Origin of the sequence: Herbidospora solisilvae, from assembly GCF_009901565.1 — a bacterium.
GTDB lineage: Bacteria > Actinomycetota > Actinomycetes > Streptosporangiales > Streptosporangiaceae > Herbidospora > Herbidospora solisilvae.
The window spans coordinates 113101-228443 of record NZ_WXEW01000002.1 but is presented as its reverse complement, the minus strand read 5'-3'; the positions used below and the strand labels follow the sequence as shown (position 1 = coordinate 228443).

Below are 115343 nucleotides of genomic sequence, written 5' to 3'. Positions count from 1 at the left end.
CCAGCAGGGGCGGCGGGTGACCGGCCAGCGCGAGGGTGCCCTCGCCCGTGGTCGGCTCGACGACCATGTAGGCCAGCGTTGTGACCTGCTCTTCTTCCTCGGTCGCCTCGAAGACGCGGTCGAGGCCGGTGAGCACCGCCGCGGGCGGCGGGTTGGTCAGCGCGAGGGCGCGCATCGCGTTGCGGATGCGGCCCATTCCGGCGGCGGCCTTGACGCCCTTGCCCATGACGTCGCCGACCACGGCGGCCACCCGGCCGTCTTGGAGCACGAAGGCGTCGTACCAGTCGCCGCCGACCTGGACGTGGCGCGAGCCCGAGCGGAACCGCTGGGCCAGCACGAGGCCGCGCACGACCGGCAGCCGCTCGGGGAGCAGGCTGCGCTGGAGCGTCTCGGCGGTGCGGTGCTCACGCTCGAACAGGGTGGCCCGCTCGACGGCCAGCGCGCACTGACCGGCCAGGGCCTCCAGGAACACCCCGTCTTCCTGGGAGATCTTCTGGGGGCGGGTGAAGGAGAAACGGAGCGCTCCCAGCGCGCGTCCGGCGGCCAGCAGCGGGAGGCCCACCCAGGCCCGCTCCTGGGTGTGGGCGAGGAAGCCGTTGATCTGATCGGTCTCGCCGCCGGCGTCGGTGAGCTGGGCGCGCAGGCTCTCGGGCGACTCGGCGAAGACCGGCCGGCGGCTGTTCACGGCCATGGTCATCACGCTGGAGCGCGACAGCGAGATGTCCTCGCCGGGGGCGCCGCCCGCGTCGGGGATGGCGCCGGAGTTGATCACCTTGAGGGTGCCGCGGTCGGGGTCGAGCAGCGCGACGGCGGAGTGGTCGGCGGCCAGGGCGGTGCGGCCGACGTCGATGATGACCTGGACGACCTGCTCGACCGTGAGCGCCTCGGCCAGTATGGCCGTCGCGCCCTGGAGCCGGGCGGTGCGCAGGGCGGCGGCGCCGAGCTGGTCGGTCAGCCGGCCCCGCATCTCCTCGGCCTCACGCTGGGCGGTGACGTCGGAGTTGGCGCCGACCCACTCGACCACGCGGCCGTGGCGGATGATCGGCACGGCCCGGACCTCGAAGTCGCGGTAGCCGCTGGCGCGGGTGCGGACGCGGTAGCTCCACTCGAACATCGTCCGGCCGCGCAGGGCCTCGCGCCAGGCCTCCTCGGCGGCCGGGCGGTCGTCGGGGTGGACGGCGTCGAGCCAGCCGTGGGCGAGGTATTCCTCCAGCCCCTGGCCGGTGATGGCGCGCCACTGCGGGGCGTCTTCGACGACGGCGCCGCTGGGCGAGGTGATCCAGACGAGCTGCTGCTGCGACTCGACGAGCGAGCGGTAGCGCTCCTCGCTGCGGCGCAGGTCTTCTTCGGTGGTCTGGCGCTCGGTGAGGTCGACGCCGAACAGGGAGGTGCCGATGGCGGCGCCCTCGTCGTCGTGGAGCGGGAAGAACGAGATGGTCCAGTGGCGGGCGTCGCCGTTCTCGGCGCGGGTGCGCAGCCGCTGGTCGGTGACGGGGAGACGGTCGTCGTTGATCCTGCGCAGGGCGGAGTCGATCACGGTGGCCAGGTCGGCCGACAGGATGTCGGCGGGGAGGCGGTCGATATGCCGGTCGACAGCGAGCCCCGTCAGCTCGGTAAAGGTGGAGTTGACACGGACAAAACGGCCAGTGGTGTCGAAGAAGGCGAAGGCGTACGGCGCCTCTGCCATGAGGCCCTTGAACAGGGCAGAGTCTGAGATGTCCAAACCCGACTCCCGGGGACGGGGCACGGAGGTTTCGGCGCTCATGGTCGGCACCTCCGTCGCGTGCCAGGGTCTCCCACGAGGCACATCTCCATAACTGTATTGAGTAGCGCAGTTCTGCCCTACATCATCGGCGATGGGCACGCACGGACGGAAGCCCCGCCCGGCATGCGGTCAACGCATCCTGTCAAAAAAGCGCCACCTCGCGCAGCAAGATCTCACTTACTTTTTGGCGGCCTTCTTCGCTTCCTGCTTGGTCGCCCGCACTTTCGCGAGGCTGCCGGCGTCGACCACGTCGGCGACCGACCGGAACGCCCCCTCCTCGCCGTAAGCCCCCGCGGCCTCGCGCCAGCCCGGCGGCTGCACGCCGAGCTGTTTGCCCAGCAGCGCCAGGAAGATCTGCGCCTTCTGCTTGCCGAACCCGGGAAGGCCGGTCAGGCGGCGCAGCAATTCGGCTCCGCTGCCCGCGTCGGTCCAGACCCGCTCGGCGTCGCCATCGTAGTGGTCCACCAGATGGGCCGCCAGTTGCCTGATCCGCCCGGCCATCGAGCCGGGATAACGGTGCACGGCCGGTTTCGCCGAAAGTATCGCGGCGAAGGCCTCCGGGTCCATCGCGGCGATCTCGCGGGCGTCGAGGTCGTGGCCCAGCCGCTCGGAGATCGTGTAGGGACCCTGGAACGCCCATTCCATCGGGATCTGCTGGTCGAGCAGCATGCCGACGAGCAGGGCCAGGCCACTGCGCCCGAGGAGTTCGTCGGCCTCGGGACGCTGTGTTAGCCGGATGTACATGTTTCCAGCTTCGCACGCGTCACCCTGGTGTGTTTGGCTCATGTAACAAAACCACGCGGAGGGTTGACACCAGCGCGGAAAGTTATGGAATGAGAGACGGCACTTTCGCCCGACAACCGGTGCCCCACCGAGCACCGGAATTCCCACATTCAGCGAGGATGCCTGCCTCCATGCCTACACTCGCCACGAGCTCCACAGCCGCCGGAACACGCGCTGGAACACGTGAGGCCGTCACCGCACGGCTCGCCGAGGAATTCATCACCGTCCCCCTGGTCACCGTCGAACGGTGCGTCGACGACGTCTGCGCCTGCACCGAGCACCTCGGCGTCGACGTCACTCCCGTGAGCATCGAACGCATCGCCCGGGAGCACCTTCTCGCCCTGGTCAACTCCGCGCCTCCGAGCAGGAGATAAATAACGGGGTAGTCACCGGGCCGCGTTACGGTGCCTTTTGGCGTCGTAATGCGAGAAGGTAGAACAGTGAGTCGAAGACGGAGACGAGATCCCCGGGAAAATCCGCCGGACGACGTCTTCGCGGAGATGCTCCTCGCGGCCCGCGAGCTCCTCGCCGTCAGGAGTCCGCTGGACGCCGAGCTCATGGTGTCCGACATGCTGGGCGCCTGGTGGGGGAAGCGGCTTCGCGGCGGCGACGTGGAGCAGATCCTCGGAGAGGGCCTCGTCGACTACGCCGCCAAGGCGGGCACCCCCGCCGCGCTCACGCTGCTCATCTCGGTCGCCTACCTCGGCACCGCCCGGCAGGCCGCCAAGGCCGAGGGCGCCGCGCTGGCCCTCATGGAGTCCGACGTCGCCCGCCCCGGCTGGGCCGACCGCGTCGGCGCGGTGAAGCCGCAGGGCTGCTACGTCTCCCGCGACATCTACGGCGACCAGGACACGGTGGTCAGCACCTTCGCCTACAACGGCGACGACACCCACGCCCTGGTGCTGGTCGTCGACTACAACATGCGCGGCATGGCCCGCGACGCCTGGGTCTCCACGCAGGTCGACAAGCTGCTGGAGCAGGCCGGCCTGGAGGCCGCGGGCAACCCGATGCTCCGGTTCGAGGAGATCGAGCCGCAGCAGGCGCGGGCGCTGCTGGAGTTCGCCATGAAGGCGGCCAGGGAAGAGGCCTACGACCGCAAGGCGCCCAAGGTCGTCAGCGACAGCTATTCCGCCTACCACGCCTTCGCGCGCTCCCGGATCAAGGCGCTGCCTCCCGGCCGCAAGCGCCCGGCCCCGGCCCACAGCGAGGCGCCCTACACGAGGGAACGCCGGGCCATGCTCGCGGCCGAGTTCCTGGCCAGCGACGCCGCCGAGAACCTGAGCGACCCGTCGGCGGCCTCGCGCTGCGCCGACCACATCATCGACTACGGCTGCGACCAGGATTTCGGCCGTCCCCATCGGGTCAGCCCGGCCAAGTGCGAGACGTTCCTGCTCGACTGGCTGCCCCGCAAGATCATGCTGACCCCGGCGCAGCAGGACGCCATGCCCCACGTGCTGGCCGCCTGGGTGCGCTTCGCGGGCTCGCGCATCGGCCTGCCCGACCAGGCGATCCGGGCGACGCTCGACGCCGTCTGGGAGGCGACCGCCCGGTTCGGCGTGGCCTACCGCGACCCGACGTCGTTCGGGCTCGACCGCGAGCTGGTCGAACGGCTCCTCCCCGACGGCGACCTGTCCGCGCTGGCGCGGCGGGCGTTCGTGTTCCCGGTCCTCCAGGGCACGTACGGCGACGTCGAGCTCGACCGGCTCAACCCGGCCGACGAGGCCGACCGGCGGATCCTGCTGGAGATGGACCACACCGGGGAGTTGTCGCGCCCCGACTTCGCCGAACACCTGGCCTGGCACGAGGAGATCGCCAAGCGCCTCTGGGACGGCGACCCGCCCCAGATGTGGGAGGCGGCCCAGCGCCTGATCGACCTCGGCCACGACCGCCACGACGTCTTACACGTGCTGATCGAGATCGCCGAGCGCATCGGCGACCACCCCGACGAGCTCGCCGCCGCCCTCGACGACATCGCCGACATTCCCGACGAGCCGCCCCTCTAGGCTGGGGATCATGAGGATCGACCTGAACGCCGACCTCGGCGAGGGGTTCGGGGCCTGGAAGCTGGGCGACGACGACGCTCTCCTGGAGATCGTCACCAGCGCCAACGTGGCCTGCGGCTTCCACGCGGGGGATCCCCTGACGATCCGCCGGGTGTGCGAGGCGGCGGTCGCCCGCGGCGTGACGATCGGCGCGCAGGTCTCCTACCGCGACCTGGCGGGGTTCGGGCGGCGGGAGATGGACGTGCCGGCCGAGGAACTGCGGGCCGAGGTCCTCTACCAGCTGGCGGCGGTCGACGGGATCGCGCGGGCGGTCGGCGGCCGGGTCGCCTACGTGAAGCCCCATGGAGCGCTCTACAACCGGGTGGTCTGGGATCCCGTCCAGGCACGCGCCGTGGCCGACGCGGTCGCCGACTACGGCCCGCTGCCGGTGCTGACGGTGCCGGGGTCGGTGTTACAGGGGATGGGGATACCGACCGTGACCGAGTACTTCGCCGATCGTGCCTACACCCCTGAGGGCACCCTGGTGTCGCGGCGCGAACCCGGTTCGGTGCTGCACGACCCCGTCGAGGTGGCCGCGCGCGCGATCCAGATGGCCCGCGACGGCGTCGTGACCGCCGTCGACGGATCGCGGGTGGAGGTGCAGGCCCGGTCGATCTGTGTACACGGCGACACCCCGGGTGCGGTACGCCTCGCGCGCGCCGTCCACGACTCGCTCGTCGGCGTGGGTGTGACGGTGGAGGCGTTCGCGTGATCCGGCGTGTGGGCGAGCACGCCCTGCTCGTCGAGACCGGCTCGCTGGCCGCCTCCCACCGGCTCGACGCCCGCCTGCGGTTGCTCACCGACGTGGAGGAGATCGTGCCGGGGCCCGAGACGGTGCTGGTGGTCGGCGGCCGGGCCGACCAGCTCATCCCCCTGATCGAGCAGCTCGACCACGCCCCGATGCCCGACGTGGGCGGGGAGACGGTCGAGATCCCGGTCGTGTACGACGGCGCCGACCTCGCCGACGTCGCGGCCCTGGCCGGGATCTCCGCCGACGAGGTGATCGCCCGCCACACGGCCTCGGAGTTCGTGGCCGGATGGCTGGGCTTCGCCCCGGGGTTCGCCTACCTGGTGGGCCTCGATCCCACCCTCCACGTCTCCCGGCTCGACCGCCCCCGGACCGCCGTGCCGGCCGGGGCGGTGGCGATCGCCGGGGCCTACTCGGCGGTGTATCCCGCCGCCTCGCCGGGGGGCTGGCGTCTGCTGGGCCACACCACCCTCTCGGTGTGGGACGTGACGAGCGACTCCCCCGCCCTGCTCAAGCCGGGCACCCGGGTCAGGATGGTCGCCACGTGACCGAACGACCAGATCACGAGATCTCCGGCATGGCTCCGGCCGTTGAGATCATCGCTCCGGGGCCCTACGCCACCGTCCAGGACTTCGGACGGCGGGGTTACGCCCATCTCGGCGTCCCCCGTTCTGGGGCGGCCGACCTGCCGAGTCTGCGGCTGGCCAACCGCCTGGTGGGGAACGCGGAGGACGCCGCCGCGATCGAGCTGACGTTCGGCGGGGCGGTGCTCAGGTTCGGGCGCGGCGCGTGGGTGGCGCTGACCGGGGCGCCGGTCCAGGCGTCGCCGGGCGGGATGTGGGCGCCGTTCTGGGTGGCCGCCGGGCGGTCGCTGGAGATCGGCGTGCCCTACGAGGGGCTGCGGACCTATGTGGCGGTCCGGGGCGGGATCAAGGTGACGCCGGTGCTGGGCAGCATGTCGACCGACTCGTTGTCCGGGCTCGGGCCGCCGCCGCTGACGGCGGGAACGGTCCTGGAGCTGGGCGAGCCGATGTCCGGGCTGCACGCCGACGTCGCGCCGCAGCGCCCGATCTCGGCCGGCCCGGTCGTCGAGGTCGTGCGCGGGCCCCGGGACGACTGGTTCACCGGCGACGCCTTCGCGACGTTGTGCGCGGGGGCGTACAGGGTGAGCCAGGACAGCAACCGGGTCGGGGCGCGGCTGGCCGGGACGGCGCTCAGGCGGGCGCGGACCGGGGAACTGCCGAGTGAGGGCATGGTCGCGGGCGCGATCCAGGTGCCGCCGGACGGCCAGCCCATCGTCTTCCTCGCCGACCATCCGCCGACCGGGGGCTATCCGGTCATCGGGGTGGTCACCACGGCGGACCTGCCGAAGGTGGCCCAGCTCAGGCCGGGCGACCTGCTCCGTTTCCGGCCGCGCCGGGGCGGCTGACCACCACGTCGAAGGGTCGGCCCCAGACGGCGACGACCTTCTCGGCCGCCTTCTCCACGCCGGGCGCCTCCTCCAGCATGGTCGCGGTCAGCACGCCGTCGCGGGCGTCCCAGGTGCCGACCACGCGGCCCCCGTGGACGACGACCGGGGAGATCCAGCCGGCCGTTCTGCTGACCGCCGCCTTCGCCGCCGCCGGCAGGAGGGGCTCCAGATCGCGGGGCGCGCCCATCACGTATTGGTCGAAACCGGCCAGCAGGAAGGTCTCCTCGGACGGGCGGGCCGCTTTCAGGTCGTCGACGTGTTCGGGCAGGACGAACAGCTCCTCGCCCTCGACGGTGATCGTCGCGGGCGCGAGGTCGGCGAACCACTGGCGGAGGACCGCGCGCCGGGTCAGCCCTCGGAACAACCACCCGTCGAAGGCGGCCATGCTCGCCGGGCCGTGGGCGCCCAGGAAGGCCCGCAGCAGCTCGACGCCACCCTCCTCCGGGGACGTCTCCCCCACTCTCGGCGGCACGGTGAACGTCACCTTGCCGCCGCGTGGCACTCCGTGGCAGAGCTCGCCGAGGAAGCTCAGCGGTTTGAAGAGCTGGCCCCAGCCGGAGGCCAGCTTCTCGCGCAGGTGCTCGTCGCCGGTCACCATGATCACGGCGTCGACCAGCTCCTCCCTGGTCAGCGGCCCTCCGGCGAGCGCCTGGGGCACCGCGCCGATGATGGCGTCGAGCTCGCCCGCCGACACGCCGCTGCCGCGGTGCCAGGAGGGTTTGTCCCAGTAGCGGAGGGTGCCGAGCACCGCGCGGTAGACCGGCCACGAGGCGGTCGGCAGCAGGTGGAGGGTGCCCCGGATCGACCACGTCTTGATGAGGGTCTGGTCGGTCCAGAGGGCCTGCTCGATCTCCGGCCCGGCCGGGCGGCCGAGCCGGAGCGAGATCGCCAGCTCGGCCGAGGACGCGACCTGGGCCTGCACCCCGCAGAGCCGTTCGGCCACGGCCACCACGCCGGGGCCGGGGGAGGTCACGAACTGGCGGCCGAGCCGCCAGGCCAGCACTTGGGGCCAGGTCAGGTCCATGGCCCGCACGCTATCGGACGGCTACGACACGAATCCGATGTCGGCGTAGTCGAGGTCGCGGAACCCGCGGGCCCCGACGTTGGCCAGCTTGGCGTCGACGGCCACGGTCTGCGGCCGCTGGTAGAGCGGCAGGACGTTGACCTCGCGCCACACCAGCCGGTCGGCCTCGTTGATCAGCTTGAGCGCCTTGGCGGGGTCGAGCTCGGCCATGGCCGCCCGCAGCTTCGTGTCGATCTCGGCGTTGCCGCTGCGGCCGAGGTTGGCGTTCCACGAGATGTCGTCGCCCTGGGAGCGCACGCCGTCGGCGTAGGTGCCGTAGGAGGCCGAGACCGGGAACGGGGTGCCGACGTAGGAGAAGGGCGCGATGTCGTAGTTGCCGGGGATGACGTACTTGGTGAAGAAGTCGTTGCTCGGGACGGTCTCGATCGTCAGCTTGATGCCGAGCTTGGCCAGCATGGCCTGGGTGATCTCACCCTCCGAACGGGCGAGCTGCAGGCCCGAGGGGATGACGAAGCGCAGGTCGAGCTGCTTGCCGGCCTTCTGGCGGACCGCGCCGTTCATCCGCCAGCCGGCCGCGTCGAGCAGCGCCCCGGCGCGGGCGGCGTCGGGGCCGGCGAGCTCGCCCGCGTTGGGGCGGTAGCCCTGCTGGCTGTTCATCAGGAAGTGGTTGTCGAGCAGCGTGACCGGCCAGTTGAGGCCCTTCAGGTCGCTCTTGGCGATGACGGCCCGGTCGATGCCCAGGGCGACGGCCTGGCGGACCCGGATGTCGGAGAGGATCGGGCTCTCGCCGTTGAAGGTGAAGTGGCGGAAGTCGGGACCGGCCGCCTGGCGCACCACCGCGCCCTCGGCCGACTTGGCGCGCGAGAGGTCGGCCGCCGAGGGGCCGATGTCGAACACGTCGAGCTCGCCGTTGGCGAAGGCGGCGACGCGGGCGTCGGACTCCAGGCCGCGGAACACGATCGAGTCGAGCTTGGCGGGCTCGCCCCACCACTTCTCGTCGCGGTTGAGCGTGATCGTCTTGGCCCGGGTGTCGAAGGCGCCGAACCGGAACGGACCGGCCGTAACCGGGATCTTGCCGACCCAGCCCGCGTTGAAGGCCTGCGGAGAGGCGGTCGCGCTCTTCGGGTAGAGCGGCGCGAACAACGACCGCCAATCGCCGAACGGCCGCGCGAAGGTGACCACCACCTGGAAGTCGTCGCGGCCCCGGGCGACCGACGCGATGTCCTGGTAGCCGGTGACGTTGGCGACGTGGAAGGCCGGGTCCTTGCCGCGCAGCGCCCTCCACTGGGCGTCGTAGTCGGCCCACGTGATCGGCTGGCCGGTCGACCAGCGGGCCTTCGGGTTCAGCGTGTACGTCACCACCTGCTTCGGCGAGGTCGACGTCACGTCGGCCGCGGCGACGTAGTCGGGGTCGAGCGCGAGCACCCCGTGTTCGTCGGCGCGGAACGGGCGGGGCATCAGGGCGTCCATGACGGTCTTGACGTTGGTGTGGTTGCCGTCGATGTGGTTCTGGTTCCACTGGGCCGGATATTCGGTCAGGCCCCAGCGGAGGGTGCCGCCGGTCTTGACCTCGGCGCGCGGGGTCAGGTTGAGGTCGGCGGCGGTGACCGGGGCGGCCTGCTCGCCGGGCGTCCCCGGCTGGGCCGCGCAGGCGGCGGTGGTCAGGGCCAGTAGCAGGGCGCATGCGCGTTTCACGGTGCTTCTCCTGGATGGTGGTGGCAGGCGGCCCCCGATTCGCCGCTGATCTCGGGTTCCTCGGTGACGCAGCGGGATCTCGGGGCGGCGGGGAGCTCGGCGTACAGGGGACAGCGGGGGCGGAAACGGCAGCCCGTGGCGGGCGTGGGGTCGTCGTCGCGCAGGGCGGAGGCGCGCAGCAGCGCCCGCGTGTACGGATGGCCGGGGGCGGTGAAGACCTGGTGGGCCGGGCCGATCTCGGCGATCCGGCCCCGGTACATGACCGCCACGCGGTCGGCCACGCGCCGGATCAGCGGCAGGTCGTGGGCGACGAACAGGTAGGACAGGCCGCGTTCGGCGCGCAGGTCCTCCAGCAGCGCGACGATCTCGGCGCGGACGGTCGGGTCGAGGGACGAGACGGGTTCGTCGAGCACCAGAACCTCGGGGTCGAGCGCGATGGCCCTGGCGATGGCCACCCGCTGGCGCTGGCCGCCGGAGAGGTGGACGGGGTGGCGGGCGGCGTATGCCGCCGGCAGGCCCACCTGCTCCAGCAGCTCCGGGACCCGGTCGGGTGAGCGGCCGTGGGTGGTGAGCGGCTCGGCGACGATCGCGCCGACGGTCATGCGCGGGTCGAGCGAGGCCGACGGGTCCTGGAAGACGATCTGCAGGTCGCGCCGGACCCGCCGGCGGTCGCGCCGGGACAGGTGGGCGGTGTCGCGGCCGAGCACGGTGACGCGGCCCCGCTGCGGCCGGGCCAGCGCCATGATCTCCATGAGGAGGGTGGTCTTGCCCGACCCCGACTCGCCGACGAGCCCGAGGGTCTCGCCCGAGCGCAGGTCGAAGCTGACCCCGTCGACCGCCTTGACGCCGGGGTGGTGCCTGACCAGGTCGCGGACTTCCAGGACGGTCCGGACCGGCCGCGCGGCCGCGGGCCGGTCGCCGGCCTCCGCCGCCGCGATCAGGGTCTTCGTGTACGCCTCCCGCGGCGCGCGCAGCACCTCGTCGACCGTGCCGGTCTCGACGGTCTGGCCGTGCCGCAGGACGTGGACGCGGTCGGCCGCCCGGGCGACCACGGAGAGGTCGTGGGTGATGAGCAGCAGCGCCGCGCCGGTCTCCCGCCGCACGGTTTTCAGCACGTCGAGCACGTGGGCCCGGACGGTCACGTCGAGCGCGGTCGTCGGCTCGTCGGCGATGAGCAGGTCGGGGCCGTTGGCGATGGCCATCGCGATGAGCGCGCGCTGCCGCATGCCGCCGGAGAACTCGTGGGGGTAGGACCTGGCCCGCTGGTGGGGGTCGCGGATGCCGACCAGGTCGAGCAGCTCCACCGCCCGCCGCGCGGCGACCTTGCGGGGCACCCGCTGGTGGGCCCTGATCGCCTCGGCGATCTGCGCCCCGACGCGGTGGACGGGCGTGAACGCCTGCAGCGGATCCTGGAACACGATGGCCATCGCCCGCCCGCGCAGCGCGGTCAGCCGCTTCTCGGAGGCGGTGGTGAGCTCCTCGCCGTCCAGCCGGATCGACCCGGTCGTGGACGCGGTGCGCGGCAGCAGCCCCATGACGGCCAGCGCGGTCGCCGACTTCCCGGAGCCCGACTCCCCGATGAGCCCGAGGACCTCGCCCCGCGCGACGGAGAAGCTCAGGTTCCGCACGGCCGGCGTCGTGCCGAACGAGATGGACAGGTCGGTGACGTCGATCATGCGTACGCTCGCAGGGAGGGGTCGAACCGGTCGCGCAGGTCGTCGCCGACCAGGTTGACCGCGACGATCAGGGCGATGAGCAGCCCGGCCGCCCACCAGAAGGTCCAGGGCGCGTAGAGCGCGGTCGGCGCCCCGTCGGCGATCAGCGACCCGAGCGACACGTCGGGCGGCACCACGCCGAACCCGAAGTAGGCCAGCGACGTCTCGGCGAGGATCGCCGCGCTGACGTTCACGGTGGCGTCGGCGACCAGCAGCGAGGCGAGGTTGGGCACGACGTGGCGCAGCACGACGCGATGCGACGGCACGCCCATGAACCGGGCCGCCTTCACGTATTCGCGGTCGCGCGCCGCGATGGCGGCCCCGCGCACCGCCTTCGCCGTCACCATCCACATGAACGCCGCCAGCAGCACGACCAGGGCGATCCAGTCGTCCTGCCCCGACGAGACGACCGCGACGACGAGAAACGCCGGGATGACCAGCAGCAGGTCGGTGACCCACATCAGGGTGCGGTCGACCCAGCCGAGGAAGTAGCCCGCGAACGCCCCCACGAGCGCCGCCACGGTCGTCGCCGCGACGGCCACGACGAGCCCGATGAGCAGCGACCTGCGCAGGCCCAGCAGGGTGAGGACGAGGATGTCGCCGCCGGAGGGGGTCGTGCCGAAGGGGTGGTCGGCCGAAGGCGGCGACAGGAAGGCCTCGAAGTCGCGGTCGGCGGCCGTCCAGGGCACCAGGATCGGCCCGAGCACGGCGAGCGCGGCCAGGAAGCTGAGCAGGGCGAGCCCGGCGACGCCGGTGGCCGAGAACATCCTCGGCCGGGCCGGCGGGGGCGTCTCGACCGGTGTGGCGATGTCGGGGAGCGTCGCGCTCATCGGGCCCTCCCGGGGTTGAGCACCCGCTGGAGCACGTCGGCCGCGACGGCCGACAGCAGCAGCGCCACGGCGGCCACGGTGGTGATCGCGGCGACGGTGTTGACGTCGCCGGTCCGGATCGCGGCGATGAGGCGCTGCCCGAGGCCGTGGCGGCCGAAGACCGTCTCGGTGACGGTCGAGCCGACCAGCAGCGCGCCGAAGGTGAAGGTCAGGTAGGCCGACGTGGGGATCAGCGCGGTCCGCAGCGCGTGTTTGACGATGACCGTGCGCCGGGGCAGCCCCTTGGCGCGTGCGGTGCGGACGTGGTCGGCGTTCAGCACGTCGAGCATCGTGTTGCGCTGGTAGCGGCTGACGACCGCGGCCAGCGGCAGCGCGAGGGTGAGGGCGGGCAGCACCAGATGCCCGAGCCGGTCGAGCAGGCCGCCGGTGGTGGTCTCGCCGCTGACCATCAAAAAGCGGGTGCCGGTCGTGTCGTTGACCCAGATCGCGCCGAGGATCAGCACGTTGGCGAGCACGACCGCCGGCACCGCCAGCAGCAGGAACACCACCCCGCCCGACAACCGGTCGAACCAGCGGCGGTGGTGGACGGCCGCCAGCGTGCCCACGGTGAGCCCGATCAGCGCTCCGGCGACCAGCCCCGCCGTCACCAGCCGGAGCGTCACCCCGGCGCGCTCGGCCAGGTCGGCGCCGACGCTGAGGCCGTCCCAGGTGCGGCCGAAGTCGCCGCGCACGAGGCCGGAGGCCCAGGTGAGGTAGCGGTCGAGCAGCGGGTCGCGGTCGTTGAGGTTGACCTCGGACAGGGCGGCGTCGACCACGGCGGCCGGCGGCGCGGGGGTGCGGCCGGCGTAGTTGGCCCTGGGGTCGAGCGTCACCGCGGCCAGCAGCCACGCCAGGCTGGAGGCGACGACGATCAACGCTGTGTAGTTCACCAGTCGCACCATGATTCCCACCACCACCTCGCGTCACAGAGTAGTGGCAGAGCGTGATCAAATCAGGCGAGCCGAACGCGTGGATCGAGGAACGAGTACGCCACGTCCACGAGAATGTTGGCGAGCACGATGAACGCGGCGGCCAGGATGGCCGCGCCGATGATGACGGGCAGGTCGCCGTCGCGCACCGACCGGATCATGAGCTGCCCGATCCCCTGCAGACCGAAGACCGATTCGGTGACGACGACGCCGCCGAGGAGGGTCCCGACGTCCACGCCGAACTGGGTGATCACCGGCGTCAGCGCGGCCCGCAGGCCGTGCCGGTAGGTGACCGACCGTTCGGGCACCCCCTTGGCCCGCGCCGTACGGATGAAGTCCTCCCCCAGCGTGTCGAGCATCGACCCCCGGGTCAGCCGCACGTAGACCGCCGCCTGGACCACCGCCAGGCAGACCCACGGCATGACCATGGTCGACAGGAACGCCCCGACGTCGATGAACGGGGAGATGTAGGGGCCGGGTTGCAGCCCCGACCCCGGGAAGACCGACAGGGCGAGATAGATCATCAGGATGCCGAGCACGAAGGTCGGCAACGAGATCCCGGCCAGGACCAGCACGGTGAGCGTGCGGTCGCGCAGGCTGCGCGGCTTGGTCGCCGAGATCACCCCGCCGCCCACCCCCATGATCATCCACAGCACGGCCGCGCCGAAGACCAGCCACAACGTGCCGGGCAGGCTCTGGAGGATGAGCGTGGAGACGGGCGTCTGGCTGATGAACGAGGTCCCGAGGTCACCGCGCAGCAGGCCGCCGAGGAAGCCGGCGTACTGGGTGAACAGCGGCCGGTCGAGCCCGAGGGTGTCCTTGATCTGCTCGACGACCTCGATGGGCGCGCGGGGCCCGGCCAGCCGCCGCGCCACGCTGTCGGCCGGGCCGGCGAAGAACAGCAGGAACACCGTGGTGGCGACCAGCCACAACACGACGATCCCGAAGACGATCCGCCGGATGAGAAAGCGCCACACAGGTCACCTCCTGGGGTCGAGTGCGTCGCGGATGCCGTCCCCGAGGAGGTTGAACGCGAGCGTGGTGAGCAGCAGCAGCACGGCCGGGAAGACCAGCAGCCCGGGGGCCACCCGGTAGAAGTCGGTCGAGTCGGCCAGGATGGCGCCCCAGCTCGGGGTGCGCGGGTCGACCCCGAGCCCCAGGAAGCTGAGCGTGGCCTCGAAGACGATCGAGGTCGGGATGAGCAGCGAGGCGAGCACGGTGACCGGCGCGACCAGGTTCGGCAGCACGTCGATGACCATGATCCGCAGCGGCGAGGCGCCGAGCGACCGGACGGCCTCGGTGAACTCCCGCTCCCGGAACCCGATCGTCTGCCCCCGCACCACCCGCGCCATGGCCGCGAACGAGAAGAACGCGATGACGAAGATCGTCAGCGGCACCGACGCCCCCACGGCGGCGACCAGCACGATCGCGACCAGCAGGTAGGGGAAGCTCAGCACGACGTCGAGCACCCGCGCGAGCACCCCGTCGACCCACCCGCCGTAGAACCCGGCGAGCAGCCCGACGACCACCCCGAACACCGTGGCCAGCACGGTCGCGCTCAGGCCCACGAGCAACGAGATCCGCGCCCCGTAGGCGAGCCGGACGAACAGGTCCCGCCCGAGGCTGTCGGCCCCGAGCCAGAAGTCGGCACCCGGCCCGACGGGCAGCCCTTCGGGCGTCAGCGCGGTCGAGGGGTACTGCGTCAGCGGGTCGTGCCCGGTGATCAGCGCGAACAGCGGCGCGAGGATCGCCAGCAGGGCGACCAGCACGATCACGACCATCGACGCGACCGCCGCCTTGTCCCGGCGCAACCGCTCCCAGGCCAGCCGCCACGGCCCCTTGCCGTGCACGACCTCGACGTGGACGGGCTCCGCCTCGAAGGCGGCGTCGGTGAGACTCACCCGGCCCTCCCCTCAAGCCCCGGCTCCGCGCTCCGCAGGTGTTCGCCCGGTTCCACGGGGAAGTGGCAGGCCCACTGGTGGCCGTCTCCCAGCAGCAGCGGCTCCTCGACCGTGCACCTCTCCTGCGCCTTCGGGCAGCGGGGATGGAAACGGCAGGCCCGCGGCGGCGAGATCGGTGACGGCACGTCGCCGCGCAGGACCACCCGGTCCCTCGGCCGGTCGGGGTCGGCGACCGAGGCGGCCGACAGCAGGGCCGCCGTGTAGGGGTGCCGGGGGCGTTCGTACAGTTCCTCGCCCGGGGCGATCTCGACGATCTTGCCGAGGTACATGACGGCCACGCGGTCGCTGACGTACCGGACCACCGACAGGTCGTGGGCGATGAAGACGTAGGTCAGGCCGAGTTCGGTCTGCAGGTCCTTGAGCAGGTTCACGACCTGGGCCTGGATGGAGACGTCCAGGGCGGAGACGGGCTCGTCGCAGACGACCAGGCGCGGGTTCAGCGCCAGCGCCCGCGCGATGCCGACACGCTGGCGCTGGCCGCCGGAGAACTCGGCGGGGAAGCGGTTGTAGTGCTCGGGGTTGAGGCCCACGAGCGCCATCAGCTCCTTGACCCGCTCGCGCCGCGACGCGGCGGTGCCCTCGCGGTGGATGACCAGCGGGTCGGCGATGATCGAGCCGATCCGGCGGCGGGGGTTCAGCGAGCCGTAGGGGTCCTGGAAGACCATCTGCACGTCACGCCGCATGTCGCCGTCGAAGGTGATCTTCCCGGAGGTCACCTCGTACAGGCCGGTCATGCACCGGGCCAGCGTCGACTTGCCGCAGCCCGACTCCCCCACCACGCCGAGCGTCTCCCCGGCCTCGACCGACAGGCTGACACCGTCGACGGCGTGCACCCGGCCGACCTCACGCCGGAAGAAGACGCCCGACTTGATCGGGAAGTACTTCCGCACGTCGGAGACCTCGAGGAGGCTCATCGGCCCTCCTCCAGCCAGCAGGCGTCGGGGTGGTCTTCGGGGCCGATCATCGGCGGCTCCTCGATCGGGCAGCGCGGGATGCGGACCGGGCAGCGGGGGTGGAACGGACAACCGCCCGGCGGGCTGAGCAGGCTCGGAGGGCGGCCCTCGATGGGCGTGAGGCGCTCCTTGCCCTTGGGCAGGGAGTTGAGCAGGCCTCTGGTGTACGGATGCCGCGGGTCGCGGAACAGCGCCCGGCGGCCGGCCTTCTCGACGAGCTTGCCGGCGTACATGACCATGACGTCGTCGGCCATGTCGGCGATGACGCCCAGGTCGTGGGTGATGACGATCAGAGCGCAGCCCAGCCGCCCGAGGAGTTCGAGGATCTGGGCGCGGACCGTCGCGTCGAGCGCCGTGGTCGGCTCGTCGGCGATGATCAGCTCGGGATCGAGGGCCATCGCCATGGCGATCATCACCCGCTGGCGCATGCCGCCGGAGAACTGGTGGGGGTAGTCGCGGGCCCGCGCGCCGGGGATGCCGACCTGTTCGAGCCGCTCCCGGGCCACCGACCAGGCCTGCTCCTTGCCGACCCGGCGGTGCACCAGGACCGCCTCGGCGATCTGCCGGCCGACGGAGTACATCGGGTGCAGGCTGGAGAGCGGGTCCTGGAAGACCATGCCGATCCGGGCGCCGCGGATGCGCCGCAGCCGCTCGGCCGGCATGCCGATCAGCTGCTCGCCGTCGAACAGGGCCGATCCCTCGACCCGCGCCCCGGGCACCAGGCCCAGGAGCGCCTGGACGCTGACGCTCTTGCCCGAGCCCGACTCGCCGACGACGCCGAGCGTCTGCCCGGCCCGCACCTCGAACGACACGCCGCGCACCGCCCGCAGGTCGCCGTCGGGCGTCGGGAACGTCACGCGCAGGTCCGCGACCTCCAGGAGACTCATGACGCCAGCCAGAGCTGGGTGTAGTCGAACTGCTGGGTGAGCGGCGTGTAGAGGGCGTTGCGCACCCGCGCCGAGTGGAAGATCGGCACGTTCTGCGAGGTCAGCGGCACGATCGGAGCGTCGGCCATGATGCGGGCGTTGGTCTGCCGCCACAGGCCCTCGGCCTCGCCGACGCCGGGGGCGGTCAGTGCCCGGGTGATGAGGTCGTTGACGGCGGGGTCGTTGAAGGCGCCGTAGTTCGTCGAGCCCTCGGTGTAGTTCCGGCCGTCGAACAGCGGCACCACGATCGAGCGGGCGTTGTTGCCGTACCAGTCGGGGATCCAGCCGGGCGCGCCGATGTCCCACTTGCCCTCGCGGCTCTTCTGGACGCTCGACAGGTAGCGGCCGTAGAAGTCGTCGGGGGCGGTCGGGATGAGCTGGGTGCTGATGCCGCACTTGGTCAGGTCGCCGGCGATCGACTGGGCCACCTTCGGGTGGTTGCCGTTGGTGCGGTAGGGGAACTGCAGGTTCAGGTTGGCGACCCCGGCCTCGGCCAGCAGCGCCTTGCACTTGTTCACGTCGCCGCGGCCACCGGGGGTGGCGTAGGGGCGGACCGCGCTGTCGTACCCGATGGAACCCGGCGGGATCGCCCCGTCGAGCACGGTGTTGATCTTCGTACCGCCGTAGATCTGGGCGATGGCCGCCTTGTTGACGACGTAGTTGATCGCCTGCCGGACCTTCACGTTGGCCAGCGCGCGGTTGTTGTTGGGGCTCTGCATGTTGAACGCCAGGAACGGGTTCAGGGTCGAGCCCTCGTAGACCTTGTAGTCCGGGTTGCCGGTCAGGCGTGGGATGGCCGAGGTGGGCACCGGCTGGTCCCACGACAGGTCGGCCACGCCCGCCTCCAGCTGCTGCTGGACGACGTCGGGGCTGTCCTGGCCCAGGGTGACGAGGATGCGGTCGACCCAGCGGTGGCGTACCGGATCACTCGACTGCTTCCACACGGGGTTGTGCTCCAGCATGATCTGCCGGCCGGCGAAATAGGTGGTGATCTGGTAGGGCCCGGCGGAAATGGTGTTCTGCCGGAAGTCCGGCCCGTCGGGCACGTATTTCTCGTATTCGACCGGCGCGGCCGAGGCGAAACCGAGGGCCATGATGTTGAGGAAATCGCTGGCGGGCGCGGTGAGCTGGATCTTCAGCGTGGTCGGATTCACCGCCTGCACGCCCTTGATGCGGGTGGAGTTCATGAACTTCGCCATTCCGGCGGCCGTCTTCGGCTGCTTCTGGAACGCGGTGAAGAACTCCTGGAAACCCTCGATGGTCTGCGTGTAATAGGAGATTCCGCCCGACGGCTGCACCGGGTTGGCCAGCCGTTTCAGCCCCCGCTCGAAGTCGGCGGCAACGACCGGGCGCGGCGGGCTGGTGTTCCACATGACGTCGGGCCGGAGCGTGAAGGTGTACGTCCTCCCGTCGTCGCTCACCTTCGGCAGCGCGGCGGCGACGTCGGGGACCACCGTCCCGGCGACCGAGATGCCGCTCCCGGCCGGATAGGTGACCAGTTGCCGGGTCCAGGTGCGGCCGAGGTTGTAGGCGACGACCGTGTAGGACGACGACGGGTCGAGGTGGTCGACGTCGCCGGAGCCGACGACTCTGAGCATGCCGCCCTTCTGCGGCCCGCTCCCCGTCGCGGTGGTCTGACCGCCCCCGCAGGCTGCGACAACCATGGCGAGGGCCGCGACCAGCAGTCCGGCACGTTTCCTCATGGGACTCCATCATGTGAGCACGCCACCGATGGAGTCGCAAAACCCGTGCCAAGGGTCGGTCAGGACAGTTCGTCGACCGCCGACCGCACGTCGTCGCCGGTGATGGTGGTCAGCTCGGCCGAGGTCGCGCTGCCCTGCGCGGCCAGCCGGACGTCGCGCCGCATGGCCGCCCGCTCGTAGAGGGACCGGGCGAACCGCCCGTTGCCCAGGCCGTCGATGAGGCGCTCCTGGCAGACGTAGCCGAACACGTCGTTGAGGTCACGCGTGGCGGCGGCGTCGAACCGGTCGCCGGCGTCGGCGGCGGTCATCTCGGCGATCGCGGAGAGCTCCTGCGGCGAGTAGCTCGGGAACACGACCCGGCTGTTGAACCGGCTGCCCAGCCCGGGGTTGGTGGCCAGCAGGGCGTCCATCTCCCGTTCGTAGCCCGCCAGGATGATGACGAGCCGGTCGCGGTCGTCTTCGGCCCTCTTCAAGAGGGTCTGTACGGCTTCAGCCCCGAACGCGTCACCACCCGAGTATCCCGAGTTGACCAGCCCGTAGGCCTCGTCGATGAACAGCACCCCGCCGAGGGCCCGGTCGACCAGCTCGTTGGTCTTGATCGCGGTCGCGCCCAGATGTTGCCCCACGAGATCGGGCCGGGACGCCTCGACCACGTCGGGCCGGGCCAGCAGGCCGAGCGCCGAGAAGATGCGGCCGAGGATGCGCGCCACGCTCGTCTTGCCGGTCCCGGGAGGCCCGACGAACACGAAGTGGCGGGTCTGCGACTGCACCGGGAGCCCTTGCTCCTCGCGCATCCGGGCCACCCGCAGCTGCGCGGTGATGGCCCTGACCTGCCGCTTCACCGGTTCGAGCCCGGCCATGCGGTCGAGGTCGGCCAGGGCGTCCTCCAGCGTGGGGGTCGCCTGGTAGCCGCGGAACCGCGCGGTGATCTCGCCGAACGCCTTGGACACGTCGGAGGCCGTCGTCGTCACCAGGTCTTCGCCCCGGGGGGCTCCCCCGACGCTGATCACCCGCACGTCGCGGGCCTGCGCCGCCGCCTCCACGACGCTGCGCGCGAACCGCGCGTTGCCCAGTTCGTCGACCAGGCCGCGCCGGTGGACGTCGTCGAACAGCCCCAGCAGCACCGGCCGCGCGGCCGGGTCGAGCCGGTCGCCGCGTTTGGCCTGGAGCGCCTCGGTGATCTCCAGCAGCTCGGCCGGCTGGTAGCTGGGGAACCGGACGCGGGTGGAGAACCGGCTCGACAGGCCCGGGTTGGAGGCCAGGAACGCGTTCGTCTCCTTCTCGTATCCGGCCAGGATGATGATGAGCCGCTCGCGGTCGTCTTCGGCCCGCTTCAGCAGCGTCTGCACGGCCTCGTGGCCGAACCGGTCGGTCTGCCCGTCGCCGGAGTTGATGAGCGCGTAGGCCTCGTCGATGAACAGCACCCCGCCGAGGGCGCGGTCGATGAGCTCGTTGGTCTTGATGGCGGTCGCGCCCAGGAACTCGCCGACCAGGTCGGCCCGCTGGGCCTCGACGACGTAGGGCGTCTCCAGCAGGCCGAAGGCGTAGAAGATCGAGGCGAGGCTGCGGGCGACGCTGGTCTTGCCGGTGCCGGGCGGGCCGACGAAGACGAAGTGGCGCATCGGCGCGTCGGAGGTCAGCCCGGCCTCGCGGCGGAGCCGGGCCGCCTCGATGGAGGCCGCGATCGAGCGCACCTGCTCCTTGACGGGTTCGAGGCCGATCATGCCTTCGAGCTGGGCGAGGGCCTGCTCGACCGTTATCTGCGGCGGCCTGGTCTGGGTGTCGGCGTGGGCGTGGGGGTGGGGCGGCGGGCCGCCGGCGCGCACCCGCTGCTGGGCGGGCACCTCGGGCGGCGCCTGCCGGGCCTTGGCCTGGCGGGCCAGCACGAACCGCCACACGAGCACGACGGAGGCGGCGCCGTAGGCGCCGTAGAGCGCGGCCGGGTCGCTGACCAGGCGCAGCAGCATGCCGGCGACCGCCGCGGCGGTCAGCGCCAGCGCGGTGGTCAGCCACGGGGGCACCCAGCGGATGAGATGGGCGATGGCCGCCACGATGAAGCCCAGCAGCCACATCGGAATGAGCAGGAGGGTGCCCACGGCCTGGCTGTTGGCCATCTGAAGCGTGAACGTCGAGACCGGCGTCCACACCGCGACCACGATCATCGTCGCGGCGGCTCTGGGGAAATGCAGGGCCAGGACCGTGAACGCCAGGATCGTCAACGTGACGAAAAAGGTATAGAGCATATCCCAGCCGAGTCCGGCGGCCAGTGCCACCGAAGCGACCAGTAACCCGATGAAAACGACTCTTCGGGCGACCGGAGGAAGAGCGAAATAGCGCTGTCGCGCCTGCTCGAAAGCGTTTCTCGCAGCCACTCGCCCCGTGGGGCGGGCTCGGCCGTCCTCCCGCATCCTGCCTCCCCGGTCCGCCCCCGGTTATACCGCACGGGAAAGACGAATGGGTGGACCTAACGCGTGCGAGCCTGGTGGCGGCCGGGATATTCCCGGACCAGAACCTCACGCGGGGTGATCCGCAGAACGTCGTGGTCGGCGATCGCCACTCCGCGCACCTCGGCCCAGAACCGGGGGTCGCCGACGAACACGGCCACACGCGGGTCGCGCTCGACGGCCTCCCACGCCTCGTCCCCGGCGATGACGCGCATCTCACCCGACGGGCTGACCGACGTCACCGCGCTGACCGCGACGGAGCGGGGGCCGCCCGGCCCGGCGTAGGAGAGGACGACGCTGCGGGAGAAGGTGGCGGCGTGGCGCACCTCGTCGGTGAGGCCCGACGACGGGCCGAGGTCGGCGGGCGGGTGGTCGCGCGGCACGAGCGAGGATCGCGTCGGCCCCGGGGCCCCACGCCACCAGGCGGTCGCCGCCCTGACCGCGAACGCGACGGCGAACAGGCCGAGCGCGGCCCAGCCGGCCTGCCAGGCCCGCGTCCAGCCGGGCACGGCCCCGCCGGCGGCGACGCAGCCGGCCGCGACGACGAGCAGCACGAAGGCGGCGCCCAGCCAACGGTCGCGCCGCAACACCGGCCCCAGCACCGGTCCCGCACTGCGGTCCGGCCGGGACCATCGGCCGGCGAGGGCGAACCACAGCGGCACGGCGAGGGCGGCGAGCGCCACGCGGGGCCACGGCAGCGCGGCGAGGGCGAGGATGGTCCACCAGGCGCGTGCGGCGATCACCCACAGCGTGACGTCGGTGTCGCGGCAGGCGGTCGCGTCGCCGGGCACCCGGGCGAACTCGGCGAGGGCCCGCACCGGGCGGCCCCGCCACGCCTCCACCAGCAGCCGCAGCACGAGAATGGCCGGCGCGTTGAACAGCACGAAGCCGAGGGCCCCGGCCCACTCTCCGCCGGCCGCCGGGGCGAGGAACGAGCCGGTCAGGGTGATCTCCAGGGCGGGCATCCCGGCCACGCCGATCACATAGGCGGCCACCGTCATCACCGCGACGGTCACCGACACGCTCAGCCACAGGTCGCGCCCGAGCATGGCCGGGACCAGCGGCCACACCGTGATCCGGGCGGCCTGCCGCCAGGTGATCAGCGGAACCGCCGCGAGGACGGCGTAGCCGGCGATTCTGGCCTCCTGATAGAGGTCGAAGCCGAGCCCGGCGACCGAGACCGCCGTCAGAGCGACGGCCAGGAGCAGCCGGATCCGGCGCGACCACGTCTCCAGGGCGCGGCGGGCCCGGCCGGTGTCGCGCGGGTCGGCCTCCCAGGCGGGGTCGTGGTGGTCGCGGTGCCGGTCCCAGCGCAGGAAGGTGAGGCCCAGGTTGACGCGGGCCCCCGGCTGGGCGGGGTCGCGGCGCAGCGCCGCGCGGTAGCTCGCGGCGGCGGTGTCGTGGTCTCCCCTGATCAGGGCCAGATCGCCGGACAGGGCGTGGGGGCCGGGTTCGTCGGGGGCGTAGCGGACCGCGCGGCCGGCCTCCTCCCACGCTTCGCGCCAGCGGGCCGGGACCCGCCGGAGCGCGCCGGCCAGCCGGAGTCGCGCGGCCCAGGAGCCCGGCGCGAGCCGAACGGCCTCCTGGGCCGACGCGACCGCCTCGGAGTCGCGGCCGAGACGTTCCAGAGCGAGGCTCGCCAGGCGATGCCCCCACTCGCCGTGCGGATCACGATCCACCGCCTGACGAGCGGCCTCCAGCGCCTCTTCGGGCCGGTCACGGCGCAGTCGTGCCGCCGCGACCCCACACCAGGCCCGTGGATCGGCGCGGTCGCTCGGGGGCGGCACCTCGGACCCGGGTTCCCGCCGGGCACGGGAAGGGTGATCCTCGGCATCGCTCCCCACCCCCGAATGATCTGGTGCCGGACAGGGTGTGGCTAGGGCCCGGAATACACCTCTATCTCTCTAGAGAGGTCGCCCCTGAGTCAAGCGCGGCGCCAGCCACTTGACCGCCATGACGTAGCGGTGTTCAAGGTTGGCGTGGGTTCCGTCGAAGAGCTCGAAGAACACGTTCGCGGCGGGCACTCCGGCCTTCCGCACCTCCTCGTGGAAGGCGGTGGCGCCCATATCGAGGAAGTATTCGTCGTTTCGTCCGGCGTCGATCCAGACGCTGTGCAGGCCGCGGAGCGCCTCGGCGTGCTTGGGGGCCATGACGACGGGGTCATATTCCAGCCACCTCGACCACACCTCGGGAACCAATCTCCCGAGGTGGTCGAAGGGCATGTCAACCGAGCCGCCGGGGTTGGCGGAGTAGGAGGCGGCGTTGCCGTAGAGGATGACGATGTCGCTGCCGGGGCAGCGTCCGCCGGTGGCGTGGAAGCGGTCGAGGAACCTCTCCCAGGAGCCGTCGTACTCCTCGCGCAGGATCCGGGCGGCGGGCACGAACTCCCGGGGGTAGAGCACCTCGAACAGGGCGTCGCCCGCGTGGGTGGCCAGGGCGCCGAACAGGTCCGGGCGCAGCATCGGGGTGATCATGGCGCCGTAGCCGCCGCTCGACTTGCCGGTGACGGCGCGGTGCCCGGGCGCGGCGAGGGTGCGGTAGTGCCGGTCGACGTACGGCACGACCTCGTCGCAGAGGTAGGAGTGGTAGGCGCCGTGGCCGTGGGAGTCGACGAACTGGCCGCCGCCGAGGCGGGTCCAGGCGTCGACGTAGACGACGATCGCGGGCGGCGCCTCGCCGTCGGCGAAGACCCGGTCGAGCATCTCGGGTACGGTCCGCCGCCAGGGCTGGCGGTTGCCCCACATGACGACCTGGCCCGAGTAGCCCTGGATGACGTAGATCGTCGGGTAGGCGGCCGTGCCGTCGTCGTAGCCGGGCGGGAGGTAGACCCACAGGGGGCGTTCGTACGGGTCGCCGAGCGGGTTGTCCCGCAGGACCTCGCTGACCACGGTGACTCGATCGACACGTCCAGACATTTCTGCATTCCAGGGCGGCATGCCCATCACACTATGACGGGACTTATCGGGACACTTGGGCGGAGACCGAGTCTTGGCAACCGCCTGAGTGATCTTCGGTGGATCACCTAAGCTGCGCCTCATGTTCCCGAGGGCCGACCCGAGAGCGGACCGGTGGGCGATCCTCGCGCTGCTGTGCTTCAGCCTGCTCCTGATCGCCGTCGACGCGACCGTGCTGCACATCGCCGTGCCGGCGCTGACGTCCGCGCTCGAACCGACGGGTGTGCAGCTCCTGTGGATCATCGACGTCTACTCGCTCGTGGTCGCGCCGCTGCTGGTCACGTTCGGCACGCTCGGCGACCGGTTCGGGCGGCGGCGGCTGGTGCTGCTCGGTTACGTGGTCTTCGGGATCGCCTCCCTGGCGGCGGCGTTCGCGGCCACGCCCGAGGCCTTGATCGTGGCGCGGGCGTTCCTCGGCGTCGGCGGGGCCATGATCATGCCCGCGACGCTCTCGATCATCCGGCAGGTCTTCACCGACCGGCGCGAACGCGCCATCGCCCTGGGGGTCTGGAGCGCGGTGGCGGCCGGGGGCGCGGCCGTCGGGCCGGTGCTCGGCGGGGTGCTCGTCGAGCACTTCTGGTGGGGCGCGGTGTTCCTGATCAACGTGCCGCTGCTGGTGGTCGCGCTGCCGCTGGCCGCCCGGCTGATCCCCGAGGTCACCGGGCGCCACGGCCACTCGTGGGACTGGCCGAGCGCGCTGCTGTCGGTCGTCGGCGTGCTGGCCGTGGCCTTCGGGCTCAAGGAGGCCGGCTACGGGCACACCGTGGGCCGGGGCGCGGCCGTGCTGATCCTGCTGGCCGGGATCGCGGTGCTGGCGTGGTTCGTCGCCCGCCAGCGGGCGCTGGCCGCGCCGCTGCTCGACCTCGGGCTGTTCGCCAACCGGGGGTTCGCGACCGGGGTGGCGTGCGTGTTGTTCGCGGTGTTCGCGCTCGTGGGGCTGGAGCTGCTGCTCGCGCAGTACCTCCAGCTCGTGCTGGGGCTGCGGCCGCTCGACGCCGCGCTGCGGATGGTGCCGCTGATGGTCGCGGCGATCGGCGGCGGCCTGGCGGCGGCCCATGTGCTGCAGCGGATCGGGCTGCGGGCCACCATGAGCGGCGGGCTCGCGCTGACCGCGTTGTCGCTCACGCCCACGCTCGGCTGGGGCGTCGAAGACCACCCCGTCACGCTGACGCTCTGCTTCGTCGGCATCGGCTTCGGCATCGAGGTCGCCCTGCTGGCCGCCTCCGACGCCATCATGTCGGCCGCGCCCGAGTCGCGCGCCGGCGGCGCCGCCGCCATCGAGGAGACCGCCTACGAACTCGGCGCGGGCCTCGGCATCGCCGTCCTGGGCACGGTCACCACCGTCGTGTACGCGCCCCGGCTCACCGCCGTCGCCGGGGTGCCCGAAGGGCTGCTCGCGCAGGCCAGGGGGTCGCTCGCGGCGGCCGCCCACGTGGCCGGGGAGGCGGGCGGCGCGGCCGGAGCGGCCCTGCTCCAGGTGGCCCGGTCGGCGTTCGTGTCGGGGCTGCACGCCGCCGTCGGGGTGAGCGTCGTGTTGCTGCTGGCCAACGCGTTCGTGGTGGCGGTGCTGGTGCCCGGACGTGAACGCCGGCGGGAAAAGGAACGTCTCTCCGTCTGACATATGAGGGTTGGTTATGGGGCAATTGCCTCGTAAAGCCATCCCATAACCCCCCAGAATGAGTCCCGTGAAGAAAACCTTCATCGACCTCGCCACGCTCGCGGCCCGCATAGGCGTCGGCGGGATCTTCTTCGCCAACGGCTGGGCCAAGCTGCGGGCCGGCCTGGACGCCACCGAGACACAGTTCCTCCAGCTCGACGCGCCGATCCCGTCGTTCTGGGCGGCCGCCACCATGCTCATCGAGCTGCTGGGCGGCGCGCTTCTCATCGCCGGGCTGGCCGTGCCGGTCGTCGGCGTGCTGCTGTTCGCCGAGGCGCTCGCGGTGTTCATCCTGGCGGCCGGCGACACCGGCCTGCCCCTGACGGGCGGCAGCGTGCAGCTCGTCGTGGCGCTGGGCGCGGCCTCGGTGCTGCTGTCGGTGAACGGCGGCGGACGGCTCTCGGTCGACCACATGGTGATCATCAAGCGGCGCGACGCCGAGGCGGCCGACGAGATGGCGGCCGACATGGAGGCCGACACCGTCATCAACGCGCTGCGTGAACCCAAACGGAGCGAACCGACGCCCGGTGCACCGGCGCAGTCGAAGCCGTCGCCGGATTCGGAGCGCACCGACGCGCACAAGGGCCCGGTCACCTTCCCCAACCAGCCCGACGAGCCGACCGCGCCGCATCCCAAGCCGAAGCCCGCGCCGCGCAAGCCCCGCCGGGACACCACGACCGAGAACCGCAGCGAGCCGGCCGCCGGCGGCGAACCGGGCGACACGCTGGTCGCGGGCCGCCGGAGCGGCAAGCCCGAATAGGCTTCGGGTCACCCGGTCGTCGCGGCGCGAGGCGGGCGCGACCGGCCGGCGCCGGGTGCGGCCGGTTCGGGGGCGGCGGGCGGTGCCAGGGTGGGCGGAGCCGTAACGGAGAGAAAATGACGACGCTTCCGGTGATCGACGTGCGCCCGCTGCTCGACGGCGGGCCCGCTGAGCGCACCGCCGCCGAGATCGAGGCGGCCTGTGTCGACAGCGGCTTCTTCTACGTCTCCGGGCACGGCGTCCCCGCCGGGCTGATCGGCGAGCTCGACGACTGTGCGCGGCGGTTCTTCGCGCTGCCCGAGGAGGCCAAGCTCAAGATCGCCATGGCGCGCGGCGGCCGGGCCTGGCGGGGGTTCTTCCCGGTCGGCGGTGAGCTGACCTCGGGGAGGCCCGACCTCAAGGAGGGCCTCTACTTCGGCGCGGAGCGCGAGCCCGACGGGCGGCCGCTGCACGGGCGCAACCTGTTCCCCGAGGAGATCCCCGAGATGCGCGGCGTGGTGCTGCGTTATCTCGCCGAGCTCGAACGGGTGGCGCAGGCGGTGCTGGGCGGGGTGGCCCTGAGCCTCGGGCTGCCCCGCGACCACTTCTCGGCCGGGTCGACGGCCGATCCGACCGTCCTGTTCCGGATCTTCCACTATCCGCCCGGCGTCGACGACGCGTGGGGCGTCGGCGAGCACACCGACTACGGGCTGCTGACGCTGCTGCTGCAGGACGCCAACGCCGGGTTGCAGGTGCGCACGTCGACGGGGTGGGTGGACGCGCCGCCGATCCCCGGCACGTTCGTGTGCAACATCGGCGACATGCTCGACCGGCTCACCGGCGGCCACTACCGCTCGACGCCGCACCGGGTGTACAACGCGACCGGCCGCGACCGGTTGTCGTTCCCCTTCTTCTTCGACCCCGGCTGGGACAGCGAGCTGCCGCCGCTGCCGCCCACCGCCAAGGGCTTCCGGCGGTGGGACGGGCAGGACCTGCGGGCGTTCACCGGCACCTACGGCGACTACCTCCTGGGGAAGGTGTCCAAGGTGTTCCCGGAGCTGCGCGACGAGGTGATCTGAACCTTTCACCTGGCCCGGACGGGCCGCAACCTCGCCCGATGGCCCTGGACCAGGCCGGGATCTCCTTCGCCCCGGCGGATTACGGGCCCGCCGGAACCGCCCGGCTTTGACCTCGGCGCTCGGAGGATGCTGCATTCGCGGTGGCCCGATGTCCCAAGCTGAGGAGAAACGGTGATAGCTGCCGCGACACTGGCTCGCCGAGTGATGACACTCGGATCCGTACTGGTCACCACCGGCGCGCTGGCCCTCGTGGGCCTGGCGCAACCCGCCGCCGCGTCCACCGTCACCCTGCAGGGGACGGTGGACTGCACCAGTTCCAACAACTACGGGGACACCCGCGACTGGTATCCCTCGGCGGTGAACCTGTACACCTCACCGGCCACTCCGGCGCCCGGCCTGGTCGCCGTGCCCGCCACGAAGGCCTTCTCGTTCACCCAGACCCTCCCGGCCGGGGCCACCTCGGCCGGGGTCACCGCCCTGTGCAGCAGCGGCCACTACCCCTACGGCGACTTCTCGGGGTCGTCGAGCGGCTTCACCATCCCCGCCGGCACGACGAACGTCGTGGCGACCTGGGGCTGCTCGGCCCAGCCGGTCAACCCCGGCCCGTGGCTCACCACCTGCACCGTGACGTCGGTGTCGTTCAGCTAGAGGAGGCCGTTGCGGGCGATCACCTCGCGGTACCAGTGAGCGCTGGACCGCGGGGTGCGTTCCAGGGTGTCGTAGTCGACCCTGACCAGGCCGAAGCGCTTGTGGTAGCCGCGGGCCCACTCGAAGTTGTCGAGCAGCGACCAGACCAGGTAGCCGCGCAGGTCGGCGCCGCGCTCGATGGCGTTGGCGGCGGCGCGGAAGTGGCCGTCGAGGAAGGCGATCCGGTCCTGGTCGTCGACGGAGTCGGGGTAGGCGGCGCCGTTCTCGGTGATCATCAGCGGCACGCCCGGGTAGTCGGCCGACAGGCGGACCAGCAGGTCCTCCAGGCCCTGCGGGATGACCTCCCAGTTCATCTCGGTCGGTTCGCCGCGCGGCGGCAACCAGGCGATGCCCTCGCAGCCGGGGAACTCATCGTGGCCCTTCGACGCCGGGTCGGCGGCCAGGCGGTTGACGGTGTAGTAGTTCACGCCGAGCAGGTCGATCGGCTCGTAGGGCAGGTCGCCCAGGTCGGTGAACTTGGCGATGTGGGCGGCAACGTCGTCGGGGTAGCGGCCGTCCTTCAGCGTGGGGTCGAGGAACAGGCGGTTGGCCAGGCCGTCGGGCAGCGTCGTCACGTCGGGGTCGCCGACCATCGGGGTCAGGTTGAGCGTCAGGCTGACCTCTTCCGCGCCGCCCGCGCGCAGGGCGCGCACGCCGAGCATGTGGGCCGTGAGCAGGTGGTGGGCCACGGTGAAGGCGGCGGCCGGGTCGGCGACGCCGGGCGCGTGGCGGCCGGAGCCGTGGCCGACGAAGGCGGAGACCCACGGCTCGTTCAGGGTGGTCCAGGTCCGGACGCGGTCGCCGAGGCGGGCGTGCATGATCGCGGTGTACTCGGCGAAGCGCTCGGGCGTGGCCGGGTCGCGCCAGTCGAGGGCGGCCGGGAGGTCCCAGTGGTAGAGCGTCGCCACCGGTTCGATGTCGGCGGTGAGCAGGGCGTCGACGAGGCGGTCGTAGAAGTCGAGGCCCGCCGGGTTGGGGTCGCCGCTTCCGGAAGGCTGGATGCGCGGCCACGCGATCGAGAAGCGGTAGGCCTTCAGGCCGAGGTCGGCCATGATCGCGACGTCTTCCGGATAACGGTGGTAGTGGTCGCAGGCGACGTCGCCCGTGTGGCCGTCGGCGGTCTTCCCGGGGGTGTGCGAGAAGACGTCCCAGATGGAAGGTCCTCGGCCGCCCTCGTCCACCGCTCCTTCGATCTGGTACGACGCGGTGGCCGCACCCCAGCGGAAGCCCTCCGGAAACGTGATCAACGTGTGCTCTCCCTGATCGTGAGACGTGGTTCCAGCAGGATCGACCCCGCCGGCAACCCGTCGAGCTTGGCCATCAGCAGCCGGACCGCCTCCCTGCCGAGTTCCTCGGCCGGGATGAGGACCGAGGTGAGCCGGGCCCGCTCGGCGATGTCGTCGGGGCAGATCGCGACGACCGACACGTCCTCCGGCACGGCCCGGCCCAGAGCGCGCAGCGCCCCCAGCACGTGGCCGACGGCCGCCTCGTTGTGCACGACCACCCCGGTCAGCCCGGGGTGGGCGTCGAACAGCAGCTTCACCGCCGAGGCGACCTCGTCGTAGGTCTCCGCGCACGGCACCGCGACCGCGTGGAGGTCGCGTTCGGTCGCCTCCGCCAGGAACCCTGCCCTGGTTCGTTCGGCGAAACCCGTGCCGCGTTCGTAGACGACCCCGGGTGCGCCCAGCAGCGCGATCTCGCGGTGCCCGCGCTCGGCCAGGTGGGCGGCGCAGATGGCGCCCGCCCGGTGGAAGTCGAGGTCGACGCAGGTCAGGCCCTCGGCGTCGGCCGGGAAGCCGATGAGCACACTCGGTTCGGCCAGGTCGCGCAGCAGCGGGACCCGGGTGTCGCGGACCTCCACGTCCATCAGCAGCAGCCCGTCGACCATGGCGCTGGCGGCCACCCGGCGGATGCCGTCGGGGCCCTCGTCGGCGGTCATCAGCAGGACGTCGTGGTCGTACTGCCGCGCGGTGGCGACCACCGAGGTGGCGAACTGCATCAGCACCGGCAGGTTCATCCCGGCCCGCAGCGGCAGGACCAGGGCGATCACGTTGGCGCGTTTGCTGGCGAGGGCGCGGGCGCCCGCGTTCGGGTGGTAACCGAGCACCCGGACGCTGTCGAGCACCCGCTGCCGGGTGGTGGCCGAGATGGCGCGTTTGCCGCTCAGCACGTACGACACCGTGGAGACCGCCACCCCCGCGTGCCGGGCGACGTCGGCGATCGTCACCGTCCTCACGCGTGGAACCTCAGCGTGGTCACGGTCACTCCCTCGTTCTCGCACACCAGATAAACATCGCGTACTCCGGTCACCGGCGAAAGGTGCGCCCGGGTCTCGACTGGATCAAAACGGGAGGTCGTGCGGGGCACCGCGAGGGTGGCGGCGATCTCGCCGAGGGGGTCGCCGAGCCGGAGGGTGACCATGCCGCCCTCGTCGCCGGCGGCGGTGACGACGGCCGTCGTCTCCCCCGCGAGGGCCACGTCGCGGAACCGCACCCAGGCCCCCGGCTCCGCCGACCTGACCGCGTCGCCCCGGTCGCGGGCGGCCTCGCAGAGGGTCATGCCGTCGTACTCGTCGCACGCGGCGGCGTCGAGCAGGGAGGGGTCGCGCGGCGGGACGGTCTCCCCCGGCAGGTGGAAGCGCGCGCACACCCTGATCGCGCCGCTCGACGGGCCCGCCTGGGCCTTGCAGGGGGCGTCCTCGACGACGAAGCGGTCGCGGGTGACGTCCCAGAAGGCGAGGTCGCGCAGCGGCACGGTGACGCCGACCCGGCGCGACTCGCCGGGCGCGAGCCGGACCTTCACGAACCCGCGCAGCGACCGCACGGGCTGCTTGACCCGCGAGCGGCACTGGTGGGTGTAGAACTGCACGACCTCCACGCCCGGACGGGCGCCGGTGTTGGCGATTGTCACCTCCAGGCGCAGCGTCTCCTCCCCCGGCACGGCGGTCAGGTCGGAGTAGCCGAACGTGGTGTAGCTGAGGCCGTGGCCGAACGGGTAGAGGGGGCTGCCCCGGAAGTAGAGGTAGGTGGCGTCGGTCGTGATGATGTCGTAGTCGAGCAGGTCGGGGAGCTCGCACGCCGACCGGTACCACGTCTGGGTGAGCCGCCCGCCGGGGTCGGCGTCGCCGAAGACCACGTCGGCCAGGGCGTGGCCGTACTCCTGGCCGCCGTGCGACGACCACAGGATCGCCGGCACGTGCTCCTGCGCCCAGTTCAGCGCGAACGGGTAGCCGCTGGAGACGACGAGCACGGTTCGCGGGTTGGCGGCGTGCACGGCCCTGAGCAGGTCCTCCTGGAGCCGCGGGAGGGCGAGGTCGGCGCGGTCCTCGGTCTCGCGGCCGTTGACCAGCGGATGGTCGCCCAGCACCACGACCGCGACGTCGGCCTCGGCGGCGAGCCGGGCGACCCGCCCAGCGCCGCTCTCGACCGTCTCCACGACGAAGACGGCGGCGTTCTCGGGGTCGTCGGCGAGTCCGAGAACGCCGTCGCTGATCCCGACGTAGCGTCCGGTGAAGATGTGGCGGAGGACCACGCCCCTGAAGCGGTCCTCCATCCGGAACGTCTGCCGGACCTCCCAGCCGCTCGGCCCCGGCTGGTCGTTGACGAGCACGCCGTCGTCGCCGACGCCGACGTGCCGGCCGTTGGGCACGCTGCGCAGCGCGACCGCGCCGCCGCCCCAGTCGAACAGGTCGAACTCCGCCGACGGGCCGGTGGTCAGCGGCCCGCCGGTGGTCTCCGCGCTGGCCGAGACGTAGCCCTCCTCGGCGCGCAGCACGATCCGGTCGACGCCCTCGCACCACAGGACCTCGGTGCGCCCGGCCAGGCCCGCGCGGGCGGTGACCTGGTAGGGCAGCGTGCCGCTGTACCAGTCTTCGAGCAGCACGTCGGACAGCGGCCCGACCACGGCGACCTTCGTGGCCGCCGCCAGCGGCAGCAGGCCGTCGTTCTTCAGCAGCGTCATCGACTCGGTGGCGGCCTCGCGGGCCAGTCTCTGGTGCTCGGGCCGGTTGACCACCGCCTCGGTGATCTCGAGGAACGGCTCGTTCGGGTCGAACTCCCCCAGCCGGACCCGGATGGAGAGGGCGTGCCGGACGGCGGTGTCGACGTCGGACTCGTCGATCAGGCCGCGCCGCAGCGCCTCCCGTACGTGGCCCAGCGTCGCGGCGGGGTCGGCGTCGTCCTGGGTGAAGCTGTCGAGGCCGGCTTTCAGGGCGTGGGCGTAGGCCTCCGCCGGGTCGTCGTAGTAGGCCTGGACGCCGAAGAGGTTCGCGGGGGCGTAGGCGTCGCTGACCACCAGCAGGTCGTCGCGGGCCCAGGTGCGCAGCACGTCGTTGATCAGCGGCGACAGGTGGGCGGGGCGGCCGTTCACCAGGTTGTAGCTGGGCATCACCGCCACGGCCGCGCCCGCCTCGATGGGGGCGCGGAAGGCGCGGAGCTCGTATTCGTGCAGGACCCTCGGCGGGAGGTTGCTGCTGGTCGCGCAGCGGTCGGTCTCGTTGTTGTACGCGAGGAAGTGTTTCAGCGTGGGGGCGGTCTTCATCACCCGGCCGTCGCCCTTGAGGCCCGAGGCGTAGGCGGTGCCCATGACGCCGGTCAGCCAGGGGTCCTCGCTGTAGCCCTCCTCGTTGCGGCCCCAGCGCGGGTCGCGTAAGGGGTTCACGACCGGCGCCCACACGTTGCGGCCTGCGCCCGACCGGTCCTTGCGGTGGAAGGCGACGACCTCGTCGGCGGTGGCCGCGCCGACCCGGCGGACCAGCTCGGGGTTCCAGGTGCTGGCCAGGCCCACGGCCTGCGGGAACACCGTCGCCGGGCCGAGCCAGGCCAGGCCGTGCAGGGCCTCGGTGCCGGTGCGGAACGGCTCCAGGCCGAGGCGGTCGACGGGCGCCTGGTACTGGTGCAGCAGTGCGATCTTCTCGTCGACGGTGAGCCGGGCCACCAGGTCGGCGACGCGTTCGGCGACCGGGCGCGCGGGGTCGCGGAAGGGTTCGCTCATGGACACGTCCTCGGTCGAAGCGCTTCGAATTACGCGGGAAGAAGCGCTTGGAGGTCAGGTGTCGAAGCGCTTCGAAATCATTTCGTCGGTGTTAAGTCCGACATATCCGAAGGGTGCCGCTTAACCGGTTCGGGGTCAAGACCCAATACGTCACTCCGCCCGTAGCGTGCCCGCCACGTGGAGCCCCGCGGCCCGGCGTCCGGGCAGCGCGGCCAGCACGAGGGCGGCCACCAGAGCGGCGGGCACGGCCGGCACGAGCGCCTCCACCGGGGTCGGCGGCACGTACACGAGCGGGGTGCTCTCGGCCACCAGCCGCCAGAGCGCGCGACCGGCCGCCACGCCGAGCGGCACGCCGGCCAGCAGGCCCGCCCCCGCCAGCGCGAGGGCCTGGGTGCGGGGGATCCACCGCGCCTGCCCCGGCGTCATGCCCAGCGCGCGCAGCACCGCCACGTCGTGCCGCCGCCGCCGCGCGGTCGCGTTCACCGCGTGGGCCAGCGTCGCCACGGCGAGCAGCCCGAGGCAGCCCGCCAGCACGATCGGCAGCACCCGCACGTCCCGGACCTCGGCGAACTGCGGCGGCAGCACGGCCGGGATCACGCTGACCCGCGGGCCCGTCGCCTCCTGGAGGCGGCGCAGCACCACGCCCGGGTCGGCCCCCGGCCGGAGGGCGAGCAGCCCGAGGCCGAGGTCGAACGACCGGGAGAGCCGGTCGTAGCCGCCCGAGGTGAGGAGCGCGCCGTCGTCGTAGGTGTTGGACACCCCGACGGGCAGCAGGCCGACGGCCGAGACGCGGAACTCCCCTGCCCCGTCGGGGCCGGTGAGCCTGACCCGGTCGCCCACGTCCGCGCCCATCCGGTTCGCGGTGCCGACGGCCAGCAGCACCTCGCCGTCGGTCGTCGGCGGCCTGCCCCGCACCACCATCGGCGGCACCCGGCCGGACACCGGGGCGACGCCGTAGACGACGAAGACCACGTCGCCGGCCGAGACCATCGCGGCGCGGGCGTCCGCCACCCCGGTCACGTCGGGATCCCGGGCCGTCTTCCCGAGCACCCCCTCCACGTGCTCGCCGTTCTGGCCGTGGAACACCATGGCCTGGTGGGTCTGGCCGAAGCGCGCCGGGTCGCCCGCCGCGTCGGCCACCCCCGCCGCGAAGGTCAGCGCCGCGACCAGCCCGAAGATGCCGGTCACGGTGCCGGTGACCGTGCGGCTCAGGGCGTGCCGCAGGCCGGTGACCACCTGCACCGGGAGGTTCAGCCGGACGACGGCCGGCGCCACGACCGACCCGGCGGGCGGGCGCGGGGTGCGCCGGGCCCAGGTGAGCACCGCGACCTCCAGTGCGATCAGCACCGGGACCACGACGAGGGGTGGGGCCAGGACCAGCAGGTCGACGTCGAGGCCGGGCGCGGGCTCGAAGCCGGCGGCGGCCCCGATCGGCGTCCAGACGGAGGCCGCCGCCGCCGCGCCCACGCCGAGCACGCTCCCGGCCAGACCGGCGGCGACCGGGCCGAGCGCGGCGGCGGCCGTCTCCTGCCGGGGGGTCAGCCCGCCCGCCCGCAGCACCCTCAGGTCGGCCTGCGCCGACTCGACGACGCGGGCGACGTACAGGCCGGTCGACACCGCGGCCACGGCCAGCGCGGCCAGGCCGAAGGCGAGCACGGTGAGGGCCTGGTAGGAGGTGAGCCGGTCGTAGTGGCGGTCGGTCGCGCCCAGGTCGTCCACCTGCATGGGCTGCCCGGTCAGGGCGGCCATCTGGGCGCGCAGCCGGGGCACCCCGGCCGCGCCGTCGGTGAGCCGGGCCAGCGCGATCGAGAAGCCCCGGCCCGAGGTGCCCATGAGGTTGTCGCGGTACGTCCTGTAGAGCCCGGAGGAGGGCAGCACGACACCGGGGCCGTCGACGCCGTCGGCGAAGCGCGGCGACCGGATGACGCCCACGATGCGCGCGGTGATCCGGGGCCCGTGGCCGCCCGCGAGGCCGCCGCCGGCGTTCGCCAGGAGGTCGGCCTCCTCGGGGGTGTTGAGCTTGATGGTCACGGTGTCGCCGACGGTCTTCCCGTAGAGCACCGTGAAGCGGTGCTGGACGACCACCTCGTCGGCCCGCGCCGGGTCGGGCAGGCGGCCCGCCAGCAGCACCGGCCGTTCGAGGTGGCGCCACAGGGCGGCGTCGACGGGCGGAATGCAAAACCAGTTCAGCGGCATGTCGTCGACGTAGAACGGGGCGATGGCGTAGGGGGCGACCGCCTCGACGCCGGGCAGGGCGCGCACCCGCTCCCAGTCGAGGCCGGGATCCTGGTTGGAGATCAGCGCGTGGGCGGGCAGGGTCACCGCGCGCAGCCGGTCGAGGGCGCTCTCGCCGCGCCGTGCCCCCGCCAGCGCGGCCGACACCACGCTCACCCCCGCCGCGACCAGCAGCACCAGGACGCACAGGTCCCGCCGGCGACGGCGGGCCTCGACGCCGAACCAGGCGGTCAGAAATCCCACACCGCCGACTCTGCGCCTCCGGAGGGCCCCTGCGAAGGGTGCTGGCCCCCGGTTACAGGCCCAGGTCGCTCAGCCCGGGGTGGTCGTCGGGACGGCGGCCGATGGGCCAGTGGAACTTCCGCTCCGGCTCGGCGATCGGGAGGTCGTTGATGGAGGCGTGCCGGAACGCCATCAGGCCGTCGTCGGCGAACTCCCACTGCTCGTTGCCGTAGGAGCGGTACCACTGGCCGGAGTCGTCGTGGCACTCGTAGGCGAACCGCACCGCGATCCGATTGCCGGTGAACGCCCACAACTCCTTGATGAGGCGGTATTCGAGCTCCCGGCGCCACTTGCGGGTCAGGAACGCGACGATCGCCTCGCGGCCGGTGAGGAACTCGGCGCGGTTGCGCCAGTGGCTGTCGAGGGAGTAGCCGTGCGAGACCCGCTCGGGGTCGCGGGTGTTCCACGCGTCCTCCGCCAGGCGGACCCGTTCTAGCGCGCTTTCCCTGGTGAAGGGCGGGCCGGATGTCGTCATGGCGTCGGGCGTACCCGAGATCACCTTTCCTCCAACCCGAATCCCCGCCTCGGCGTCGTACAGCGAGAAGGACCAGCGGTTCGCGGTCCGCGACCTGGAGTCGGGGGTGATCCTGCTCGCGCCGCCCGTCGTCCCGGCCGCCGACGTGCGCAGGAACGCCGCGGAGATCACGCTGTCGGCCGACGGGCGATACCTGGCCGTCAGCGTGTCGGACGGGTTCAACACGCTGGCCGACCTCGAGACCGGCGGACTGACCGAGAACGGCGGCTCCGCCGACGCGAGCGTCGTCGACACCCAGATCGTCACCGTGGACGCCGTCACCGGCGAGCCCCGGACCGGAACCCCGGTCCGGGGCCTGTCCGAAGGACAGTTCCCCATGGGCATGGGGCCCTGGCTCAACACCACCGAGGTCACCGTGCTGGGCAGGCAGTGGGACGCCCGCCCGGCCCAGGGCGACGGCAAGGTCCTCGGCTGGGACACCTACGCGATCGACGTCACCACGGGAAGGACGCGCAAGCTGCACACCTACTCCTTCCCCGCGTGGGCCGGCGGTCTGGTCCTGCCCGGTTTCTAGTTGTACGGGTTGTCGTAGAAGGCGGAATTGGTGTGATAGGTGCTGTTCGGCGGGTTGAACTTCACCCCGTCGACCGTGATGGTCACGTTGGCGACGGTCCCGCCGGGCGTCACCTCTCCCGAGAGCAGGGAGGCCTGGCCGGTGCACTGCGGGATCGACACCGAGGTGCCGGGCGTGACGGGCAGCGGGCTGCGCCAGGCGCCGTTGACGGAGGCGTACAGGGTGGGGCGGCTGTAGCTGGACTGCCAGCAGACCGCGATCGTGTAGCGGTACTTGGCGTTCCCGTCGTCGAACGCGATCGACCCGTAGGCCCCGGACAGTTTGACGCCCTGCCCGTACACGTCGATGGAGACCGGGAGGTCCGACCCGTAGGCGGCCCGCGCGGGGGCGGCCGGCGTGGCGAGCACGGCCAGCAGCGCGATGACGATGATGCGCGATAAACGACCCATGGGCCGAATATCCGTACGGACGGGACCACCGTCAATGGGGAATCCACACCTTAAAACAAGGCGTGTCTATCTGCTGAGAGAGCAGCCCCTGCGCGTCAGGTCCAGCCGCGATCCCGAGGTCAGGCAGGCGGCGATCCCGTAGACCTGCTGACCGTAGGACCGGCCTTTCACCGAGGTCACCTTCCCGTGCGGGCCGACCTCGCAGGGGTTGTCGTCGGTGCACCGGCCGCCCGCCTCGTTGTGGGTGTTGTGGATGCCCACGACAGTGGTGCCGCCGGGGGCCAGCAGCGCCGACCCGGAGGTGCCGTGGAAGGGCGCGCAGTCCTCGGCGGTGGCGTAGCGGATCGCGTTTTCCTGCCGGTAGCCGCCCTCCCGCAGGTCGACCACCGCTTCGGCGGTGCACTTCATGCGCCGGGTGGTGTACGCGAGGGCCAGCCGGTCGCCCGCGCGCACGGGAGCCGAGGCGAGCCGGAAGACCTTCGCGCCCCTGGCCGCCAGCTGGGCGTAGGTCATGTTCAGGCGGTAGAGCGCGATGTCGGTGCCGGTCATGGTCGCGTACACCAGCCGGATCGCGCGGGCGGTCACCCGGGGATAGCCCTGGCGGTCGGCGACGGGCGCCTCGCGGTCGGCGGGCCGGTCCACCAGCGCGGTTCCGGGCGCGGGCCGCGTGCCCTGCACGCAGTGGCCGTTGGTGAGCAGCAGCGCCGGGTCGTCGGGGCGGGAGGCGGCGACGCGGACCACGGAGCCCACGCAGTCGCCCAGGTTCACGGCCCCTTCCACGTTGGGGATGCGGTCGTCGGGCGGCACGTCGGCGCCCGAGATGATGCCGTTGATCCAGGCGGCGTGCCTGGTGGCGTCGGTGTACAACGTCGGCGCCTTGTCACCGCCGGGGCCGCTGACCACCCCGGCCACCGCCCACCGACCGCCCTCGCGCACGAGCACGGGCCCGCCGGAGTCCATGTTGCTCGCGGCGACGCCGCCGTCACGGCTGCCGACGCACAACTCCCCGGCCTTGGCGGCCGACGGGCACGCCGAGAGCGGCTGCACCACGGTGTCGGCCTCCCGCAGCCGGGTCGGGAAGCATGCGAGGTCGGCGATGTCGTCGCAGGTCATGCCCCAGCCCATGATGCGGACGGGCGTGCCGGCCGGGGGCGTGGCCGAGGCGATGCGCACCGGCGTGGCCCGGACGGGGGTCCGCAGGTGCATCAGCGCGAGGTCCCGGCCCCAGATGCCGCCCTCTTCCTGGTAGTTCGACAACCGGTAGTAGTGGTCGACCTCGGCGACCTCGCCGCCGGAGGTGGTGTCGAGTGACCCGACCCGGACCTTCCAGCCGCGCGGCACGCCCACCTTCGCGATGGTCGGGTTCTTGCCGGCGCAGTGGCTCGCGGTCAGCACCCACTGCGGCGCCAGGACCTCCACTCCGCACCCGTGCCCGTCGGGGCGCGGCGGCGCGGGATAGGACGGCTGGAAGGAGCCCATGAACGAGTAGGCCCGGGTCGACTCGGCGCCGCCGACGACGGCCTGCGCCGGGGTGACGGTCATGAGGGACGCGGCCAGCGCGAGGACCACGCCGGCCAGGAGGGATCGTTTTCGCATGCGCCCCACCCTGGACACCGGAGACGTCCGGCCCGCCGCACGACCGCGTCGGCGACCGCTCGGCCGTGTATCGGTTCGGCCGCCGGGGCCCGGTCAGGCGGGTGCGGGCAGCCGGCCGGAGTCGACCGAGTCGAGGACGCGGGCCGCCGCGCCCAGCGCCGCCGCGCCGTAACCCAGGCCCGACACGACCAGCCGGCAGCCGCCTCCCGCGGGGGCGAGGGAACGGCCGAGCATCTCCTGTTCGGCCCGCGCCAGGATCCACGGGGCGAGCTTCACGTAGTAGCCGCCCAGCACGACGACCTCGGGGTTCAGCAGGTTCGCCACGATCCCGACGCCCCGGCCGAGGTTCCCGGCGAGGGTGTCGAGCAGGTCGAGCACGACGGGGTCGCCCGCCTCGGCCCGCTGCACCACCTCGTCGATCTCGGGCTCCAGCTCCGCCGGGGACACCCCGCCGGGGACCGTGCGGTCGAGCAGCGCGCCCAGCCCGGCCACCACCTCCAGGCAGCCCCGCCGCCCGCAGTGGCAGGGCGGGCCGCCGGGCACGATCTCGATGTGCCCGATCTCGCCGCTGAACCCGGCGCCTCCGCGCCGCAGCCGCCCGTCGAGCACGAGGCCGGCGCCGACGCCGATCTCGCCGGTCAGATAGACGAGATCGCGTACGCCCACATGAGGCCCGAACCGCAGTTCCGCCAGCGCGCCCAGGTTCGCGTCGTTGTCGGCCAGGACCGGGAAGCCCGGGTCGCGCAGCGCCTTGGCCAGGTCGCCCGCCAGGTCGACGTCGCGCCAGCCCATGTTCGGCGCGAGGCGCACCGAACCGTTGAGGTCGACGAGGCCGGGGACCGCGACGGTGAGGCCGAGCACCTGCCGGGCCTCCTTGGTCATCCGGGTCACCACACGGCGGGCGACGCCGGCGATCCCGGCGACCGCCTGCCCCGAGGAGGCCGAGCCGCCCGGGAAGGCGCGCCGCCACGACAGGAGCGCCTCGCCCTTGAGGTCGACCGCGACGGCCGTCAGGTAGTCGACGTTCACCTCGATGCCGACGGCGGCGTAGGGGGATCCGTCGAGCACGAGCATCGTGGCCGGGCGGCCCACCCGGTTCTCGGTCAGCCCCGTCTCACGCAGCAGCCGCCGGTCGATCAGGTCGGCCACCAGGCTGGACACCGTCGCCTTGTTGAGGCCGGTCGAGGCGGCGATGTCGGCGCGCGAGCAGGGAGCGTTCTCGCGGACGAACCGCAACACGACCGCCAGGTTGGTGGCCCGCACGTCGGTGAAGTCGGCCGGCTGGGGGCCGGTGCCCGGAGCGCTTCCCTGAGTATTGGTGATCAATTGAGCCCCGTTCCGTGTCGGCCTCATCATGCCGCATAGGCGGCGCCACTTGTGGTGCCCTGCCTTCTGGACTAGTTTGTTTGGTCGTTAGACGAACTAACTCTACCAGGAAGGGGGCGCTCTGTGAGAACCACCACGAGACGGGGATTCCTCGGTCTCGCCGGGCTGACCGTGCTCGCCGCCTGCTCCGCCCCGCCGGGTCCGAAACCCGGCGCCAAGGCCACCGCCGCCGCGATGGACAAACTCGCCGCACTGGTGCCCAAGTACGTGCCCCGCACGGTGCTGACCCCCGACATCCCGGGCACGATCCCCGGCTTCGGACGCGACGGATACCTGACCTATCCGCCGAGCGAGAAGCTGGTCGACCTGGTCACCGCCGTGCCCGGCAAGGGCGGCAGCTACAAGGCGATGGTGCCGACCTGGAGCCCGCTGCCGTCGCCGCTCGGCCAGAACTCCTACTACGACGCCGTCAACAAGGACCTCGGGGCGACCATCGAGTTCAACTACCTCGACGGCCTGACCATCAACGACAAGCTGCCCACCCTGCTGGCCGGCGGCGACGTCGCCGACGTGACCACCCTGCCGGGCTGGGCCCTCGCCGCGGTGCCCGACTACGCACGCGCGGTCGACGGCCTGTTCGAGGATCTGACCCCCTACCTGGCGGGCGACGTCTCCGCGAGGTATCCGAACCTGTCGGCCATCCCGACCACGGCCTGGCAGTACTCCGTCTTCGGCGGCAAGCTCAAAGCGGTGCCCGCCTGGCCGGCCCCGCAGTTCGGCTGGGTGCTCTTCCACCGCAAGGACCTGTGGGAGAAGCTGGGCCAGGGCGCCCCCAAGAACGCCGACGACCTGCTCGCGATGGGCAAGGCCGTCACCGACGCGTCCAAGGACCGCTGGGCGTTCAGCGACATCTTCCCGATGGTCGAGGAGATCTACCGCGCGCCCCGCAAGTGGCGCAAGGAGGGCGGCTCCCTCGTCCATCGCTACGAGACCCCCGAGTACGCCGCCGCCGTCGAGTGGATGCGCAAGGCCGTGGACGCCGGGCTCGTGCACCCCAACGTGCTGTCGGCGAAGTCGGCGGCCGACGACAAGGAGCTCTTCAAGTCGGGCCAGATCCTGGTGAAGAGCGACGGCTTCTCGTTCTGGGCCGAGACGCTCATCCAGATCGGCAAGGAGAAGCCCGACTTCTGGATGGAGCCCCTGCCCGTCTTCGGGGCCGACGGGGGCAAGCCTGAATACCGGATGAACCAGGACCCGTCGTACACGTTCATCAAGAAGGGCACCCCGAAGGAGAAGATCGAGGAGCTGCTCGCCGTCTTCGACTACCTCTCCGCGCCGTTCGGCAGCCAGGAGCAGCTGCTGTTCAACAACGGCGTCGAGGGCGTGCACTTCACCCGCGACGACAAGGGCGCTCCGCAGGTCACCGAGCTCGGCCCCAAGGAGATCGTGGGCAGCTACGTGTGGCTCGGCGGCCGGGTCGACCCCATCTTCGAGTCGCAGGCCCATCCCGACTACGTGCGGACCGCCACCACCTGGTGGAACGAGGCGGCGACCGTGCGGCACCAGGACCCGTTCGACGGCATCCGCGTCGAGGAGCCCGGCGACTTCACCGCGGCCGCCAAGCCGTTCGAGGACAAGGTCGTCGACATCATCCGGGGCCGCCGCGGGCTGGACACCCTCCAGCAGGCGATCACCGAGTGGAAGGCGGGCGGTGGCGGCGCGGGCCGCGAGTTCTACATGAAGGTCCTCACCGAGAATGGCCGTGCTTAGGAAGTCTCCGCCGGCGGATGCCCTGACCTCATCCGCCGGCACGAGGCCGCCGAAACCCGGGAGGCCGCCGTTACGGGCGCGGCTCCGGCGCGACTGGCAACTGCTGGCCATGACGATCCCGGCCGTCGGGCTGCTCGTGGTGTTCCACTACGTCCCGACGCTCGGCAACGTCATCGCCTTCCAGGACTACTCCCCCTACGACGGCATCACCGGCAGCCCGTGGGTCGGCCTCTACAACTTCCAGTGGCTGCTGTCGGACCCGGAGTTCTGGACCGCGCTGCGCAACACGGTGACCATCACGGCCTTCCAGCTCGTGTTCTACTTCCCGATCCCGATCGCACTGGCCGTCCTGCTCGACAGCGTCATGTCGCGGCGGCTGCGGCTGTTCATCCAGGGCGTCGTCTACATGCCGCACTTCTTCTCGTGGGTGCTGGTCGTGGCGCTGTTCCAGCAGATCCTCGGCGGCGCGGGCCTGCTCGCCCAGACCCTCCGCCAGGCCGGGCACGAGCCGTGGCACGTCATGACCGACCCCGACGCGTTCATCGTGCTGGTCACCGCGCAGTCGGTCTGGAAGGACGCCGGCTGGGGCACGATCATCTTCCTGGCCGCCCTCGCCGCCATCAACACCAGCCTGTACGAGGCCGCGGCGGTCGACGGCGCCTCCCGGTGGCGCCGCCTGTGGCACATCACGCTGCCCGGCCTGCGCCCGGTCATCCTGCTGCTGCTGATCCTGCGGCTGGGCGACGCGCTGAACGTCGGCTTCGAGCAGTTCTTCCTCCAGCGCGACGCCGTGGGCGCGGAGGCGGCGGAGGTGCTCGACACGTTCGTCTACTGGCGCACCCTGATGACCGGCGCGTGGAGCTACGGCGCGGCGGCGGGGCTGTTCAAGGGCCTGGTCGGGCTCATCCTCATCGTGGTGGCCAACAAGGTCGCCCACCGGTTCGGCGAGCAGGGAATCTACAAACGATCATGACTACCCGTCCCGTCTGGCAGGAACGGCCGACCGTCTTCGGGCTGACGCTGAAGACCGTCGTGCTGACGCTGATCGTGCTGGCCATGGTCTATCCGCTCTACGTCGTGGTGCTGACCAGCCTGTCGACCGCGCGGGCCGTCACCGAGGCCGGCGGCCTGGTGACCCTGCCCGGGGAGTTGTCGCTCGACGCCTACCGCGAGCTGTTCGGGGGCGGCGTGGTCACGCGGGCGGTGCTGGTCTCGACCGGGGTGACGGTCGTCGGGACGGCGCTGAGCCTGGCGCTGACGATCCTCGCGGCGTACGGGTTGTCGCGGCCCGGGTCGGTGCTGCACCGGCCGCTGCTGTTCCTGTTCCTGCTGACGTTCCTGTTCACGCCGGGCATGATCCCCAGCTATCTGATCGTGCGGGAGCTCGGGCTGATCGACAGCTACTGGTCGCTGATCCTGCCCACCGCCGTGTCGGCGTTCAACCTGGTCGTCATGCGGGCGTTCTTCATGAACATCCCGGGTGAGGTGCTCGACAGCGCGCGGATCGACGGGGCCTCCGATTTCCGGATCCTGTGGCGGATCGTGTTGCCGATGTCGAAGGGCGTGACGGCCGTCATCGGGCTGTTCTACGCGGTCGGCTACTGGAACGCCTTCTTCAACGCCGTCCTCTACATCAACGACAACACGAAGTGGCCGCTCCAGCTCATCCTGCGGCAGTACGTGCAGCAGGGCATGAACCTGGTGCCGAACCAGCGGGCCGTCGACACGGCCGCCGGATACGCTCTGCCGCCGAACCTGGCCATCAAGATGGCCATCATCGTGGTGGCGCTGGTGCCGGTCCTGCTGATCTATCCGTTCGTCCAGCGGCACTTCACGAAGGGCGTCATCATCGGGGCGGTCAAGGGGTAGCGCGTCGTCCTCCCCTGTGCTCACATAAGGCCGCATGAAGGGCTTATCGGCGGCGGCGACGGCGGCCTGCCTGCTCGCGCTGGGCGCCGCGTGCGCCTCCCCCGGAGAACCGGCGCCGGGCGGGGTGCGGGTCGTCGCCACCGGGCTCGACGACCCGTACGAGATCCTGTGGGGCCCCGACGGCTTCCTGTGGGTCACCGAGAAGTCGGGCGGGCGGGTCACCCGCGTCGACCCGGCGAACGGGCGCAAGGCCGTGGCGCTCACCGTCGACGACGCCCGGCACACCACGGGCGGCCAGGACGGCCTGCTCGGCATGGCGCTCCACCCCGACCTGCTGGGCGGCAAGGGCCGCGACTGGGTCTACCTCGCCCACACCTACGACGCCGGCGACGGCCGCCGCACCAAGATCGTGCGGTACACCTACGACCCGTCGCGGCAGGTGCTGACCGGCCCGTCCGACGTCATCACCGGCCTGGTCTCCAGCGTCGACCACCAGTCGGGCAAACTGCGCTTCGGTCCCGACGGCAGGCTCTACTACACGATCGGCGACCAGGGGAACAACCAGTTCGGCCGCTACTGCGAGCCCATCGAGGCGCAGACGCTCCCCACCGCGGCGCAGGTGCGCGCCGGCGACTGGAGCGCCTACCAGGGCAAGGTCCTGCGGCTCGACCTCGACGGCTCCGTCCCCGGCGACAACCCGGAGTTCGGCGGGGTCCGCAGCCACGTCTACGCGACGGGCTTCCGCAACGCCCAGGGGCTGGCCTTCACCCCCTCAGGTCTCCTGTACGGCACCGACCAGGGCCCCAAGACCGACGACGAGGTCAACCTCGTGCGTGCGGGAGGGAACTACGGCTGGCCCCACGTGGCCGGCCACCGCGACGGCAAGGCGTACGTCCACGCCCGGTGGGCCGAGGCGGTGAACGGCTGCGCGGCCGAGACGTTCGACGACTACGAGATCCCGCCGGACGTCCCGACCACCGAGGAGACCGACTGGGACGACCCGGCGTTCACGCCGCCGCTCGTCACCTTCGACACCGTGGATGACGACTTCGACTTCCGCGCCGACACCCGGTGCGACCCCTCGGCGGCGTTCGTCTGCTGGCCGACCCTGGCCCTGTCGAGCCTGGAACCCGGCCCCGGCGGCACGCTCCTGGCGACCTCGCTCAAGGACGGCGCCGTCTACCGCATCCCGCTCACCTCCGGCGGCCGGAAGGCGGGCGCGGCGACGAGGATCGCCGACACCGTCAACCGCTACCGCGACACCGCCGTGGACCCCGCCGGGAAGACGCTCTACATCGCCACCGACGGCGCGGGCTTCACCCGGGACGCCGCCGGCACGCCCACGCGCGCCCTGGAGAACCCCGGCGCGATTTTGTCGTACGGGCTCTGATCGCCCGGTCAGTGGCTGAAGCGCTGCACCCTCCTCAGCTTGTTCATGGCGTCGAGAGCGGCGACCTTGTAGCACTCGGCCAGGGTCGGGTAGTTGAAGACCGCGTCGACCAGGTAGTCGATGGTGCCGCCGCAGCCCATGACGGCCTGGCCGATGTGCACCAGTTCGGTCGCCTGGGTGCCGAAGACGTGCACGCCCAGGAGCCTGCGGTCGTCGGGGGAGACCAGCAGCTTGAGCATGCCGTAGGTGTCGCCGATGATCTGGCCCCGGGCCAGCTCGCGGTAGCGGGACAGGCCGGTCTCGAACGGGATGTGGGCGTCGGTCAGCTCGTCTTCGGTCGCGCCGACGAAGCTGATCTCGGGGATCGTGTAGATGCCGATCGGCTGCAGGCCGTTCATCGCGGCGGCCGGTTCGTCGCACGCGTGGTAGGCGGCCAGCCGGCCCTGCTCCATCGACGTGGCGGCCAGCGCCGGGAAGCCGATGACGTCGCCGACGGCGTAGATGTGCGGGACGGTCGTGCGGTAGTACTCGTCGACGGTGATGCGACCCCTCGGGTCGGCCTCCAGGCCGGCGGTGTGCAGGGCGAGCGACTCGGTCATGCCCTGGCGGCCGGCCGAGTACATGACCGTGGCGGCCGGGATCTTCTTGCCGCTTTCGAGGATCGTGAGGGCGCCGCGCTCGCGGCGTTCGACGGCGGCGACGGTCTCGCCGAAGCGAAACGTCACGGCCAGGTCGCGCAGGTGGTATTTGAGCGCCTCGATGACCTCCAGGTCGCAGAACTCCAGCATGCGGTCGCGGCGCTCGACCACGGTGACCTTGGTGCCGAGGGCGGCGAACATGGAGGCGTACTCGATGCCGATGACGCCCGCGCCGACCACGACCATGGAGTCGGGCACCTGGGCGAGCTGGAGGATGCCGTCGGAGTCGATGATCGTGGAGCCGTCGAACTCGACGCTGTCGGGGCGCGCCGGGCGGGTGCCGGTGGCGATGATGATCTTGTCGGCGGTGACCTTGGTCTCGCGGCCGTGCTCGTCGATCACGGCGATGGTGTGGGGGTCGAGGAACTGGCCCGAGCCGGTCAGCACGGTGACGCGGTTGCGGGAGAGCTGGTTGTGCACCACCTCGACCTCGCGGCCCACGACGTGCTGGGTGCGCGCGGTCAGGTCGGAGATGCCGATCTCCTCCTTGACGCGGTAGTTGCGGCCGTACATCTCGCGCTGGCTGAGTCCGGTCAGGTAGAGCACGGCCTCGCGCATGGTCTTGGAGGGGATCGTGCCGGTGTTGATGCACACCCCGCCGATCATGTTGCGCCGCTCGACGATCGCTACGCGGCGCTCCAGCTTGGCGGCCGCGATGGCGGCCTTCTGCCCACCCGGCCCGGATCCCAGGACGAGTACATCAAAGTCGCTCACACCTAGCAGTGTGGTCGCTGCGACCAGCGACGAGAAGACCTTGACCGGCTTCACCGGACAATTGGCCGCCTTGTGCGACGGCGGCAACGTGACAGCCACCGGACCGGTGCAATCGGGAGACAAGCAGACATCAAGCGGGCTCCGCCACGATCGGGCCCCATGTGGAAGGACACCCCTCAGTACCTCGGCGAACTGCTCATCTGGGAGATCGAGGACTACCTCATCGCGCAGTCCCAACGGCCCGAGCGGGCCAAGGTCGCCTTCATCCGGCTGGCCGACGCCTGGGGCGCCGCCTCGATCGCGGCCGAACTCGACAACGGCGGCAGCTTCTACTCGGCCGCCAAGCGGGCCGACGCCCTGGGCATGACCCTGCCGGGCGACATGTTCGGTACGGTGACCCGCGAGCAGATGCCGCACGTCTTCACCGCGGTGCCCGGCACGACGTTCCCGCCGATGGCTGACGGGGACGGGTGGGTCATTGTCCGATTGGTCGCTTTCGAATCCTGATATTTCGGGAATCGACAGTAGGCTGGTCGCCATAATGATCCACCGACGCGTAATCGGAGGATCCACTTGGCAGTGCCACAGCCGCTCCGCGATCCCCGCCGGCTCGGCGGCCACACCCTCACCGGCGCGTACCCGCCGGGTGACCGGTCGGCCTCCTTCGAGACGGGCGACGGCGCCCTGCTGACGCTGTTCCACACCCGCCTGCCCGACCCCGACGCGTTCCTCGAACGGATCGACCAGCTCCAGCGCGCCGGCGGCTACCCCTGGCTCTCCCTGCTGGACGCCGGAACCTCCGGCGGCGAGCCCTACGTCGTCGTCGAGAAGGTCGACGGCGCCCACTTACAGACGGCTTTGCCCGAACGGGACGCCCAGCGCCTGGCCATCGCCGCGATGACCGGCCTCGCCGGGCTGCACCGCGACGGCGTGGCCCACGGATCGTTCACGCCCTGGTCGGTCATCCTGACCGGCGCCGGCCCTCGGCTGGCCCTCGTCGACCTCGACGCGCTGCTGACCTCGGGCGCCCCTTCCCCGGCACCCGAGACCGGCGACCCCGGCGAGACGCGGCCCGTCGGCACGCTCGCCTACCTGCCGCCCGAGGCGTTGCGACCGGAGGTCCACCCGCCCGCGCCGCCCGGCGACCTGTTCGCCTGGGCGGCCGTCATGGTGTTCGCCGTCACCGGGCGGCACGTCTTCGAGCGGGACTCCCCCGCCGCCACCATGAACGCCGTCCTGCACGACGACCCGGACCTCGACGGGGTGCCCGAAGGTCTCGCCGGGGTCGTCGCGGCCTGCCTGGCGAAGGATCCCGGGCAGCGGCCCACCGCGCGGGAGGCGCTCGAACGGCTGATCGGCGAGGCGCAGCTCACCGTCGACCGGGCCGCCCTCGACGTGGTGAACCGGCCGGAACCGGAGGAGCGGGAGACCGAGCCCGCCGTCCCGGCTCCCCCGGCCCGCCGCGGCCCGCACCGGGGCGCCCTCATCGCCGCCGCCGTCGCGATCGTGCTGGTCGCGGGCCTGGGCGGCTACACGCTCGGCGGCAACCGCACCGTCGCGGCCACCACCGCCGCCGACGCCACCGGCACCCCGTCGACCTCCGTCAGCACGCTGGCCGCCGCCGACGAGCCCGCTCCCCCGCCCCCGGCCGCCGGGGAGGTCACCGCGCCCGGTCCCGCCATCACGCTGAAGGAGAACCCGGCCGACCCCGTCCGGCTCACCGGCTACCGCAAGGGCGCCGGCACCTGGGTCCGCGCCGAGGGCGACGCCTTCACCCGGCTGCCCGGGAAGAACGTCGAACCGGCCCGCTCCCCCGGCGGGACGTGGCTCGCCGCGGTCGGCCCCGAGAGCATCACGTTCACCGGGGCCGGGGAGCCGTTCACCGTCACGCCGGGGGTCCCCTACACACGCCCGACCTGGTCGCGCGACGGCGCGAAGCTGATGCTCACGATGACCTCCGGCGACGAGGGCCGCCCGGCCGGGTTCGTCGTCGTCGACGTCGCCACCCGGGCGGTCGCCACCGTCGACACCGACGACGAGACGACCGGCGGCGAGGGGCACTTCGCCTGGACGCCCGACGGTTCGGGGGTCGTCGTCGGCTACCGGACCGCGACCGAGCACGGGGTCAGGTTCCGCGACCTGACCGGCGACCTGGCCAAGGCCTACCACTGGGTGGGCGAGACCTACGGGCGGCGCATGTTCTCGCCGTCCGGCAAGACGTTCGTGACGTTCTGCCCGAGCGGCGGCACCTACTGCGTGTGGGACACCGCCACCGGGGTGCGGCAGGCGTCGATCGCGCTGTTCTACCCCGACGGCCTGCTCTACGGCTGGTACGACGACGCCCACCTGATCGTCGCCGACCCACGTGGGGATCCGCACCGGATCGTGGCCATGGACCTGCGCGGACGGCCGCAGCGGGTGCTGGCCGAGATCCCGCCCGAGGACGACACGACCGACCTGCTCCTCTACTACACGGGGAACTGATGCCTCCCGTCGAGCCGCTCACCCCGCACGACCCGGCCTCGCTCGGCCCCTACGCCCTGGTGGGCCGCCTGGGCGGCGACGTCTACCTGGCCACCGCCCCCGGCGGCGGACAGGTGGCCGCGCGCAGGCTGGCCCGGCCGCTCGACGCCCCCGGACGCGAGGCGCTGGCCCGCGTCTGGGAGGCCGCGGCCGTCGGCACGCCCCACATACTGGACACCGGCCGCGACTACATCGTGTCCGAGTACGTGCCGGGGCCGAGCCTGGCCGAGGAGATCGTCGAGCGGGGCGCGCTGACCGGGCCCGCGCTGCACCGGCTCGCCGTCGCCACGGCGACCGCCCTGGCCTCCCTCCACCGGGCCGGGCTCACCCACGACGCCATCACGCCCGGACGGGTGCTGCTCGGGCCCGACGGACCCCGCCTCATCGGGGCCGAACGGCCGGTCACGCCCGCCTGGCGGGCCGAGGAGTCGCGGGTGCTCTGGCAGGACCCCGACGAACCGCCGAGCGCCGCCGCCGACGTGTTCGCCTGGGCGGCCGTGATCGTGTACGCCGCGACCGCCCGGCCGCCGTTCGGGGAGAACCCGACGCGCGTCTCCTACGGGGCGGCGGACCTCGGTCCGCTCTCCGGGGCGCTGCGGGACCTCCTCGCCGACTGCCTGGCCGACGAGCCCGGGGCCCGGCCGGGGGCCGAGGAGACGCTGCTCCGGCTGCTCGGTCACGCGGGGGCGCTCGACACGATGCTGCCGGCCACCGCGCCACGGGTCGTCGTGGCGCCTCGGTCGGGCGTGAGCCGTACACCCCCCGAGAAGAGAAGCAGAGGCGGCGCGGTCGCCCTCGCGGCGGGCGGGCTGGCGCTGGCGCTGGTGTCCGGCGCGGGAGGGTACCTGCTCGCGCCCGCCCCGGCCCCGCAGGCGCGGAAGGCGGCGCCGAGCCCCGCTCCGACCCCGCGACCGGTGGCGTTCCCCTCGCCGGGGCCGTCGCCGCTGCCGCTCGCGGGCGGGGTGCTGAACGAGCGGCCCGGCGACCCGCTGCGGCTGGCCTCCTACCGGGCCAGCGTCTCGGCCGACGCGACGGCGGCCTTCGCGCGCAGCCGCGACGGCGCGGGCTTCGAGCGGACCGGCGGCGACAACCACGTCTCGGTCGTCTCGCCCGACGGCCGCTGGACGGCGACGATCGACGAGCTGTTCGTGGCGAGCGGGGAGCGGCTCGACGTCGAGTTCACCGACCGGGGCAGCGGTCGCCGGTTCACCGTGCCGACCATCGCCGCGCCGCTCAGCGCGCACCATCCGGCCTGGTCGCCCGACGGGACCCGGCTGCTGCTGTCGTTGTGGATCACCGACGGCGGGCCGGACGACATCGTGCCCTTCGGGTTCGTGGTCGTCGACCCGGCCACCCGGGCGGCGACCGTCGTGGAGACCGCCAACGACGCCGACCGGGAGGCCTTCCTGGCCGCCGACCCGGAGGCGCGGCTCGGCGCGCTGCCCGCCTTCCGGTGGACGCCCGACGGGCGGGCGGTCGCCACGGCCTACCTGACCCCCGAGGGCCGGTTCGGGGTGCGGTTCCACGACCTCACCGGGCGCGTCCTGCGCAGCTTCCACTGGGTCGGGCTCCCGGCCGGACCGGCCTGGTTCTCCCCCGACGGGCAGTCGTTCGTGACGACCCAGTGCGAGAAACGGCACGTCTTCTGCGTCTGGGACACCACCACCGGCGCGCGGCGGGGCGGCGTGCCCTCGGCCGAGGGCGACGGCCTGATCGGCTGGTTCGACGCGACCCACCTGCTGTTCTCCCGGGAGAAGAAGGGCGAGTACCGCGCCGACGTGATCGACTTCTCCGGCGAGACGACCCGGACCCTGGTCGAGCTCGACCCGCCCGGCGACGACCCCCTCGTGCAGTTGTTCTTCCTGCGGAGCTGACCCCCGTGGAGGGCGGTCGGCTGGGCGGCTACACGATCCTGCGGACTCTGGGGGCCGGCGGGCAGGGCACCGTCTACCTCGCCACCGGGCCCGACGGCGGGCAGGTGGCCCTCAAGGTGCTGCACGCGGTGCCGGAGGACGGGGCGGCCGAACGGTTCCTCCGGGAGGCCGAGGTGCTGCCGGAGGTGGCGTCGTTCTGCGCGGCGCGGGTGCTCGGGTTCGGGGTGGCGGACGGCGTGCCGTACATCGCCGCCGAATACGTCGAAGGGCCCACGCTCCAGGCCCTGGTCAGGGAGCACGGGCCGTTGGGCGGGGGGACGCTGCGGTCGGTGGCCGTGGGCACAATCACGGCGCTGGCGGCGATCCACCGGGCCGGGGTGGTGCACCTCGACTTCAAGCCGGCCAACGTGATCCTCGGCCGGGACGGGCCCCGGGTGATCGACTTCGGCATCGCGCGGGCCGTGGACGCCGAGACGACCGGCACCGGAGCGGTTGGAACTCCCACCTATATGGCCCCGGAGCAACTCGGGGAGTCGCCGCCCGGACCCCCGGCCGACGTGTTCGCGTGGGCGGCGACCGTGGTGTTCGCGGCGTCGGGGACACCGCCGTTCGGAGCCGATTCGGTGCCCGCGGTGCTGAACCGGCTGCTGCGCGGGGAGCCCGATCTGGGGCCCCTGACCGGGGACCTCCGGGAGGTGGTCGCGGCCTGCCTGGTCAAGGACCCCCGTGCCCGGCCGGCCTCCTCCGAGGTGCTGTTACGGCTGCTCGGCCGGGGTCCGGCGGCCTCCCGCCGGACCGGGCGGCGGGTCCTGGTCGCGGGGGCGGCGCTGGCCGTGGCCGCCGCGGCCGCCGGGGTGGCGGTGTGGGCCTCGCGGCCGGAACCTCCCCGGTCGTCGGGTCCGCCGTCGGCGGCCTTCACCTCACTGCGGGTGCCCGAGTTGCCGGGGACCGTGCACGAGCACGCGTCCGACCCGGTGCGGCTCACGTCCTTCAGCGTCAGCACGTCGATCCTGAGCATCCGGTCGTATGTGCGGGTGCGTGACTCCTTCGTCCCGACCGGACGGCAACGGCATCCGGTCGTGTCGCCCGACGGGCAGACCACGGCGGAGGTCAACTGGGCGCCGCTACGGGCCGCCGACGGGAACGTGGTGACCTTCACGCGGGACGGGGCGACGTTCACCGTGCCGACGGTGGCGCCGCCGCTCGCGGTGCGCTCGCCGGTGTGGTCGGCGGACGGCGGGCGGTTGTTGCTGACGGTGTTCTCCGGAACCGAGCGGGCCGGGTTCGTGCTGGTCGACGTGGGGGCACGGCGCTCGGTGCACGTCGCGGTCCCCGCGGCGGAGACGGATTTCGCGTTCGCCCCGGGCGCGGTCACGTCGGGCGGGATCGTCTACGGCCTCGACGGCGGCCGGGTGCGGGCCTACGACGGCATGGACACCCTGGTGTTCTCGCCCTCCGGGCGGCGGTACGCCGGGGCCTGCTCCTACGGAATCTGCGGGCCCGGACCGCTGCGACCGTCCGGCGAGGTGATCGGATGGTTCAACGAGGACACCCTGATCGTGCGGGACGGGCGGAAGGTGCTCGCGGTGGACGCGGCCGGCGGGACCACGCGACGCACCCTCGCGGACCTCGACTCCGACCAGGAGTTGATCATCCACTACTCGTAGGGATCCGAGCGATCAGCCCGTGTTCCGGCTGATCGCTCGGGCCTTTCGGTTATGCCATCACGCGGTCGACGATCTCCGACGCGCCCATCGAGCGGGCGCAGTGGGCGCCGCAGAACCACCTGCGGTCGGCCTCCACGCCGTGGCCGATGATGCGGCAGCCGCAGTGTTCGCAGATCGGCGCCATCCTGGTGATCGCGCACTCGAAGCTGTCGAAGGTGTGGACGGCGCCCTGGGCGTGCACCTCGAACGTCATGTCGTAGTCGTTTCCGCATACTTCGCAAGCGGCCATGATTCCCCCCGGATAGGTCGTTAGCGCATACCTACCCAGGGGGAACCCGGCTCACAGCGTGCCGAGCAGACCGGCCGCCATCTCCTTGGCCCCGGCGGCGGCCTCCGGCAGCGGCATGAGCACCGCGCCGGTGTTGTTGATCTCGGTCCCGGCCGGGCGGTCGGCGCCGCCGAACAGGACCGTCACGACGAACTTGTCCTGCATGACCTTGACCTCGTACGCGCCGCTGTAGGCGGTCTCGGTCTGCTGCCTGATCGCCTGGCCGTAGTTGTCGGTGCCCAGGCCCGGGATCTTCTGGATCTTGCTCCACTGGATGCCGCCGATCTTGGAACCGGCCGTGCCGCGGCTCTTGCCGCGCTCGTCGACCAGGTAGAACCGGGCCATCTCGGCGTTCGGGAACTCCCGGATGCCGATCCGCAGGTTCCGCCAGCGGACCTTGCCGCCCTCGACCGGCATGGCGTCGTTCCACCACTGACACTCGGTCAGCTTCGCCTTGCCCTCCGTGAGCTGCTGCGCCAGGCCCTCGGTCTTCGGGACCAGCCTCGCGGCCACCGGGTTCATCGTCACGCAGTTCGGCGGCAGGGCGATCTTGACCGGCGACGGGCTCGGCGTCGGGGTGGGGGTCGGCCGGGCCTTGCCGGCGAACGGCAGCGGCTTCTTGGCGTACCAGGCCTCGGCCGACTGGGCGAGCTGGGTCAGCAGCGCCTTGACCTCGCGGATCGCGTTCTCCTCGGTGATCGACTGCTTGGTGTCGTTCGTGAGGACGTCGGCTTCCTTGTGCTGCTGGCTGGCCTCGTACTTGACGTCGAAGGTGATGTTGCCGACCCGGCCCATGCCGGTGCCGAAGGCGTAGCGGTAGTCGTCCTCGCGGGTCCACTGGTACTGGGCGACGGCGGCCTCGCCGATGCCGGTGAACACCTGGGGCTTGGAGTAGTAGCGCTCGTCGTTGGAGACCGAGGCGGTGTAGTCGTACTGGCGCTTCTCCCCGTCGAACTGGATCGTGGCCGCCTTGTCGGCGGTGGTGTCGCCGATCGCCTCGTACCGGGCCACGTTGACGGTGATCTGCCGCTGGCGGTTGTACTCGCCGTACGAGATGTTGCGGTTGGTCCACTCGCACGTCCACCGGACGTAGCTGACCAGGGTGGAGTCGCGCTCGTCGGACATCCGCATGTCGATCTTGGCGGCCGGGACCAGCCGCTCGGTCTGCTCCGGGTCGAGCATCGAGCAGACGTCGAAGTCGGTGCCCTTCGGGTCGTCGCCCGCCGCCGGGGGCGCGGCGCCCGACGCCTCGGGAGACGCCCCCGTCTTCGGCGGCGGCGCCGTCTGCGGGGTCTCCTCGCCTCCGGTCGTCTGGAAGAACACGAACGTGCCGCCCGCCACGACCAGGACCACCACGGCCGCGATCAGCGGCCACAGCCACTTGTTCCTGGTCGGCGGGCCGGGAGGCTGCGCCCAGCCCGGCTGGGTGGTGCCCTGCCATGGGCCGGAGTTCTGCTGCCAGCCGCTCTGCGCCTGCCAGGGGTCGCCGCCCCCGCTCGGGGCGCCGTTGGCGTGCGGCTGGAACAGCACCGCCGTGCCCTCCGGCCCCTCCTGGGGCTGGGCGGCCTGCGGGTTCCAGGGGCCCTGCGGGGGCTGGTTCGCGTCGGCGGGCCCGCGCCACCGCTCGCTGCCCCGGGGGACGTGGCCGTGCGGGCCCGGGGGTTCGGGGGTGTTCGGGGGCCACGCGGTGCCCTCGGACGGGGTGGACCAGGCCGAACCCGGAGCCGTCAGGCCCGAGGACTCCTGACGGGACTCGGGCGGCTGCCCTTCCGTGCCGGGCCACTTGGCGGTGGGCGCCGCCTCCGGCCACGGGGCGTCGCTCCTGGACTCGGCCCCCGGCCACTGCGGACCGCCCGAGGCCTCCGGACCGGGCATCTGGGGACCCGACGGCGACTCCACACCCGGCCACTGGGGACCGGTCGACGACTCCATGCCCGGCCACTGGGGGCCGCCCTGAGGGTCGGGACCGGGCCGCTGCGCGCCGCCGCCGGGCTCGGCACCGAACCGCTGAGGGCCTGACGACTCCACACCCGGCCACTGCGGGCCCCTTGAGGGCTCCGCACCGAACCGCTGCGGACCCGACGTGGACTCCACGCCAGGCCACTGCGGGCCGGTCGACGACTCCGCGCCAGGCCACGCCGGGCCGCTCGGCGGCGCGGAACCCGGCCGCTGCGGGCCCGACGGAGACTCCGCACCCGGCCACTGCGGGCCGCTCTTCGGGTCAGGGCCGGGCCGCTGCGGAGCGGCCGGGGGCTCGGCACCGGGCCACTGGGCACCGCCGAAGGGCTCCGCGCCTGAGCGCTGGGGGCCCGACGGGGATTCCGCGCCGGGCCACTGCGGGCCCGGACCGCCGAAGGCGGGGGGCTCCGGCATGCCGGGCCACTCGGGGCCGGCCGCGGGCCACGCCGGGCCCGGGTTGGCCGGGGGCTGCGGGGGGCGGTGCGCGCCGAAGGCGTCGAAACCCTGACCAGTGCCGGGGCCCTGGTCCGGGCGCCGGGCGGGGCCGTCGGCGATCGGGGAGACGCCGTTCGCGCCGGGGGCGTGCCGGTCGGAGGGGGTGTGGGGCACCGGGCCCCCGCCGCGCCCGGGGGCGTCCGGGCGGGTGAAGTCGCGGAAGTCGGAGCGGCCCTCGGGCGGGCCCTCCGAGGTGGGCGCGCCGAACAGGGCGGGCGGGCGGAGCTGGCCGGGCGGCCCTTCCGGGGTCGGCGGCTTGCGGGGCTGGCTGGACGGGGTGTCGAACCAGCCCGGCCGGTCGGAGGGAGGCGACGACGGGGTGGCCGACTGCCTGGTCGACGATTTGGGGATCCGCCGCGGCAGTTCTGAGGCGCTCTCGCGCAGCCGCGTGGTCGCGGGGTCCACGTCCGTGGGGTCGCCGGTCTTCGACGGGTCGGCCGCCGCGCCGTCGGCTCCCGGCGCGGGCTCGGCAGGGGGCTGCTTGTCCAGGTCACGGAGCATCGCGCCGAACGGGTCGGACTCGTCCGGGCCGGAGTTCCGGGCAGCCGGAGGAGCCTGCTCGGCCGGGGGTTCCGGGTCGGCGGGCGGGGTGGGGCCGTCGGGCCGGGACGCGACTCTCGTCGGGTCGCCGATCACGGGGATGCCCGATTCGCCGGTCCGGCGGACGAACGGCAGGCTCGTGCCGGTCGTCTTGGGGATCTCGCCCGTGGCCGGGTCGTCCTCGTCGTAGGCGTGGGGGCGCGAATCCCGCACAGGAGAACCGAAGGCCTCGCCCGGCGGGTCCGCTGGGGGCGTGTCCTCCGGGGGCGGGGGGACCGCACGCAGGTGGTTCCGGGGCTTCTGGGGGTCTTCGGGCATGGGGGGACTCCTTGGTCAGCCGATTCCGGCCGCGACCAGCTGGGCGGCCTGGCGGGCGCGCTCCCTGGTGTCGTCGCCGGGCGACTTGTAGGTGACCTGGGCGGACAGGTTGCTTCTCCGGAACCAGACGGTGGCGCCGCCGTCGGCGGGCGCCACGTACGCCTCGTCGGCGACGCCGGTGAGGTTCTCGGCGCCGTCGGGGCGGGCGGGGGCGGCCCCGGTCGTCAGGCGGTAGCCCACGACGACCTCGGCGCCGCCGGAGCGGTTGATCCAGCGGCAGCCGCCGTCGGGTGTGGGTTCGGCGTTGGCCTGGACGCCGAGCAGGCGGGTGATCTGCGCGGTGGTCAGGGACGTGCAGGCGTCGGGGGCGGCGGTGAAACGGGCCGGGACGTCGTCCGGGCCGGCCGCGAACCGGGAGGCGGCCCAGCCGCCGCCGACGCCGAGGGCGAGCGTGAGGGCGGCGCCGATCGCCCAGCGGCCGGTCCGGCGCGAGCGCGGGGGCACCGCCGCGACGGCGTCCCGCAGCAGGTGGCGGGTGGTCGCGGCCGGAGGGCGGTGGGCGGGGTCCTTGGCGAGCAGCGCGCCGACCGCGCGGGCCAGGGCGGGGGTCGCCTGCGTCATCGGGGGCGGGTCGTGCATGACGACGGCGGCCACGACGGCGGCCGGCAGGTTGCGGTGGAAGGGGCCCCGGCCCTCCACGGCCGCGTAGAGGGTCGCGCCGAGCGACCACAGGTCCGACGGCGGCCCGGCGGGCAGGCCGCGGAACCGTTCGGGGGCCATGTACGCCGGCGACCCCGAACTGTCGGCCGGGTCGGCCCCGAAGGGGGCGGCGATGCCGAAGTCGGCCAGCATGGCCCGGCCGTCGTCGCCGACCAGCACGTTGGCCGGTTTCACGTCCCGGTGCAGGATGCCGTGGGCGTGCGCGAGTTCGAGGGCGTCGAGGATCGCCAGGCCGATCTCGGCGACCCGGGCGCTCGGCAGCGGCAGCAGCTTGTCGAGGGAGGTGCCCGGCACGAGGTCCATCACGATCCAGGGCGCGCCCTCATGGGGCACCACGTCGTGGATCTTGACGATCGACGGGTGGTTGAGCCGCCCGGCCGCCCGTGCCTCCCCGATCGCCCGGGAGGTGTATTCGGCCAGCTCACCGGGCCCGAGGTCGCTGGGCGTGCGCATCTGCTTGACCGCGACCTCGCGCCGCAGCAGCTCGTCGTGGGCACGCCAGACGGTGCCCGCGCCGCCCTTCCCGAGGGGTTCGGCGAGCCGGTAGCGGCCGGCCAGCAGGGTCACGCGTGACCCCACAGCGTGTCGGCCGCGGCGCGGGCGGCGGACTCGGCGCCCGAGCGGATCTGGTCGGCGGTGCGGTCGCCCAGGTCGGCGTACTCGACGCGGCCGACGAAGTCGCCGACGCGGAAGTAGACGTCGACGGCGATGATGCGGCCCTCGTCGGAGGTGACGTCCCAGGTGAACGCCTCCTCGCCGACGCCGGTGAGCGGGCGGATCGCCGAGATGACGGTGGGGATGCGGCGTTTGGTGCCGATCTCGTACCAGATGAGGGAGGAGTCACGCGGCTGGTTGGCGACGTGGCGCTTGATGCCGCCGTAGAGGGAGCGGGCCGCGTCGAGGTCCAGGTCCCACCAGTCGGGGGTGTCGGAGTCGGTGGTGGGTTCGAGGCGCAGGCCGGTGCCCTCGACCGTCCACTGGCAGCCGCCCTCGATCTCCGTCGGCCGGGCGTTCTGGCCGAGCAGCGCCTTGACCTGGCCGGCGGAGACGACCCTGCATAAGTCGACGTCCCGCGCGAAGACGGGGGCGGGCGGGCGCCGCCCCGCCGGGGTGCCCGCGCCGCCGGACTCCCACGGCGCGATGAGCACCACGGCCGCCGCGACGACGGCGGCGGCCCCGGCCGCCACCGCGACCCACAGGCCGTTCCTCTTCCGGCCGGCCGGCGCGATCTGGGGGTTCCCGCCCCGGACGATCTCCTGGAACAGCCGCCCGGCGGTCGCGGCGTCGGGCCGGTCGGCCGGATCGCGCGCCATCAGCCAGGTGATCAGCGTGCCGAGCGGCCCGCCGACCCTCGGCGCGGGCACCGGCGCGGTGAGCGTCGCCTGGATGACCTGCACATGGCTTCCCCGGTACGGCGGCACGCCCTCCAGCGCGGTGTACAGGGTCGCCCCAAGTGACCACAGGTCGGAGGCCGGCCCGCCGGAGTGGCCTTCGAGCCGTTCCGGCGCGATGAAGCCCGGGGAGCCGATCAGCATCCCGTCGCCGGTCAGGTTGGTCGTGTCGGCCTGCCGGGCGATGCCGAAGTCGGTCAGCACCACCCGTCCGTCGACGGTGAGGAACACGTTGCCGGGCTTGACGTCGCGGTGCTGCACGCCGTGGGCGTGCGCAGCCGACAGCGCGTCGACCATGCGGGCGCCGATCTCGGCCACCGCGCCCGGCTGGAGCCCGCCGTGGGCGGAGATCTCGGCGGAGAGCGGGCGCCCGTTGAGGCGCTCCATGACGATCCAGGGACGGCCGTCCTCGACCAGGACGTCGTGCACGCTGACGACGGCCGGGTGCCGCAACCGTGCGGTCACCTCGGCCTCGCGCATCACCCGGGTGACGAGCTCCGCCCGCTCCCGCTCCCCCATCCCGTCGGGCACCCGCAGTTCCTTGACGGCGACCTCGCGGTCGAGCATCTCGTCACGGGCGAGCCAGACGGTGCCCATGCCACCGGAGCCGAGGGGACGGAGCAGGAGGTACCGGGAGGCCAGTCGTTCCCCGATCGATTCGGCCATACCGGGAGAATAGCGAAACCCAACCGGCCCGATTTGACCATTCGTCAACCCCGGTCCCGCATGGCAGCCACATCCTGGCATATCAGGACGCCCGCCAGGCCCTACTCCACGACGATCTCCGCCGTACCGCCCACGATCTCCACCCCGGCGACGGTCTTCGGCCCGGCCGCCCGCACGACCAGCCGGCCTTCCTCGTGTACGGCCGTCACGACCGTCTCCCCGTCGTCGTCGCGCACCACGGTCCGGCTCTCGCCGTCGGGGAGGCCGTACACGAGAAGGGAGATCTCCGGCGTCTCGGTCACGGTCGGGCCGGGGGTCGTGGTGGGGATCAGGGCGCCGAGGCGTCCGTAGAGCGGGATGCGGTCGAGCGGCGGGCAGACCCGGACGTAGCGCCCGCCCGCGTGGTGCTCGCCGGTCCAGTGGTCGACCCAGGTCCCGGCCGGGAGGTAGACGTCGCGGGTGCCGTCGGCCGAGGTCATCGGGGCGACGAGGAGGTCGGGGCCCAGGAGGTACTGGAGGTCGGCCTGCCAGCTCACGGGGTCGCCGGGCCGGTCGACGCACAGGGCGCGCATGATCGGCAGCCCGGTCTCGGCCGCCTCGACGGCCGTCGAGTAGAGGTAGGGCATCAGCCGGTAGCGCAGCCGCAGCGCCTCGACCGCGCCGCGTTCGGCGTGCTCCGGGAACTCCCACGGCTCGCGGCTGGTGGTGCCGTGGAAGCGCACCAGCGGCGACAACGCGCCGAACTGCGCCCATCGGACGAAGAGATCGGGTGTGGGCGTGCCGGTGAAACCCCCGGCGTCGTGGCTCCAGAAGGGGATGCCGGACAGTCCGTGGGACAGGCCGCCCCGGATGGTGCTGCCCATCGCCGGGTAGGTCGCGTCGACGTCGCCGCTCCACTGCGCCGGATGGCGCTGCCCGCCCAGGTAGGACGACCGCGCCCAGACCAGGCCGTGCCCGGCGACCTCGCGGGTCACCTCGGCGACCAGGTCGTTGAACAGCAGGGAGTAGACGTTGTGCAGTTCGGTCCCGGTCATCCCGTTGTAGGCGACCGCCCTGGCGGGCACGCCTTCGGCGAAGTCGGTCTTGAACACCTGCACGCCCTGCTCCAGCAGGCCCTTGAGGAGCCCGCGGAACCAGGTGCGGGCGGCGGGGTTGGTGAAGTCGACGATGCCGCAGGCCGGGTAGGAGCCGTGCCAGGCGTCGGCCACGTAGGGCTCGCCGTCGCGGGTGAGCAGCAGGTACCCGCTGCTCGCCGCCTCCTCGAAGGCCGGGCTCAGGTGGGAGATGTACGGGTTCATCCACAGGCAGACCTTGAAGCCCTGCTCCGCGAGCTCCGCCAGCATGCCCTCCGGATCGGGGAAGGCCTGCCGGTCCCACCGCAGGTCCGACCAGTGCCCGTCGATCTGCCAGAACGTGTCGAGGTGCAGCACGTCACACGGGATGCCGCGCTCCCGGATCTTCCGTGCCCGCGCCAGCACCCGCTCCTGGCTGTCGCGGAAGAACCCCGAGGAGATCCACGCCCCGAAGGCCCACTTGGGCGGCAGCACCGCCGGCCCGGTCAGCGCGCGCAGCCGCCGCAGCACGTCGGCGGGCTCGGGCCCGCCCAGCACGTAGTAGTCGATCAGATCGTCGGGCACCACGATCTGCACGTCGCTGTGGGTCGACTGGCACATGTCGAACTCGACCGGCATGCCGCTGTCGACGACGATCCCGTATCCCCGGCTGGACAGGTAGAAGGGCACGTTCTTGTACGCCCGCTGCGATTCGGCCCCGAACGCGTCGAAGTTCCACATCAGCGGCCGTTGCCCGCGTTTGTCGAGCGGCGTGAACGACTCCCCGAACCCGCCGAACGCCTCGTCGGCCGGGGCGAGGAACGTCTCGTGGTAGGCGACGGTGACCCCGTCGCTCTGGGAGCGGCCGAAGGGCAGCGTCCGGAGCCGCCCGGAGATGTCGGGACGGCCGGGGTCCTGTTCGGTGAGCACCCGCCCGGTCGGGTCGGTGAAGCGCAGGTTCCAGGGGTTCAGGCGGATCTCCGCCCGTACGGCCCCCGCGTCCACCACGACGGTCTCGTCGTCGACGGACACCCGGGCCGACCACCGCACCGGCCGGGTCAGCCGCAGGGCCCGCGCCGACCGCGTGCGGGCGTCGGCCTGCTCGCTGAGCTTGACCCGGATCATCCCCTCGCCCGCCGCGCTCACCTGGACGACGAGCGACTCGTCGGTCGAGGTCACCCCCTTCAGGGTGACGCCACACCCGTCGGCGGCCACCACCTCGGCCCGCGCCAGCGTCGCGATCCCGCCTTCGCCGTGCTGCCGCACGGGCAGCTCGGGCGGGTCGGCGACGAAGTACTCGCGCGCGATCAACGGGGGGCGATAGGGCATCGCTGCACTCCAACGGTATGGCGGCCAGTATGATAATTAGTTTGCCGTCCATCCCAACAAACGTCAACGAGAGCGGGAGACGATGTACTACGGCGGCGACTACAACCCCGAGCAGTGGCCCGAACACGTCTGGCACGACGACGTCGCCCTCATGCGGCGGGCCCGCGTCAACCTCGTCACGCTCGGCGTCTTCTCGTGGAGCAGCCTGCGGCCCGCGCCGGGCCGGTGGGAGTTCGGCTGGCTCGACCGCGTCCTCGACCTGCTGCACGACAACGGGATCCAGGTGAACCTCGCCACGCCGACCGCCTCGCCGCCCCCCTGGTTCGGCCGGCTCCATCCCGACACGCTGACGGTCACCGCCGACGGCGCCCGGCTCACCCACGGCAGCCGGGACACCTACTGCGTGAGCGCGCCGGCGTACCGGGACGCCTCCCGCGAACTGGCGTCGGTGCTGGCCGAGCGCTACGGCGGGCACCCGGCGCTGGCGATGTGGCACGTCCACAACGAGTACGGCACCTGGTGCCACTGCGACCACGTGGCCGGGGCCTTCCGCAGGTGGCTGCGCGCCCGCCACGGCGACCTGGCCACCCTGAACGAGCGCTGGACCACGGCGTTCTGGTCGCAGGGCTACTCCGACTGGGAGGAGATCCAGCCGCCCCGGGCGACCCAGTGGTTGCCGAACCCGTCGCAGGCGCTCGACTTCCGCCGGTTCCTCTCCGACGAGATGCTCGCCCACTTCACCGAGCAGCGCGACCTCCTGCGCCCGACGGGCAGGCCGGTCACCACGAACTTCGCCTTCGGCTCGTGGGTGCCGGTCGACCACTGGAAGTGGGCCCGGGAGGTCGATCTGGTGGCCGTCGACGACTACCCGACGGGCGACCTGGCCGAGGAGTCGGCCTTCGTGGCCGACCTGGCCCGGTCGTGGGCGGGCGGGAAGCCGTGGATCCTGATGGAACAGGCGGCGGGAGTCGAGTACACCCCGAGACGCACCCTCCCCCGCCCACCGGGCGACCTCGCCCGGACCACCCTCATCCACGTCGAACGCGGCTCGATCGGCGCGATGTTCTTCCAGTGGCGCGCCTCCCGGGGCGGTGCCGAGCAGTGGTACCACGGCATGGTCCCCCACGCGGGCCCGGACACCCGCACCTTCCGGGAGATCGCCGCCCTGGGAGAGACCCTCGCCGCCCTGCCGCCTCGTCCGGCGCCCCGGCCGGAGGTCTCCGTCGTGTGGGACGACGAGGCGTGGTGGGCGCTCCAGAACCGGGGCCTGCCCTCCCGGGACCTCGACTACCTCGAAGCGGTCAAGCAGCCGCACCGGCTGCTCCACCGGGCCGGGCACCACGTCGCCTTCGTCCACCCGGAACACGACCTCTCGCCCTATCGCCTGGTCATCGTCCCGAGCCTGCTCCCGATCAGCGACGCGGCCCTGGCCAACCTGGCCGCCCGTCGGGGCGCCGTCCTGATGTCCTTCTTCTCCGCCGTCACCGACGAGCACCTCCGGGTGCGGCTCGGCGGCCGGCTGCCCGCGTTCGGCATCACGATCAAGGAGCACCGCCCCCTCGCCGAACCGCTCACCCTCTCGGACGGCACGGAGGCCTCCCTCTGGAGCGAGGAGATCGCCCTGGAGGGCGCCGAGGCCGTCGTGACGTACCCGGACGGAAGCCCCGCCCTCACACGATTCGGTAACACCTGGTACTTGTCCACCCGATTGACCGATAAAGCCTATGAATGCCTCCTGACCTGCCTTTTACGCCGTTCTTACTAGCGAACCGGTACACATGGTGAGAGGTAAGGGAACCATCACGGCGGGGGAGAACGATGCTCAAGGTGGTGCCATCGCTCGCGAAGGTCAGGGACATCACGTCGGCTCTGCGCAGGCGGGCGTCTCACCGTGACAGCAGGGGCGATTCAACGGTCATCGACCTGCGGGCGTACCGCGACGCCAAGATCATCAGATTTCCCCGCACCGGTGGCCCGACCACGGTCGCCTGAACGGCCGTATCACCCCGTGAGGGCCGCGCGGCAATCGGCGCGCCGCGCGACAGCACAACGGTGACGGGGTGCCGGCCGTGCCTGAACACGGTCGCCACCCCGTCACATGCTTTTCACGCCTTCTTGAAGTAGGAGGAGGCCGGCACACCACCCCTCAGGAACTCCTCGAACGTGATCCGCCCGACGGCGTGCTCGGGCGTGAGCTGGTATCCCGACCGGAACGCCTTGCTGACCCGGCCCGGCACGAGCACCTCGACGACCCGTTTCCGCTTGTCCTCCGCCGCCAGGTAGAGCTCGACCATCTCCCGGAAGCTGAGCACCTGCGGCCCGCCCATGTCGGCCAACCGGCCCGCCGGGTCGCCCATCGCCAGCGTGGCGAGCTGCGAGGAGACCTCCGAGATCGCGATCGGCTGCGACGCCCACCCGAGCGGCACCGGCACGATCGGCGACCTGGTCAGCGTCCGGCAGAGCGAGGCCATGAAGTCGTGGAACTGCGTGGTCCGCAGGATCGTGTACGGCAGCCCGGAGGCCTCGACGAGCTGCTCCACGGCGTGTTTGACCTGGTAGTACGAGTAGGGATGCCGGTCGACGCCGACGATCGAGATGTAGACGACGTGGGTGCCCGGCGCCAGCGCCTTCAGCAGGTTGCGGGCCGCCTGGACGTCGGTCTTGCCGGGCGGCTTGCTGGCCAGGTGGACGACCGTGCTCACGCCGTCGGCGGCCTCGGCGATCCCCTGCCCGGTGACCAGATCGCCCCGATAGGGCCCGTCGGCGCTGCGGGCCAGATTGCGGACCTCCCGGCCCGCCCGCCGGAGGTCCGCGATGACCTGACGGCCCAGGATGCCGGTGCCGCCGGTGACGAGAATCGTACCGTCCATGATGGTTTCCCACCTTTTGAGGCGTTTTCCGGATCCATACCCCATCACGACGCGCTGAACGAACTCACCCCACAGGCTCATGATTCCGGGGCCCGGGTCTGTCAGGATGGGGGGGTGAGCCATTCCCCGGCCGTGGTCCAGCCCGACCAGGAACTGATCATCGAGATCCTCAACGAACTCGACATCGACTTCACCTTCGACGCTGACGGCGACCTCGCGATCTCCACCGAGGCGCTCACGGTCTTCTTCCTGTTCGGGTCAGAAGGCGACCTTTTCACGATCCGCACCTTCTACGACCGCCACTACTCCGTCGACGAGAAGCCGCTGCTGCTCACCGCGCTCAACGAGTGGAACGCCGACACGATGTGGCCCAAGGTCTACGCCTTCACGCCCGACAACGGCGTGATACGCGTGATCGGCGACGCCCAGCTCTACATCGGCGCCGGAGTCACCTACGAACACCTGATGACGATCGTCGCCCACTGGGTGAGGTCGGCGATCAAGTTCCACCGCTGGCTCAGCGACCGTCTGGCCTTCGAAGAGGACGACGCCGAATAGTCCTGGCCAGCGCCTCCTCAAGGGTCTTCTGCGGGTACGGCGATCGTGCCACCGCCCCTTCGAGGTCGATCTCCCCACGGTGCAGCCGCTCACAGAGCGTGACGATCTCGGTGATCTCCGCTCGCTGCCGCTCCACGAAGTCGGGCGTCACCGGGTCGCCGTGGCCCGGCACGATCACCTCGGGAGCGGCCTCCAGCATCTTCTCCAGCGCCATGGGCCACGCGCCCGGGTAGGAGTCGCCGAACTGCGGCGGCGCCCCCTGCTCCACGAGGTCGCCCGCGAACAGCACGCCCACGTCCGGAACGTGGACGGTGAGGTCGTGACCGGTGTGGCCGGGCCCGGGGTGGCCGAGCAGGACCTCCCTCCCGCCGAGGTCGACACTGGACGGCGCCCGCAGCGGCAGCACGACCGGGGCGGTCGCGATGCCGGGGAACTCGCCCGACCACTCCCCGATCTGCTTCTGGGCCGTGTCGACCAGCGCCTCCCGGCAGCCCTCGGTGGCGAAGCAGGTCCCGAAGGCCGCCGTGCCGAAGGCGTGGTCGAAGTGGGCGTGGGTCAGCACGACCGTCCAGGGCAGGTCGGTGACCTCCCTGATCGCGTCGGCCCAGGCCTGGCCGAAGGCCTCGTCGATGCCGGTGTCGACGACGAGACAGCCGGCCTGCCCCACGATCAGCCCGAGGGTGAGGTCGAGCTCGGTGTGCCGGCGGATCCAGACTCCGTCCGCAACTTCGATCATGGGTCAGTTGTTACCACACCGGAGCGCGGCCTGACCGAATTTCGGTCCGTTGACACCCCGAAAAATCCGGATCACACCGCAGAGGTCCGGAGCCGTCCGGCGGCTCAGGCGCGGGCGAGCGCCGCGCGTAGTTCCTCGGCGTTGAAGCGGGAGACGTAGGCGGGCCGGTCCCGGTCGTGCCGCCACCCTTCGGACAGCGGGCCGACGTCCACGACGTCGAAGCCGAAGGAGTCCGTCAGGTCGGCGACGACCCGCTTCGCCTCGGGGTCGTCGCCCGCGATCGGCAGCGCCCGCCGGTTCGGCGTGCCCGGCGGGGTGCCGTCGGACAGCAGGTGGGCGGCCATGATGTTGTTGAAGCCCTTGACCACGCGCGAGGTGGGCAGATGCTCCTGGAGCAGCCCCGACGGCGTCTTCTCGCCGGAGTCGATCTGCGGGAACCGCCCGTCGCGCTCGAAGTAGTAATTGTTCGTGTCGATCACGATCTTCCCCGCGAGCGGCTGCACCGGTACCCGTCTGTACGCGTGGAACGGCACCGTGACGACCACGACGTCCCCCGCCTCGGCCGCCCCCTCTGCGGTCGACGCGGAGGCCGCCGGGCCGAGCGACTCCACCAGGTCGGCGAGGGTCTCCGGCCCGCGTGAGTTGCTCATCACGACGGAGTGCCCCGCGTCGACGGCCAGCCGGGCCAGTGCCGACCCGATGTGCCCGCTGCCAATGAATCCGATGACCATACCGGGGAAACCTGGTCACCGGTGGCGTCATTCCCACACGTAACCTCGTCTCCCTCGTTGACGACGTTACGGGCGAGACTCTACGTTGTCTCTTCAAGAGACCATGTTCGGTCGTGGTATGAAGTGACCCACCAGGAGGCGGACGGACGAGTTGAGGCACCATGACCGAGCGATACCTCGGCGTACTCGGCATCGGCGAGGCGCTGGGGGTGAGCCGGCACGCGGTGCACAAATGGCGGGCCCGCTACCCCGCGGGATCCGCCCACCCCTTCCCCGAACCCGACGCCGAGATCGACGGCGCCCCCGGCTGGCGTCCCGACCGTCTCGGCGAGATCGTGCGCTGGCGCGAGGGCCTGCCCGGCCGAGGAGCCGGCGGCGGACGCCCCCCGGCGGCCCGCCAGGACTACCTGAAGGCCGCCGCCGAGCGCGGCCTCGACCGCGACGAGGCGCTGCGTGCCCTCGCGACGTTCGGCGAAGAGTTCCCCGAGATGACCGAGCCGGAGATCTGCGCCTGGCTCATCGAGAGCTGGCGCCGCTGACCCCCACCAGAAGGCGATGACGCATGCCCGGAACCACCGCACCCGGATTCGAACCCGTCCAAGACGCGTTCGCCGACAACTTCGAGCACCACGACGAGATCGGCGCGGCCGTCTGCGTCTACGTCGACGGGAAGAAGGTCGTGGACCTCTGGGGCGGCGTGGCCGACCCCCAGACCGAACGCCCCTGGACCGAGGACACCCTCCAGGTGGTCTTCTCCACCACCAAGGCGATCACCGCCGCCTGCGCCCTGCACCTCGTCGACCGCGGCCTGCTCGACCTGGACGCCCCCGTCGCCGACTACTGGCCGGAGTTCGGCAAACCCGAGATCCCGGTACGTTGGCTGCTCACCCACCAGGCGGGCCTGGCCGCTCTCGACAAACCGGTCACCCCCGCCGAGGCCGTGGCCTGGGAGCCGGTGGTCGCCGCCCTGGCGGCGCAGCAGCCGCTGTGGGAACCCGGAACCGAGTCGGGCTACCACGCCCACACCTTCGGCTGGCTCGTCGGCGAGGTGGTGCGCCGGGTGTCGGGGCGCACGCTGGGGACGTACCTGCGCGAGGAGATCACCGCTCCGCTGGAGCTGGACTTCTGGATCGGGCTGCCGGAGTCGGAACACCACCGCGCCGCCCGGATCGTCTCCCCGGCGATCGACCTGTCGGTCGACCCGGCGACCCTGCCCGAGGCGGTACGCCCCTACTTCGACCCGACGTCGCTGACGATGCGGGCCTCGATGGCCGTGACCCCGTTCCTCGACCACAACGACCCCGTCGAACTGGCGGCCGAGTTCCCCTCGACCAACGGCTGCGGCACCGCCCGGGGGCTCGCGGGCTTCTACGCGGGGCTGCTCGACGGCCGGATCCTCAGCCCTGAACTGCTGTCGATGGCGACGAGCGAGCAGGTCAGCGGGGTGGACAAGGTGCTGCGGGTGCCGGTCAGGGTCGGGCTGGGCTTCGGCCTGCCGAACCCGGACGAGTTCTGGTATGACCCGACGGCCTTCGGCTTCCCGGGATACGGGGGCTCGCTGGGGTTCGCGGACCCTTCCCGGGGGCTCGCCTTCGGCTATGTGATGAACCACGGCAAGCACGCCGCCGACGACAGGAGGGCCGCCAACCTCGTCGAGGCGGTGCGGGCCGCCCTGTCGTGACGGTGGGCCGCCCGCGCCGCCGGTGAGCGCCGGATGCGGCGCGGACCATGGGCGGCGGGCGGTGCCGGGGTGGGCGGGAGCCGTAACGGAAGAATCCTGGGCCGGCCCTCTGTCGGGTCGGCCCAGGATCGGGGGTCAGCTGCAGCCGCTGGTGCTGCCGCAGCCCTCGCACACGTAGCAGCTACCGGCCGGGCGCATCTTGGTGCCGCAGGTCATGCACAGCGGCGCGTCGGCCGTGAAGCCCTGGTGGCCCTCCAGGTGGCCCTGCTGCGAGGCCCTGACCGGCTCGGCGACCGGGACCGGCTTGGTCACCGGAGGCTCTATCGGGGCCGACTGGGCCAGCGCGGCCGTGTCGAGCTGGGCGGCCGGGTCTTCGCCGCGCTGCTGGGCGGCGCGCTCGGAGGCGGAGAAGATGCCCAGAGCGGCCCGGTCCTCGTAGGCCAGGTGGTCGAGGGCCAGGCGGCGGAAGATGTAGTCCATCACCGACTGGGCCATGCGGACGTCGGGGTCGTCGGTCATGCCGGCCGGCTCGAAGCGCATGTTGACGAACTTCTGCACGTAGGTGTCGAGCGGCACGCCGTACTGGAGGCCGATGGAGATCGCCACGGAGAAGGCGTCCATGACGCCCGCGAGGGTCGAGCCCTGCTTGGACATCTTCAGGAAGACCTCGCCGAGACCGTCGTCGGGGTAGGACGAGGCGGTCATGTAGCCCTTCGCGCCGCCGACCGTGAAGCGGGTCGTGATGCTCGGGCGGCTGTTCGGCATGCGGCGGCGGGTCGGGCGGGAGACCTCGATGACCTTGGTCTCGGGCTCGGCGACGACCGCGGCCTCTTCGGTCTTCTTGTTGTTGCCGGCCGACAGCGGCTGGCCGACCTTGCAGTTGTCGCGGTAGACGGCCAGGGCCTTCAGGCCGAGCCGCCAGCCCTCGAGGTAGACCTGCTCGATGTCGTCGATCGTCGCCGACTCGGGCAGGTTGACCGTCTTGGAGATCGCGCCCGACAGGAACGGCTGGGTCGCGGCCATCATCCGGACGTGGCCCATGGGCGCGATCGCCCGCTCGCCCATCGCGCAGTCGAACACCTCGTAGTGGGCCTCCTTGAGGCCGGGGGCGCCGACCACGTGGGAGTTCTGCGCGATGTACTCGACGATCGCCTCGACCTGCTCCTCCTGGTAGCCGAGCTGACGCAGGGCCCGCGGGATGGTCTGGTTGACGATCTGCATCGAGCCGCCGCCGACGAGCTTCTTGAACTTGACCAGGGCCAGGTCGGGCTCGATGCCGGTGGTGTCGCAGTCCATCATCAGGCCGATGGTGCCGGTCGGGGCGAGCAGCGACGCCTGGGCGTTGCGCCAGCCGTTCTTCTCGCCCAGCTTGAGGCACTCCTGCCACTGCTTGGTCGCCTCGGCGTGGATCGCCTTGTCCATCGCGTCGATGGTGCGGACCGCGTCGTTGGCGGCGGCGTGCTTGCGCATGACCCGCTTGTGCGGCTCGGCGTTGCGCTCGTAGCCGTCGTAGGCCCCCACGACGGCCGCCAGCTCCGCGCTGCGGCGGTAGGACACCCCGGTCATCAGCGACGTGATCGCCGCGGCGATGGCCCGGCCGCCGTCGGAGTCGTAGGCGTGGCCGGTGGCCATCAGCAGGGCGCCCAGGTTGGCGTAGCCGATGCCGAGCTGGCGGTAGGCGCGGGTGGTCTCGCCGATCTTCTCGGTCGGGAAGTCGGCGAAGGTGATCGAGATGTCCATCGCGGTGATGATCAGCTCGGTCAGCTTGACGAACCGGGCGATGTCGAACGTGTCGTCGTCGGTGAGGAACTTCAGCAGGTTGATCGACGCCAGGTTGCACGAGGAGTTGTCGAGGTGGACGTACTCCGAGCAGGGGTTGGACGCGGTGATCCGGCCGGTCTCGGGGCAGGTGTGCCAGTCGTTGATCGTGTCGTCGTACTGCACGCCCGGGTCGGCGCACTCCCACGCCGCCTTGGCCATCTTGCGGAAGAGGTCACGCGCGTCGATCTCCTCGATGACCTCGTGGGTGAGGCGGGCGCGCAGGCCGAACTTGCCGCCGGTCTCGACCTGGCGCATGAACTCGTCGCTGACGCGGACCGAGTTGTTGGCGTTCTGGTACTGCACCGACACGATGTCCTTGCCGCCGAGGTCCATGTCGAACCCGGCGTCGCGGAGGGCGCGGATCTTGTCCTCCTCACGCGCCTTCGTCTCGATGAACTCCTCGATGTCGGGGTGGTCGACGTCGAGCACGACCATCTTGGCCGCCCGGCGGGTGGCGCCGCCCGACTTGATGGTCCCGGCCGAGGCGTCGGCGCCCCGCATGAAGGAGACGGGGCCGCTGGCCGTGCCGCCCGAGGACAGCAGCTCCTTGGAGGAGCGGATGCGGGACAGGTTCACCCCCGAGCCGGAACCGCCCTTGAAGATCACGCCCTCTTCCTTGTACCAGTCGAGGATCGACTCCATGGTGTCGTCGACGGCCAGGATGAAACAGGCGCTGACCTGCTGCGGCGACAGGGTGCCGACGTTGAACCACACGGGCGAGTTGAACGCGAACAACTGGTGGACCAGGGCGTGCTTCAGCTCGTGGTCGAAGATCTCGGCGTCTTCGTCGGAGGCGAAGTAGCCGTTCTCGACGCCGGTCCGCGTGTAGACCCCCGTCACCCGGTCGACGAGCTGCTTCAGGCTCCACTCGCGCTGCGGCGTGCCGAGCGCGCCCCGGAAGTACTTGGTGGTCACGATGTTGGCCGCGTTGACCGACCACGACGCCGGGAACTCGACCCCGCGCTGCTCGAAGTTGACCGAGCCGTCGCGCCAGTTGGTCATGACGACGTCACGGCGCTCCCACTCCACCGCGTCGTAGGGGTGGACGCCCTCGGTGGTGAAGATCCGCTTCACCTTCAGCCCCTTGGCCCGCCCACGCCGTGCGCGCGTGGATGTGCCGTTGACCGTCTCCGTCATGACTCCCCCTTGGCATGTGCCTTGAGTTGCTGGATCTCTGCCTCGAAGTCGGCGAGGGTCTCAAACCCCCGGTAGACCGAGGCGAAACGTAGATAAGCCACCTCATCGAGGTCGCGCAGCGGCCCGAGGACCGCCACGCCCACCTCATGGGCCGGGATCTCGGCGACACCGGACGCGCGGATGCTCTCCTCGACCCTCTGCCCGAGCTGCGCGAGCGAGTCCTCACTGACGGGCCGCCCCTGGCAGGCCCGCCGGACCCCGGCGATGACCTTCTCCCTGGAGAACGCCTCGGTCACCCCGCTGCGTTTGCTCACCATCAGCAGGACCGTCTCCTGCGTGGTGAACCGTCTCCCGCATTCGGAACAGGTGCGCCGGCGGCGAATCGCCCCGCCGTCTTCCGTCGACCGGCTGTCGACGACCCGGGTGTCGGGATGACGGCAGAACGGGCAATGCACGCCGTCGCCTCCTCACTGACCAGACGCTCGCGCACGCCCCCACATGTGATGAGGTGCGGCAAAGGAAACACAATCTATGGTTCGCTCAGTTGACCACGACCACTAGATGTTGTGGTTCCCCAACCCTAGAAGTGAGTCCCCTAGATCGCAACTCAAACCCCACGTCCCTCAGGGGCCTACTGACCTGGGACATCGCGGGGGAGGTAGAGCGTCGTGCCTGGCCGGATGAGGGGATCGGGTAAACCGTTGAGATCCATGATCTCGCGAACGACGACCCCCGGATCGCCGGCGCCCACGGCCGAGACGGCGATCTCCCAGAGGGTGTCGCCTTCCTGGACCGTCACACGGGGCAACCCCTCGACCGGACGCGTGGTGGACGCGGTCACGGCAGCCCGTGTGCCCAGCCAGAGCGCAGCCAAACTTACGATCGCGATGAGTATGACGAGGACGATCCGCCCGCGCCGGGTGAGCCTGAGGGGCGGGGGGTTCTCTTTTTCGGTACGCCGGCCTTCGACCGCGACATGCGAGGGACGCTCGGCGTCACCCCAGCGTCGCGACCCCGACAGGGATCCTTTGGACGGGTTCCCATGCCGGGACAGAACGGTTTCCACGGCGACCAGACGATCGGCTCCCGCGCCCTGAATGGCGCGGTTCGGTCGGGGGTTACGACGCCTCGAATGAGTTCCGGCCCCCGACTTCCGTCCCCGAGCCCGTGAAATCGGCTGCGGGGCCGCTTGAGCCGTCGATTCCCGACTCGGCCTTACTGGAGACTTCGACATCGGCTTCGAAACCGGCTGCACCATGGAATCCCGAGCCTGGGAAGTCGTCTGCGGAGCGGCCTGAGCCGTGGCATCCCGCCCCTGCCCGGCCCGCGCCTGCGGAAATGCCTGCACCACGGATTCCCAGCCTGGGCCGGACTCGGCTTGGGGGTCTCGGCCCGGAAAGGGCGGGACCAAGGTGAGATGGCGTCGCCTTATATGGGGGTGTTCCGCCGGGTGTGGAACCACGGCCTTCGGCGGCCGGATGTTCGAGTATGGGGGTGGAGTCGTAGGGGTGTCCTTCCGCGTGGGCTTCATCGTGAACCTCCTCGACTGCCCTGCAAGAAGGGAAGAAAGATCGCGCGAATCGAACACGATGTCGATCGAACTCCCGTACGATGTTGTACACCACGCCACCGACGTTTTCGAGGGCAATCGAACAACTGTTTGATATTGATCTTGAATCGCGGTAGCGTCGCTCTGTGCGACGTGAGGAACACGGATTGGGAGGTGCGCAGGTGAACAACGACGGGCTGGCCGGCCAGCGCGACGAGAGCGTGAGCGATCTGGCGGTTCGCCGCCGCGACTCGCTCGGGCTCACCCCCAGGCAGCGCAAGATCCTGGAGGTGATCCGCGACTCGGTCCAGCAGCGGGGCTACCCACCGTCGATGCGCGAGATCGGTGAGGCGGTGCAGCTCACGAGCACGTCGAGTGTGTCCCACCAGCTCACCGCCCTTCAGCGCAAGGGCTACCTGCGTCGCGACCCCCATCGCCCGCGCGCCCTCGAGGTGCGCCTGCCCGGCGAGCCGGTCCTCTGGGTCGATCCCGACGCCGCCGTGGAAGACTCCGCCTTCAACCGTCCGACGGCGGCCTATGTTCCCCTGGTCGGGCGCATCGCCGCAGGTGGGCCGATTCTGGCCGAGCAGAACCTCGAAGACGTCTTCGCCCTGCCCAAGCAGCTCGTCGGCGAGGGCACCCTCTTCCTCCTCCAGGTCTCCGGCGACTCGATGATCGAGGCCGCCATCGCCGACGGCGACTGGGTGGTCGTCCGCCAGCAGCCGGTCGCCGACAACGGCGACATCGTCGCCGCGATGATCGACGGCGAGGCCACCGTGAAGACCTTCAAGCGCAAAGACGGCCACGTCTGGCTGGTCCCCCACAACCCCAACTACGAGCCGATCCCCGGCGACGAGGCGACCGTCCTCGGCAAGGTCACGGCCGTCCTCCGCAAGCTCTGACCTCACCTCTGAGGCGCCTGCTCCCCCACGAGCAGGCGCCTTTCGCTTGTCGGTGCTCTATGGGCGGTCTAGGGGCGGTAAACGCCGATGCGGTCGGTGATGCCCCGTCATACGCTGTTTGCGTGGACTTTGATCAGTTGACGGTGGAGCAGGCCCGCAGGCGCGACGGCACCAAGTGGGCGCAGGCCGCGCCCGACCTGATCCCCGCCTGGGTCGCCGACATGGACTTCCCCGTGGCCGGTCCCATCCGCGACGCGATCATGCACCGGGTCGTCACCGACATGGGCTACCCCGACTGGCCCTTGGAGCAGCCCGGCCTGCCGTTGCCGCAGGTCTTCGCCGAGCGCATGGCCGCCCGTTACGGGTTCCACCCCGACCCGGTCCACGTGCGGCCCTTCACCGACCTCAACCAGTCGTTGCAGGCCCTGCTCGACGTGCTGACCGAACCGGGCGAAGGGGTGCTCGTTCACACCCCCACCTACAACGCCTTCCTGATGACGCTGGAGGCGATGAACCGGCCCCCGGTTCCGATTCCGCTGGTGCCCGACGGGGAGACCTGGCGGGCCGAGCTTCCGGCCGATCCGCAGGGCGCGCGGGTGCTGCTTCTGGTCGATCCACACAATCCGACGGGGCGGTGCTTCACGCGTACCGAGCTGGAGGAGATCGCCGACTACGCCGATCGGCACGACCTGGTGGTGATCTCCGACGAGATCCACGCCGATCTCGTGTTCGCGCCGAACGAGCACCTCCCCTTCGGCCTGCTCCGTCCCGAACGGACCGTGACGATCACGTCGGCCAGCAAGGCGTTCAACATGGGCGGGCTGCACTGCGCGATCGCCCACATCGGTTCCGCGCGGGCCCGGGAGGCGCTGGCGACCCGCCCGCCTGCCCTCTACGGCCAGCCGAGTGTCCTCGGGGTCGCGGCCACGGTGGCGGCCTGGCGGGAGTGCGACGCGTGGCTCGACGGGGTCGTCGCCGTCCTCGACCGCAACCGGAAGACCCTGGCCCAGCGGCTCCCGGCGGGGTGGACGTACCGGGTTCCGGAGGCGACCTATCTGGCCTGGATCGACACCGGCATCCCCGACGCCGCGACCGTGCTGGAACGCGAGGCCCGGGTCAAGGTCGCGCCGGGGACGATCTACGGCGCTCCCGACACCTGGATCAGGCTCAATTTCGGCACGTCGGGTCCCATCCTGGACGAACTCCTTGACCGCATTCGTCGGGCCTTCTGAAGCTAAGGGTCGGCGAAATAACGGGCCACGTCATAGTTGGCGATCAATCTGGCCAGACCCACCGGCGTCTGACCATGGTGGTTCCGCTTGAGGGGGTCTGCGCCGAACTCGCGTAGAAGGGCGATCAGTTCGCCTCGTCCGCGCGAGTAGAAGACCGGCGTTCGATGCGGTCTTGCACGATCTCGCCCAGCGGCGCGTCCCGGTACTTCCGCCAGCGCTTGGGGCGCTTGAGATAAAGGACCTCTTCGACGCCCGCGTGCAGGATCTGGTGTTCGCGGCGGCGGTTGGCGCGATGAGGGAACCGTTTGTCAAGGCGAATGTTCTTGCGCGATGACTTGTCGTTCTCGCCGTAGTCGTTACGGCGGTCCTTCGCGTAACTCAGGCGCTTCTTCTCCTGCGGCGTCTTCCGTGCCATAAGGCCAAGGGTGCCGGTGCACGGCCGATCACAGCAAAGGCTTTCCCGCACAATGTGCGGATGAAGTACTGGACCGACCGTCTTGCCGCCTATTCGGACGGACCACTGAGGAAACGACCGGCCCACCCCAAAGCGGGCCGGTCGTCGTCAGGGCGTCAGCTGCACGTGATCGGGGAGGGCACCGCGTTGGTGCCGTTCCACGTTCCGTTGAAGCCGAACGTCACGGCGCCGTTGGCGGGGATCGAGCCGTTCCAGCTCATGTTGTCCACCGTGACCTGCGACCCGCTCACCGAGTGCTGGCCGCTCCACAACTGGGTGATGGTCTGCCCGTTGGGGAAGTTCCACCGGACCGTCCACCGGGTGATGGCCCCGGCCGTCGGCCGTACCGTCACCGCGGCCTGGAATCCGCCCGGGTGCTGGTTGGTCACCTGGTAGGTCGCCACGCATCCCCCTGGAGACGGCGAGGGTGAGGGACTGGGCGACGGCGAAGGTGAAGGCGAGGGCGAGGGCGACGGTGAGGGTGACGGGCTGGGCGAGCCCGACGGGGAGGGCGACGGTGACGGGCTGGTGCCCGGTGGCACCGGGGGGATCAGGTACGGCTGCAGGATGTTCTGCTTGGCCGTCTGCACGGTCACCCAGTCGTCCAGCACAATCCCGCCCGTGTCGCCCGAGTTCGGGTTCCACGACCAGTAGGTGAACGACATCCCGTTCACGCCCGTCCCGGTGTACTTCATCAGCTCGGTCAGCCAGATTCGGTCGACGTTCGACGTCATCGTCGTGCCGAACTCGCCCATCATGATGGGCGCGATGTTCTGCTTGTACAGGTAGCCCCAGTACCGGTCCCAGATGGCCGGCATGTTCGCCGGGTAGGTCGGGTCGGAGAACCAGGACTGGTTGTACACGGACGTCGCGTACTCATGCGGCGAGTACACGAGCCGGTTGGCCACGTTGAGCCGAACCGGGAACTGTCCGGCCTTGGAGAGGTTGCCGCCCCACCATCCGCAGTCCTCGTCGTTCGAGGGGTCGTTGTCCCACACGTTGGAGAGCCCGCCCGAGGGGCACGAGACGCCCTCGACGAAGATCAGCCAGTTCGGCTGGACGGCCAGGATGGCGTTGCCGGCGCGTTCGGCGGCCAGCCGCCAGTCGCGGGTCTCGACGCCGCAGCCCCAGCAGGCGCCGGTGGCGTTCGGGTTGGTGCCGTCGGCGTGGGGTTCGTTGTGCAGGTCGGCGCCGATGACCGTGGTGTTGCCGGCGTAGCGCTGGGCGAGCATGCGCCAGTCGGCGATCCAGGTCGCCTCCGAGACCGTGGGGGTGTACCAGAGGGCCGACTGGCCGGCGGAGGTCGGGCGGTGGCGGTCGAGGATGACACGCATGCCCTTCGAGCCGGCGTACTCGATGACCTTGTCGAGGATCTGCAGGGGAGACAGGCCGACGAGGTCGGGGTTGGTGAAGTCGTTGATGCCGGTCGCGACCGCGCCGGGCTTGAGCGCGTCGTTCGAGAACGGGATGCGCAGGGTGTTGTAGCCGAGCTGGGCCATGTGGTCGAGCTGGGACTTCCACGTCACGCTGGCCCACAGGCCGTGGAAGGTCTTGTTGTCGGTCTCCATGCCGAACCAGTTGATGCCGGTCAGGCGGACCGTCGCGCCGATGCTGTCGACGATCTTGTTTCCGTTGGTCCGCAGGTAGCCGGTCCCCGTGCCGGCCGCGTTGGCGGGGGTGCCGATCGCCACGAGTAACCCGGCGATCAGCGCGGTCCCCGCCAACCAGGCGGTGAATCTAGCCAAAAGTGCCTCCAAAGCGGGGGCACGCCTGGCCGTCGAGCCGGAACGGGTTCAGGCATGCCCCGCCGAGGCATGCCCTGACCGCACGCCCGACGATGTTCGAGATATCGGCTCGGGCGCCAATGCTGCTCCTACGGCACGATGTTGACCAGCTTGGGCGCCCGCACGATGACCTTGCGGGGGGCGCCGTCGAGGTGGGCCTTGACCTTCTCCGAGTTCAGGGCCAGCGCCTCCAGATCGGTGTCCGAGATGTCCGGTGAAACTTCCAGACGGTCGCGCACCTTGCCGGCGACCTGGACGACCGCGGTGACCGAGTCCTGCACCAGCAGCGCCGGGTCGGCGACCGGCCACGTGGCGCGGGCGACCGACGGCTGGTGGCCCAGCCGCTCCCAGCCTTCCTCCGCCGTGTACGGGGCCACGATCGACAACATGACGGCCAGCGCCTCGGCCGCCTCGCGCACGGCGGGGTCGGTGGCGCCGGGGCCCGAGTCGATCGCCTTGCGCGTGGCCGAGGTCAGCTCCATCAGGCGGGCGACCGCCACGTTGAAGCGGTGGGTCTCGACCAGCTTGGTGACCTCGTCGACGGTCCGGTGGACGACCTTGCGCAGCTCCAGGTCACCGGCCGCGAAGTCGGTTCCGGCGGCGGACGCGTCGGTCATCACGCGCAGCGCGCGGGCCAGGAACTTCAGCGACGCGGCTGGCGAGACGTCGGCCCAGTCGATGTCGTCTTCCGGCGGACCGGCGAACACCATGGTCAGCCGGACCGCGTCGACGCCGAAGTTGTCGATCTGCACGCCCAGGTCGACGCCGTTGCCCAGCGTCTTGGACATGGCCTTGCCGCCGTTGATGACCTGGCCCTGGTTCAGCAGCCGCAGGAACGGCTCGTCCCAGCTGATCATGCCCATGTCGTGGAGGACCTTGGTGAAGAACCGGCTGTACAGCAGGTGCAGCACCGCGTGCTCGACGCCGCCGACGTACTGGTCGATGGGGCCCCACTTCTCGGCCTTGGCCAGGTCGAAGGGGCCGTCGTCGTACTTCGGGTCGAGGTAGCGCAGGAAGTACCACGAGCTGTCGACGAAGGTGTCCATCGTGTCGGTGTCGCGCTTGGCGGGGCCGCCGCACGACGGGCACGGCACGTTGACCCAGTCGGTGGCCGAGGCCAGCGGCGAGACGCCCTTGGGCGCCAGGGCCTCGCCGCGCAGGTCGGGCAGCACGACCGGCAGGTCCTTGTCGGGAACGGGGACCTCGCCGCACTCGCCGCAGTGGATGATCGGGATCGGGGTGCCCCAGAACCGCTGGCGGGACAGCAGCCAGTCGCGCAGGCGGTAGTTGACCGTGGCCTTGCCGGTGCCGCGCTCGGCCAGGATCTCGATGATCTTCTCGATCGCCTCGGCCTTGCTCAGGCCGTCGAGCGGGCCTGAGTTGACCAGCTTGCCCTCGCCCGGGGTCGCCCTGCCGGTCTCGCCCGGGTCGGCCATGCCGGTGTGCACGACGACCTTCACCGGCAGGTCGAACTTCATGGCGAAGTCGAGGTCGCGCTGGTCGTGGGCCGGGACGGCCATGATCGCGCCGTGGCCGTAGTCGGCCAGCACGTAGTCGGCGGCCCAGACCGGGATGCGCTCGCCGTTGACCGGGTTGATCGCGTGCACGCCCAGGAAGACGCCGGTCTTCTCCTTCTCGGTCGACATGCGCTCGATGTCGGACAGCTTGGCGACCTCGGCGCGGTAGGCCTCCAGAGCCGGGCGCCGCTCCTCGGTGACGATCTCGGCGGCCAGCGGGGCGTCGGCGGCGACGACGAAGAAGGTCGCGCCGTAGAGGGTGTCGGGGCGGGTGGTGTAGACGGTGACCGGGTCCTTGCGGCCCTCGATCTCGAAGTCGACGTCGGCGCCGGTGCTGCGGCCGATCCAGTTGCGCTGCATGGTCAGCACGCGGTCGGGCCAGCCGCCCTCCAGGCGGGCCATGTCGTCGACCAGGCGGTCGGCGTAGTCAGTGATCTTGAAGTACCACTGGGTCAGCTCGCGGCGGATGACGTCGGCGCCGCAGCGCTCGCACTTGCCCGCGACGACCTGCTCGTTGGCCAGCACCGTCTGGTCGTTGGGGCACCAGTTGACCAGGCCGCCCTTGCGGTAGGCCAGGCCGCGCTCGAAGAAGCGCGTGAACAGCCACTGGTTCCACTTGTAGTACTCGGCGTCGCTGGTGTGCAGGCGGCGGGTCCAGTCGAAGGAGATCGCGTAGCGCTGGAAGCTGGCCGCCTGCGTGTCGATGTTGCTGTAGGTCCACTCGGCCGGGTGGGCGTTGCGCTTGATGGCCGCGTTCTCGGCGGGCAGGCCGAAGGAGTCCCACCCGATCGGGTGCAGGACGTTGTAGCCCTTCAGGAACCAGTAGCGCGCCACCACGTCGCCGATGGCGAACACCTCGGCGTGGCCCATGTGCAGGTCACCGGAGGGGTAGGGGAACATGTCGAGCATGTAGCGCCGCGGCCGCGGGTCGGCGTCGTCCTCCACGACGGCGAAGGGCTTCAGTTCCTCCCAGCGGGGCTGCCACTTGGCCTGGAGCGCCTGGGGGTCGTATACCTGCTCGTCCACGTTTGATCTCCTGATTTATCGACACCTGCCCATAAGAAAACCCCTCGGCTGAAGCACGAGGGGCGGCCGCGTCGAGGCTGCTGTCAGCTCGTTCGACGCGGCCCGGTAAGAAGCAGGTTCGCGGCACGCATAGAGCAAGGGTAGCGCAGAACGCAAGCGCGACGGGGGCTGCCGGAGGAGGGCCGTGATTCTTGCCCGGAACCTGCCTCGCGTAAACGAGACGGGGGCGGGCGTCGGGAGAGCGGCCCCGGATTGTGCTTCGCCTCCGCCTTGAGCAGACGAGGCGCGGGCGGCCGGCTCCGGCCACTGGCTCGCGCCGGCGAGAATGAGGGGCGCCGACGAGCCGGCGCGGATCTTACACCGAGAGTAAAGTGGTGATATCCGATGGTGATAGATCCATTGTGACCTCGGTTGTCCCTTTCGTTTACCCTCATCTCGTGAACCCTGTCGACCCGAGGCATGGCCCGGACTTCCCGCAGGCGGACCTTCCGATGCAGGATCCGCCGACCGACCCCACGGGCGAGACGTTCAGAGGGGGCTTTTCCAGTTTCGCCGCCCCGGCCCCCAGCCCGCATGAGATCATGCCAAGCACGTCTAATTCGGGCATGATCTCGGGAGGTTCCATGCCCTCGGAGCACAGCGATCCACGGCGCGGCCCGGCCTGGCCGGAAGTCCCGCCAGCCTGGCCCGAGGTGCCGCCGCCCGCCGCCTCGTACCCGCCGAATCCGGTCGCCGGGCCGCACGGCCGACCCGAGCCCGCGCCCTTCGGCGGCCCCCCGGCCCCTTCGCCCGGCGGCTCGTTCCCGCCCAGCCCGGTCGCCGCGCGGCACGACACCCGGCATGAGCGGCCCGACCACCAGACCGGCCCGCAGAGCCCGCCGATCCCCCAGGCCCCGTTCCAGGATCATCCGCCGTTCCCGGTGCCGCCCCCGCCGCCGCCTCCGGTGAGCCCGTTCGGCCCGGCCGACGACTACCCCGCCTTCGGCGCCGCGCCCGCCCCGGCCCGCCCGGCGTCCCCCGCTCCCGAGTTCCCGCCCGTCAGGGCCGGCAGCGGACCGGTGTTCCCGCCGCCGATGAACCCGCCGGGCTTCCCCGAGCCACAGGCCGCCCGGCAGCCCGCCCGGACCGACACGGGCCCCGGCTTCCCCGAGCTGCCGCCGGAGGAGGGGCCCTGGGCCTCGGCGCCCAACGTGTTCCCCCGCGCCGAGGAGCGGAACCCCTCGTTCCCGCCCCGGCCGGTCGAGCCCTCCCCGCAGCAGTCGTTCTCCTACCAGGAGCCGGCCACCACGTTCGGCACCCCGCGCGGCCCGTTCGACCCGCGTGTGCCCGCGCCGCCGATCGACCAGCAGCCGTTCCCGCCCGTCCAGCCGGCCCAGGCCGCCGCGCCCGCCACCGACCGCACGGTCACGATGGGCCCGCCCGGCCAGCCCGCGCCCCCGCAGGCCCAGCACACGGCCCAGCACACGGCGCAGCAGACGGCCCAGCAGACACTGCAGCAGCCGGCCCAGCCGATGGGCGCGCCGATGCCGCCCGCGCCGCAGAACTACGGCGGTCCGACCACGGGCGAGCACCTGGTGCAGCAGCTCCCCGGCGACGACCCCTACAAGCCGTTCGTCACGGCGGGCCAGATCAGCGGCCCGAAGACGCCCCCGGCGGCCCGGCAGCAGGAGCTGTGGGAGACCGTGTGGGGCGACGGTCAGCACACGACCGACGATGACGACGACGAGAAGGGCAAGCCGGTCTGGTTGTTCGCGCTCGTCGGCTCGGTGCTGGTCGCGCTGATCGTGGCGTTGTTGTGGGCGTTCCTGGCCGGGCCGCTCAGCTCGGCCGCCGAGACCACCGCCCAGCCCGCCCCCTCGGCCAAGCCGTCGGCCACCAAGCCGGCCGCCGCCGCCGCATCGGGCGGCATCCCCGAATACGACGGCGAGAAGTCGGCCGTCAAGGGCACCCTCACCGACGAGACGGCCGGGATCTCGATCTCGCAGCTCGGCGGCCAGTGGAAGACCGACGCCGACACCCAGACGGTCATGTCGACCTACGGCTACTCGACCCGCCAGTTCGTCAGCGCCGGGCTCACCTCCAAGGGCAAGCCGTGGTTCGCCACCGTCATGACGGGCAAGCTCCCGGCCGACCTGGCCTCGCAGTACAAGTCGCCGACCGACCTGCGGCCGGTGCTGAACGGCGTGGTGTTCAAGGCCCGGCAGACGATCTTCCCGAGGCCCAACAAGGTCGCCAAGGTCGGCGCGCAGAAGCTGCCCGGCGGCCTGGGGCAGGCGGCCGCCTACAAGGTGACCGACGACGGCGGCGGGACCCTGGTCGTGGTGGCCGCGGTCAACACCGGCGCCGAGGTCCCGTCGATCGTCTACATGATGGTGCCGGACCTGCGCGACGACCTGCTGCCCGACGTCAACACGATCCTCAAGTCGATCAAGAAGGCCTAGAACTCGCAGGTCATGTGCTTCGTCCCGTTGATGAAGCTGGAGAACAACCGCTCGGGTGAGCCGCCCTCGATGGCGGGCACCCGGGTGAGCAGCTCCCGGAACATGACGGTGATCTCGCGCCGGGCCAGGTGGGCCCCGAGGCAGAAGTGGGGCCCGGGGCCGCCGAACCCGACGTGGGGGTTGGGGTTGCGGCCGATGTCGAACCGCAGCGGGTCGTCGAAGACGGCGGCGTCGCGGTTGGCCGACCAGTAGTAGAGGACGACCTTCTCGCCCTTCTTGTACTCGTTGCCGTTCATCACGTGGTCGCGGGTGACCTTGCGGCGCATGTAGTTGACCGGGCTGGCCAGCCGCACGATCTCCTCGACCGCGCCGGGCGCGAGGCCGTCGACGTCGGTGAGCCAGCGCGCCTTCTGGTCGGGGTTGACGGTCAGCAGGCGCAGGCCGTACGAGATGGCGTTCCTGGTGGTCTCGTTGCCGGCCACCACGAGCAGGATGAAGAACGAGCCGAGCTCCTGCAGCGTGAGGCGCTCACCGTCGATGTTGGCGTTGACCAGCGACGAGATGAGGTCGCCCGTGGGGTTGCGCTCCCGGTGGGCGGCCAGGTCCTGGACGAGCTGCTGCAGCTCCAGCCCGGCGGTGAGCAGGGCGGTGGCGATGGCCTCGGGGTCGCTGACGTATTCGGGGTCCTGCGCGCCGAGGATCATGTTCGAGCGGTCGAAGACGAACCGGTAGTCCTTCTCCGGAATGCCCATCATGTCGCAGATGATCTTAAGGGGCAGGCGGGCCGCGACCTCCTCGACGAAGTCGCACCCCGGGCCCTTCTCCAGCAGGTTGTCGACGATCTTCGTGGCGGCGACCGCGACGTCGTCCTCGAACTGCTTGATCATCTTCGGGGTGAAGGCCCGGGACACGATCCGGCGCAGGCGGGCGTGCCGGGGGTCGTCCATGCTGATCATCGAGCCGAAGTACTCGACGAACTCCGGCGGCATGTCGACGATGTTGGTCGCGCCGCCGTCGCCGGAGCAGAAGACCTCGGGGGTCCGGCTGGCCTCCAGGATGTCCGCGTGCTTCACCAGCGCGTGGTAGCCGGGGCCCTGGCTGGCGAAGGAGACCGTGGGTTCCGCGTAGAAGGCGGGCTTGTCGAGGTCGCGGAGCAGCTGGAAGGAGTGTTCCCGGTCGGCCATCGGCCGCTTCCAGAACTCCCAGTCCGACAGGTCGACATCGGCGGCCGAGGTGATCGGCGGCATCGTCATGAGTGGAGCCTCCGGGGGAGGAAAACCAGAACGACATTCGGTATCAATGCTGCCATACCAACTCCGCCGCGCGCTCGGCGATCATCACAACGGGGGCGTGGGTGTGCCCCCGGTTCAGCGTCGGCATGACCGACGCGTCGACCACCCGCAGCCCCTCGACGCCGCGCACCCGCAACTCCGGGTCGACGACCGACTCCTCGTCGGCGCCCATGCGGCAGGTCCCGACCGGGTGGTAGAGCGTCTCGGACCTGTCGCGCACCCATTGGGCCATCTCGTCGTCGGTCTTCGGATCGGTGTACGGCTCGATCGGCCCGTCGACGTAGGGCCGCAACGCCTCGGCCGCGCCGACGCGCAGGCAGGCCTTGAGCCCGTCGACGAGCCTGCGCAGGTCGGCGGGTTCGGTCAGGTAGCCGGGGTCGATGACGGGATCGCGGCCGTCGAGCGTCACCCGGCCCCGCGACTCGGGCTGGAGCAGCACCGCCGCGACGGTCAGGCCGTGCCCGGCGGGCGGGGTGCGGCCGTGGTCGACGAACACGGCGGGCGCGAAGATGAGCTCGACGTCGGGGGCCGGTTCGGCGTCGGAGGTCCGGATGAACGCGACCGCCTCGGCGACGTTCGAGGTCAGCATGCCCTTGCGGCCGACCAGGTAGCTGAGCAGGTTGGGCACGCTCTCGGCGCCGCTCATCGTGATGGGCTTCGGGCAGCGGAAGTAGGCGCCGGTGGCGAGGTGGTCCATCAGGTTCGCGCCGACGCCGGGCGAGGCGTGCACGACCGGGATGCCGCTCGCCGCGAGCACGTCGGGGTCGCCGATGCCCGACACCATCAGTAAGTGGGGCGAGCCGATCGCGCCGGCCGCCAGGATGACCTCCTTCCTGGCCACGACCCGCTCCCCGTCGCCGTGTTCCACCGCGACCGCGCGGCCGTTCTCGACCACGACGCGGCGCACCTGCGCGGCGGTCAGCACGGTGAGGTTGGGGCGCGACATGGCCGGGCGGAGATAGGCGTCGGCGCAGCTCCAGCGGTGGCCGCGGTCCTGGGTGACCGGGGTCGGGCCGTAGCCCTCGTTCGACGGGCCGTTCAGCTCGTCGAGCCGCTTCATGCCGAGTTCCGCGCACGCCCGCAGGAACGCGCCGGTCGCCTCGTTGGGCGAGCGCAGCTCCGAGACGTGGATCGGGCCGCTGGTGCCGTAGACGCCGCCGGCGTTGGAGCCGACGCGGTGCTCGGCGCGGCGGAAGTAGGGCTCGACCTCGTCGTACGACCACCCCGGGACGTTCCACTGGTCGTAGTCGAGGGGGTTGCCGCGCAGCCACATCATGGCGTTCATCGACGAGCTGCCGCCGAGCATGCGGCCCCTCGGCCAGTAGATCTCCCGGCCCGACAGGCCCGGTTGCGGGGTGGTGGTGAAGTTCCAGTCGTAGCTCGTGCCGAACAACTTGCTGAAGCCCGCCGGCATGCGGACCTCCAGCTTGCGGTCGCTGCCGCCGGCCTCGATCAGGGCCACGGTGACCGACGCGTGCTCCGACAACCGGGCGGCCAGCACACACCCGGCCGAACCCGCTCCGACGATGACATAGTCGAACTCCATCCCTCGTACTTACTCCTCACACCCCGGCCCGACAAGGTTTTAAGGTGAGCTACGTACCGGTAGGTATGTCGATCCCCCAACGAGGATGTGGCCCATGCTCAACCTGTCGATCGTGCTGGAGGACAGCGCCCGGGAGGCGCCCGACCGCACCGCCGTCGTCTTCGGTGACCTGCGGTTGTCCTATTCGTTCGTGAACACCGTGGCCAACCAGGTGGCCAACCTGCTGGTGTCGCGTGGCGTCGGGCGGGGTGACAAGGTCGCCCTCGCGTGCCCCAACTCCCCCTACTTCCCGTTCGTCTACTTCGGCATCCTGAAGGCGGGGGCGACGGTCGTACCGCTGAACGTGTTGTTGCAGGGGCGCGAGATCGCCTACCACCTCGACGACTCGGACGCCAAGGCGTTCTTCTGCTTCGAGGGCACCCCCGAACTGCCCCTCGGCGAGCGTGGCAGGGCCGGGTTCGAGGCGTCCGGCGCGGAGATGTTCTTCGTGCTGCCCGCGACGCCGCTGGCCACGGAGTCGGAGTTCGGCGAGACCATCTGGGCCGCCCTCGGCGGGATGAGCGGGGAGTTCGAGCCCGTCCAGACCGACCCGTCGGACACCGCGGTCATCCTCTACACGAGCGGCACCACCGGGCAGCCCAAGGGCGCCGAGCTCAGCCACCAGAACATGCTGCTCAACGCCATGGTGGCCGACACGATGTTCCCCTCGGCGGGCGACGACGTCTATCTGGCGACGCTGCCGCTGTTCCACTCGTTCGGCCAGACCGTCGTCATGAACGGCGGCTTCCGGCGGCGGGCCACGCTGGTGCTGCTGCCCCGGTTCGAGCCGGTCGAGGCGCTGCGGCTGATGAACGCCGAGGGCGTCACCCTGTTCGCCGGGGTGCCCACCATGTACTGGGCGCTGCTGACGACCGTCCACGCCGGTGGCGGGCAGGTGCCCACCACGCTGAAGACCGCCTGCTCGGGCGGCGCGGCGCTGCCGGTCGAGGTGCTGAAGGACTTCGAGACCACCTTCTCGACGCCGATCCTGGAGGGGTACGGGCTCTCGGAGACCTCCCCCGTCGCCTCGTTCAACCAGCCGGGCAAGGTCGCCAAGGCCGGCTCGATCGGCACCCCGATCTGGGGCGTCGAGATGAAGCTCATCGACGCCGCCTGGAACACCGCCGAGGAGATCGGCGAGATCGCCATCCGCGGCCACAACGTCATGAAGGGCTACTACAACCGGCCCGAGGCGACCGCCGAGGTGATGAACGACGGCTGGTTCCGCACCGGCGACATCGCCACCCGCGACGAGGACGGCTACTACTTCATCGTCGACCGCGCCAAGGACATGATCATCCGTGGCGGTTTCAACGTCTATCCGCGGGAGATCGAGGAGGTGCTGATGACCCACGAGGCCGTCTCGCTGGCCGCCGTCGTCGGCGTCGCCCACGAGTCGCTGGGCGAGGAGATCAAGGCCTACGTCATCCTCAAACCCGGGGCCACTGTCACGGAGGAGGCGCTGGTCCAGTGGGGGAAGGAGATGATGGCGCAGTACAAGTACCCCCGCGTCGTCGAGTTCCGCGACGCCCTCCCGATGACCGCGACGGGCAAGATCCTGAAGCGCGAGCTGCGCTGAGACGCACCGCGGGCCGCGCCGGTTCCGTTCCGGCGCGGCCGTACAGTGCCGGATTTTGGATGATTCCGTCCTGGCGAAGCGGGTAGGGAGCGCGCGTGCCGCCGTAGTCGATGTCGGGGAGAGACAACTCCATGCGCGCGCTCACCGGTTCGTTACTGCTGCTCGTGACCGGCGCACTCATCACCGGGTCGGTGATGGTGCCCGTGTCCACGGCCAGTACGCAGACCCCACCGAAACGCACGACACCTTATGTGAAGGGAATCCGGTACGAGGCCGAGACGGCCGCCATATCCCGTGGCGTGGTCCAGAAACGCGTCTGGGGATACACCGGGCGTGGTTACGTCAACGGCGCCGACCGCCGCGGCAACTTCGTCGAGTGGACGGTCACCCCGCTGGCGGCGGGGAACAACCACGTCCACATCCGCTATCTGATCAGCCGCACCCTCCAGGCCGACCTCGTCGTGAACGAGGAGGTCGTCGCCGAGGACGTGCGGTTCCGGCCGTCCCGCTGGTGGCGCACCCTCGCCCTGGCGGTCGACCTGCCCGAGGGCGAGTCGTCGATCCGGATCGTGGCCACCACGAGGCGGGGCAATCCCCACCTCGACAGCATCACCCTGTTCCCGGTCGCCCCGGCGCCCACGGCCCCGCCCACGGCGGAACCCACGCCTGAGCCGACGCCGGAACCGGAGCCCACGCCGACGCCGTGCGTCAGCCCGATGCCGCCCGGCGGCGAGACCCCGCCTCCCGCACCGGAGCCGACCCCGCCCGACGACGGCTGCGTCGTCCCGGAACCGTGCCCGACCTGGAGCCCGGACCCCACCCCCTCGGTCCCGCCGTCGGAGACCCCGACCGCGATCCCCTCCGTGACGCCCTCCGTGACGCCCTCTGAGACGCCCTCTGAGACGCCCGCCGCGATGCCGGATGTGGCCGCGCGCACGCAGACCGAGGCGACCACGGGCCCGCTGCCGACACCGAGCGAGAGCGTGCCGCCCGCCCCGGAGCCGACGCCGACCGTGACCTGCACACCGCCGCCGCCGTGCGACCTGGAGGTCGTCCGGCCGATTGACACGGCGCCCGGATTCCCGCAGCCCACGACGCCGGTCCCGACGCCGGAGCCGACGCCGCCGGGCTTCCCCGAGGACCCGGCGCCGACGCCGGACATCCCGACCCCGACCCCGTCGAGCGGGCCGTCGGAGCCGACGCCGTCCCTGACGGTCACGCCGACCGCGACGCCCACCTGCACTCCGCCGCCGCCGTGTCCGGCCGTCCCGGCGGAGACCGCCGTGGCCGAGACCATGACGACGTTCACGACGCCGGAGCCGACGCCGGAGCCGAGCCCGTCGGTCACTCCCTCCGAGACGCCGACCAGCCTGCCGACCGTCTCCGAGACGCCGACGACGCCGGTCACCCCCACGCCGACGCCGACCTGCACCACTCCCCCGGTCGAGACGCCTCCGGCGACTCCGACCCCCGAGCCCACTCCTCCAGCGGAAAGCCCGACGCCCGAGCCGACCCCTCCCGTCGAGACACCGACCGTGGACCCGACGCCGACCGTTGAGCCGACCCCGACCGTTGAGCCGACCCCGACCGTGGACCCGACGCCGACCGTCGAGCCCACCCCGACGCCCACGCCCACCGCCCCCGGCGGCGGCGGTGGCGCGCCCGGGACGCCCGAGGTGGTCTCCGAGCAGTGGACCGTCCCCTGGGACGTCGCCTGGTCGCCCACCGGCGACTTCGCGCTGGTCACCGAGCGGGACAGCTTCAAGGTCTTCCGCGTGAACAAGGACGGCACCCGGACCGAGGCCGGAACCGTGCCGGAGTCGGTGCGGACCGGTGGTGAGGGCGGCCTGATGGGCGTGGCCTTCTCGCCGGGGTGGAACGGCGACGGCGACAAGGAGGTGTTCTTCATGCACTCCTCGTCCGACGGCAACCGCGTCGCGAAGATGGAGTACGACGGCACGTCGTTGTCGGCGTACACGCCGATCCTGACCGGGATCAAGAAGAGCACCTACCACAACGGCGGCCGGCTGAAGTTCGGCCCCGACGGGTTCCTCTACGTCTCCACCGGAGACGCGCAGGAGACCAGCCTGTCGCAGGACCCGAACTCGCTGAACGGCAAGATCCTGCGCATCACCAAGACCGGCGAGGCCGCCGAGGGCAACCCCGACGGGTCCCGCGTCTACTCGCTGGGCCACCGCAACGCGCAGGGCCTGGCCTGGGACTCCGAGGGCCGCCTGTGGTCGGCCGAGCTGGGCGCGAGCTCGACCGACGAGCTCAACCTGATCGAGCCGGGCAAGAACTACGGCTGGCCCACGTGCGAGGGCCCGTGTGACGAGCCGGGCATGACCAACCCGAAGAAGACGTGGTCGACGTCCGAGGCGTCGCCGAGCGGCATCACGATCGTCGACGACGTCGTCTACATGGCGGCGCTGCGCGGCAAGCGGCTCTACGCGATCCCGCTCACCGGCACCGAGGCGGGCGACCCGGTCGCCCACTTCACCGACACCTACGGCCGCCTGCGCGCGGTCGAGCGGGTGCCCGACGAGCAGGCGATCTGGATCACCACCAGCAACGCCGACGACAACGGCGGCCAGCCCGACGGCGCCGACCGCATCATCAAGGTGAGCCTGAACTCCTAGAGATAAGGAAAGACCCCCGGGCGTCGCAGCCCGGGGGTCTTCTTGTTTGTACGATCAGGGCCAGTTCAGCGCGGGCCGGAGCGCCACGTGGGACTTGCGGTCCTCACCGAGCTTGACGCCGAGCACCTGGTGGAGCTGGACCTTGTTGCGTTCGAAGCCGACGATGCAGCCGGCCATGTAGAGACGCCACACGCGGGCGGTGCCCTGGCCGACCTCGGCCACGGCCTCGTCCCAGTGGTCGTCGAGGTTCCTGCACCAGTCGCGGAGGGTCAGCGCGTAGTGCTCGCGCAGGTTCTCCTCGTGGCGGATCTCGTAACCGAGGTCCTCCATCTCGCGGACCAGCGTGCCGACCGACTCGAGTTCCCCGTCGGGGAAGACGTAGCGGTTGATGAAGCCGGTGCGGTTGATGGAGCGTTCTTTTCCGGACGGGCGGGTGATGCAGTGGTTGAGCAGCCTGCCGCCCGGCTTGAGTTTGCCGTACAGGAATGAGAAGTAGCTCTTCAGCTGGTTGGCGCCGATGTGCTCCGTGAGACCGATGGAGCTGACCACATCGAAGTCGCCTTCCGGTACGTCGCGGTAGTCGGAGAATCGCACCTCAGCGAGGTCTCCGAGGCCTTCTTCCGCGATGGCCTTCTGCGCCCACTCGGCCTGCTGCTTCGACAGCGTCACGCCGAGCGCCTTCACTCCGTACTCCTTGGCCGCGTGGCGGACCATGCTGCCCCAGCCGCAGCCCACGTCGAGCAGCCGCATGCCGGGCTTCAGGTCGAGCTTCTTGGCGACCAGGTCGAACTTGGCGAACTGCGCCTCCTCCAGCGTGCTGTCCTGACGCGGGTAGACCGCGCAGGTGTACGCCATCGAAGGGCCGAGCACCCATTCGTAGAACGTGTTGGACACGTCGTAGTGGTGGTGGATGGCCTCGGCGTCACGCTGTTTGGCGTGCCGGCTGCCGAGTTTGGCCATCGCCGACCGCCGCACCTCCTGCGGGGGCAGCGGCACCCGCATGAGCAGCGGCTTGGGCCCGAGGGCCCGGATGGCGGCGACCTTCTCCGAAAGCGGCAGATCGTTGATCGTGAGCGACCACATCCGGTCGAGCAGCGTATACATGTCGCCGTGCACGTCGAGGTGCCCGGATACATACGCCCTTGCCAGCCCCATTTCGCCGGGGGCCTGCGCGAGGTAGGCCACCGCGACGGGAGACTTGACCTCGATCCGGATGTCGGCCGACGACGGGCCCGCCTTGCTCCCGTCGTAGGCGTGGAACTCGATGCCGGCTCCCGTGCCGACGACCTTCTCGAAGATCTCGGCGAGTGTCATGCGTGCATCACCTTCCCCGTACACACTTCTCATACAGGTCAAGCAGCCGACCTCCGGGGTCGTACGCCCGCTTGACCGGCCAGTAGGCCTCCCCGTTGTAGAACTCCCAGAACTCCTCGCGTTCGTAGTAGGACGACGAGTAGAGGGATTTGTGCCCTTCGAGCTGGTGGACGGCCTGCTCGATCGCGCGGTTGTAGTAGCCGTCCTGCTGGCCCCGGGGCAGGGCCACCATGCCCCAGAATCCGAAGTTCACGTAGAGGCGACCGGTCTCCAGCGGATAGAGCGACCAGTCGCGTGTCGCCCTGAGGGGGCACATCCACACGGGGGTCATCCCGACGTGGTTGACATAGAAGTCCAGGAACTCGGCGCCGCGATCGATCGGCACCTCGATGTCCTGGATCACCGACTCCTGCGGGGGGTTGCCCCGCCAGCGGTCGATTCGGGCGGTGATGCCATGACGCTGGTCGAGCCCGACCAGCTTGCGGTAGACGTCGGACCGCATCCAGCGCTTGGGCATCAGGGATCGCACCAGCGGCTGCTGGACGCCGAACGCGCGGGAGCACCAGAACCAGTCGGTGTCCCAGCGCCAGAGGTAGTCGCGCACGGTCAGCCAGTCGCGGCTGCGGCTGCGCATCGACTGCCAGTAGATGCGCATGCCGGTGTAGTCGGATGCGTAGGGCGCGCGGTCGGCGAAGGTGCCGACGGTGATGTACATCTCGTCGGGCGAGTGGTAGGTGCCGTCGACGAAGTCGACCTTCTCGCCCTCGTGCTCCCGCCGGTCGCAGATCTCCTGCATGGCCAGCATGCACTTGGCCGCGTCGGTGAAGCGCAGGTGCGTGAGTTTCACGTACGGCTTGACCGGCGCGAGCCTGATCTTGATGCGCAGGGCGTAGCCGAGCGTTCCGTAGGAGTTCGGGAAGGCGTTGAAGAGGTCCGCGTACTCGTTGTCCGCACGCGCGACGAGGATGCGCCCGTCACCCGTGAGGATCTCCAGCTCCTCCACGGATTCGTGGGGCAGGCCGTCCTTGAAGCTCGTGGACTCGATGCCGAGCCCGGTGACCGCGCCCCCCAGCGTGATCGTCTTGAGCTGCGGCACCACGAAGGGCATCAGGCCGTGGGGCAGGGTGGCGTCGACGAGGTCCTCGTACGTCGTCATGCCCTGGACCTCGGCGGTCATCGTCTCGGGGTCGACGCTGATGACCTGGTCGAGATCGCGTGCCGAGAGCTTGGCCCCGTGGGCCGGCTCACGGAAACGGAAGAGGTTCGTGGTGGCTTTGGCCAGTCGTGGGGCCGAGCCGTCGGGAATCGCCGCGTAGGAGTCGCGAATCTGCTCGACCGCTCTCCTATGGGTGGTCATACTGGTCATGCGCTCGGGCATGACGCCACCCCCATATGTAGTCGTGATAGAGATCTTCCCAAGCGCACCATATCCCCCTAAACCCCCGCATACCAGACTCGACACGTTAAGCACCGGAAAACTGTCCACACCTGGTCAACGGCGTTTTACGACGGGATTCACTCCGTTCACCACGTTGATGACGGGCGCTCCGCCGACGGCCGCCGCGAGGTTCCCGACCACACACTGGACGAGCCGGGTGGTCGACTGCGGGGTCACCCCGGCGGCGTGCGGTGACAGCAGGATCCGGTCGTCCGACCGCAGCGGGTCGTCGAGCGGCAGGGGCTCGGTGGTGAACACGTCGAGCGCCACCCCGGCGAGGTTGCCCGCCTCGATCAGCGCCTTCTCGTCGACGATCCCGCCCCGGGCCGCGTTGACCAGGAACGAGCCGGGCTTCATCGCCGCCAGCCGGTCTGCATCGAACAGGCCCCGCGTGTCGTCGGTCAGCGCCACGACGATCACCACGATGTCACTGGTGGCGACGAGCTGGTCGAGGTCCTGGTAGGCGGCACCGTAGGTCTCCTGCCTGGGAGAGCGCGACCAGTAGGCCACCTCGCAGCCCATCGCCCCGAACATCCGGGCGCAGGCCGCGCCTATCGGTCCGAACCCGACCAGGCCGACCTTGCACGACGACAACTCCCTCGGCTGGAGGGTGAGCTGCGGCCAGTCGCCCGCCCGCACCGCCGCGTCGCCCTGAACGAGCCGCCGGACCAGCGCGAACGCCGACGCGACGCACCATTCGGCGACCGCGATGGCGTTCACTCCGGCCGTGTTGGCCAGCGGCACCCCGGCGTCGGCGAGCGCGGCGAGGTCGTGCCCGTCGACCCCGACGGCGGGCTGCTGGACGAACGCCAGCTTCGGCGCGCGCGCCACCGCCTCGGCGTCCAGCACGAGCTGGGAACTCCAGTCGCCGACGACGATCTCGGCCTCGGGCAGCAGGTCGAGCACGGCGGCCCGGTCCCTGCTCGCGGGGGTGACGACGTCGATCCGGTCGCCCAGACCCGACAGGAGCCCGCGAACCGCGTCGGCGGGCAGCGGCGGCAGCGCCAGCAACCGCCAGGGACGCCCTAAGTCGGTCATGCGCTCAGCCTGCCATGCCGCGCCCGACACGCCACGACCGGGTTGCGAGTCGTTGCCGAATGTTGTTCTACTGACCCTCGTGACCATGGAGACGGGCGGCCCCTTGGCCGGGATCAGGGTGCTGGAACTGGCCGGGCTCGCCCCCGGCCCGTTCGCCGGGATGATGCTCGCCGACCACGGCGCCTCGGTGTTGCGGATCGACCGGGTCTCCGCCGTATCCGACAAGCCCCGGCGCGAGGTGATGGACCGGGGGAAGCGCACGGTCGGGCTCGACCTGAAGTCGCCCGAGGGCGTGGCCGCCTTCCTCGAACTGGCCCGGCACGCCGACGCGGTGATCGAGGTCTTCCGCCCCGGCGTGGCCGAACGCCTGGGCATCGGCCCCGCCGACCTGCACGCCGTCAACGAGCGCCTGGTCTACGGACGGCTGACCGGATGGGGCCAGGACGGCCCGCTGGCCCCCCGGGCCGGGCACGACATCGACTACGTCGCCATCTCGGGGGTGCTCTCCCAGCTCGGCCGGGCCGGGGAGCGGCCCACGCCGCCGATCAACCTCCTGGGCGACTTCGCGGGCGGGGGGCTGATGCTCGCGTACGGCATCCTGCTCGCCCTGATCGAACGCGAGCGCACCGGCCGGGGCCGGGTGGTCGACGCCGCCATGGTCGACGGAGCGGCCGTGCTGTTCTCGATGTTCTACTCCCTCACTCAGTCGGGCTTCTGGGGGCCGAGGGGCACGAACCTGCTCGACGGCGGGGCGCCGATGTACGACACCTACGAGACCAAAGACGGGAAGTACATGGCCGTCGGCGCGCTGGAACCCCAGTTCTGGGGCGAACTGGTGGCCCGTCTCGGCGTGCCCGGCATGCCGAGCCAGGATCAGCGGAACTGGCCGGAGATCAGGGAGCGGCTCACCGAGGCGTTCAAGACGCGCACCCGCGCCGAGTGGGAGGCCGTCTTCGCCGACTCCGACGCGTGCGTCTCCCCCGTCCTGGACCTGGCCGAGGCGCCCGACCACCCCCACAACGTCGCGCGCGGCACCTTCGTCGAGGTCGGCGGCGTGGCGCAGGCGGCCCCCGCGCCCCGCCTGCTGGGCGCCGCGACCGGTGACCTGGCCCCCGCCACCCGCCTCGACGACCTGACCGCGTGGGGCCTGCCCGAAGAGACGGCGACCCGCCTGCGAGCACAAGGAGTACTGGCCTGATGGACCTGCTGGAGGCCCTCTACACGACCCGCGCGATGCGCCGGGTCAAGCCCGACCCCATCCCCCTCGACGTCCAGAAGCAGATCATGGACGCCGCCGTCCGCGCCCCGAGCGGCGGCAACGCGCAGGGCTGGCGTTTCCTGCTGGTCGACGACCAGCAGGTCAAGGACCGGCTCGCGCCCCTCTACCAGGACGCGCTGGCCCGCCTCTACGCCGGTCACTACAAACGCCAGCGCGAGATCGCCGAGGCCGCCGGCGACCAGCGGTCGCTGAACGTCATGAAGTCGTCCCAGCACCTCGCCGACCACTTCGCCGAGTATCCGCTGCTGCTGTTCGCCTTCACCCGCAACGACCCCAGCGGCGGCTCGATCTTCCCGTCGGTCTGGAGCGCCCAGCTCGCCGCCCGCGGCCACGGCGTCGGCACCGCCCTCACCACGGTGCTGGGCCTGTTCCACGGCGCGGAGGCGATGAAGATCCTCGGTGTGCCGGAGGGGAAGGGCTGGGAACTCGCCTGTACGGTCACCTTCGGCTACCCGACGGGCAGGTGGGGCGTGGCCCCCCGGCGTCCGGTCCACGAGGTGAGCTACCGCAACCAGTGGGGCGAGCCGGTCGGCTTCGAGGCCGACGAGCCCCTGTGGGGCTATCCGGCCTCGGAGTAGGTGGGCCGGGCCGCGATGTAGAGGTCGACGCCGGCCTGGTGGTGGACCTCCAGGTCGGTCGTGAACGAGCGGCGCTCGGGGTGCTGCCAGAGGAACTGCCAGGCCTCGATCAGCGTCTGGGGCAGCGGGCCGCGGACCTCCAGGTGGAGGCTCGGCACCCCGGGCACCCGCACCGCGACCATGCCCTCGGGCAACCGCGCGGCGGTGTGAACCGCTATGCCGATAATCTGGGTGTATGCCCCGGTGTGATCGCTTTCGTAGTCGGTCAGCACGGCGTAGATGTTCTCGTCGACCCGTCCCGGCACGTGCGCGAAGGCGCCCGGCGCCCCGGCGCGCTGCCACAACGCCGGCAGCCGGGCACGCTCCGGGTCGGCCTCGGCCTCGTTGGTCGTGCGGGTGGCGTAACCCACGACGAGCAGCTCAGGCCTGTCGGCAATGATCAAGATCGTTCCCCTCGACGAATGGTGATCACCGCAATCCTACGGAACGCCTCGAACTACTAGTCTGGACAGACGTGCGATTCCTCAACGACATGACCCCGCCGTACGACCTCACCTACAGCGACGTCTTCATGGTCCCATCGAGGTCGGACATCGGGTCGCGACTCGCCGTCGACCTGTCCTCCCCTGACGGCACCGGCACCACCATCCCGATCGTGGTCGCCAACATGACCGCCGTCGCCGGTCGCCGCATGGCCGAGACGGTCGCCCGGCGCGGCGGCATCACCGTCATCCCGCAGGACATCCCGATCGACGTCGTCTCCGACGTGATCTCCTGGGTGAAGAGCCGGGACCTCGTCCACGACACCCCGATCACCCTCACCGCCCACGACACCGTCGGCGAGGCGCTGACCCTGCTGCCCAAGCGGGCCCACGGCGCGGTCATCGTGGTCGACCTCGACAACCGGCCCGTCGGGGTCGCCACCGAGGCCGACTGCCAGGGGGTCGACATGTTCACCCAGCTCGGCGAGGTGATGACGCCCTCGCCGCAGGTGCTGCCCGAGGGCATCGACCCGCAGACGGCCTTCGACCTGCTGCACGACCGGCGGCACAAGCTGGCCCCGGTCGTCGACGAGGAGGGCCGGCTGGTAGGCGTCCTGACCCGCACGAACGCGCTGCGCGCCACCCTCTACCAGCCCGCGGTCGACGGCTCGGGCCGCCTGCGGATCGCCGCGGCGGTCGGCATCAACGGCGACGTCGCCGCGAAGGCCAAGGAACTGGTCGACGCCGGGGCCGACGTGCTCGTCGTCGACACCGCCCACGGCCACCAGGAGAAGATGCTCGCCGCGCTGAAGGCGGTGCGTGCCCTCGACCCGGGGGTGCCGGTGGCGGCCGGGAACGTGGTCACCGCCGAGGGGGTCAGGGACCTGGTCGAGGCCGGGGCCGACATCGTCAAGGTCGGCGTCGGGCCGGGCGCGATGTGCACCACCCGCATGATGACCGGCGTCGGCCGCCCGCAGTTCTCGGCCGTGCTCGAATGCTCCCGCGAGGCCCGCCGCCTGGGCCGCCACGTGTGGGCCGACGGCGGCGTGCGGCACCCGCGCGACGTCGCGCTCGCGCTGGCCGCCGGGGCGTCCAATGTGATGATCGGCTCGTGGTTCGCCGGGACGTTCGAGTCGCCCGGCGACACCCGCACCGCCGCCGACGGCCGCCGCTACAAGGAGAACTTCGGCATGGCCTCGGCCCGCGCCGTCAAGCTGCGCACCGCCGAGGACACCCCGTTCGACCGGGCCCGCAAGGCGCTGTTCGAGGAGGGCATCTCCACCTCGCGCATGTACCTCGACCCGGCCCGCCCGGGGGTGGAGGACCAGATCGACGCCATCGTGGCGGGCCTGCGCTCCTCCTGTACGTACGCCGGCGCCACCAGCCTCCAGGAGTTCCACGAGAGGGCGGTCGTGGGCGTGCAGAGCGCGTCGGGCTACAGCGAGGGCATGCCGCTCCACCAGAGCTGGTGATTTGACGGGCCGTGCGGGTAGAGGGCGGGTCTTCCACCACGAACTCTGAGGAGAAGGCTCTGATGTACGAAACGCCCACGCACGGCCCGGCCATGCCTCTGGCGGACCGGCGCCTGCTCGTCAGCTACGACCGCTACACCGCCGCTCAGAAGACCGTCGACACGCTGTCGGACGCCGGTTTCCCGGTCCAGGAACTCGCCATCGTCGGCACCGACCTCCGCATGGAGGAGAAGGTCACCGGCCGCCTCACCAACGGCCGCGCGGCGTTAACCGGGGCCGTCAGCGGCGGGGTCTTCGGCCTCGTCGTCGGCCTGTTCCTGGGCCTGTTCACGACCACGACCACCTCGTTCGTCGCGCTGGTCCTGTGGTCGATCCTGTGGGGCGCGATCGCCGGGGCGGCGTTCGGCTTCACCAGCCACATGTTCCAGGGCGGCGTCCGCGACTTCACCTCCCGCAACTCGATCGTGGCCGGACGCTACGACGTCCTGGTGACGGCCGGCGTGTGGGAGCGGGCGCAGACCATCCTCCAGGGCGGCCTGGCCCCCGCGGACACCGTCGTCGTCGAGCGCCCGCCGAGCGCCGGCCCGGTGCCGCCCGCGACCACCGACGCGACCACCGACGGGACGACCGCCGAGCACGAGATCCCGGCCCAGCGCCGTCCCGAGGACGCCGAGGCGGACACCGGCACCAAGCGCCGGTGACCCGGACGGGCGACACGCCCGGCGGGGCGCTCGGGGGTGCCGGTAGAGTCGTGCGGTCCGGCCCGCAGAGCGGTCGGCGGCCGGTCGGGGGCGGCGCGTCACTCCGGCCGGCGTGTCCGGGCGAACCGAACGGCGCGCCTTGAACCAAGGAGACCCACGTGGCACTCGAGAAGCCCGAGATCGACTTTCCGGAGGGCCAGGCGCCCGCCGACCTGGAGATCGTCGACCTGGTCGTCGGCGACGGTCCTGAGGCCAAGCCGGGGCACACCGTGAGCGTGCACTACGTCGGCGTCGCCTTCTCCACCGGCGAGGAGTTCGACGCCTCGTGGAACCGCGGCGACACCTTCCAGTTCCCCCTCGGCGGCGGCCGGGTCATCGCCGGCTGGGACCAGGGCGTGGCCGGCATGAAGGTGGGCGGACGCCGCCGCCTCACCATCCCGCCGCACCTGGGTTACGGCAACCGGGGCGCCGGCCGGGCCATCAAGCCCGGAGAGACCCTGATCTTCGTCGTCGACCTGCTCGGCGTGAGCTGACGTTCGCCCGTTCGTCACGGCCCGGTCCCCGCGAGGGCACCGGGCCGTGGCGTCGGCGGGGCCGGTGCGGCAGGATTACGGTGTGTTGCTGATCGATCTTGCCAGGACCTCCGCCGCCGTCGCGGCCGACTCGGCCCGGCTGGCGAAGATCCGCCACCTGGCCGAACTGCTCGCCCGGGTGGGCCCGGAAGAGGCTGAGATCGCCATCGCCTACCTGTCGGGCGAGCTGCCCCAGCGCCAGATCGGCGTCGGCTGGCGCTCCCTCCAGGACCTCCCCGAACCGCGCCTGGCCGCGACCGCCACCCTCACCCAGATCGACGCCTTCCTCGAACGCATCAAGGCCCAGTCGGGCCCCGGCTCGCAGGCCGCCCGGCGTGCCCTCGTCAGCGAGTTGTTCGGCGCCGCGACCCGCCAGGAACAGACCTTCCTGAGCCGCCTGCTGACGGGCGAGCTCCGCCAGGGCGCACTCGACGGCGTCATGATCGAGGCCATCGCCAAGGCCGCCGACGTCCCCTCGGCCGAGGTGCGCCGCGCGCTCATGCTCCGCGGCTGGTTGCCCGCCGTCGGGGCGGCCGCGCTGGCCGGGGGCGTGACGGCGCTGCGCGACTTCCACCTGGAGGTCGGCCGCCCGGTCGCCCCCATGCTGGCCCAGAGCGCCCCCACCGTGACGGCGGCCCTGGAGAAGATCGGCGGCCCGGCGGCGATCGAGTGGAAGCTCGACGGGATCCGGGTCCAGGCCCACCGGTCGGGCGACGAGGTGCGCGTGTTCACCCGCACCCTCGACGACATCACCGAGCAGGTGCCCGAACTGGTCGAGGCGGTCCGCGGCCTCACGGCGACCGACATCGTGCTCGACGGCGAGGTCATCGCCCTGCGCGACGACGCCACCCCGCTGCCCTTCCAGGTGACCGCCAGCCGGGTGGCGACCAAGGTCGGGCCGCGCGAGGTGCCCCTGAGCGTCTTCTTCTTCGACGCCCTGCGCGTCGACGGGGCCGACCTGCTCGACCTGCCCGACGCCGAGCGCCACGCCGCCCTGACGGCCGCCGTCCCGGCGTCGCTGATCACGCCCCGGCTGGTCACCGGCGACGCCGAGGAGGGCGAGGAGTTCTTCGCCGAGGCGGTCCGCAAGGGCCACGAGGGCGTGGTGGTCAAGGCCCCGGCGACGGCCTACGCGGCGGGGCGGCGCGGGGCGGGCTGGATCAAGGTCAAGCCCCGGCACACCCTCGACCTGGTCGTGCTGGCGGCCGAGTGGGGTCACGGGCGGCGCGAGGGGAAGTTGTCGAACCTGCACCTGGGGGCCTACGACCCGGAGACGGGCGGGTTCGTGATGCTCGGCAAGACCTTCAAGGGCCTGACCGACGAACTGCTCGCGTGGCAGACCGAACGTTTCCTCGAACTCGCCGACGGGCCCACCACGGAGTGGACGGTCCCGCTCAAGCCGGAACAGGTCGTCGAGATCGCCTTCGACGGGGTGCAGCGGTCGACGCGTTACGAGGGGGGCATGGCGCTGCGGTTCGCCCGGGTGCTGCGCTACCGGCCCGACAAGCGCGCGGAGGACGCCGACACGGTCTCAGCGGTCCGCGCGCTGCTGCCTCCCGCCTGACCCGCCCGTCGCGGCACCTGCTCGTCGCGGCGCGGTGCGGGCGCGGCCGGGTGGCGTCTCGTGCGGCGCGGGGCGGAGGCGGCGGGGGTGCCGGGGTGGGCGGAGCCGTAACGGAGCAGCAGCTCTTACTTGATGAGCCGGACCGTCAGCGGGTAGCGGAAGTCGCCGTCGGCCAGGGCCGAGACGCCGCCGACGATGGACAACACGATGCCGAGGACCCAGCAGATCGGCACCAGGACGACGCCCACGATCGTGAACGGCAGCAGGATGGTGGCGCCGAAGACCGTCAGGTGGAAGTTGAGGGCCTCCATGGCGTGCCGCCGGACGTAGGGCGAGGTGCGGCCGGCGGTCAGCAGCATGATGAGCGGGCCGACGACGAACAGGCCGGTCAGGGTGATGAGGTGGGCGGCGGCGCCCGCCACGCGGTCGGTGCCGTCGGCGGCGCGGGCCGGTTCGTCGTGGGGCTTCGGGTAGGCCGTCAGCGTGGGCACGCGGTTGTAGAGGTCGGCCATGACCGGCGCCAGGTCCGCGTGGGTCTGCGCGGTCATGGCGTGGTCGAGCCGCAGGTCCATCTCGTCCTTGTCGAGTCGCCCCTCGGCGTAGGCCAGCTTGACGTGTTCGACGACCTGCTCGCGGTCGGCGTCGCCGACGCGGAGATGGGCGGGTGGCACGGGTCCGCGCCCCGGCGCTGCGGGTGAGAACGACGTCGCCATGAAACCCTGCCCTTCTGCGAAGAAACGTGTCTTTTCGAGTCTGCCTCTTCCCATCCTGGCCGACACCGTCACACCGAAGAATCGGGGATGACCCCGACGCGCCCCGGAGATCTCCCAGAGGGACGCGCTCCGCCCGATCGGACGGTATACAAGGGGTATGAGATGGCGTGACCGCTACGGACTACGGCGTAACCGGGGTCCGAAAGTGCAGCGTTTCGACCGGGAGGCCACCGATCAGGACATCGAGTCACTGATCGAGTTCGCCAAGTCCCGCATCGGCGTGGAGTTCTACGTCGAACCGGAAACCTTCGCCACCGACACCACCGCCGTCGCGGTCGCCCACGACGGCGAATGGACCCGCCGCCGCGTGGGCTCCCCCGCCGTCATCAAGAAGGTCGCCCGCGACCTGCGGCTGCCCGTCTACGACGTGCAGCTCACCGGCTATCCGGCCCGGATGAGGGCCTACAACGAACGCCGCCGCCAGGCCGACGGAGTCTGAACCGGCCCTTCGCCGTTCCCTGAGGCGGCGCGTCATCTCCCTGTCGCATGCGCCGTGCCGGAGTCGGCGATCCTCCGCAGCAGCGGGGTGAACCAGCTCATCAGCGGCGGTCCCATCTCACGATCGAGTTGTTCCGGTGTCGGCATGCGTTCGCCGACGTCGTCGGGGGTCAGCAGGCGGGCGATGGCCTCGGTGAGGATGAGCGCCATCGTGTAGCGCGGTTCGGCCGCCAGCGCCCGGTCGAGCGCCATCGTGGCGAGGGCGCAGTCGCCCGTCCGCCAGGCCGCGGCCGCCAGCAGCGACGCCGCCGGGGTGACCAGGCCGGGTGACAACCGGCGGGTCAGGTCGCGCCACAACGTCACGTGGGCGGGGTGGTCGTCGATGAGGGTCCAGGCCTCGTCGCGGACCCGGATCAGCCACAACGCCAGGCCGAGCCGCGCGGCGTCGTCGTCGGACAACCTCCCGCCGCGTTCGTGACACTCGACCGCCGACCGCACGCGGCGAATGCCGTCGGCCAGGTAGGCGGCCGGGTCGGCCTTCTCCACCCAGCCCCACACCTCACGCTCGGCCTGCTCGGTCGCGCGGTCCATCGCCGCGCGGGCGGCGCCGGTCACGGGCGCGACCGTGTGCTCCAGTGCGGCGCGGTCGGGCAGCGCGACCATGCCGCGCACCACCGCCTCGGCCGCGACGGGATGGGAGGCGGCGTCGTAACGGATCCCGCCCGGCGGACATGGATGCAGGCGGGACCAGTAGCGGCCCTCATGCGCGCGTAACGCATCGTGGACGGCGATGCCGGCCGCCGCCAGGAGACGCACGGCGTCGTCGAGGGCGGGCGCGGTCAGGGCCGCCTCGCCGAAGGCGGCGAGCACGGTCGCGTCGGCCTTCTCCCGGGCGAGCAGCGGCCGCAGGTCGTCGAGGGCGCCGGGGAGCAGCGGCAGGTCCCAGCGGGTCGCGACGCGGACGGCGGCGTGTTCGAGGCCGATGACGACGAGACTGTCGGCGGGGTGGAAGCCGAGCAGGTAGGGGATGGCCGCCAGGATGTCGGCCGGGGACGACAGGCGGAGCCGGTGGGCGATGGGCATGGGGACAATCGTGGCGGCGTGCCGGGTGCGGGAAACGGACATGGATCCGGCTGTGGAAAACCGTGTTCGCTGTGGGCATAGCTCTGGAAACCGCAAAAGGAACCGCGCGGCATGGGACGGTTGTGCGTCGAGGGGAGCAGCGTTGACGGGCATGCGAGATGTTCCGGTCACCGAGGGATGGTCCGGCCACGAGCGGGCCCGGCTGGAGAGCCTGCTGGCCGGGGAGACGGTCATCGTCAGCATGAACCGCCGCCGCGGGCATCCGAACTTGATCGCGTGGGCGAGAACCGCCGGTCTGTACGTCCGCATCGACACCCGCAGCGAGTGGGCCAACCCCCACGAGAAGGACGACGTGCTGCGCGGCGAGCAGCTGCGGCGCTTCGAGTCCTACCTGACCGGGCGGCCCGAACTGCTGGCGCGCGTCCCCGAACTGCGCGGCAAGGCCCTCGGGTGCTGGTGCGTCCCCGGCCCGTGCCACGGCCAGGTGCTCAAACGGCTCGCCGGGGGCGTGGTGGCCAGGCCGTCGCTCTCCCCGTCCGAACGGGCCGCGCTGGCCGAGGCCGAGGCCGAGATCGAGGCGGCCGGGGTCGGCGGGCTCGGCCGGGTCGGCCAGGCGCTGACCCGCATCCGCGACCTGCGGCTCTACCGCGCCACCTACGCCGGGTTCGACGACTACTGCCGGCAGCGCTGGGGCTTCACCCGCCACCACGCCAACCGCCAGATCGCCACCGCCGGCCTGATGGCCAACCTGGGCCGCACGCCGGAACCGCGCCTGACGGCCGTCCGCGACCTGATGGGCCAGCTCGACGGCGAGCCCACCCCCGAGGCGATCCGCAGGTGGATCGGCCTGATCGACGAGGGGATCGCGGAACTACAGGCCGCGCGGCGGCGGCTGGAAGGCCGGCTGCCCCGGCCCCTGAACTAGCATCCGGTCGCGCACCATCATCGCCGCCCCCGCCACCGCGCACGGCATCGCCGCGATCGCGAGGAACGGCACGAGGAACGTCACGAAGACGGCGGTGCCGAACCCGAGCGACATGGCCCGGTTCGCCTTGACCACGGCGAACCGGTACTTCCGCCGCACCCCGCGGCGCTCCATGGCGAGCGCGGTGAGCTCGACGGTCAGGAAGTATCCCGACACGAGCGCCCCGATCACCGGCACGACGGTCTGCCCGACGACCGGCACGAACCCCAGCACGAACAGCGGGAGCGTGAACATCAGCACGTAGCAGAGGGTGATCAGGCTGTCTTTGACCGACCGCAGGATCCCGAGCACGAGCGGCGTGTCGTCGTGGTGGACGGGCCCGCCGAGGCTCTCCTCGACCTGCTCGGAGATCTTCTCGTAGAACGGCTCCCCGATCGCCAGCGAGGCCGCCGTGAACAACACGATCGACAACACGGCCCCGACGATGACGAGCAGGACCCCGACGAGGGTGCGGAAGAGGTCACGCCATCCCCAGTCGTCGGCGAACGGCGTCATCCAGGCCGCGACGTCGGCGGCGTTGACGGCCAGCAGCACGAGCAACCCCGCGAAGACCGCGAACGCGATCAACGCCGGGATCAGCCCGAACAACCACCAGCGGGGATGCCGGGCCATCCACCCGATCCCCCGCAGATAGCAGCCGACACCATCGAAGAACCCACCGGCCTGCCTGCGCACCGGCCCACCACCGACCATGAGGGCGAGGCTAGCGAATCCACGCCCTGACCGCGATCTACCGACTTGTACGGTTGCGCCGGGCTAGGCCCGCGTCCACAACGAGGTGACCTCGACGCCCAGTTCGGCCAGCAGGCGGCGGACGAGCGGGAGTGAGATGCCCAGCACGTTGCCGTGATCTCCCTCGATGCCCTCGACGAACCAGCCGCCCAGCCCGTCGAGCGTGAAGGCCCCCGCGACCCGCAGGGGTTCGCCGCTGGACACGTAGGCCGCGATCTCCGCCTCGGACGGGGTGCCGAAGCGTACGGTCGTCGCGCAGGTCTCGGCCGCCTCGCGGCCCGAGGTCACGTCGATCACGCTGTGGCCGGTCAGCAGGCGGCCGGTTCGGCCTCGCATGGAGAGCCACCGTTCCGTAGCCTCGCCGGTCGACGCGGGTTTCCCGTAGGCCACCCCGTCGAGCTCCAGCACGGAGTCGCAGCCGATCACCAAGGCCGGGCCGGAAACCGTGTCGGCGACCGCTCTGGCCTTGGCTTTCGCCAGGACGAGGGCGAGGTCGGACGGGGTCGGGGCGGTGATCGCCGACTCATCCACGCCGCTGACGATGACTTTGGGCTCCAGCCCGGCGGCGCGCAGAACGCCGAGGCGGGCCGGGGAGGCGGAGGCGAGAATGAGCTCGGTCACGTCAGCCCACCTTAGTCCCGAAGTCGTTTTCAACGTTTGTCAACCGATATGCGGGCTGATGGTCATGAGGAGTACCTTGTCCGGGTTGATCGGCGGCGGGGAGGCCACGTGGCGAAGGCGAGTGTGCGCGAGAAGGCACGGTACTGGTTCGACAACACCATGTCGCGGGGCACCGGGGCGCTGATCGGCTGGCTGGCCGCGTTCTGCGCCGCGCTGATCGTCGCGGCCGCGATGCTGGCCGTCTGGCTGACGCCGGGCGAGATCGAGAACGGGGTGCCGGGTGCGCTCTGGGCCTCGCTGATGCGCACGCTCAGCCCCGGGAAGATCGCCTCCGACCAGGGCACCGCGCCCTATCTGGCCATCATGCTGACCGCCTCGCTCGGCGGGTTGTTCTTCGTCTCGCTGTTCGTCGGCCTGCTCTCGGCCGGGCTCAAGACCAAGGTCGAAGACCTGCGCAAGGGCCGGTCGCGGATCATCGAGTCGCAGCACACCGTCATCCTGGGCTGGTCCGACCAGGTCTTCACGATCGTCGCCGAGCTCGTGAAGGCCCGGGAGCAGAAGTCGGTCATCGCGATCCTGGCCGACAAGGACAAGGTCTCGATGGAGGACGACCTCCGCGACCGCATCCCCGACACCGGCCGCGTCCGCGTCGTCTGCCGGACCGGCCGCCCGACCGAGTCGGCCGACCTCGACCTGATGAACCTCGGGGCGGCCCGGTCGATCGTCGTGCTGTCCCCCTCGGGGGAGGACCCCGACGCCCACGTCATCAAGACCCTCCTCGCGCTGGCCAAGCGCCGGGGCGACCATCCGCCGGTCGTCGCCGCCATCGCCCACTCGGGGAACATGGCCGCCGCGCGGCTGGCGGGCGGGCCGGGCGTGCACCTGGTCGACTCCGACGACACGGCCGCGCGGCTCATCGTGCAGTCGTCGCGCCAGTCGGGCATGTCGGTGGTCTGCATGGACCTGCTCAACTTCGACGACGGCGAGATCTACCTGCGCCGGGTGCCCTCGCTCACGGGCCGGACCTACGGCCAGGCGCTCAGCGCGTTCGAGAACGCCACCCTCATCGGCCTGAGGCGGGCGACGGGCGTCGAGCTCAACCCGTCCACCGAGACGGTCATCGCCGAAGGCGACGACGTCATCGTCATCGCCCAGGACGACTCCACCATCGACCTCGCGGCGCGACCGGCCGCCGTCGACGAGACGGCGATCGTGCGCGCGGGCCGTACCAGGCTGGAACCCGAGCGCACACTGGTGCTCGGATGGAACGGCCGCGCGGGCACGATCGTGCGTTACCTCGACGGCTATGTCGCACCGGGGTCGGTGCTCGACGTGGCGGCGGGGCATCCCGACGCGGGCGCCGGCCTGGGCGGGCTGCGCAACCTCACGCTGAACGTGAAGGAGTGCGAGACCACCGACCGCTACGCCCTCGAATCGCTCAGCGTCGGCCTCTACCAGCACGTCATCGTCCTGTCGGACGACCGCTTCGAACCCCACCACGCCGACACGCGCACGCTGATGTCGCTGCTGCAACTGCGCGACATGCAGACCGTCATGCACGAGCGGTACTCGATCGTCAGCGAGATGCACGACGAGAACAACCGCGCGCTCGCCGAGGTGACCGAGGCCGACGACATCGTCATCAGCGACACCGTCATCGGCCTGCTGCTCGCGCAGCTGGCCGAGAACCGGCACCTGTCGGAGGTGTTCGGCTACCTCTTCGACTCGCGCGGCTCGGAGATCTATCCGCGGCCGGCGAGCGACTACGTCACCGAGGGCCGTCCCGTCACGTTCGCGACGGTGATCGAGTCGGCCCGCCGCAGGGGCGAGACGGCCATCGGCTACCGGCGGGCGGCCCGCGTCGGCGAGGCCCCCCATTTCGGCGTCGTGCTCAACCCTGCCAAGTCGGCCGAGCTCGTGTTCGAGGCCGGTGACAAGGTGATAGTGCTGGCGGAGCGTTAGACGCGCTGGCCCCGCTGCGGCTTGCTCTTCGGCTTGGCACCACCCTGCGCCTGAGCGCCGCCGAAGATCTTGCCGAGGACACCGCTGAGCATGTCGCCGAAGCTGCTCGTGCTCATCGCCGACTCCTGGCGGCGGAGCTCACGGGCCATCGCTGTGGCGTCCATGTGGTTGGCGTCGATCCGCTGGGCCATCATGGCCATCGCCATCGGCGCGACCATGGCCATCATCTTCGTGACGGCGCCCGAGTTCATGCCCATGAACTGGGCGATGCCCTCGGCGGCCTGACGGCTGCCGGGAACCCCGAGGACGTGGGCCAGGATGCGCTGGCCGTCCTGGTCGTTCGCCAGGGCGGCGATGTCCCGGAAGGGCTCGGCGGCCGAGTGGTCGTCCATGGCGGCACGCAGCGACTGGGCCCCCTTGGGTTCGCCGCAGTTGCGGGCCATGCCGCAGATGACGGTGGCCAGACAGGCCTGGATGGCCGGCTTGGCGGACTCGGCGTCGGTCCCCAGCAGGGACGCCATCTGCTGGATCCCCTGCGGGCCCAGCTTGGAGATGATCTCTTCGTGCATCGACTGACTCGACTGACTCACGGTCGGTTCTCCCCCGTTTCGAAGTGTTCCGCGAGTGATCTGCCCCGCCCGATTTACGGGTAATGCCTGCTTTGCACCAAATCACCGCTTCCGCCGCGCGAGAAGATGGATCCATGGACTGGCGTCAGCACGCACACCGTCTCGCCGACCAGGTGACCCATCCCGGTTCCCGCTGGCGCGAGGCGGTCGCCAAGACGCCGCGCCACCTGCTGGTCCCCGCCTGGTGGCGGCCGGGCGCCGACGGGTGGACGGCCTGCCGGGGGTCGTCCGACGAAGAGAACTGGCTCCGGCACACCTACGCCGACCAGACCCTGGTCACCCGGATCGGGAAGCTGCACGCCGACGACGCCGCCGAAGGGCAGACGGCATCCGGCCGCCCCACGTCGTCGTCGACCCTGCCGGGGCTGGTCCTGAACATGTTCCGGCACGCCCGCATCGGGACCGGCGACCGGGTGCTCGACGTCGGCACGGGCAGCGGCTACGGCACCGCGCTGCTCTGCCGGCTGCTCGGCGACGACCGGGTCACCACGATCGACGTCGAACGCCGCCTGGTGGAGGTGGCGGCGGAGCGCCTCGCCGAGCTGGGCCACCGGCCGGGGATGGTGAACGCCGACGCCACCACGCCGCTGCCCGGGGAGTACGACCGGATCGTCGCCACCGTCGCGGTCCGGCCGATCCCGGCGGCGTGGCTGGCGGCGCTGCCGACCGGCGGCCGGTTCGCGACCACGATCACCGACACCAGCCTCATCGTCACCGGCGTCAAGACGCCCGACGGCGGCGCGACCGGCGTGGTCGAGCGCGACTGGGCGATGTTCATGACCACACGCACCGGCACCGACTACCCGCCCCGCCTGGCCGCGCAGGTGGCGGCGGCCCGCGTGGCCGAGGGCGACAATGTGACGACCGCCCGCTTCCCGATCCTGAACCTGCTGGACGCGTGGGAGATCCGCAGCATGCTGGAGGTGAACGTGCCGGGCATCGAGCACGTCCACACCGAGGAGGACGGCGTCCGCACGGCCCTCATGGTGCACGACGACGGGTCGTGGGCCCGCGCCGAGTCGGCCGGCGGGCAGCCGGCGACGGTGCACCAGGGCGGGCCGCGGCGCCTGTGGGAGGAGCTCGACCGCGTGCGGGACCACTGGCTCCAGCACGGCGCGCTGCCGCTCTACGGAGCCGAGGTCACGGTCTCCCCCGACGGCACGATCCACCTGAGGCGCGGACGCTGGTCGGCCTCCATCGGGTGATCACGAACCGAGGCCGGCCTGCCTGGCCCTGACCACCGCCTGGGCGCGATCGGCGACCTGGAGCTTGGCGAAGACGCTCGTCAGGTGGTTCTTCACGGTCTTGAGGCTGAGGAACAGCGCCCTGGCGATCTCGGCGTTGGTCTTGCCGTTGGCCAGCAGGTCGAGGATCTCGCGCTCCCGCTGCGTCAGCTCGGGGAAGGGGCCGGTGCCGGGGCCGGTCGTCAGGAAACGGCGGATGCGCCGGGCCACGCCGGGGCCGTAGACGGCCTCACCCCTGGCGACCGCGGCGACGGCGGAGAGGAAGTCCTCGCCGGCCGTCCCCTTCAGCACATAACCCCGGGCGCCGGCGCGGAGCGCGGCGAAGACCGAGGCGTCGTCCTCGGACATGGTCAGCACCAGGATGCCCATCTCGGGGCGCTGGTCGACGAGGCGCCGCGTGGCCTCCAGACCGCCCACACCGGGCATGACCAGGTCCATGACGACGACGTCGGGGTTCAGGGACAGGGCCAGCGCGACGGCCTCCTCGCCGTCGGAGGCCTCGCCGACCACCTCGGCGCCGCCCACCTGCTCCAGCAGGGCGCGCAGGCCGTGTCTGAGGAGGGGGTGGTCGTCGGCGAGGAGTACTTTCACAGCGGGAGCACCGCCTTCACTGTCGTGCCGTTCGTCGAGGTCCGGCTCAGGGTTCCGCCGAGTTCGGCCGCCCGGTCGCGCATGCTGCCGCTGCCGACTCCCTCGACGAGGAAATCGGGCAGGCCGCAGCCGTCGTCGGTGACGGTCACCGTCAATTCTCCGCCCTCGGCGGTCGCGCTGATGTCGATGCGGCCCGCCCCCGCGTGCTTCAGCGCGTTCGCCAGCGCCTCCTGGACGATCCGGTAGGCCGCCACCTCCACCGCCGCCGACAGTTCCGGCAGCTCGGACACGGTGACGGTGACCTCGGGACCGATCGCGTCCAGCGCCAGGTCCTCCAGGGCGCCGGCCAGCCCGAGTTCGTCCAGAGCCGGGGGACGCAGTCCCTGGACGATCCGCCGGACATCCGCGACCAGCGTCTGGGTCAGCTCGCGCACGTTCCGGACCTCCTCGCCGGGGCTCGCCGCCTCGATCAGGTAGAGGCCGATGCCGATCGCGGCCAGCCCGGGGCCGAGGCCGTCGTGCAGGTCGCGGCGCAGGCGGCGGCGCTCCTCCTCGCGGGCCCTGACCAGGTCGGCGCGTGACTCGCGCACTTCGCGCGCCAGCCGGGCCGCCGCCAGCGCGACCGCCAGGTGCCGGGCCAGGTCGGTGAGCACGGCCAGGTCGGCCCGGGACAGCGGCTCCCCCGGCGAGCGCGGGGCCGCTCTCAGTTCGCCCTCGTGGTGCCCGCTCGCCGTCAGAGGGAGCTGTACGGCTCCGCCCACCCTCCGGCCGGTCTCGGACACGGTCACCCCGTCGGCCGACACCACCGCCACCCACGGCAACCGCAGGGTCGAGGCGACCGTCTCGGCCGCGTCGTCCAGGAGGCGGGTGGGGTCGGCGGCGGCCTCAAGGCGTACACCCAGCTGGTTGAGCGCGGTGACCGGGTCGCCGCGGTTGCCGAACAACCACCGGCCCACCGCCTTCTGCAACGCGGCCCGCAGCGGCGCGAACGCGACCGCGACCACGGCGGTCGCGACGAGGGTCTCGGTCGAGGCCACGAGCGCGTGCGCGGTGGCGACGACCCCGAGGTAGACGGCCAGCAGCAGGCCCGTGAGGAGCGTGTAGACGACGGTCCGGCGCAGCAGGACCTCGATGTCGAACAACCGGTAGCGGAAGATCGACACGGCCGTGGCGACGGGCACGAGCGGCAGCGCCACGGCCAGCAGCGCCACCCCGATCTGCGGCTCGGCGGCCAGCAGCGCGTCGGCGACCACCGCCGCCGCGAGCGTCACCACGGCCGCGAAGACGGGCAGCAGCCGCCGCAGGTCCCGCCGCAGCCGGGTGGCCAGCGCCGCCGCGCCGCCGACGCCCAGCACCGTCACGACGACGGCGAAGGCGGTGCTGACGTAGGGGTCGGTCGCGATGAGGCCGACGGGGCTCGGGCGCTCGACGCCCCAGACCCAGATGTGGTCGCGCAGCATGAGCACGACGTGCAGCCCCGCCAGCGCGGCGATCATGAGGCCGGCCGGGAGCCTCCAGCGGCTCGACGGGAGCCGGCCGTCGGGCAGGTAGAGCGGCAGCAGCAGCAACGACCCGAACCCGGTCAGGAACACCCAGTTCGCGAACCAGCCCGCGGCGAGGGTCCCTGGCCAGCCGTGCGCCTCGCCGAAGGCGGCGTAGCCCCCGGTCAGCGCCTGGAGGGCGAGCCCCGCCCCGCCGAGGCAGAAGAGCCAGCCGACCGGGTGACGGGGGCGGGCGGTGACGATGAGGGCGCCGGTCAGGGGGTAGGTGAGGCCGACGATGGCGTCCAGGACGAGGTAGTCGGTGTCGGCGTGCGCGACGCCCGCGGTCAGGACGACACCGACGACGACGGCGACCGCGCAGAGCACGGGCACGATCCAGGGCCATCGGACGGTCGGCATGCGGCAATTGTCGGGGATATTCGCAGGTCATGGAATGGGACTGGAGTCCCGGAAGTCCGGGACCCTACGCCAGATGCGTCGAGAACCGGCCGATCGCGTCGGCCAGCGCGTCGTCGACGAGTTGCTGAATTTCCGGCCATCGTTCCTCGACGTCATCGGTGTAGACGAGGGTGGCGCTGTCGGGCGTGTTGGCGTGCTCGAAGATCCGGAACAGCAGCTCCTGACGTTCTCCGGCGGTGGACGAAGCGCTGAGGACCTCGCCGTAGACCGTCACCGCGAGCACGCCGGTCTCTCCCTGCCCCACCTTCTGCACCGCTGCGATGAACCGCAACAGGCTTCCCCTGACCCGCAGGTGCAGCCGGACCCACCATGATCCGTCGGCCAGGTTCGTGTAGAAGTCGGCGAGGTTGGCGGCGTGCACAAGCTGGCCGTGCCAGTACCCCGACTTGGCATCCGGAGGAGCCGCGTGGTCGACCGAGGTCACCGAACGTGGGTCGAACTCCCTGAACACGTTCCCGAGGTCGATGCTGAACGGCTCGAAGTAGCGCACCAGGTGCGCGTGCACCGCCCCGGCCAGCCGGGCGCTGCGATCGGCCTTCGTCTTCAGCTCGCCCACTTCCCTGGCGCGCAGCCGGGTGGCGTACGCCTTGGCGACCGCGAGGGCGCCGCTGGCCTGGGGAACCGGCGAAAGAGGGGCCTGTATCTCGGCGCGGAGCGCCCTTTCCTCCAGCCGGGCGAAGAATCGCACCAACGGACGCAGGTCTCCGGCGTTCGCCTCATCCAGGGCGGCGATGTACTCCCCTCGCTGGAGCCGGTCGACGGTGATGGGGGCGTAGTGGCCGCGCTGGAGCGAGAGCAGTGTCAGCGCCCTGGCCACCCGGCCGTTGCCGTCCGCGAAGGGGTGGATCTGGATGAACCGGTGATGGAGCCAGGCCGCCCGGATCACGGGGTGTTGCCCGGACGTCCCCTTCCACATCTCCACCAGCCGCTCCATCTCCTCTTCGACGAAGAGCGGCGGGGTGCACTCGAGGACGGTGCCGTCGGAGCGGGTGATCTGGTTGTCCAGTTCCTTCCACACGCCCGCCTTCAGCGGGAGCAGGACCGGCCGGCCGAACTGGTCTCTCGCCTCATAGGTGTGCTGGTGCTGGACGATGATCCCGTGCAGGCCCCTGATGAAGCTGATGGAGAGGTCGTGGCCGTCTCTCACCCAGTCGACCAGGTAGGCGAGGGCCTCGAACTGATCTCTGATGATGTCCAGGGTGGAGACAGTGATTTCTCCCTCGGCCAAGGCCACCTCGGTCGTCAGCCCTTCGGCCACCAGCGCCTCGGTGACGCCCCAGCTCACGTCGTACAGACGTTCGATGATGCCGGTTTCGATGGCGTGTCTGCGCAGGCGGCGCTTGAGGGAGGCCTCCACCTCTGCCGGTGCCGCCTGAGCCTGCACGTCTTTCCAGGCGGCCTGGAGTGCGTCCACGGCGGCCAGCCGGGTGGCGATCTCACCGTTGACCGGCATCAGCGCCTCGATCCGCTTCCAGGGAATCCGCTCACCGTCCATCGCGCCAGTTTAGAGAGATCCCGGCGACTCTCCGGGACTTCGACGGGACCCTGCGTTCAGGCGGTCGGGACCGGCGGCCGCGTCTGCTTGGACCCGTGAAGACCGACACATCCCGGCAACTCTCCACGTTCGCCCTCGTCCTGCCCGTTCTCGTGCTCCCCGCCATCGCCTACGCCGTCTCCCAGGGGGTCGACCTCGACCACATCGGGGAGGCGCCGGTTCCCGTACAGCTCGCGCTCTACGGGCAGGCGTTCGCGCCGGCGATCGCCGCCGCCGTCGCCTTCCGGGGGCGCGGGTTTCCGTGGGGGTTCGTCCGGGTCCCGCCGAGGACGCTGCTGACGGCCTGGGCGATCCCCGTCATCGGGATCGGGCTCGCCTACGGCACGGGATGGCTCACCGGGCTGGCCTCGTTCGGCACCCACGGGTTGCCGCTGCCGCCGCTGCTCACGGTCGTGGTCGGGCTCGTTCCCGGGCTGGTGCCCTATCTGGTGCTGGCGCTGGGTGAGCAGCTCGGGTGGAGTTCGTTCCTCGTCACGCGGCTCGGGGAGCGGCACTCCGCCGACGTCGTCGCGGTCGTGGTCGGGGTCGCGTGGGCGCTGTTCCACGTGCCGCTGATGGTGTTCGTCCCGGGGGCGGTGGATCCGGGCGTCCCGATGGCCTACGCGCTGCTCTGGTTCACCGTGCAGACGATCGTGCTGGCGTTCCCGCTGGTCTGGTTGCGGCTCACGACCCGGTCGATCTGGCCGGTGCTGGTCGTGCACGCCACTTTCAACGCCGCGACCTACTTCGTCGGGCAGGCCATGACGCAGCCGCAGTCGCCCTGGCTGCTGGGCGAGGGCGGGGTGCTGACGACCGCCGGGCTCGCCGTGGCGGTGGCGGTGACCACCCGGTGGTGGCGTCAGTCGCGGGTCAGCCCCGCGGCGGCGTAGGCGTCGGCCTCGTCGAGGGTCTCCTGGTCGAGCAGGGCCGCGACGATGCCCTCCAGCCGGTGGCGGTTGTCGGAGATGAGGCGCTGGGCGTCGGCGTAGCACTCGTCGACGATGCGCCGGGCCTCGTCGTCGACGGAGGCCAGGGTGGCCGAGGCGGCCTGCGGCGGGCCTTCGGTCGGGAGGATGGTCAGCGGGCCGATCAGCGGCGACATCCCCCAGCGGCCGACCATGCCGCGGGCGATCGAGGTGACCTGTTCGAGGTCGTTCTCCGCGCCCGTGGTCACGATGCCGAACACCACCTGCTCGGCGGCCATGCCGCCCAGCGCGCCGGTGATGCGGCCCCGGAGGTAGCGCTCGTCGTAGGCGTACCTGTCGTCTTCGGGGGTCGACAGGGTCACGCCGAGGGCGCGGCCACGGGGGATGATGGAGATCTTGCGCACGGGGTCGGCGCCCGGCAGCAGCATGCCGAGGAGGGCGTGGCCCGCCTCGTGGTAGGCGGTACGGGTGCGTTCCTCCTCCGGCATCACGATGGCGCGGGCCGTACCGAGCTGGAGCTTTTCGAGCGCGTCGGCGAAGTCGGCCGGGCTGACGGCGGTGTGGCCGCGGCGGGCGGCCAGCAGCGCGGCCTCGTTGACGAGGTTGGCGAGGTCGGCGCCGGTCATGCCGGGTGTGCTCTTGGCGATGGCCGGGATCTGCACCGCGGGCGACAGCGGCACGCCGCGGGTGTGCACTCGCAGGATCGCGATGCGGCCCTGCTGGTCGGGGGGCGCGACGACGATGTTGCGGTCGAAGCGGCCCGGCCGCAGCAGCGCCGCGTCGAGCACCTCCGGACGGTTGGTGGCGGCGATGACGATGACGCCCTCGTTGCCGGTGAAGCCGTCCATCTCGGTCAGCACCTGGTTGAGCGTCTGCTCGCGCTCGTCGTGGCCCCCTATGGTCGAGGCCCCCCGGGTCCGGCCGATGGCGTCGATCTCGTCGATGAAGACGATCGACGGGGCGACCTTCCTGGCCTCGTCGAACAGCTCCCGCACGCGGGAGGCGCCGACGCCGACGATCATCTCGATGAACTCCGAGGCGCTGGCCGAGAAGAACGGCACGCTGGCCTCTCCGGCGACCGCACGCGCGAGCAGGGTCTTGCCGGTGCCGGGCGGGCCGGTCAGCAGCACACCCTTCGGCAACTTGGCCCCCAGGCGGCGGTACTTGCCCGGCTCCTTCAGGTAGTCGACGATCTCGATGAGCTCGTTCTCGACCTCGTCGATGCCGGCGACGTCGCTGAAGTCGACCCGGACCTTGCCGCTCTCCACCGGTTTGGCCGCGCGGTTTCGGCCGATCCCGCCGAGGCCGCCCCCACCGCCCATCATGTTGCCGGCCCGCCGCATCAGCCACACCCACACGCCCGCGAGCAGCAGGATGGGCAGCAGGGAGAGGACCAGGTTCCAGAAGGTGCCGCGCTGGTCGTCCGTCGGTTCGGCCTGGATGGTCACGTTCTGCTGAGTGAGCTGCTGGTAGATCTGCTCCTGGTCGGCGAAGACCGGGATCACCGTCGCGAACTTGGTGAAGGTGTCCTTCTGCCTGTCGCCGGGGATCGGCTGCGCCTTCTTCAAATTGCCCTGGATGGACGTGCCGGTGGCGTAGATGTCCTTGACGTTCCCGCCGTTCACCTGCCGGGCGAACTCGGTGTAGGAGATCGTCTGCCGGGGCTCGCCGTCGAAGAACGAGCTGACGATGAAGAAGGCCGCGTAGGTGAGCGCCATGGTCAGCGCGAACCGCCACCAGTTGATCTTCGGGCGGTTCGGCTTGGGCGGGGGCAGTCCTTCGGACCGCCAGGGCTTCGCCTCGTCCCCGCTCTTCTCGGGACGGCTGTCCGGGCGTTCGCGGTCGCCCTCCCGGAAGTCGTTCGGCGGCTCACCCACGTCGGCTCCTCGGCTCTATGGCAGGCGTCAGTGGTGGCGGGCCGCCTCGATGGCCTCCTTCAGCTGGTTCTCGGCCTCCTGGGACAGGGAGGTGTGGATGATGCGGCCGCCCATGGGCGCGACCTGCGGCAGCACCTTGTCCCGCGTGCTGTCCTCGACGAGCAGGAACAGGGCGGCGCCGCCCGGCTTGAGGCCCTCGGCGACGTCCTTCATGAACTTGTCGTCGACGCCGATGTCGGTCTTGGCGCCGACGAGGGCGCCGGTGGCTGCGCCGACGGCCGCGCCGACCAGCGGCATGAAGAAGATGAGGCCGATCAGGCCGCCCCACAGCGCGCCTCCGGCCGCGCCGGTCGCGGCCATGTTGACGGCGGGCTTCATCTTGATCTTGCCCTCGGCCGTGTGCTCGACGATGGCGGCGTCGGTGAGCGTGATGAGGTGTTCCTGCTGCAGCTGGAACAGCTTGTCCCTGACGTTGACGGCGGTACCGAGGTCGTCATACGCGATGGCGATCAACGTAGCCATGATGGAGCTCCCCCCGAAGTCCAGATATGGGGATATTTCCCCAGATAGGACCCCGTCTAAAGCACCTTGATCTTGCTCATCACCGTGTTGATGTCGCGGTAGCTCTTCTTCTGGCTG

General features: G+C 71.5%; 94 protein-coding genes (2 of these 94 only partly in view). 39 read left to right on the top strand and 55 right to left on the bottom strand.

Annotated elements, in window-relative coordinates; translation table 11 throughout:
- Together GT755_RS06740 and GT755_RS06735 are read right to left on the bottom strand one after the other, a co-directional pair.
- Window positions 1-1765 carry the 5' portion of a SpoIIE family protein phosphatase gene (locus GT755_RS06740; RefSeq protein WP_161478859.1) on the bottom strand. Its footprint begins 332 nt before the window's first position, so the window shows 1765 of its 2097 coding nt (coding positions 1-1765); it begins with the start codon at window positions 1763-1765; its stop codon lies beyond the left edge, outside the window.
- A 177-nt stretch (window positions 1766-1942) separates the two neighbouring features.
- Complete coding sequence (locus GT755_RS06735) at window positions 1943-2509, bottom strand: HhH-GPD-type base excision DNA repair protein (protein ID WP_161478858.1); 567 nt, start codon at window positions 2507-2509, stop codon at window positions 1943-1945.
- 170 nt (window positions 2510-2679) lie between these two features.
- Between GT755_RS06735 and GT755_RS06730 the strand changes: the two genes are divergently transcribed.
- From GT755_RS06730 to GT755_RS06710, 5 genes are all read left to right on the top strand, one after another.
- Window positions 2680-2922 carry a hypothetical protein gene (locus tag GT755_RS06730; protein ID WP_161478857.1) on the top strand — a complete coding sequence of 81 codons (243 nt, stop codon included), beginning with the start codon at window positions 2680-2682 and terminating at the stop codon, window positions 2920-2922.
- 126 nt (window positions 2923-3048) lie between these two features.
- Window positions 3049-4551 carry a hypothetical protein gene (locus GT755_RS06725; RefSeq protein ID WP_161479324.1) on the top strand — a complete coding sequence of 501 codons (1503 nt, stop codon included), beginning with the start codon at window positions 3049-3051 and terminating at the stop codon, window positions 4549-4551.
- Between the two features lie 10 nt (window positions 4552-4561).
- Window positions 4562-5302 (top strand): LamB/YcsF family protein, encoded by a 741-nt coding sequence (locus GT755_RS06720; protein WP_161478856.1) that lies wholly within the window; start codon window positions 4562-4564, stop codon window positions 5300-5302.
- A complete protein-coding gene (locus GT755_RS06715) occupies window positions 5299-5886 on the top strand; it encodes a 5-oxoprolinase subunit B family protein (RefSeq protein ID WP_161478855.1) in 588 nt (195 codons plus the stop codon). Before GT755_RS06720 ends, GT755_RS06715 begins: the two co-directional genes overlap by 4 nt.
- Window positions 5887-5915: 29 nt before the next feature.
- Window positions 5916-6767, top strand: a complete 852-nt coding sequence (locus GT755_RS06710) for a 5-oxoprolinase subunit C family protein (protein WP_161479322.1) — start codon at window positions 5916-5918, stop codon at window positions 6765-6767.
- Here GT755_RS06710 and GT755_RS06705 read toward each other — a convergent pair.
- From GT755_RS06705 to GT755_RS06645, 13 genes are all read right to left on the bottom strand, one after another.
- Window positions 6721-7833 carry a DNA glycosylase AlkZ-like family protein gene (locus GT755_RS06705; RefSeq protein ID WP_235966181.1) on the bottom strand — a complete coding sequence of 371 codons (1113 nt, stop codon included), beginning with the start codon at window positions 7831-7833 and terminating at the stop codon, window positions 6721-6723. The genes GT755_RS06710 and GT755_RS06705 overlap by 47 nt on opposite strands.
- Before the next feature lie 21 nt (window positions 7834-7854).
- Window positions 7855-9528 carry an ABC transporter family substrate-binding protein gene (locus GT755_RS06700; protein ID WP_161478854.1) on the bottom strand — a complete coding sequence of 558 codons (1674 nt, stop codon included), beginning with the start codon at window positions 9526-9528 and terminating at the stop codon, window positions 7855-7857.
- On the bottom strand, window positions 9525-11204 hold the full coding sequence (locus GT755_RS06695) for a dipeptide ABC transporter ATP-binding protein (protein ID WP_161478853.1): 1680 nt from the start codon (window positions 11202-11204) through the stop codon (window positions 9525-9527). The genes GT755_RS06700 and GT755_RS06695 overlap by 4 nt, the downstream gene beginning before the upstream one ends.
- Window positions 11201-12073 carry an ABC transporter permease gene (locus GT755_RS06690; RefSeq protein ID WP_161478852.1) on the bottom strand — a complete coding sequence of 291 codons (873 nt, stop codon included), beginning with the start codon at window positions 12071-12073 and terminating at the stop codon, window positions 11201-11203. The genes GT755_RS06695 and GT755_RS06690 overlap by 4 nt, the downstream gene beginning before the upstream one ends.
- The gene (locus GT755_RS06685) at window positions 12070-13014 is read right to left on the bottom strand and encodes an ABC transporter permease (RefSeq protein WP_202609735.1); all 945 of its coding nucleotides are present in this window, start codon (window positions 13012-13014) and stop codon (window positions 12070-12072) included. The genes GT755_RS06690 and GT755_RS06685 overlap by 4 nt, the downstream gene beginning before the upstream one ends.
- A gap of 50 nt (window positions 13015-13064) precedes the next feature.
- Window positions 13065-14018 (bottom strand): ABC transporter permease, encoded by a 954-nt coding sequence (locus tag GT755_RS40985; RefSeq protein ID WP_161478851.1) that lies wholly within the window; start codon window positions 14016-14018, stop codon window positions 13065-13067.
- A 3-nt stretch (window positions 14019-14021) separates the two neighbouring features.
- Window positions 14022-14942 (bottom strand): ABC transporter permease, encoded by a 921-nt coding sequence (locus GT755_RS06675; protein WP_161478850.1) that lies wholly within the window; start codon window positions 14940-14942, stop codon window positions 14022-14024.
- Window positions 14939-15916, bottom strand: a complete 978-nt coding sequence (locus GT755_RS06670) for an ABC transporter ATP-binding protein (RefSeq protein ID WP_161478849.1) — start codon at window positions 15914-15916, stop codon at window positions 14939-14941. The genes GT755_RS06675 and GT755_RS06670 overlap by 4 nt, the downstream gene beginning before the upstream one ends.
- Window positions 15913-16842: an ABC transporter ATP-binding protein gene (locus GT755_RS06665; protein WP_161478848.1), complete on the bottom strand. Its 930-nt coding sequence runs from the start codon at window positions 16840-16842 to the stop codon at window positions 15913-15915. The genes GT755_RS06670 and GT755_RS06665 overlap by 4 nt, the downstream gene beginning before the upstream one ends.
- Window positions 16839-18584 (bottom strand): ABC transporter substrate-binding protein, encoded by a 1746-nt coding sequence (locus GT755_RS06660; protein WP_161478847.1) that lies wholly within the window; start codon window positions 18582-18584, stop codon window positions 16839-16841. Before GT755_RS06660 ends, GT755_RS06665 begins: the two co-directional genes overlap by 4 nt.
- A gap of 59 nt (window positions 18585-18643) precedes the next feature.
- Window positions 18644-20827 carry an AAA family ATPase gene (locus GT755_RS06655; RefSeq protein WP_407929400.1) on the bottom strand — a complete coding sequence of 728 codons (2184 nt, stop codon included), beginning with the start codon at window positions 20825-20827 and terminating at the stop codon, window positions 18644-18646.
- Window positions 20828-21048: 221 nt separating this feature from the next.
- Window positions 21049-22815 carry a tetratricopeptide repeat protein gene (locus GT755_RS06650; protein ID WP_202609734.1) on the bottom strand — a complete coding sequence of 589 codons (1767 nt, stop codon included), beginning with the start codon at window positions 22813-22815 and terminating at the stop codon, window positions 21049-21051.
- Between the two features lie 117 nt (window positions 22816-22932).
- Window positions 22933-23943 (bottom strand): alpha/beta hydrolase, encoded by a 1011-nt coding sequence (locus tag GT755_RS06645; protein ID WP_235966173.1) that lies wholly within the window; start codon window positions 23941-23943, stop codon window positions 22933-22935.
- Window positions 23944-24064: 121 nt separating this feature from the next.
- Between GT755_RS06645 and GT755_RS06640 the strand changes: the two genes are divergently transcribed.
- The 4 genes from GT755_RS06640 (at window position 24065) to GT755_RS06625 (ending at window position 28105) form a co-directional block, all read left to right on the top strand.
- The gene (locus GT755_RS06640; protein ID WP_161478843.1) at window positions 24065-25600 is read left to right on the top strand and encodes an MFS transporter; all 1536 of its coding nucleotides are present in this window, start codon (window positions 24065-24067) and stop codon (window positions 25598-25600) included.
- Window positions 25601-25667: 67 nt separating this feature from the next.
- On the top strand, window positions 25668-26399 hold the full coding sequence (locus GT755_RS06635) for a DoxX family protein (RefSeq protein WP_161478842.1): 732 nt from the start codon (window positions 25668-25670) through the stop codon (window positions 26397-26399).
- 116 nt (window positions 26400-26515) lie between these two features.
- A complete protein-coding gene (locus GT755_RS06630; protein ID WP_161478841.1) occupies window positions 26516-27457 on the top strand; it encodes an isopenicillin N synthase family dioxygenase in 942 nt (313 codons plus the stop codon).
- A gap of 204 nt (window positions 27458-27661) precedes the next feature.
- Window positions 27662-28105 (top strand): hypothetical protein, encoded by a 444-nt coding sequence (locus GT755_RS06625; RefSeq protein ID WP_161478840.1) that lies wholly within the window; start codon window positions 27662-27664, stop codon window positions 28103-28105.
- Here GT755_RS06625 and GT755_RS06620 read toward each other — a convergent pair.
- The 5 genes from GT755_RS06620 to GT755_RS06600 form a co-directional block, all read right to left on the bottom strand.
- Window positions 28102-29391: a GH1 family beta-glucosidase gene (locus GT755_RS06620; protein WP_161478839.1), complete on the bottom strand. Its 1290-nt coding sequence runs from the start codon at window positions 29389-29391 to the stop codon at window positions 28102-28104. The two genes, GT755_RS06625 and GT755_RS06620, sit on opposite strands and share 4 nt — an antisense overlap.
- The gene (locus GT755_RS06615; RefSeq protein ID WP_285584000.1) at window positions 29388-30371 is read right to left on the bottom strand and encodes a LacI family DNA-binding transcriptional regulator; all 984 of its coding nucleotides are present in this window, start codon (window positions 30369-30371) and stop codon (window positions 29388-29390) included. Before GT755_RS06615 ends, GT755_RS06620 begins: the two co-directional genes overlap by 4 nt.
- Window positions 30372-30376: 5 nt before the next feature.
- A complete protein-coding gene (locus GT755_RS06610) occupies window positions 30377-33136 on the bottom strand; it encodes a glycoside hydrolase family 3 protein (protein ID WP_161478837.1) in 2760 nt (919 codons plus the stop codon).
- Between the two features lie 150 nt (window positions 33137-33286).
- Window positions 33287-35614: an ABC transporter permease gene (locus GT755_RS06605; RefSeq protein WP_161478836.1), complete on the bottom strand. Its 2328-nt coding sequence runs from the start codon at window positions 35612-35614 to the stop codon at window positions 33287-33289.
- A gap of 52 nt (window positions 35615-35666) precedes the next feature.
- Entirely contained in the window at window positions 35667-36128 is a 462-nt protein-coding gene (locus GT755_RS06600) for a nuclear transport factor 2 family protein (RefSeq protein WP_161478835.1), read from the bottom strand.
- Here GT755_RS06600 and GT755_RS06595 point away from each other — a divergent pair.
- Window positions 36127-36702, top strand: a complete 576-nt coding sequence (locus GT755_RS06595) for a hypothetical protein (protein WP_161478834.1) — start codon at window positions 36127-36129, stop codon at window positions 36700-36702. The genes GT755_RS06600 and GT755_RS06595 overlap by 2 nt on opposite strands.
- Here GT755_RS06595 and GT755_RS06590 read toward each other — a convergent pair.
- The 3 genes from GT755_RS06590 to GT755_RS06580 form a co-directional block, all read right to left on the bottom strand.
- Complete coding sequence (locus GT755_RS06590) at window positions 36699-37151, bottom strand: hypothetical protein (protein WP_161478833.1); 453 nt, start codon at window positions 37149-37151, stop codon at window positions 36699-36701. The genes GT755_RS06595 and GT755_RS06590 overlap by 4 nt on opposite strands.
- Window positions 37152-37217: 66 nt before the next feature.
- Window positions 37218-38747 (bottom strand): trypsin-like serine protease, encoded by a 1530-nt coding sequence (locus GT755_RS06585; RefSeq protein WP_161478832.1) that lies wholly within the window; start codon window positions 38745-38747, stop codon window positions 37218-37220.
- Window positions 38748-38840: 93 nt separating this feature from the next.
- Complete coding sequence (locus GT755_RS06580; RefSeq protein WP_235966169.1) at window positions 38841-40073, bottom strand: ROK family transcriptional regulator; 1233 nt, start codon at window positions 40071-40073, stop codon at window positions 38841-38843.
- A 123-nt stretch (window positions 40074-40196) separates the two neighbouring features.
- Here GT755_RS06580 and GT755_RS06575 point away from each other — a divergent pair, with 123 nt between their 5' ends.
- The 4 genes from GT755_RS06575 to GT755_RS06560 are packed head-to-tail and all read left to right on the top strand — an operon-like array spanning window position 40197 to window position 45102.
- Window positions 40197-41843 (top strand): type 2 periplasmic-binding domain-containing protein, encoded by a 1647-nt coding sequence (locus tag GT755_RS06575; RefSeq protein WP_161478831.1) that lies wholly within the window; start codon window positions 40197-40199, stop codon window positions 41841-41843.
- Window positions 41830-42816: an ABC transporter permease gene (locus tag GT755_RS06570; protein ID WP_161478830.1), complete on the top strand. Its 987-nt coding sequence runs from the start codon at window positions 41830-41832 to the stop codon at window positions 42814-42816. The genes GT755_RS06575 and GT755_RS06570 overlap by 14 nt, the downstream gene beginning before the upstream one ends.
- Window positions 42813-43712, top strand: coding sequence for a carbohydrate ABC transporter permease (locus GT755_RS06565; protein WP_161478829.1), 900 nt, complete (start codon window positions 42813-42815; stop codon window positions 43710-43712). Before GT755_RS06570 ends, GT755_RS06565 begins: the two co-directional genes overlap by 4 nt.
- Window positions 43713-43746: 34 nt before the next feature.
- Window positions 43747-45102 carry a glucose/sorbosone family PQQ-dependent dehydrogenase gene (locus GT755_RS06560; protein ID WP_161478828.1) on the top strand — a complete coding sequence of 452 codons (1356 nt, stop codon included), beginning with the start codon at window positions 43747-43749 and terminating at the stop codon, window positions 45100-45102.
- An 8-nt stretch (window positions 45103-45110) separates the two neighbouring features.
- Here GT755_RS06560 and sthA read toward each other — a convergent pair whose 3' ends face one another.
- A complete protein-coding gene (gene sthA, locus GT755_RS06555; protein WP_161478827.1) occupies window positions 45111-46514 on the bottom strand; it encodes a Si-specific NAD(P)(+) transhydrogenase in 1404 nt (467 codons plus the stop codon).
- Window positions 46515-46673: 159 nt separating this feature from the next.
- On the opposite strand from sthA, the gene GT755_RS39255 reads away from it, so the two are divergent.
- The 4 genes from GT755_RS39255 (at window position 46674) to GT755_RS06535 (ending at window position 52578) form a co-directional block, all read left to right on the top strand.
- Window positions 46674-47021 carry a hypothetical protein gene (locus GT755_RS39255; protein ID WP_030454655.1) on the top strand — a complete coding sequence of 116 codons (348 nt, stop codon included), beginning with the start codon at window positions 46674-46676 and terminating at the stop codon, window positions 47019-47021.
- Window positions 47022-47093: 72 nt separating this feature from the next.
- The gene (locus tag GT755_RS06545; protein WP_161478826.1) at window positions 47094-48998 is read left to right on the top strand and encodes a protein kinase domain-containing protein; all 1905 of its coding nucleotides are present in this window, start codon (window positions 47094-47096) and stop codon (window positions 48996-48998) included.
- Window positions 48998-50911, top strand: a complete 1914-nt coding sequence (locus GT755_RS06540; protein ID WP_161478825.1) for a protein kinase family protein — start codon at window positions 48998-49000, stop codon at window positions 50909-50911. Before GT755_RS06545 ends, GT755_RS06540 begins: the two co-directional genes overlap by 1 nt.
- A 5-nt stretch (window positions 50912-50916) precedes the next feature.
- Window positions 50917-52578, top strand: a complete 1662-nt coding sequence (locus tag GT755_RS06535) for a serine/threonine protein kinase (protein WP_161478824.1) — start codon at window positions 50917-50919, stop codon at window positions 52576-52578.
- A gap of 49 nt (window positions 52579-52627) precedes the next feature.
- On the opposite strand, the gene GT755_RS06530 is transcribed toward GT755_RS06535, so the two are convergent.
- The 5 genes from GT755_RS06530 to GT755_RS06510 form a co-directional block, all read right to left on the bottom strand.
- Window positions 52628-52867 carry a hypothetical protein gene (locus tag GT755_RS06530; RefSeq protein ID WP_030454659.1) on the bottom strand — a complete coding sequence of 80 codons (240 nt, stop codon included), beginning with the start codon at window positions 52865-52867 and terminating at the stop codon, window positions 52628-52630.
- Window positions 52868-52918: 51 nt separating this feature from the next.
- Entirely contained in the window at window positions 52919-56218 is a 3300-nt protein-coding gene (locus GT755_RS06525; RefSeq protein ID WP_161478823.1) for a hypothetical protein, read from the bottom strand.
- A gap of 15 nt (window positions 56219-56233) precedes the next feature.
- The gene (locus GT755_RS06520; protein WP_161478822.1) at window positions 56234-57505 is read right to left on the bottom strand and encodes a serine/threonine-protein kinase; all 1272 of its coding nucleotides are present in this window, start codon (window positions 57503-57505) and stop codon (window positions 56234-56236) included.
- Window positions 57502-58995: a serine/threonine-protein kinase gene (locus GT755_RS06515; protein ID WP_161478821.1), complete on the bottom strand. Its 1494-nt coding sequence runs from the start codon at window positions 58993-58995 to the stop codon at window positions 57502-57504. Before GT755_RS06515 ends, GT755_RS06520 begins: the two co-directional genes overlap by 4 nt.
- A gap of 101 nt (window positions 58996-59096) precedes the next feature.
- Complete coding sequence (locus GT755_RS06510; protein ID WP_161478820.1) at window positions 59097-61376, bottom strand: TIM-barrel domain-containing protein; 2280 nt, start codon at window positions 61374-61376, stop codon at window positions 59097-59099.
- 82 nt (window positions 61377-61458) lie between these two features.
- Between GT755_RS06510 and GT755_RS06505 the strand changes: the two genes are divergently transcribed.
- Entirely contained in the window at window positions 61459-63141 is a 1683-nt protein-coding gene (locus GT755_RS06505; protein WP_161478819.1) for a beta-galactosidase, read from the top strand.
- A 53-nt stretch (window positions 63142-63194) separates the two neighbouring features.
- A complete protein-coding gene (locus tag GT755_RS38440; RefSeq protein WP_169806299.1) occupies window positions 63195-63368 on the top strand; it encodes a hypothetical protein in 174 nt (57 codons plus the stop codon).
- A gap of 113 nt (window positions 63369-63481) precedes the next feature.
- Here GT755_RS38440 and GT755_RS06500 read toward each other — a convergent pair whose 3' ends face one another.
- Complete coding sequence (locus tag GT755_RS06500) at window positions 63482-64246, bottom strand: SDR family oxidoreductase (RefSeq protein ID WP_161478818.1); 765 nt, start codon at window positions 64244-64246, stop codon at window positions 63482-63484.
- Between the two features lie 114 nt (window positions 64247-64360).
- On the opposite strand from GT755_RS06500, the gene GT755_RS06495 reads away from it, so the two are divergent.
- On the top strand, window positions 64361-64804 hold the full coding sequence (locus tag GT755_RS06495) for a YbjN domain-containing protein (RefSeq protein WP_062334923.1): 444 nt from the start codon (window positions 64361-64363) through the stop codon (window positions 64802-64804).
- Here GT755_RS06495 and GT755_RS06490 read toward each other — a convergent pair.
- Complete coding sequence (locus tag GT755_RS06490; RefSeq protein ID WP_161478817.1) at window positions 64764-65540, bottom strand: MBL fold metallo-hydrolase; 777 nt, start codon at window positions 65538-65540, stop codon at window positions 64764-64766. The two genes, GT755_RS06495 and GT755_RS06490, sit on opposite strands and share 41 nt — an antisense overlap.
- Before the next feature lie 104 nt (window positions 65541-65644).
- Window positions 65645-66271, bottom strand: a complete 627-nt coding sequence (locus GT755_RS06485) for an NADPH-dependent F420 reductase (RefSeq protein ID WP_161478816.1) — start codon at window positions 66269-66271, stop codon at window positions 65645-65647.
- 161 nt (window positions 66272-66432) lie between these two features.
- Between GT755_RS06485 and GT755_RS06480 the strand changes: the two genes are divergently transcribed.
- Window positions 66433-66810 carry a hypothetical protein gene (locus GT755_RS06480; RefSeq protein ID WP_161478815.1) on the top strand — a complete coding sequence of 126 codons (378 nt, stop codon included), beginning with the start codon at window positions 66433-66435 and terminating at the stop codon, window positions 66808-66810.
- A gap of 23 nt (window positions 66811-66833) precedes the next feature.
- Window positions 66834-67952 carry a serine hydrolase domain-containing protein gene (locus GT755_RS06475; protein WP_161478814.1) on the top strand — a complete coding sequence of 373 codons (1119 nt, stop codon included), beginning with the start codon at window positions 66834-66836 and terminating at the stop codon, window positions 67950-67952.
- 135 nt (window positions 67953-68087) lie between these two features.
- Here GT755_RS06475 and GT755_RS06470 read toward each other — a convergent pair whose 3' ends face one another.
- The 3 genes from GT755_RS06470 to GT755_RS06460 all read right to left on the bottom strand — a co-directional run bounded on the left by GT755_RS06470 (window position 68088) and on the right by GT755_RS06460 (window position 71976).
- Window positions 68088-70910: a vitamin B12-dependent ribonucleotide reductase gene (locus GT755_RS06470; protein ID WP_161478813.1), complete on the bottom strand. Its 2823-nt coding sequence runs from the start codon at window positions 70908-70910 to the stop codon at window positions 68088-68090.
- Window positions 70907-71365 (bottom strand): transcriptional regulator NrdR, encoded by a 459-nt coding sequence (nrdR, locus tag GT755_RS06465; RefSeq protein WP_030454682.1) that lies wholly within the window; start codon window positions 71363-71365, stop codon window positions 70907-70909. Before nrdR ends, GT755_RS06470 begins: the two co-directional genes overlap by 4 nt.
- A gap of 176 nt (window positions 71366-71541) precedes the next feature.
- Window positions 71542-71976 (bottom strand): LysM peptidoglycan-binding domain-containing protein, encoded by a 435-nt coding sequence (locus tag GT755_RS06460; protein ID WP_161478812.1) that lies wholly within the window; start codon window positions 71974-71976, stop codon window positions 71542-71544.
- A 680-nt stretch (window positions 71977-72656) separates the two neighbouring features.
- Between GT755_RS06460 and lexA the strand changes: the two genes are divergently transcribed.
- Both lexA and GT755_RS06450 read left to right on the top strand, forming a co-directional pair.
- Complete coding sequence (lexA, locus tag GT755_RS06455; protein ID WP_235966260.1) at window positions 72657-73361, top strand: transcriptional repressor LexA; 705 nt, start codon at window positions 72657-72659, stop codon at window positions 73359-73361.
- Between the two features lie 122 nt (window positions 73362-73483).
- Window positions 73484-74593 (top strand): MalY/PatB family protein, encoded by a 1110-nt coding sequence (locus GT755_RS06450; RefSeq protein ID WP_328794209.1) that lies wholly within the window; start codon window positions 73484-73486, stop codon window positions 74591-74593.
- Window positions 74594-74717: 124 nt separating this feature from the next.
- On the opposite strand, the gene GT755_RS06445 is transcribed toward GT755_RS06450, so the two are convergent.
- From GT755_RS06445 to leuS, 3 genes are all read right to left on the bottom strand, one after another.
- Entirely contained in the window at window positions 74718-75008 is a 291-nt protein-coding gene (locus GT755_RS06445; RefSeq protein WP_161478810.1) for a hypothetical protein, read from the bottom strand.
- Window positions 75009-75163: 155 nt separating this feature from the next.
- Complete coding sequence (locus GT755_RS06440; protein ID WP_161478809.1) at window positions 75164-76792, bottom strand: cellulase family glycosylhydrolase; 1629 nt, start codon at window positions 76790-76792, stop codon at window positions 75164-75166.
- A gap of 128 nt (window positions 76793-76920) precedes the next feature.
- Window positions 76921-79374 carry a leucine--tRNA ligase gene (gene leuS / locus GT755_RS06435; RefSeq protein ID WP_161478808.1) on the bottom strand — a complete coding sequence of 818 codons (2454 nt, stop codon included), beginning with the start codon at window positions 79372-79374 and terminating at the stop codon, window positions 76921-76923.
- Window positions 79375-79997: 623 nt separating this feature from the next.
- Between leuS and GT755_RS06430 the strand changes: the two genes are divergently transcribed.
- Window positions 79998-81815 (top strand): hypothetical protein, encoded by a 1818-nt coding sequence (locus GT755_RS06430; RefSeq protein WP_161478807.1) that lies wholly within the window; start codon window positions 79998-80000, stop codon window positions 81813-81815.
- Here the strand turns inward: GT755_RS06430 and GT755_RS06425 are convergent.
- Window positions 81812-83068 (bottom strand): cytochrome P450, encoded by a 1257-nt coding sequence (locus GT755_RS06425; protein WP_407929399.1) that lies wholly within the window; start codon window positions 83066-83068, stop codon window positions 81812-81814. The genes GT755_RS06430 and GT755_RS06425 overlap by 4 nt on opposite strands.
- A 43-nt stretch (window positions 83069-83111) precedes the next feature.
- Window positions 83112-84653, bottom strand: coding sequence for a GMC family oxidoreductase (locus tag GT755_RS06420; RefSeq protein ID WP_161478806.1), 1542 nt, complete (start codon window positions 84651-84653; stop codon window positions 83112-83114).
- A gap of 94 nt (window positions 84654-84747) precedes the next feature.
- On the opposite strand from GT755_RS06420, the gene GT755_RS06415 reads away from it, so the two are divergent.
- Both GT755_RS06415 and GT755_RS38435 read left to right on the top strand, forming a co-directional pair.
- Entirely contained in the window at window positions 84748-86271 is a 1524-nt protein-coding gene (locus tag GT755_RS06415) for a long-chain-fatty-acid--CoA ligase (protein WP_161478805.1), read from the top strand.
- 131 nt (window positions 86272-86402) lie between these two features.
- Window positions 86403-88910, top strand: coding sequence for a PQQ-dependent sugar dehydrogenase (locus tag GT755_RS38435; protein ID WP_202609732.1), 2508 nt, complete (start codon window positions 86403-86405; stop codon window positions 88908-88910).
- Between the two features lie 54 nt (window positions 88911-88964).
- Here GT755_RS38435 and GT755_RS06405 read toward each other — a convergent pair whose 3' ends face one another.
- The 3 genes from GT755_RS06405 to GT755_RS06395 all read right to left on the bottom strand — a co-directional run bounded on the left by GT755_RS06405 (window position 88965) and on the right by GT755_RS06395 (window position 92700).
- Window positions 88965-90224 carry an SAM-dependent methyltransferase gene (locus GT755_RS06405; protein ID WP_161478804.1) on the bottom strand — a complete coding sequence of 420 codons (1260 nt, stop codon included), beginning with the start codon at window positions 90222-90224 and terminating at the stop codon, window positions 88965-88967.
- Between the two features lie 7 nt (window positions 90225-90231).
- Window positions 90232-91602, bottom strand: coding sequence for an FAD-binding oxidoreductase (locus GT755_RS06400; RefSeq protein ID WP_235966167.1), 1371 nt, complete (start codon window positions 91600-91602; stop codon window positions 90232-90234).
- A gap of 114 nt (window positions 91603-91716) precedes the next feature.
- Window positions 91717-92700 (bottom strand): 2-hydroxyacid dehydrogenase, encoded by a 984-nt coding sequence (locus GT755_RS06395; protein ID WP_161478803.1) that lies wholly within the window; start codon window positions 92698-92700, stop codon window positions 91717-91719.
- Window positions 92701-92785: 85 nt separating this feature from the next.
- On the opposite strand from GT755_RS06395, the gene GT755_RS06390 reads away from it, so the two are divergent.
- Both GT755_RS06390 and GT755_RS06385 read left to right on the top strand, forming a co-directional pair.
- On the top strand, window positions 92786-93898 hold the full coding sequence (locus GT755_RS06390) for a CaiB/BaiF CoA transferase family protein (protein WP_161479316.1): 1113 nt from the start codon (window positions 92786-92788) through the stop codon (window positions 93896-93898).
- Complete coding sequence (locus GT755_RS06385) at window positions 93898-94557, top strand: nitroreductase family protein (RefSeq protein ID WP_161478802.1); 660 nt, start codon at window positions 93898-93900, stop codon at window positions 94555-94557. The genes GT755_RS06390 and GT755_RS06385 overlap by 1 nt, the downstream gene beginning before the upstream one ends.
- Here the strand turns inward: GT755_RS06385 and GT755_RS06380 are convergent.
- Window positions 94539-95000, bottom strand: coding sequence for a GyrI-like domain-containing protein (locus GT755_RS06380; protein WP_161478801.1), 462 nt, complete (start codon window positions 94998-95000; stop codon window positions 94539-94541). The genes GT755_RS06385 and GT755_RS06380 overlap by 19 nt on opposite strands.
- Window positions 95001-95071: 71 nt before the next feature.
- Here GT755_RS06380 and GT755_RS06375 point away from each other — a divergent pair, with 71 nt between their 5' ends.
- The 4 genes from GT755_RS06375 to GT755_RS06360 all read left to right on the top strand — a co-directional run bounded on the left by GT755_RS06375 (window position 95072) and on the right by GT755_RS06360 (window position 99348).
- The gene (locus GT755_RS06375; protein ID WP_161478800.1) at window positions 95072-96511 is read left to right on the top strand and encodes a GuaB1 family IMP dehydrogenase-related protein; all 1440 of its coding nucleotides are present in this window, start codon (window positions 95072-95074) and stop codon (window positions 96509-96511) included.
- A 62-nt stretch (window positions 96512-96573) separates the two neighbouring features.
- Window positions 96574-97212 carry a general stress protein gene (locus tag GT755_RS06370; protein WP_202609731.1) on the top strand — a complete coding sequence of 213 codons (639 nt, stop codon included), beginning with the start codon at window positions 96574-96576 and terminating at the stop codon, window positions 97210-97212.
- A 158-nt stretch (window positions 97213-97370) separates the two neighbouring features.
- Window positions 97371-97745 (top strand): FKBP-type peptidyl-prolyl cis-trans isomerase, encoded by a 375-nt coding sequence (locus GT755_RS06365; RefSeq protein ID WP_030454703.1) that lies wholly within the window; start codon window positions 97371-97373, stop codon window positions 97743-97745.
- 82 nt (window positions 97746-97827) lie between these two features.
- Window positions 97828-99348 (top strand): ATP-dependent DNA ligase, encoded by a 1521-nt coding sequence (locus tag GT755_RS06360; protein WP_161478799.1) that lies wholly within the window; start codon window positions 97828-97830, stop codon window positions 99346-99348.
- Between the two features lie 125 nt (window positions 99349-99473).
- Here GT755_RS06360 and GT755_RS06355 read toward each other — a convergent pair whose 3' ends face one another.
- Entirely contained in the window at window positions 99474-100019 is a 546-nt protein-coding gene (locus GT755_RS06355) for a DUF1707 and DUF4870 domain-containing protein (protein WP_328794208.1), read from the bottom strand.
- Between the two features lie 199 nt (window positions 100020-100218).
- On the opposite strand from GT755_RS06355, the gene GT755_RS06350 reads away from it, so the two are divergent.
- A complete protein-coding gene (locus GT755_RS06350; RefSeq protein ID WP_062334982.1) occupies window positions 100219-100560 on the top strand; it encodes a hypothetical protein in 342 nt (113 codons plus the stop codon).
- Between the two features lie 32 nt (window positions 100561-100592).
- Here the strand turns inward: GT755_RS06350 and GT755_RS06345 are convergent, their stop codons facing one another.
- Window positions 100593-101642, bottom strand: a complete 1050-nt coding sequence (locus GT755_RS06345; protein ID WP_202609730.1) for a DUF4192 domain-containing protein — start codon at window positions 101640-101642, stop codon at window positions 100593-100595.
- A 151-nt stretch (window positions 101643-101793) separates the two neighbouring features.
- Here GT755_RS06345 and GT755_RS38430 point away from each other — a divergent pair, with 151 nt between their 5' ends.
- Window positions 101794-102567 carry a DUF4326 domain-containing protein gene (locus GT755_RS38430; RefSeq protein ID WP_202609729.1) on the top strand — a complete coding sequence of 258 codons (774 nt, stop codon included), beginning with the start codon at window positions 101794-101796 and terminating at the stop codon, window positions 102565-102567.
- On the opposite strand, the gene GT755_RS06335 is transcribed toward GT755_RS38430, so the two are convergent.
- Window positions 102514-103320 carry an EI24 domain-containing protein gene (locus GT755_RS06335; RefSeq protein WP_161478797.1) on the bottom strand — a complete coding sequence of 269 codons (807 nt, stop codon included), beginning with the start codon at window positions 103318-103320 and terminating at the stop codon, window positions 102514-102516. The two genes, GT755_RS38430 and GT755_RS06335, sit on opposite strands and share 54 nt — an antisense overlap.
- A 63-nt stretch (window positions 103321-103383) precedes the next feature.
- Window positions 103384-103980, bottom strand: a complete 597-nt coding sequence (locus GT755_RS06330; protein WP_328794207.1) for a Maf family protein — start codon at window positions 103978-103980, stop codon at window positions 103384-103386.
- Between the two features lie 108 nt (window positions 103981-104088).
- On the opposite strand from GT755_RS06330, the gene GT755_RS06325 reads away from it, so the two are divergent.
- Window positions 104089-105942, top strand: a complete 1854-nt coding sequence (locus GT755_RS06325) for a CASTOR/POLLUX-related putative ion channel (protein WP_161478796.1) — start codon at window positions 104089-104091, stop codon at window positions 105940-105942.
- Here the strand turns inward: GT755_RS06325 and GT755_RS06320 are convergent.
- Complete coding sequence (locus GT755_RS06320) at window positions 105939-106532, bottom strand: DUF937 domain-containing protein (protein ID WP_161478795.1); 594 nt, start codon at window positions 106530-106532, stop codon at window positions 105939-105941. The two genes, GT755_RS06325 and GT755_RS06320, sit on opposite strands and share 4 nt — an antisense overlap.
- 113 nt (window positions 106533-106645) lie before the next feature.
- Here GT755_RS06320 and GT755_RS06315 point away from each other — a divergent pair, with 113 nt between their 5' ends.
- Window positions 106646-107776, top strand: coding sequence for a methyltransferase domain-containing protein (locus GT755_RS06315; protein ID WP_161478794.1), 1131 nt, complete (start codon window positions 106646-106648; stop codon window positions 107774-107776).
- Here the strand turns inward: GT755_RS06315 and GT755_RS06310 are convergent, their stop codons facing one another.
- The 3 genes from GT755_RS06310 to GT755_RS06300 form a co-directional block, all read right to left on the bottom strand.
- Entirely contained in the window at window positions 107777-108406 is a 630-nt protein-coding gene (locus GT755_RS06310) for a response regulator (protein ID WP_161478793.1), read from the bottom strand. It abuts the gene before it with no gap.
- Complete coding sequence (locus GT755_RS39250; RefSeq protein WP_161478792.1) at window positions 108403-110307, bottom strand: sensor histidine kinase; 1905 nt, start codon at window positions 110305-110307, stop codon at window positions 108403-108405. Before GT755_RS39250 ends, GT755_RS06310 begins: the two co-directional genes overlap by 4 nt.
- A gap of 64 nt (window positions 110308-110371) precedes the next feature.
- Window positions 110372-111862 (bottom strand): Fic family protein, encoded by a 1491-nt coding sequence (locus GT755_RS06300; RefSeq protein ID WP_161478791.1) that lies wholly within the window; start codon window positions 111860-111862, stop codon window positions 110372-110374.
- A gap of 95 nt (window positions 111863-111957) precedes the next feature.
- Here GT755_RS06300 and GT755_RS40980 point away from each other — a divergent pair, with 95 nt between their 5' ends.
- Complete coding sequence (locus GT755_RS40980) at window positions 111958-112791, top strand: CPBP family glutamic-type intramembrane protease (RefSeq protein WP_161478790.1); 834 nt, start codon at window positions 111958-111960, stop codon at window positions 112789-112791.
- Here the strand turns inward: GT755_RS40980 and ftsH are convergent.
- The 3 genes in view from ftsH to GT755_RS06280 are tightly spaced (at most 56 nt apart) and all read right to left on the bottom strand, a layout consistent with a single transcriptional unit that may run on beyond the window.
- Entirely contained in the window at window positions 112761-114704 is a 1944-nt protein-coding gene (gene ftsH / locus GT755_RS06290) for an ATP-dependent zinc metalloprotease FtsH (protein ID WP_328794206.1), read from the bottom strand. The genes GT755_RS40980 and ftsH overlap by 31 nt on opposite strands.
- Window positions 114705-114731: 27 nt before the next feature.
- Entirely contained in the window at window positions 114732-115226 is a 495-nt protein-coding gene (locus GT755_RS06285) for a DUF1269 domain-containing protein (protein WP_161478789.1), read from the bottom strand.
- Window positions 115227-115282: 56 nt separating this feature from the next.
- On the bottom strand, window positions 115283-115343 hold the 3' portion of the coding sequence (locus tag GT755_RS06280; RefSeq protein WP_161478788.1) for a hypothetical protein. 725 nt of this gene lie beyond the right edge of the window; 61 of the gene's 786 nt are visible here — the last part of the coding sequence; its start codon lies off the right edge, out of view; the stop codon is at window positions 115283-115285.

Coding starts and splice junctions, on each gene's coding strand:
- GT755_RS06505 (WP_161478819.1), top strand. CDS start 61,459: ATGTACTACGGCGGCGACTACAACCCCGAGCAGTGGCCCGAACACGTC.
- GT755_RS06400 (WP_235966167.1), bottom strand. CDS start 91,602: ATGCCCGAGCGCATGACCAGTATGACCACCCATAGGAGAGCGGTCGAG.
- GT755_RS06560 (WP_161478828.1), top strand. CDS start 43,747: ATGAAGGGCTTATCGGCGGCGGCGACGGCGGCCTGCCTGCTCGCGCTG.
- GT755_RS06645 (WP_235966173.1), bottom strand. CDS start 23,943: ATGTCTGGACGTGTCGATCGAGTCACCGTGGTCAGCGAGGTCCTGCGG.
- GT755_RS06540 (WP_161478825.1), top strand. CDS start 48,998: ATGCCTCCCGTCGAGCCGCTCACCCCGCACGACCCGGCCTCGCTCGGC.
- GT755_RS06660 (WP_161478847.1), bottom strand. CDS start 18,584: ATGAGGAAACGTGCCGGACTGCTGGTCGCGGCCCTCGCCATGGTTGTC.
- GT755_RS06655 (WP_407929400.1), bottom strand. CDS start 20,827: ATGCTCTATACCTTTTTCGTCACGTTGACGATCCTGGCGTTCACGGTC.
- GT755_RS06610 (WP_161478837.1), bottom strand. CDS start 33,136: ATGAGCGAACCCTTCCGCGACCCCGCGCGCCCGGTCGCCGAACGCGTC.
- GT755_RS06315 (WP_161478794.1), top strand. CDS start 106,646: ATGGACTGGCGTCAGCACGCACACCGTCTCGCCGACCAGGTGACCCAT.
- GT755_RS06735 (WP_161478858.1), bottom strand. CDS start 2,509: ATGTACATCCGGCTAACACAGCGTCCCGAGGCCGACGAACTCCTCGGG.
- GT755_RS06480 (WP_161478815.1), top strand. CDS start 66,433: ATGACCGAGCGATACCTCGGCGTACTCGGCATCGGCGAGGCGCTGGGG.
- GT755_RS06590 (WP_161478833.1), bottom strand. CDS start 37,151: ATGGGTCGTTTATCGCGCATCATCGTCATCGCGCTGCTGGCCGTGCTC.
- GT755_RS06630 (WP_161478841.1), top strand. CDS start 26,516: ATGACGACGCTTCCGGTGATCGACGTGCGCCCGCTGCTCGACGGCGGG.
- GT755_RS06485 (WP_161478816.1), bottom strand. CDS start 66,271: ATGGTCATCGGATTCATTGGCAGCGGGCACATCGGGTCGGCACTGGCC.
- GT755_RS06390 (WP_161479316.1), top strand. CDS start 92,786: ATGGAGACGGGCGGCCCCTTGGCCGGGATCAGGGTGCTGGAACTGGCC.
- GT755_RS06285 (WP_161478789.1), bottom strand. CDS start 115,226: ATGGCTACGTTGATCGCCATCGCGTATGACGACCTCGGTACCGCCGTC.
- GT755_RS38435 (WP_202609732.1), top strand. CDS start 86,403: ATGCGCGCGCTCACCGGTTCGTTACTGCTGCTCGTGACCGGCGCACTC.
- GT755_RS06415 (WP_161478805.1), top strand. CDS start 84,748: ATGCTCAACCTGTCGATCGTGCTGGAGGACAGCGCCCGGGAGGCGCCC.
- GT755_RS06470 (WP_161478813.1), bottom strand. CDS start 70,910: ATGACGGAGACGGTCAACGGCACATCCACGCGCGCACGGCGTGGGCGG.
- GT755_RS06345 (WP_202609730.1), bottom strand. CDS start 101,642: ATGCCCATCGCCCACCGGCTCCGCCTGTCGTCCCCGGCCGACATCCTG.
- GT755_RS06695 (WP_161478853.1), bottom strand. CDS start 11,204: ATGATCGACGTCACCGACCTGTCCATCTCGTTCGGCACGACGCCGGCC.
- GT755_RS06490 (WP_161478817.1), bottom strand. CDS start 65,540: ATGATCGAAGTTGCGGACGGAGTCTGGATCCGCCGGCACACCGAGCTC.
- GT755_RS06585 (WP_161478832.1), bottom strand. CDS start 38,747: ATGCGAAAACGATCCCTCCTGGCCGGCGTGGTCCTCGCGCTGGCCGCG.
- GT755_RS06600 (WP_161478835.1), bottom strand. CDS start 36,128: ATGACGACATCCGGCCCGCCCTTCACCAGGGAAAGCGCGCTAGAACGG.
- GT755_RS06300 (WP_161478791.1), bottom strand. CDS start 111,862: ATGGACGGTGAGCGGATTCCCTGGAAGCGGATCGAGGCGCTGATGCCG.
- GT755_RS06510 (WP_161478820.1), bottom strand. CDS start 61,376: ATGCCCTATCGCCCCCCGTTGATCGCGCGCGAGTACTTCGTCGCCGAC.
- GT755_RS06420 (WP_161478806.1), bottom strand. CDS start 84,653: ATGGAGTTCGACTATGTCATCGTCGGAGCGGGTTCGGCCGGGTGTGTG.
- GT755_RS38440 (WP_169806299.1), top strand. CDS start 63,195: ATGCTCAAGGTGGTGCCATCGCTCGCGAAGGTCAGGGACATCACGTCG.
- GT755_RS06475 (WP_161478814.1), top strand. CDS start 66,834: ATGCCCGGAACCACCGCACCCGGATTCGAACCCGTCCAAGACGCGTTC.
- GT755_RS06515 (WP_161478821.1), bottom strand. CDS start 58,995: ATGGCCGAATCGATCGGGGAACGACTGGCCTCCCGGTACCTCCTGCTC.
- GT755_RS39255 (WP_030454655.1), top strand. CDS start 46,674: ATGTGGAAGGACACCCCTCAGTACCTCGGCGAACTGCTCATCTGGGAG.
- GT755_RS38430 (WP_202609729.1), top strand. CDS start 101,794: ATGCGAGATGTTCCGGTCACCGAGGGATGGTCCGGCCACGAGCGGGCC.
- GT755_RS06570 (WP_161478830.1), top strand. CDS start 41,830: ATGGCCGTGCTTAGGAAGTCTCCGCCGGCGGATGCCCTGACCTCATCC.
- GT755_RS06500 (WP_161478818.1), bottom strand. CDS start 64,246: ATGGACGGTACGATTCTCGTCACCGGCGGCACCGGCATCCTGGGCCGT.
- GT755_RS06445 (WP_161478810.1), bottom strand. CDS start 75,008: ATGGCACGGAAGACGCCGCAGGAGAAGAAGCGCCTGAGTTACGCGAAG.
- GT755_RS06530 (WP_030454659.1), bottom strand. CDS start 52,867: ATGGCCGCTTGCGAAGTATGCGGAAACGACTACGACATGACGTTCGAG.
- GT755_RS06730 (WP_161478857.1), top strand. CDS start 2,680: ATGCCTACACTCGCCACGAGCTCCACAGCCGCCGGAACACGCGCTGGA.
- GT755_RS06425 (WP_407929399.1), bottom strand. CDS start 83,068: ATGACGATGCCGCCGATCACCTCGGCCGCCGATGTCGACCTGTCGGAC.
- GT755_RS39250 (WP_161478792.1), bottom strand. CDS start 110,307: ATGCCGACCGTCCGATGGCCCTGGATCGTGCCCGTGCTCTGCGCGGTC.
- GT755_RS06670 (WP_161478849.1), bottom strand. CDS start 15,916: ATGAGCCTCCTCGAGGTCTCCGACGTGCGGAAGTACTTCCCGATCAAG.
- GT755_RS06350 (WP_062334982.1), top strand. CDS start 100,219: ATGAGATGGCGTGACCGCTACGGACTACGGCGTAACCGGGGTCCGAAA.
- GT755_RS06665 (WP_161478848.1), bottom strand. CDS start 16,842: ATGAGTCTCCTGGAGGTCGCGGACCTGCGCGTGACGTTCCCGACGCCC.
- GT755_RS06565 (WP_161478829.1), top strand. CDS start 42,813: ATGACTACCCGTCCCGTCTGGCAGGAACGGCCGACCGTCTTCGGGCTG.
- GT755_RS06725 (WP_161479324.1), top strand. CDS start 3,049: ATGCTCCTCGCGGCCCGCGAGCTCCTCGCCGTCAGGAGTCCGCTGGAC.
- GT755_RS06430 (WP_161478807.1), top strand. CDS start 79,998: ATGCCCTCGGAGCACAGCGATCCACGGCGCGGCCCGGCCTGGCCGGAA.
- GT755_RS06370 (WP_202609731.1), top strand. CDS start 96,574: ATGTACGAAACGCCCACGCACGGCCCGGCCATGCCTCTGGCGGACCGG.
- GT755_RS06385 (WP_161478802.1), top strand. CDS start 93,898: ATGGACCTGCTGGAGGCCCTCTACACGACCCGCGCGATGCGCCGGGTC.
- GT755_RS06595 (WP_161478834.1), top strand. CDS start 36,127: ATGGCGTCGGGCGTACCCGAGATCACCTTTCCTCCAACCCGAATCCCC.
- GT755_RS06710 (WP_161479322.1), top strand. CDS start 5,916: ATGGCTCCGGCCGTTGAGATCATCGCTCCGGGGCCCTACGCCACCGTC.
- GT755_RS06335 (WP_161478797.1), bottom strand. CDS start 103,320: ATGGTCGGTGGTGGGCCGGTGCGCAGGCAGGCCGGTGGGTTCTTCGAT.
- GT755_RS06625 (WP_161478840.1), top strand. CDS start 27,662: ATGACACTCGGATCCGTACTGGTCACCACCGGCGCGCTGGCCCTCGTG.
- GT755_RS06395 (WP_161478803.1), bottom strand. CDS start 92,700: ATGACCGACTTAGGGCGTCCCTGGCGGTTGCTGGCGCTGCCGCCGCTG.
- GT755_RS06405 (WP_161478804.1), bottom strand. CDS start 90,224: ATGACACTCGCCGAGATCTTCGAGAAGGTCGTCGGCACGGGAGCCGGC.
- GT755_RS06640 (WP_161478843.1), top strand. CDS start 24,065: ATGTTCCCGAGGGCCGACCCGAGAGCGGACCGGTGGGCGATCCTCGCG.
- GT755_RS06705 (WP_235966181.1), bottom strand. CDS start 7,833: ATGGACCTGACCTGGCCCCAAGTGCTGGCCTGGCGGCTCGGCCGCCAG.
- GT755_RS06685 (WP_202609735.1), bottom strand. CDS start 13,014: ATGGTGCGACTGGTGAACTACACAGCGTTGATCGTCGTCGCCTCCAGC.
- GT755_RS06690 (WP_161478852.1), bottom strand. CDS start 12,073: ATGAGCGCGACGCTCCCCGACATCGCCACACCGGTCGAGACGCCCCCG.
- GT755_RS06720 (WP_161478856.1), top strand. CDS start 4,562: ATGAGGATCGACCTGAACGCCGACCTCGGCGAGGGGTTCGGGGCCTGG.
- GT755_RS06525 (WP_161478823.1), bottom strand. CDS start 56,218: ATGCCCGAAGACCCCCAGAAGCCCCGGAACCACCTGCGTGCGGTCCCC.